The 108,847-nt window shown below is 67.3% G+C and carries 112 protein-coding genes, 1 tRNA gene and 2 pseudogenes (2 of these 115 cut by a window edge); 44 read left to right on the forward strand and 71 right to left on the reverse strand.

What is annotated here, in order from left to right; translation table 11 throughout:
• The 5 genes in view from ACSC1W_RS13045 to ACSC1W_RS13065 are tightly spaced (at most 21 nt apart) and all read left to right on the forward strand, a layout consistent with a single transcriptional unit that may run on beyond the window.
• A protein-coding gene (locus ACSC1W_RS13045) for an ABC transporter substrate-binding protein (protein ID WP_435347947.1) crosses the window boundary here: on the forward strand, positions 1-233 show its 3' end. Its footprint begins 1,099 nt before the window's first position; the window shows 233 of its 1,332 coding nt (coding positions 1,100-1,332); its start codon lies off the left edge, out of view; its stop codon occupies positions 231-233.
• Positions 234-254: 21 nt separating this feature from the next.
• Entirely contained in the window at positions 255-1,133 is an 879-nt protein-coding gene (locus ACSC1W_RS13050) for a branched-chain amino acid ABC transporter permease (RefSeq protein WP_435347949.1), read from the forward strand.
• On the forward strand, positions 1,133-2,176 hold the full coding sequence (locus ACSC1W_RS13055) for a branched-chain amino acid ABC transporter permease (protein ID WP_435347951.1): 1,044 nt from the start codon (positions 1,133-1,135) through the stop codon (positions 2,174-2,176). The genes ACSC1W_RS13050 and ACSC1W_RS13055 overlap by 1 nt, the downstream gene beginning before the upstream one ends.
• Before the next feature lie 3 nt (positions 2,177-2,179).
• Complete coding sequence (locus ACSC1W_RS13060; RefSeq protein ID WP_435347954.1) at positions 2,180-2,995, forward strand: ABC transporter ATP-binding protein; 816 nt, start codon at positions 2,180-2,182, stop codon at positions 2,993-2,995.
• Positions 2,992-3,726, forward strand: a complete 735-nt coding sequence (locus tag ACSC1W_RS13065; protein ID WP_435347956.1) for an ABC transporter ATP-binding protein — start codon at positions 2,992-2,994, stop codon at positions 3,724-3,726. The genes ACSC1W_RS13060 and ACSC1W_RS13065 overlap by 4 nt, the downstream gene beginning before the upstream one ends.
• A gap of 13 nt (positions 3,727-3,739) precedes the next feature.
• On the opposite strand, the gene ACSC1W_RS13070 is transcribed toward ACSC1W_RS13065, so the two are convergent.
• The 3 genes from ACSC1W_RS13070 to ACSC1W_RS13080 all read right to left on the reverse strand — a co-directional run bounded on the left by ACSC1W_RS13070 (position 3,740) and on the right by ACSC1W_RS13080 (position 6,185).
• Positions 3,740-4,675: a branched-chain amino acid transaminase gene (locus tag ACSC1W_RS13070; protein WP_435347957.1), complete on the reverse strand. Its 936-nt coding sequence runs from the start codon at positions 4,673-4,675 to the stop codon at positions 3,740-3,742.
• Between the two features lie 135 nt (positions 4,676-4,810).
• Positions 4,811-5,497 (reverse strand): 3,4-dihydroxy-2-butanone-4-phosphate synthase, encoded by a 687-nt coding sequence (gene ribB / locus ACSC1W_RS13075; RefSeq protein WP_435347959.1) that lies wholly within the window; start codon positions 5,495-5,497, stop codon positions 4,811-4,813.
• Positions 5,481-6,185 (reverse strand): DUF120 domain-containing protein, encoded by a 705-nt coding sequence (locus ACSC1W_RS13080; RefSeq protein WP_435347961.1) that lies wholly within the window; start codon positions 6,183-6,185, stop codon positions 5,481-5,483. The genes ribB and ACSC1W_RS13080 overlap by 17 nt, the downstream gene beginning before the upstream one ends.
• Positions 6,186-6,529: 344 nt before the next feature.
• On the opposite strand from ACSC1W_RS13080, the gene ACSC1W_RS13085 reads away from it, so the two are divergent.
• From ACSC1W_RS13085 to argS, 7 genes are all read left to right on the forward strand, one after another.
• Entirely contained in the window at positions 6,530-7,243 is a 714-nt protein-coding gene (locus ACSC1W_RS13085) for a hypothetical protein (RefSeq protein ID WP_435347963.1), read from the forward strand.
• Positions 7,244-7,275: 32 nt separating this feature from the next.
• Entirely contained in the window at positions 7,276-8,265 is a 990-nt protein-coding gene (locus ACSC1W_RS13090) for an outer membrane protein assembly factor BamB family protein (protein WP_435347965.1), read from the forward strand.
• A complete protein-coding gene (locus ACSC1W_RS13095; protein WP_435347967.1) occupies positions 8,252-8,440 on the forward strand; it encodes a hypothetical protein in 189 nt (62 codons plus the stop codon). The genes ACSC1W_RS13090 and ACSC1W_RS13095 overlap by 14 nt, the downstream gene beginning before the upstream one ends.
• Positions 8,441-8,676: 236 nt before the next feature.
• Positions 8,677-9,705 (forward strand): 4-demethylwyosine synthase TYW1, encoded by a 1,029-nt coding sequence (gene twy1 / locus ACSC1W_RS13100; protein ID WP_435347968.1) that lies wholly within the window; start codon positions 8,677-8,679, stop codon positions 9,703-9,705.
• A gap of 192 nt (positions 9,706-9,897) precedes the next feature.
• Positions 9,898-10,926: a DUF7544 domain-containing protein gene (locus tag ACSC1W_RS13105; RefSeq protein WP_435347970.1), complete on the forward strand. Its 1,029-nt coding sequence runs from the start codon at positions 9,898-9,900 to the stop codon at positions 10,924-10,926.
• A 51-nt stretch (positions 10,927-10,977) separates the two neighbouring features.
• Complete coding sequence (locus ACSC1W_RS13110) at positions 10,978-11,220, forward strand: hypothetical protein (RefSeq protein WP_435347972.1); 243 nt, start codon at positions 10,978-10,980, stop codon at positions 11,218-11,220.
• A 107-nt stretch (positions 11,221-11,327) separates the two neighbouring features.
• Positions 11,328-13,082, forward strand: a complete 1,755-nt coding sequence (gene argS, locus ACSC1W_RS13115; RefSeq protein WP_435347974.1) for an arginine--tRNA ligase — start codon at positions 11,328-11,330, stop codon at positions 13,080-13,082.
• A gap of 1 nt (position 13,083) precedes the next feature.
• Here the strand turns inward: argS and ACSC1W_RS13120 are convergent, their stop codons facing one another.
• Entirely contained in the window at positions 13,084-13,218 is a 135-nt protein-coding gene (locus ACSC1W_RS13120; protein ID WP_435347976.1) for a hypothetical protein, read from the reverse strand.
• 123 nt (positions 13,219-13,341) lie between these two features.
• Positions 13,342-14,169, reverse strand: a complete 828-nt coding sequence (gene minD, locus ACSC1W_RS13125; RefSeq protein ID WP_435347978.1) for a cell division ATPase MinD — start codon at positions 14,167-14,169, stop codon at positions 13,342-13,344.
• Between the two features lie 285 nt (positions 14,170-14,454).
• Here minD and prf1 point away from each other — a divergent pair, with 285 nt between their 5' ends.
• The 3 genes and pseudogenes from prf1 to ACSC1W_RS13140 all read left to right on the forward strand — a co-directional run.
• Positions 14,455-15,696 carry a peptide chain release factor aRF-1 gene (prf1, locus tag ACSC1W_RS13130; protein ID WP_435347980.1) on the forward strand — a complete coding sequence of 414 codons (1,242 nt, stop codon included), beginning with the start codon at positions 14,455-14,457 and terminating at the stop codon, positions 15,694-15,696.
• Between the two features lie 89 nt (positions 15,697-15,785).
• Positions 15,786-16,391: a hypothetical protein gene (locus ACSC1W_RS13135; RefSeq protein ID WP_435347982.1), complete on the forward strand. Its 606-nt coding sequence runs from the start codon at positions 15,786-15,788 to the stop codon at positions 16,389-16,391.
• Between the two features lie 151 nt (positions 16,392-16,542).
• Positions 16,543-16,626: pseudogene (locus ACSC1W_RS13140) on the forward strand (hypothetical protein); the annotation flags it as partial.
• 15 nt (positions 16,627-16,641) lie between these two features.
• On the opposite strand, the gene ACSC1W_RS13145 reads toward ACSC1W_RS13140, so the two are convergent.
• From ACSC1W_RS13145 to ahaH, 10 genes are all read right to left on the reverse strand, one after another.
• On the reverse strand, positions 16,642-17,034 hold the full coding sequence (locus ACSC1W_RS13145) for a DUF6276 family protein (protein ID WP_435347984.1): 393 nt from the start codon (positions 17,032-17,034) through the stop codon (positions 16,642-16,644).
• Positions 17,035-17,077: 43 nt separating this feature from the next.
• Positions 17,078-17,761 carry a V-type ATP synthase subunit D gene (locus ACSC1W_RS13150; protein WP_435347986.1) on the reverse strand — a complete coding sequence of 228 codons (684 nt, stop codon included), beginning with the start codon at positions 17,759-17,761 and terminating at the stop codon, positions 17,078-17,080.
• A 214-nt stretch (positions 17,762-17,975) separates the two neighbouring features.
• Entirely contained in the window at positions 17,976-19,382 is a 1,407-nt protein-coding gene (locus ACSC1W_RS13155; protein WP_435347988.1) for an ATP synthase subunit B, read from the reverse strand.
• 2 nt (positions 19,383-19,384) lie between these two features.
• Positions 19,385-21,154, reverse strand: a complete 1,770-nt coding sequence (locus ACSC1W_RS13160) for an ATP synthase subunit A (protein WP_435347990.1) — start codon at positions 21,152-21,154, stop codon at positions 19,385-19,387.
• Between the two features lie 3 nt (positions 21,155-21,157).
• Positions 21,158-21,481, reverse strand: a complete 324-nt coding sequence (locus ACSC1W_RS13165) for a V-type ATP synthase subunit F (RefSeq protein WP_435347991.1) — start codon at positions 21,479-21,481, stop codon at positions 21,158-21,160.
• Entirely contained in the window at positions 21,478-22,530 is a 1,053-nt protein-coding gene (locus tag ACSC1W_RS13170) for a V-type ATP synthase subunit C (RefSeq protein WP_435348347.1), read from the reverse strand. The genes ACSC1W_RS13165 and ACSC1W_RS13170 overlap by 4 nt, the downstream gene beginning before the upstream one ends.
• Positions 22,531-22,606: 76 nt before the next feature.
• Positions 22,607-23,191, reverse strand: a complete 585-nt coding sequence (locus ACSC1W_RS13175; protein ID WP_435347992.1) for a V-type ATP synthase subunit E — start codon at positions 23,189-23,191, stop codon at positions 22,607-22,609.
• A gap of 22 nt (positions 23,192-23,213) precedes the next feature.
• Positions 23,214-23,510, reverse strand: coding sequence for a hypothetical protein (locus ACSC1W_RS13180; RefSeq protein ID WP_435347993.1), 297 nt, complete (start codon positions 23,508-23,510; stop codon positions 23,214-23,216).
• A gap of 194 nt (positions 23,511-23,704) precedes the next feature.
• Positions 23,705-25,906, reverse strand: a complete 2,202-nt coding sequence (locus ACSC1W_RS13185) for a V-type ATP synthase subunit I (protein WP_435347994.1) — start codon at positions 25,904-25,906, stop codon at positions 23,705-23,707.
• Complete coding sequence (ahaH, locus tag ACSC1W_RS13190; RefSeq protein ID WP_435347995.1) at positions 25,893-26,225, reverse strand: ATP synthase archaeal subunit H; 333 nt, start codon at positions 26,223-26,225, stop codon at positions 25,893-25,895. The genes ACSC1W_RS13185 and ahaH overlap by 14 nt, the downstream gene beginning before the upstream one ends.
• Before the next feature lie 124 nt (positions 26,226-26,349).
• Here ahaH and ACSC1W_RS13195 point away from each other — a divergent pair.
• Positions 26,350-26,970, forward strand: a pseudogene (locus tag ACSC1W_RS13195) (methyltransferase domain-containing protein); the annotation flags it as partial.
• Positions 26,971-27,266: 296 nt separating this feature from the next.
• Here ACSC1W_RS13195 and ACSC1W_RS13200 read toward each other — a convergent pair.
• Positions 27,267-27,743 carry a type IV pilin domain-containing protein gene (locus ACSC1W_RS13200; RefSeq protein WP_435347996.1) on the reverse strand — a complete coding sequence of 159 codons (477 nt, stop codon included), beginning with the start codon at positions 27,741-27,743 and terminating at the stop codon, positions 27,267-27,269.
• 49 nt (positions 27,744-27,792) lie between these two features.
• Positions 27,793-28,989 carry a DUF7096 domain-containing protein gene (locus tag ACSC1W_RS13205; protein ID WP_435347997.1) on the reverse strand — a complete coding sequence of 399 codons (1,197 nt, stop codon included), beginning with the start codon at positions 28,987-28,989 and terminating at the stop codon, positions 27,793-27,795.
• A 156-nt stretch (positions 28,990-29,145) separates the two neighbouring features.
• Between ACSC1W_RS13205 and ACSC1W_RS13210 the strand changes: the two genes are divergently transcribed.
• From ACSC1W_RS13210 to ACSC1W_RS13230, 5 genes are all read left to right on the forward strand, one after another.
• Positions 29,146-30,402, forward strand: coding sequence for a helix-turn-helix transcriptional regulator (locus tag ACSC1W_RS13210; protein WP_435347998.1), 1,257 nt, complete (start codon positions 29,146-29,148; stop codon positions 30,400-30,402).
• Positions 30,403-30,492: 90 nt separating this feature from the next.
• Positions 30,493-31,290, forward strand: a complete 798-nt coding sequence (locus ACSC1W_RS13215; RefSeq protein ID WP_435347999.1) for an electron transfer flavoprotein subunit beta/FixA family protein — start codon at positions 30,493-30,495, stop codon at positions 31,288-31,290.
• Positions 31,287-32,243: an electron transfer flavoprotein subunit alpha/FixB family protein gene (locus tag ACSC1W_RS13220; RefSeq protein WP_435348000.1), complete on the forward strand. Its 957-nt coding sequence runs from the start codon at positions 31,287-31,289 to the stop codon at positions 32,241-32,243. Before ACSC1W_RS13215 ends, ACSC1W_RS13220 begins: the two co-directional genes overlap by 4 nt.
• Positions 32,244-32,496: 253 nt before the next feature.
• Entirely contained in the window at positions 32,497-34,878 is a 2,382-nt protein-coding gene (locus ACSC1W_RS13225; protein WP_435348001.1) for a methyl-accepting chemotaxis protein, read from the forward strand.
• 51 nt (positions 34,879-34,929) lie between these two features.
• Positions 34,930-35,772: a polyprenyl synthetase family protein gene (locus tag ACSC1W_RS13230; RefSeq protein ID WP_435348002.1), complete on the forward strand. Its 843-nt coding sequence runs from the start codon at positions 34,930-34,932 to the stop codon at positions 35,770-35,772.
• 5 nt (positions 35,773-35,777) lie between these two features.
• Here the strand turns inward: ACSC1W_RS13230 and ACSC1W_RS13235 are convergent, their stop codons facing one another.
• The 4 genes from ACSC1W_RS13235 to ACSC1W_RS13250 form a co-directional block, all read right to left on the reverse strand.
• Complete coding sequence (locus ACSC1W_RS13235; protein ID WP_435348003.1) at positions 35,778-36,866, reverse strand: DUF373 family protein; 1,089 nt, start codon at positions 36,864-36,866, stop codon at positions 35,778-35,780.
• 108 nt (positions 36,867-36,974) lie between these two features.
• Positions 36,975-39,029 carry a DEAD/DEAH box helicase gene (locus tag ACSC1W_RS13240; RefSeq protein WP_435348004.1) on the reverse strand — a complete coding sequence of 685 codons (2,055 nt, stop codon included), beginning with the start codon at positions 39,027-39,029 and terminating at the stop codon, positions 36,975-36,977.
• A 91-nt stretch (positions 39,030-39,120) separates the two neighbouring features.
• On the reverse strand, positions 39,121-39,249 hold the full coding sequence (locus tag ACSC1W_RS13245) for a hypothetical protein (RefSeq protein ID WP_435348005.1): 129 nt from the start codon (positions 39,247-39,249) through the stop codon (positions 39,121-39,123).
• Positions 39,250-39,451: 202 nt separating this feature from the next.
• Positions 39,452-39,823 (reverse strand): cupin domain-containing protein, encoded by a 372-nt coding sequence (locus ACSC1W_RS13250; RefSeq protein WP_435348006.1) that lies wholly within the window; start codon positions 39,821-39,823, stop codon positions 39,452-39,454.
• A gap of 70 nt (positions 39,824-39,893) precedes the next feature.
• Here ACSC1W_RS13250 and ACSC1W_RS13255 point away from each other — a divergent pair, with 70 nt between their 5' ends.
• The gene (locus ACSC1W_RS13255; protein ID WP_435348007.1) at positions 39,894-41,054 is read left to right on the forward strand and encodes a CBS domain-containing protein; all 1,161 of its coding nucleotides are present in this window, start codon (positions 39,894-39,896) and stop codon (positions 41,052-41,054) included.
• Between the two features lie 485 nt (positions 41,055-41,539).
• Here ACSC1W_RS13255 and ACSC1W_RS13260 read toward each other — a convergent pair.
• A tRNA-His gene (locus tag ACSC1W_RS13260) sits at positions 41,540-41,612 on the reverse strand.
• A 126-nt stretch (positions 41,613-41,738) separates the two neighbouring features.
• Between ACSC1W_RS13260 and ACSC1W_RS13265 the strand changes: the two genes are divergently transcribed.
• Positions 41,739-42,197, forward strand: coding sequence for a DUF5814 domain-containing protein (locus ACSC1W_RS13265; protein WP_435348008.1), 459 nt, complete (start codon positions 41,739-41,741; stop codon positions 42,195-42,197).
• On the opposite strand, the gene ACSC1W_RS13270 is transcribed toward ACSC1W_RS13265, so the two are convergent.
• From ACSC1W_RS13270 to ACSC1W_RS13285, 4 genes are all read right to left on the reverse strand, one after another.
• Positions 42,194-42,610, reverse strand: coding sequence for a DUF8146 domain-containing protein (locus ACSC1W_RS13270; RefSeq protein ID WP_435348348.1), 417 nt, complete (start codon positions 42,608-42,610; stop codon positions 42,194-42,196). The two genes, ACSC1W_RS13265 and ACSC1W_RS13270, sit on opposite strands and share 4 nt — an antisense overlap.
• An 85-nt stretch (positions 42,611-42,695) precedes the next feature.
• Positions 42,696-43,301, reverse strand: a complete 606-nt coding sequence (locus ACSC1W_RS13275; protein WP_435348009.1) for an RPA family protein — start codon at positions 43,299-43,301, stop codon at positions 42,696-42,698.
• 1 nt (position 43,302) lies between these two features.
• Complete coding sequence (locus tag ACSC1W_RS13280) at positions 43,303-44,232, reverse strand: replication factor A (protein ID WP_435348010.1); 930 nt, start codon at positions 44,230-44,232, stop codon at positions 43,303-43,305.
• A gap of 106 nt (positions 44,233-44,338) precedes the next feature.
• Complete coding sequence (locus tag ACSC1W_RS13285) at positions 44,339-44,701, reverse strand: hypothetical protein (RefSeq protein ID WP_435348011.1); 363 nt, start codon at positions 44,699-44,701, stop codon at positions 44,339-44,341.
• A gap of 234 nt (positions 44,702-44,935) precedes the next feature.
• Here ACSC1W_RS13285 and ACSC1W_RS13290 point away from each other — a divergent pair, with 234 nt between their 5' ends.
• Both ACSC1W_RS13290 and ACSC1W_RS13295 read left to right on the forward strand, forming a co-directional pair.
• On the forward strand, positions 44,936-45,220 hold the full coding sequence (locus ACSC1W_RS13290) for a DUF7091 family protein (RefSeq protein ID WP_435348012.1): 285 nt from the start codon (positions 44,936-44,938) through the stop codon (positions 45,218-45,220).
• Complete coding sequence (locus tag ACSC1W_RS13295; protein ID WP_435348013.1) at positions 45,214-46,203, forward strand: mannose-1-phosphate guanylyltransferase; 990 nt, start codon at positions 45,214-45,216, stop codon at positions 46,201-46,203. Before ACSC1W_RS13290 ends, ACSC1W_RS13295 begins: the two co-directional genes overlap by 7 nt.
• A gap of 22 nt (positions 46,204-46,225) precedes the next feature.
• Here ACSC1W_RS13295 and ACSC1W_RS13300 read toward each other — a convergent pair whose 3' ends face one another.
• Both ACSC1W_RS13300 and ACSC1W_RS13305 read right to left on the reverse strand, forming a co-directional pair.
• Complete coding sequence (locus ACSC1W_RS13300) at positions 46,226-47,011, reverse strand: SDR family oxidoreductase (protein WP_435348014.1); 786 nt, start codon at positions 47,009-47,011, stop codon at positions 46,226-46,228.
• Positions 47,012-47,586: 575 nt separating this feature from the next.
• The gene (locus tag ACSC1W_RS13305) at positions 47,587-48,045 is read right to left on the reverse strand and encodes a TRAM domain-containing protein (protein WP_435348015.1); all 459 of its coding nucleotides are present in this window, start codon (positions 48,043-48,045) and stop codon (positions 47,587-47,589) included.
• A gap of 212 nt (positions 48,046-48,257) precedes the next feature.
• Here ACSC1W_RS13305 and ACSC1W_RS13310 point away from each other — a divergent pair, with 212 nt between their 5' ends.
• Both ACSC1W_RS13310 and ACSC1W_RS13315 read left to right on the forward strand, forming a co-directional pair.
• On the forward strand, positions 48,258-49,760 hold the full coding sequence (locus ACSC1W_RS13310) for a M61 metallopeptidase family protein (RefSeq protein ID WP_435348016.1): 1,503 nt from the start codon (positions 48,258-48,260) through the stop codon (positions 49,758-49,760).
• Positions 49,761-49,836: 76 nt separating this feature from the next.
• On the forward strand, positions 49,837-50,517 hold the full coding sequence (locus tag ACSC1W_RS13315) for a hypothetical protein (protein ID WP_435348017.1): 681 nt from the start codon (positions 49,837-49,839) through the stop codon (positions 50,515-50,517).
• Positions 50,518-50,672: 155 nt separating this feature from the next.
• Here the strand turns inward: ACSC1W_RS13315 and ACSC1W_RS13320 are convergent, their stop codons facing one another.
• From ACSC1W_RS13320 to ACSC1W_RS13335, 4 genes are all read right to left on the reverse strand, one after another.
• Entirely contained in the window at positions 50,673-51,668 is a 996-nt protein-coding gene (locus tag ACSC1W_RS13320; RefSeq protein WP_435348018.1) for a radical SAM protein, read from the reverse strand.
• 190 nt (positions 51,669-51,858) lie between these two features.
• On the reverse strand, positions 51,859-52,404 hold the full coding sequence (locus ACSC1W_RS13325) for a cysteine hydrolase family protein (RefSeq protein ID WP_435348019.1): 546 nt from the start codon (positions 52,402-52,404) through the stop codon (positions 51,859-51,861).
• A 37-nt stretch (positions 52,405-52,441) separates the two neighbouring features.
• Positions 52,442-53,233 (reverse strand): YqcI/YcgG family protein, encoded by a 792-nt coding sequence (locus tag ACSC1W_RS13330; protein WP_435348020.1) that lies wholly within the window; start codon positions 53,231-53,233, stop codon positions 52,442-52,444.
• Between the two features lie 75 nt (positions 53,234-53,308).
• On the reverse strand, positions 53,309-54,379 hold the full coding sequence (locus ACSC1W_RS13335; protein WP_435348021.1) for a molybdopterin-dependent oxidoreductase: 1,071 nt from the start codon (positions 54,377-54,379) through the stop codon (positions 53,309-53,311).
• Between the two features lie 662 nt (positions 54,380-55,041).
• Between ACSC1W_RS13335 and serB the strand changes: the two genes are divergently transcribed.
• The gene (serB, locus tag ACSC1W_RS13340) at positions 55,042-55,677 is read left to right on the forward strand and encodes a phosphoserine phosphatase SerB (protein WP_435348022.1); all 636 of its coding nucleotides are present in this window, start codon (positions 55,042-55,044) and stop codon (positions 55,675-55,677) included.
• A 13-nt stretch (positions 55,678-55,690) separates the two neighbouring features.
• On the opposite strand, the gene ACSC1W_RS13345 is transcribed toward serB, so the two are convergent.
• From ACSC1W_RS13345 to ACSC1W_RS13365, 5 genes are all read right to left on the reverse strand, one after another.
• Entirely contained in the window at positions 55,691-56,989 is a 1,299-nt protein-coding gene (locus ACSC1W_RS13345; RefSeq protein WP_435348023.1) for an O-acetylhomoserine aminocarboxypropyltransferase/cysteine synthase family protein, read from the reverse strand.
• Between the two features lie 231 nt (positions 56,990-57,220).
• A complete protein-coding gene (gene metX / locus ACSC1W_RS13350; RefSeq protein ID WP_435348024.1) occupies positions 57,221-58,468 on the reverse strand; it encodes a homoserine O-acetyltransferase MetX in 1,248 nt (415 codons plus the stop codon).
• Complete coding sequence (locus ACSC1W_RS13355; RefSeq protein WP_435348025.1) at positions 58,468-59,778, reverse strand: O-acetylhomoserine aminocarboxypropyltransferase/cysteine synthase family protein; 1,311 nt, start codon at positions 59,776-59,778, stop codon at positions 58,468-58,470. The genes metX and ACSC1W_RS13355 overlap by 1 nt, the downstream gene beginning before the upstream one ends.
• A 410-nt stretch (positions 59,779-60,188) precedes the next feature.
• Positions 60,189-61,640 carry an aldehyde dehydrogenase family protein gene (locus ACSC1W_RS13360; protein WP_435348026.1) on the reverse strand — a complete coding sequence of 484 codons (1,452 nt, stop codon included), beginning with the start codon at positions 61,638-61,640 and terminating at the stop codon, positions 60,189-60,191.
• Positions 61,641-61,764: 124 nt separating this feature from the next.
• On the reverse strand, positions 61,765-62,940 hold the full coding sequence (locus ACSC1W_RS13365) for a pyridoxal-phosphate-dependent aminotransferase family protein (protein WP_435348027.1): 1,176 nt from the start codon (positions 62,938-62,940) through the stop codon (positions 61,765-61,767).
• A 263-nt stretch (positions 62,941-63,203) separates the two neighbouring features.
• Between ACSC1W_RS13365 and serA the strand changes: the two genes are divergently transcribed.
• A complete protein-coding gene (gene serA / locus ACSC1W_RS13370; protein WP_435348028.1) occupies positions 63,204-64,787 on the forward strand; it encodes a phosphoglycerate dehydrogenase in 1,584 nt (527 codons plus the stop codon).
• A gap of 149 nt (positions 64,788-64,936) precedes the next feature.
• On the opposite strand, the gene ACSC1W_RS13375 is transcribed toward serA, so the two are convergent.
• The 4 genes from ACSC1W_RS13375 to ACSC1W_RS13390 all read right to left on the reverse strand — a co-directional run bounded on the left by ACSC1W_RS13375 (position 64,937) and on the right by ACSC1W_RS13390 (position 67,317).
• Positions 64,937-65,221, reverse strand: coding sequence for a hypothetical protein (locus ACSC1W_RS13375; RefSeq protein WP_435348029.1), 285 nt, complete (start codon positions 65,219-65,221; stop codon positions 64,937-64,939).
• A 122-nt stretch (positions 65,222-65,343) separates the two neighbouring features.
• The gene (thrC, locus tag ACSC1W_RS13380; RefSeq protein ID WP_435348030.1) at positions 65,344-66,603 is read right to left on the reverse strand and encodes a threonine synthase; all 1,260 of its coding nucleotides are present in this window, start codon (positions 66,601-66,603) and stop codon (positions 65,344-65,346) included.
• A gap of 59 nt (positions 66,604-66,662) precedes the next feature.
• Complete coding sequence (gene sta1 / locus ACSC1W_RS13385; RefSeq protein ID WP_435348031.1) at positions 66,663-67,046, reverse strand: Sta1 family transcriptional regulator; 384 nt, start codon at positions 67,044-67,046, stop codon at positions 66,663-66,665.
• 31 nt (positions 67,047-67,077) lie between these two features.
• On the reverse strand, positions 67,078-67,317 hold the full coding sequence (locus ACSC1W_RS13390; RefSeq protein WP_435348032.1) for a DUF8001 family protein: 240 nt from the start codon (positions 67,315-67,317) through the stop codon (positions 67,078-67,080).
• A 119-nt stretch (positions 67,318-67,436) separates the two neighbouring features.
• Between ACSC1W_RS13390 and ACSC1W_RS13395 the strand changes: the two genes are divergently transcribed.
• Both ACSC1W_RS13395 and ACSC1W_RS13400 read left to right on the forward strand, forming a co-directional pair.
• Positions 67,437-67,907: a histidine kinase gene (locus ACSC1W_RS13395; protein WP_435348033.1), complete on the forward strand. Its 471-nt coding sequence runs from the start codon at positions 67,437-67,439 to the stop codon at positions 67,905-67,907.
• Positions 67,908-67,971: 64 nt separating this feature from the next.
• The gene (locus ACSC1W_RS13400; protein ID WP_435348034.1) at positions 67,972-68,457 is read left to right on the forward strand and encodes a hypothetical protein; all 486 of its coding nucleotides are present in this window, start codon (positions 67,972-67,974) and stop codon (positions 68,455-68,457) included.
• 33 nt (positions 68,458-68,490) lie between these two features.
• On the opposite strand, the gene argF is transcribed toward ACSC1W_RS13400, so the two are convergent.
• From argF to ACSC1W_RS13445, 9 genes are all read right to left on the reverse strand, one after another.
• Complete coding sequence (gene argF / locus ACSC1W_RS13405) at positions 68,491-69,435, reverse strand: ornithine carbamoyltransferase (protein WP_435348035.1); 945 nt, start codon at positions 69,433-69,435, stop codon at positions 68,491-68,493.
• Positions 69,432-70,478, reverse strand: coding sequence for a [LysW]-lysine hydrolase (locus ACSC1W_RS13410; RefSeq protein WP_435348036.1), 1,047 nt, complete (start codon positions 70,476-70,478; stop codon positions 69,432-69,434). Before ACSC1W_RS13410 ends, argF begins: the two co-directional genes overlap by 4 nt.
• A complete protein-coding gene (locus ACSC1W_RS13415; RefSeq protein WP_435348037.1) occupies positions 70,475-71,608 on the reverse strand; it encodes an aspartate aminotransferase family protein in 1,134 nt (377 codons plus the stop codon). The genes ACSC1W_RS13410 and ACSC1W_RS13415 overlap by 4 nt, the downstream gene beginning before the upstream one ends.
• Positions 71,608-72,456: an acetylglutamate/acetylaminoadipate kinase gene (locus ACSC1W_RS13420; protein ID WP_435348038.1), complete on the reverse strand. Its 849-nt coding sequence runs from the start codon at positions 72,454-72,456 to the stop codon at positions 71,608-71,610. Before ACSC1W_RS13420 ends, ACSC1W_RS13415 begins: the two co-directional genes overlap by 1 nt.
• Complete coding sequence (argC, locus tag ACSC1W_RS13425; protein ID WP_435348039.1) at positions 72,457-73,575, reverse strand: N-acetyl-gamma-glutamyl-phosphate reductase; 1,119 nt, start codon at positions 73,573-73,575, stop codon at positions 72,457-72,459.
• Entirely contained in the window at positions 73,575-74,459 is an 885-nt protein-coding gene (gene lysX, locus ACSC1W_RS13430) for a lysine biosynthesis protein LysX (protein WP_435348040.1), read from the reverse strand. Before lysX ends, argC begins: the two co-directional genes overlap by 1 nt.
• 59 nt (positions 74,460-74,518) lie before the next feature.
• The gene (lysW, locus tag ACSC1W_RS13435; RefSeq protein ID WP_435348041.1) at positions 74,519-74,683 is read right to left on the reverse strand and encodes a lysine biosynthesis protein LysW; all 165 of its coding nucleotides are present in this window, start codon (positions 74,681-74,683) and stop codon (positions 74,519-74,521) included.
• A gap of 176 nt (positions 74,684-74,859) precedes the next feature.
• On the reverse strand, positions 74,860-76,335 hold the full coding sequence (gene argH, locus ACSC1W_RS13440) for an argininosuccinate lyase (protein WP_435348042.1): 1,476 nt from the start codon (positions 76,333-76,335) through the stop codon (positions 74,860-74,862).
• A 1-nt stretch (position 76,336) separates the two neighbouring features.
• Positions 76,337-77,605 carry an argininosuccinate synthase gene (locus ACSC1W_RS13445; RefSeq protein ID WP_435348043.1) on the reverse strand — a complete coding sequence of 423 codons (1,269 nt, stop codon included), beginning with the start codon at positions 77,603-77,605 and terminating at the stop codon, positions 76,337-76,339.
• A 341-nt stretch (positions 77,606-77,946) separates the two neighbouring features.
• On the opposite strand from ACSC1W_RS13445, the gene ACSC1W_RS13450 reads away from it, so the two are divergent.
• Positions 77,947-78,141: a DUF7554 family protein gene (locus tag ACSC1W_RS13450; RefSeq protein ID WP_435348044.1), complete on the forward strand. Its 195-nt coding sequence runs from the start codon at positions 77,947-77,949 to the stop codon at positions 78,139-78,141.
• A gap of 1 nt (position 78,142) precedes the next feature.
• Here ACSC1W_RS13450 and ACSC1W_RS13455 read toward each other — a convergent pair whose 3' ends face one another.
• Positions 78,143-78,574 carry an Ig-like domain-containing protein gene (locus ACSC1W_RS13455; protein WP_435348045.1) on the reverse strand — a complete coding sequence of 144 codons (432 nt, stop codon included), beginning with the start codon at positions 78,572-78,574 and terminating at the stop codon, positions 78,143-78,145.
• A 99-nt stretch (positions 78,575-78,673) separates the two neighbouring features.
• Between ACSC1W_RS13455 and ACSC1W_RS13460 the strand changes: the two genes are divergently transcribed.
• The 3 genes from ACSC1W_RS13460 (at position 78,674) to ACSC1W_RS13470 (ending at position 81,263) form a co-directional block, all read left to right on the forward strand.
• A complete protein-coding gene (locus tag ACSC1W_RS13460) occupies positions 78,674-79,174 on the forward strand; it encodes a 2'-5' RNA ligase family protein (protein ID WP_435348046.1) in 501 nt (166 codons plus the stop codon).
• 92 nt (positions 79,175-79,266) lie between these two features.
• The gene (locus tag ACSC1W_RS13465) at positions 79,267-79,461 is read left to right on the forward strand and encodes a cold-shock protein (protein ID WP_435348047.1); all 195 of its coding nucleotides are present in this window, start codon (positions 79,267-79,269) and stop codon (positions 79,459-79,461) included.
• A 281-nt stretch (positions 79,462-79,742) separates the two neighbouring features.
• Positions 79,743-81,263 (forward strand): hypothetical protein, encoded by a 1,521-nt coding sequence (locus tag ACSC1W_RS13470; RefSeq protein WP_435348048.1) that lies wholly within the window; start codon positions 79,743-79,745, stop codon positions 81,261-81,263.
• Between the two features lie 6 nt (positions 81,264-81,269).
• On the opposite strand, the gene ACSC1W_RS13475 is transcribed toward ACSC1W_RS13470, so the two are convergent.
• Entirely contained in the window at positions 81,270-83,432 is a 2,163-nt protein-coding gene (locus ACSC1W_RS13475) for an ATP-dependent DNA helicase (RefSeq protein WP_435348350.1), read from the reverse strand.
• A 114-nt stretch (positions 83,433-83,546) separates the two neighbouring features.
• On the opposite strand from ACSC1W_RS13475, the gene ACSC1W_RS13480 reads away from it, so the two are divergent.
• Entirely contained in the window at positions 83,547-83,738 is a 192-nt protein-coding gene (locus ACSC1W_RS13480) for a DUF8027 family protein (RefSeq protein ID WP_435348049.1), read from the forward strand.
• On the opposite strand, the gene ACSC1W_RS13485 is transcribed toward ACSC1W_RS13480, so the two are convergent.
• Positions 83,735-84,694, reverse strand: a complete 960-nt coding sequence (locus ACSC1W_RS13485) for a cation diffusion facilitator family transporter (RefSeq protein ID WP_435348050.1) — start codon at positions 84,692-84,694, stop codon at positions 83,735-83,737. The genes ACSC1W_RS13480 and ACSC1W_RS13485 overlap by 4 nt on opposite strands.
• 60 nt (positions 84,695-84,754) lie before the next feature.
• Positions 84,755-85,306: a hypothetical protein gene (locus ACSC1W_RS13490; RefSeq protein WP_435348051.1), complete on the reverse strand. Its 552-nt coding sequence runs from the start codon at positions 85,304-85,306 to the stop codon at positions 84,755-84,757.
• An 80-nt stretch (positions 85,307-85,386) separates the two neighbouring features.
• On the opposite strand from ACSC1W_RS13490, the gene ACSC1W_RS13495 reads away from it, so the two are divergent.
• Positions 85,387-85,920 carry a metallophosphoesterase gene (locus ACSC1W_RS13495; protein WP_435348052.1) on the forward strand — a complete coding sequence of 178 codons (534 nt, stop codon included), beginning with the start codon at positions 85,387-85,389 and terminating at the stop codon, positions 85,918-85,920.
• A 176-nt stretch (positions 85,921-86,096) separates the two neighbouring features.
• Here ACSC1W_RS13495 and ACSC1W_RS13500 read toward each other — a convergent pair whose 3' ends face one another.
• Positions 86,097-86,798, reverse strand: a complete 702-nt coding sequence (locus tag ACSC1W_RS13500; protein WP_435348053.1) for an ArsR/SmtB family transcription factor — start codon at positions 86,796-86,798, stop codon at positions 86,097-86,099.
• A gap of 297 nt (positions 86,799-87,095) precedes the next feature.
• On the opposite strand from ACSC1W_RS13500, the gene ACSC1W_RS13505 reads away from it, so the two are divergent.
• Positions 87,096-87,263, forward strand: coding sequence for a DUF7859 family protein (locus ACSC1W_RS13505; RefSeq protein ID WP_435348054.1), 168 nt, complete (start codon positions 87,096-87,098; stop codon positions 87,261-87,263).
• A gap of 7 nt (positions 87,264-87,270) precedes the next feature.
• Here ACSC1W_RS13505 and ACSC1W_RS13510 read toward each other — a convergent pair whose 3' ends face one another.
• Complete coding sequence (locus ACSC1W_RS13510) at positions 87,271-88,284, reverse strand: threonine aldolase family protein (RefSeq protein WP_435348055.1); 1,014 nt, start codon at positions 88,282-88,284, stop codon at positions 87,271-87,273.
• Positions 88,285-88,450: 166 nt separating this feature from the next.
• Between ACSC1W_RS13510 and ACSC1W_RS13515 the strand changes: the two genes are divergently transcribed.
• Together ACSC1W_RS13515 and ACSC1W_RS13520 are read left to right on the forward strand one after the other, a co-directional pair.
• Positions 88,451-88,747: a DUF7130 family rubredoxin-like protein gene (locus ACSC1W_RS13515; protein ID WP_435348056.1), complete on the forward strand. Its 297-nt coding sequence runs from the start codon at positions 88,451-88,453 to the stop codon at positions 88,745-88,747.
• Between the two features lie 60 nt (positions 88,748-88,807).
• Entirely contained in the window at positions 88,808-89,728 is a 921-nt protein-coding gene (locus ACSC1W_RS13520) for a ketopantoate reductase family protein (RefSeq protein WP_435348057.1), read from the forward strand.
• 6 nt (positions 89,729-89,734) lie between these two features.
• On the opposite strand, the gene ACSC1W_RS13525 is transcribed toward ACSC1W_RS13520, so the two are convergent.
• From ACSC1W_RS13525 to ACSC1W_RS13535, 3 genes are all read right to left on the reverse strand, one after another.
• Positions 89,735-90,772: a lysylphosphatidylglycerol synthase transmembrane domain-containing protein gene (locus ACSC1W_RS13525; protein WP_435348058.1), complete on the reverse strand. Its 1,038-nt coding sequence runs from the start codon at positions 90,770-90,772 to the stop codon at positions 89,735-89,737.
• A gap of 1 nt (position 90,773) precedes the next feature.
• Entirely contained in the window at positions 90,774-92,282 is a 1,509-nt protein-coding gene (locus ACSC1W_RS13530; RefSeq protein ID WP_435348059.1) for a sulfatase, read from the reverse strand.
• Between the two features lie 83 nt (positions 92,283-92,365).
• Positions 92,366-92,731 (reverse strand): NifU family protein, encoded by a 366-nt coding sequence (locus ACSC1W_RS13535; protein ID WP_435348060.1) that lies wholly within the window; start codon positions 92,729-92,731, stop codon positions 92,366-92,368.
• A 366-nt stretch (positions 92,732-93,097) separates the two neighbouring features.
• On the opposite strand from ACSC1W_RS13535, the gene ACSC1W_RS13540 reads away from it, so the two are divergent.
• Positions 93,098-93,727 (forward strand): phosphoribosyltransferase, encoded by a 630-nt coding sequence (locus ACSC1W_RS13540; RefSeq protein WP_435348061.1) that lies wholly within the window; start codon positions 93,098-93,100, stop codon positions 93,725-93,727.
• A gap of 30 nt (positions 93,728-93,757) precedes the next feature.
• Here ACSC1W_RS13540 and ACSC1W_RS13545 read toward each other — a convergent pair whose 3' ends face one another.
• Entirely contained in the window at positions 93,758-94,075 is a 318-nt protein-coding gene (locus ACSC1W_RS13545; protein WP_435348062.1) for a DUF5783 family protein, read from the reverse strand.
• Positions 94,076-94,196: 121 nt separating this feature from the next.
• On the opposite strand from ACSC1W_RS13545, the gene ACSC1W_RS13550 reads away from it, so the two are divergent.
• Positions 94,197-95,933 (forward strand): vWA domain-containing protein, encoded by a 1,737-nt coding sequence (locus ACSC1W_RS13550; protein WP_435348063.1) that lies wholly within the window; start codon positions 94,197-94,199, stop codon positions 95,931-95,933.
• Between the two features lie 478 nt (positions 95,934-96,411).
• Here the strand turns inward: ACSC1W_RS13550 and ACSC1W_RS13555 are convergent, their stop codons facing one another.
• Together ACSC1W_RS13555 and ACSC1W_RS13560 are read right to left on the reverse strand one after the other, a co-directional pair.
• On the reverse strand, positions 96,412-97,140 hold the full coding sequence (locus tag ACSC1W_RS13555; protein WP_435348064.1) for a TVP38/TMEM64 family protein: 729 nt from the start codon (positions 97,138-97,140) through the stop codon (positions 96,412-96,414).
• A gap of 27 nt (positions 97,141-97,167) precedes the next feature.
• Positions 97,168-97,782, reverse strand: coding sequence for a DUF2238 domain-containing protein (locus ACSC1W_RS13560; protein WP_435348065.1), 615 nt, complete (start codon positions 97,780-97,782; stop codon positions 97,168-97,170).
• Positions 97,783-97,873: 91 nt separating this feature from the next.
• Here ACSC1W_RS13560 and ACSC1W_RS13565 point away from each other — a divergent pair, with 91 nt between their 5' ends.
• Positions 97,874-98,473, forward strand: coding sequence for a metal-dependent hydrolase (locus tag ACSC1W_RS13565; RefSeq protein ID WP_435348066.1), 600 nt, complete (start codon positions 97,874-97,876; stop codon positions 98,471-98,473).
• A gap of 8 nt (positions 98,474-98,481) precedes the next feature.
• On the opposite strand, the gene recJ is transcribed toward ACSC1W_RS13565, so the two are convergent.
• The 5 genes from recJ to hemL all read right to left on the reverse strand — a co-directional run bounded on the left by recJ (position 98,482) and on the right by hemL (position 104,602).
• A complete protein-coding gene (gene recJ / locus ACSC1W_RS13570) occupies positions 98,482-99,897 on the reverse strand; it encodes a RecJ family nuclease (protein ID WP_435348067.1) in 1,416 nt (471 codons plus the stop codon).
• Between the two features lie 317 nt (positions 99,898-100,214).
• The gene (locus ACSC1W_RS13575; protein WP_435348068.1) at positions 100,215-100,964 is read right to left on the reverse strand and encodes a uroporphyrinogen-III synthase; all 750 of its coding nucleotides are present in this window, start codon (positions 100,962-100,964) and stop codon (positions 100,215-100,217) included.
• A gap of 2 nt (positions 100,965-100,966) precedes the next feature.
• Entirely contained in the window at positions 100,967-101,719 is a 753-nt protein-coding gene (gene cobA, locus ACSC1W_RS13580) for a uroporphyrinogen-III C-methyltransferase (protein WP_435348069.1), read from the reverse strand.
• Positions 101,716-102,804 carry a hydroxymethylbilane synthase gene (gene hemC, locus ACSC1W_RS13585; RefSeq protein ID WP_435348070.1) on the reverse strand — a complete coding sequence of 363 codons (1,089 nt, stop codon included), beginning with the start codon at positions 102,802-102,804 and terminating at the stop codon, positions 101,716-101,718. The genes cobA and hemC overlap by 4 nt, the downstream gene beginning before the upstream one ends.
• Before the next feature lie 457 nt (positions 102,805-103,261).
• The gene (gene hemL / locus ACSC1W_RS13590) at positions 103,262-104,602 is read right to left on the reverse strand and encodes a glutamate-1-semialdehyde 2,1-aminomutase (RefSeq protein ID WP_435348071.1); all 1,341 of its coding nucleotides are present in this window, start codon (positions 104,600-104,602) and stop codon (positions 103,262-103,264) included.
• 119 nt (positions 104,603-104,721) lie between these two features.
• Between hemL and ACSC1W_RS13595 the strand changes: the two genes are divergently transcribed.
• Positions 104,722-105,636, forward strand: coding sequence for a DMT family transporter (locus ACSC1W_RS13595; protein ID WP_435348072.1), 915 nt, complete (start codon positions 104,722-104,724; stop codon positions 105,634-105,636).
• Here ACSC1W_RS13595 and ACSC1W_RS13600 read toward each other — a convergent pair.
• The 4 genes from ACSC1W_RS13600 to ACSC1W_RS13615 all read right to left on the reverse strand — a co-directional run.
• A complete protein-coding gene (locus ACSC1W_RS13600; RefSeq protein ID WP_435348073.1) occupies positions 105,596-106,195 on the reverse strand; it encodes a TetR/AcrR family transcriptional regulator in 600 nt (199 codons plus the stop codon). The two genes, ACSC1W_RS13595 and ACSC1W_RS13600, sit on opposite strands and share 41 nt — an antisense overlap.
• Before the next feature lie 153 nt (positions 106,196-106,348).
• On the reverse strand, positions 106,349-106,699 hold the full coding sequence (glnK1, locus tag ACSC1W_RS13605; protein WP_435348074.1) for a nitrogen regulatory protein GlnK1: 351 nt from the start codon (positions 106,697-106,699) through the stop codon (positions 106,349-106,351).
• The gene (locus ACSC1W_RS13610) at positions 106,692-108,155 is read right to left on the reverse strand and encodes an ammonium transporter (RefSeq protein WP_435348075.1); all 1,464 of its coding nucleotides are present in this window, start codon (positions 108,153-108,155) and stop codon (positions 106,692-106,694) included. The genes glnK1 and ACSC1W_RS13610 overlap by 8 nt, the downstream gene beginning before the upstream one ends.
• Before the next feature lie 374 nt (positions 108,156-108,529).
• Positions 108,530-108,847 carry the end of a plastocyanin/azurin family copper-binding protein gene (locus ACSC1W_RS13615; protein ID WP_435348076.1) on the reverse strand. 333 nt of this gene lie beyond the right edge of the window, so only the last 318 of its 651 coding nucleotides appear in the window; the start codon falls outside the window, past its right edge; it ends in the stop codon at positions 108,530-108,532.

Here is a 108,847-nt window from a genome sequence, read left to right on the forward strand (position 1 = left end):
GTTCGAGCATCGCGTCGGCCATCCCCACCGTCGCCCGTCCGCCGGACCAGACGGTCACCAGCTACACCGACGGTGCGGGGGCCATCGCCGACGGGACCGACGTGAACTACCAGGGACTGGTGGGGCCCATCGACTTCGACGACGACGGCGACATCGTCGCCCCCTTCTCTATCAAGCGGGCACAGGACGGCTCGTGGACGGAGGCGGGTCGGCTGCCGCCCGAGGCGCTCTGAGCCGTCTCCACCACCCCCAGCATGGTCTTCGACAATCTCATTCAGACGTTCGTATTCGGCCTCGTAGAGGGGAGCGTCATCGCCGTCGGCGCGGTCGGGCTGACGCTCTCGTACGGTGTCACGCGGTTCATCAACTTCGCGTACGGCGAGTTCCTCACCTACGGTGCGTACCTCACGGTGTTCGTCGCGGCCGGGCTGTTCGGGGCCTCGCTCCCGCTCCCGGTCGCCATCGTCGTCGCAGTCGTCCTCGTCGGGCTGCTCGGCGTGGCCGTCTCGAGGGTGTTCTTCGAGCCTATCTCCCATCGGGGGGCGCTCCCGCTGCTGATAACGTCCATCGGCGTCTCGTTCATCCTCCGGAACCTGCTGCAGGGGTGGGTGGGCGTCGACGCGCGCCAGCTCCCAATCCCCCTGCTGCGCAGGAAGGACTACTTCGGCGTCCAGCTGACCGACCTCGAGGTGGCCGTCCTCGTCGTCGGCGTGGTGACGATGCTGCTCGTCCACCTGCTGCTCCAGCGGACGATGCTGGGCAAGCGGATGCGCGCGACCAGCGGGAACCGGTCGCTGGCCGAGGTCGCCGGTATCGACACGCAGCGCGTCGTCCGGCAGACGTGGTTCATCTCGGCGGCGGCTGGCGCGCTCTCGGGCGTCCTCTACGCCGTCCTGTTCGCGCCGTTCCGCCCCGGCGTGGGCTTTGCGTATCTCATCGTCATCTTCGCGGCGACGCTGCTCGGTGGTATCGGCCGCCCCTACGGCGCGATGCTCGGGGCGTTCGTCATCGGCATCGCGATGAACTTCGGCTCGGCGTACCTCTCGGCGAACTACACCCGGGCGTACGCGTTCGTCATCCTGGTGGCCGTCCTCCTGCTCAGACCGGAGGGCATCAGGGGAGGTGAGTTCTGATGGCGCTACTGACCGGCTGGGCCGCGTTCCTCGTCACCGTGGCGACCATCGGCTGCATCTACGGCCTGTTGACGCTGGGGCTCAACGTCCACTACGGCTACACGGGCCTGTTGAACTTCGGCCACGTCGCCTTCTTCGCGGCGGGCGCGTACGCCTCGGCCATCGTGACGATGCCGCCGCCGTCGCAGGTGACGAACGCCAGCTACGAGATCTGGTTCAACCTCCCGATGCCGTACGCGTTCCCGGTGAGCCTCGCTGCCGCCGCCGTCGTCGGCGGGCTGCTCGCGTTCCTCATCGGACTGACGAGCGTCCGGCTCGGGACCCACTACCTCGCCATCGCGACGTTCGCCCTCGCGGGCGTGTTCAGTGACGTGCTCGTCAACGAGGCGTGGCTGACCAACGGCTCGTTCGGCATGAACGGGGTCCCGAAGCCGGGGCGGGCGGTGGTCTCGGCCGACGTCTGGCAACTGGCGTACCTCCTGTTCGCCGCCGGTAGCCTGGTCGTCGTCTACCTGCTCCTCGAACGCCTGATGGACGCGCCGTTCGGTCGGCTGCTGAAGGGCGTCCGCGAGAGCGAGGCCGCAGCGAAGACGCTCGGGAAGGACACGAACGTCGTCAAGCTGAAGTCGTTCGTCATCGGCGGCATGATCGCCGGCTTCGCCGGCGGCGTCTACGCCCACTATCTCGGGAGCGTCGTGACCGCGCAGTTCGTCCCGGCGGTGACGTTCACCGTCTACGCCGCGATGCTGCTCGGCGGGGCCGCCTCGAACACGGGGGCCGTCGTCGGCGCGTTCACCGTGGTCGCCTTCCAGGAGTCGACGCGTTTCATCACGACGGTGTACGACTGGGTCCAGTCGACGCTCCCGGATGCACTCAGCGGGGTGCTCCCCGCGCTGTTCGGGCCGCTCCCGAACAACCCGTCGTTCATCCCGAGCATGCGGTTCGTCTTCATCGGCGTCCTGTTCGTGCTCGTCATCAGGTACCAGCCCGAGGGGCTGTTCGGCGACCCCGCCGAGATACAGGCGCTGGGGGAGGAGGACTGAGCCATGAGCACGGACCAGCACTCGACGGCCGAGGACGTCCCGGCTGACGGCTCGACCGACCTCCTCGAGGTCGACGGCGTCGTGAAACGCTTCGGGGGCCTCGTCGCGAACGACGGCGTCTCGTTCGGCGTGGAGGAGGCCACCATCACCGGGCTCATCGGCCCGAACGGGGCCGGGAAGTCGACGCTGTTCGACTGCATCACCGGCGTCCACGCGCCCGACGAGGGGGCAGTCCGCCTCGACGGCAAGCCCATCCACGGGCGCTCCCCGACGGCGGTCGCGAAGCGGGGCGTCGGCCGGACGTTCCAGACCCCGAAGACGTTCCGCGGGATGACCGTCCGCGAGAACATGGCGTTCGCGGCCGCCGAGCAGACCGGCGAGCGCGCGCTCGACGCGCTGTTCAGACCCGAGACCATCCGCGAGGAGGAGGCCGACGTCCAGGCGACCGTCGACGAGACCCTCGAGTTCCTCGAACTCGACCACCTCGCCGACGAGTACGCTAGCAGCCTCTCCGGCGGCCAGCGCAAACTGCTCGAACTGGGACGGGTACTGATGATGGACCCGCGCATCATCCTGCTCGACGAACCGGTCGCCGGCGTCAACCCGTCGCTGACCGACGAGCTGCTCGCTCGGCTGGAGGAACTGAACGACCGTGGCCGGACCATCCTGTTCATCGAACACGACATGGACGTCGTGATGGAGCACTGCGACCGGGTCGTCGTGATGCACGACGGCCGGACGCTGGCGGTCGGGCCGCCCGCCATCGTCCAGGAGGACGAACGCGTCGTCGAGGCCTACCTCGGGGGGGTCGACAGATGAGCGACATCGAGGACGTCCGCCGGTTCGACGACGCGCTGTTCTCGGCACGCGGCATCGAGACCGGGTACGGCGACCTCCAGGTGCTCTACGGCGTCGACGTCGACGTGCGCGCCGACGAGGTCGTGTTGCTGTTCGGCCCCAACGGTGCCGGCAAGTCGACGCTGATGCGGGCGCTGTTCAAACAGCTCCCGCTCTGGGACGGCAGCATCGAGATGGACGGTCGGGACTTCTCGGGGCTCGACTCGAACGAGATGGTGCCCCAGGGCGTCGCCTACGTCCCACAGACGGCCAACGTGTTCCCGAACCTGACCGTCTCCGAGAACCTCGACATCGGGTCGATACACGCCGACGCTCCGGCCGAGCGCCGCGAGGCGATGTACGAACTCTTCCCGCGCCTGGAGGAGCGGCGAGACCAGGACGCGTCCACCCTCTCCGGTGGCGAACGCCAGATGCTCGCGATGGCCCGGGCGCTGGTCCCCGACCCGGACCTGCTGCTGGTCGACGAGCCCTCCGCAGGGCTCGCACCGAAGCTCATCAGCAGGGCGTTCGAACACGTCGACCGTATCCGCGAGGCCGGCACGGCCGTGCTGATGGTCGAGCAGAACGTGCTGGCCGCACTCGAAGTTGCCGACCGCGCGTACGCCCTCGACATGGGCGAGAACCGGTTCGAGGCGGACGCCGACACCATCAGGGACTCCGAACTCGTCCGCGAACTCTACCTCGGGAACTGAGCCGCCTGTCGGCTCAGACCTCGACGTACTCGAACCACTCGTCGTGGTCGTCGGTCCGCCGGTTGACCACGTCGAAGAAGCGCTGCTGTATCTCCTCGGTCACCGGACCGCGCGAGCCGTCACCGATCTCGACGTTGTCGACCTGCCGGATGGGCGTGACCTCGGCCGCAGAGCCGGTGAAGAACAGTTCGTCGGCGGTGTTGAGTTCGCCCCGCGAGATGGTCGCCTCGTCGTGGACGGTGTAGCCCATCTCCCGGGCGAGCGTGATGACGGTGTCGCGGGTGATGCCGTCGAGGATGCTCTCGGCCAGCCCGGGCGTGTATATCTCGTCGTCGCGGACGAGGAAGATGTTCTCGCCGGGGCCCTCGGCGACGTTGCCCTCCTTGTTGAGGACGATGGCCTCGCGGAAGCCGTTGCGGCGGGCCTCCTCGCCGGCGAGCAGGCTGTTGACGTACAGGCCCGTCGTCTTCGCGTTGGTCGGAATCTGGCTGGAGGCGTGCTTGCGCCACGAGGAAATCTTCACCTTGATGCCGTTCTCCAGGGCGTCCTCGCCGAGGTAGGTTCCCCACGGCCAGCAGGCGATGGTGGTCCGGGTCGGGCAGTCCCCCGGCGAGACGCCGAGGCTCTTGTAGCCGTAGTAGACCAGCGGCCGGATGTAACACGACGCGAGGTCCTGTTCGCGGATGAGCGTCTTGGTGGCCTCCGTGAGTTCCGCCGGTTCGTGGTCTATCTCCATCTCGTAGGGCTTGCAGGAGTCGTAGAGCCGTTCGAGGTGTTCTTCCCAGCGGAACATCGCCGGGCCCTGCTCGGTGTCGTAACATCGCGCGCCCTCGAAGACGCCCGTCCCGTAGTGGAGTCCGTGGGTGAGCACGTGGACCTGTGCGTCCTCCCAGTCGACGTATTCCCCGTCCATCCAGATCGTGTCGACGTCCATCTCGTCGAAGCTCATACCGGTGGCAATGCTTGCGACCCATTTAGATGTAGGCGGTTTGCGTCCGCGGTCCAGACCGCCGCACTGGCCGGGTCAAAACGGTGGAATCGTCGTGTCGATGCCGTCGCAGCGCGTTCGACGGCGACGGGAGACTCAGCCGAGACGCGCGACGAGGTCCGCCCCCTCGACGTACGGGATGTCCTCGCGGGCGGCGTAGGCGCGGGCGTCGGCGGGCGAGAGCGCGCCGGCGGTGTCGTCGTCGAGCATCTCGCAGACGACGACGGCCGGGGGAACCTCGGCCGCCTCGGCGAGGGCGATGCCGAGTTCGGTGTGGCCGAGTCGCTGGTCGAGCAGGCCCGGGGCGGCCCGGAGCAGGTGGACGTGGCCCGGCGCGCGGAACTCGTCGACGAACGGGAACGACTCGGGGTCGGCGGCGGCCTCGGCGAGTTTCGTGATGGTGAGCGCGCGGTCGTCGTCGGGGATGCCGGTGAACGTCTCCCGGTGGTTGACCGTCAGCGAGAACGACGACCGTTCGTCGTACGCCAGGTCGTGGTCGGACGCGAGCGGATGGTCGAGTGTCTCCTGCATGAACGGCAGGTCGAACGTGTCGGCGACGTCGTCGGGGAGGGCGACGCAGACCAGCCCACCGGCGTCGTTGCGCATCCGCGTCACGGCCGCTGGCGTGACGCCGTGGGCCGGGTAGACGAGGTCGGTCTCGCCCTCGCGGTCGGCGGCGTCGTGGATGCAGACGGGGTGGCCGGCCTCGAACGCGGCGATGGCGCGGTCGACCGCCGCGTCGGCGTGGTGCTGGTGTGCGGTCACGTCACTGCTCCCGGACACTGATGGTCACCTCGTCGCCGTCGGTCAGGTCGAGCGCGTCACGGAGCTTCTCCGGGGCGATGACCTCCAGCTGGTCCTCGTCGTGGTGGGTCCGCTCCGGTGCGATGGTGTGGGCGTCCTCGTAGGTCCTGCCGTCGGCCGTATCGACGGTCGCAGGGTAACAGACCGCCGGGCCGTAGGTCCGGTCCTCGTCCTCCCAGCCGTCGATGTGGACCGGTTCGATGGCGCTCATGGCGGTGCGTCGTCGGACGCTGTCGGCCGTCAGTTCGACGTTGAGCGTGCCGAGGAACGGCTCGTAGCCGAGTCTCTCCTCGAACTGCTCCATGTAGCCCGGCAGGGAGATGTAGTGTCGTCCCTCGCCCATCCCGCTGGTGACGGTGCCGGTGAGGTCGACGCTGGTCTCGCCCTCGAAGATTCGCCGGTAGTCCTCGTACTCGGCGCGGAGGGCGCGCTCGCCGGCTTCGGTGAGCGCCACCCACTGGCCGTCGCTGACGGTCTCCCGGGTGACGTAGCCGGCGTCTTCGAGTCGCTGGAGTCGCCGCGAGGCAGTCTGGTTGGAGGCGTCCAGGCGCGCCGCCAGCCCGGAACAGGACACCTTGACCTCGCCGTCGGTCGCACCGTCTAGCGCGAGCAACTTCGCGACGGCGAGTTCGTCGTGTCCGACCGCGTACGACGCTGTCTCTGACATACCAGAGACTTCGGACGCCCCCGGGATAAGCATACCGGATGAGGGATGCGTTCCAGAAATGAGATGGTTCGTCGGGAGTGTGCGACGAGGCGCGAAGCGCGGGAGTAGTTCGGACTTCGTCCGCGTCGACTAAAGCCCATCGCTTGGCGAACGGGTCCGGGGGCGAACACTCCCGCGACGTCGCCGTCAGTAGTCGACGAGGGGGTCGCGCTCCCAGAACTCGCTCTGCTTGTTCAACTCCGGGACCCACGTGTCGGCGTCGCGAGCGAGTTGGGGGCTTCGGACATTTAAAAAATATTGTGCATTCTGGTGTTTCCCCGGTTCAGGACCAGCGCGACAATAGAGTGACTGCCGCAGACTCCCTCCACAAATCAGCCGATTCAAATTTGAATCGATTGGAAGGATCTGTCTCTACTTCTGTACAAACATACTCGTCCGAATGGGAAGACTGGTTTGAGATTGGCGATTCGTATGGCATGGTGTTTCCTGACTCAGGAAATGGAAACGCACATGGATTCCATGTGGAATTTAGACAAAGCAATCAAGAACCGACCCATTACGCCACCCACTCCGAAAGCCGTATGGACCCGGGGTCGAACAGCCACGGTAATACCTGGCTGAGCGATAAAGTTGAACAGAAACACGAGTGGACAACTGATGATCCGGTCCACGCCGATATGAGAGATACTGAACCAATGAGCGATGTCGGAACTGGCACTACCTCTATGGGTCTCACACTCGGCGGGTCTGACATCGTTACGATTGGTCTATCCTCAGACGTCACTAATTCAAATCTAGAGGTGTCAAACAATAGCTCTCCGGATATATATGACTATCACAAGATTACTATGGATCATCAGAGTACAGATATCTCCACTGACTACACACAGCTAAACTCTTCAAGCTTAGCAATTTTGGACCACGACTTCGCCCAGCATCCTAAGGAGAGTGTTGACGTCACGCTTGATGGGTACTTCTTTGACCCCTACATCCCTTGGGACGTAAAGCACGAAGAACTCTCTGCTTCATTTAGATACAACATTTACGGGGAATTATAGCCACTACAATTGTCCTCACAAAATACTAAATAATGTCTATCGATAGGCGGGAAATAATTGCGACGATCGCTTCGGGAGCTCTAGCTGGATGTTCGGCACTTTCATCCCGCAACTCTTCGGGAAACACCCGTTCGTACCGTCCATGCAACCGGTCAGACGGATGGCGGAGCTTTCAGAACGGGTCTCGTAATTCGGGTCGTACCGAGAGGGCCCCCGCCTTTCGAGACGCACCCCAGACCGACGTGGTCCATTCGGGCATCGCTGAAAGGACATCTCCGGTACTCGATGGGGAGCTTTGCTACGTGAACGAAGGTGGTAGCGTTACCGCACTCGACCGCCAGACGAACGAGGTGGTCTGGAACGTATCGTACGAGGGACCGGGATCGACCTCACCAGTCGTTCACTGTAACCAACTGCTCGTGCAGACGGGCAACGAATTCATCGCGTACGATTCGCGGACCGGGGCTGAATCGTGGAGAACAGACCTCGGCCACGGGGCTGCGCTCGCCAACGTCACTACGTCGGGCGATACCATCTTCGTGTGTGGCTCCACCGAGGTGCAAGCACTTGCCCCCGACGGAACCGTCCACTGGACTAACGAGACGGAAACTCTTCTCAATGGGGTCGCCGTGCGTGACGAGACGGTCGTGGTCTGCGGATACGTGGAAGATGGCGACGGGTTGGTCCGAGCGCTAGATAGAACGACTGGGGACCAACTCTGGACGCGGAGTGGAATCCGGTCCTATGCACCTCCATCGGTCGGTGGCGGAACGGTGTACCTGACGGGTGCTGGAGGCGACGTGACGGCACTCGACCTCGACTCGGGCGAAACGACCTGGCGAACCCGAACGGGAGGGTCGAACATGTACGCGACACCTGCCTTCGAACCGAACGACGGCCGAGTCGTCGTTCCAACCGGTGCGACGGGACAGATCCTCGCGCTCGACGCTGCGGATGGGAGCGAAGTCTGGCGAACCGGCGTCTCACGACACGCCGGTGTCGACAGTGGTGTTGACGGATAGCGTCGTCTACGCCCTCGCGAACGGGTTGTACGGGCTCGCAACGAACGATGGCACGATCCACTGGGAACTACCGGAAATCGCACAGAACGGAGGTATGGCTCTCTCCGAAGACGCGCTCTGGATCAACTCTGCCGGGCATCTGGGCAAGGCAACCGCCAGCGACGACGCTGGCTGAACGACGGCGAGGTCGAACTCCGACTCGACCATCGACGAGAGGGAGATGGGGTGTCGCGTGTGACAGATCCCTGGCGTCGCACTGGACGTGCTGTCCCATCCGTGGAATCCGGTGCGCCCCACGGCGTCCTTCGGTGGCTGCAGTCGTCTCCAGTGTCGGCTGCATTCGAGACAGTCCGTGAGGGGCCAGGCGGAGAGAGGGAAGAACGTTTTATCCTCGCCGCCCATGTCTCGCCAATGAGCGAATCGGATTCCGTCGAGGAAACCCCGGCGAGCGATCGGAACAGGGAGAGTTCCGACGCTGGGCCGATGCAGGTAGACGACCCGAACTATCATAGCGTGAATCACACCGCAGCACAGACCTGCGGCTGGACGGCGAATGCTCTCACCGGAGACGGCCGCTGCTACAAGTACGCGTTCTATGGAATCGAGTCACATCGCTGTATGCAGATGACACCGGTCGTGAAGTGCAACGAGCGCTGCGTGTTCTGTTGGCGCGACCACGCGGGGCACGCGTACGAACTCGGGGACGTGGAGTGGGACGATCCGGCGGCGGTCGCGGACGCGAGCGTGGAACTCCAGCGGAAACTCCTCTCCGGATACGGGGGGAACGACGAGGTCCCACGTGAGGTGTTCGAGCAGGCGATGGAGCCGCGGCACGTCGCGATCAGTCTGGACGGTGAACCGACGCTGTACCCGTACTTGCCCGAGTTGATCGAGGAGTTCCACGAGCGCGACATCACGACGTTCCTCGTGAGCAACGGTACGAAACCGGAGGTTCTGGAGCGCTGTGAACCGACACAGCTCTACGTGAGCGTCGACGCACCCGAGCGCCACACGTTCGACTCGACGGTGAAGGCCGTGGACGACGACGCGTGGGAGCGCCTCGTCGACACGATGGACGTGCTCGCGGCGAAGGACGACACGCGGACGGTGCTGCGGACGACGCTCGTGAACGGCGAGAACATGCACAGCCCGGACTGGTACGCGGCGTTCTATCGGCGCGCGGACCCGGACTTCGTCGAACTGAAGGCGTACATGCACGTCGGGCACTCGCGCGGTCGTCTCGACCGGTCCGCGATGCCGGACCACGAGGACGTCGTCGCGTTCGCCGGGGACGTCATGGCGCACATGCCCGACCACGACCACCTCGCGGACGTCCCGCAGTCTCGCGTCGCGCTCATCGCGAGGGACGCGGACACGTGGGTCCCGAAGCTCCAGAAGGACAGCGAGTTCTGGACGAACGACCCGCTCGCCGACGTCTGACCGTTCCCATCGCGAGTCGTCCGCCTCGGAACGCGGTCAGCCCTCGTCGCGCTCGCCGTCGTCTACCTGTTTCGGGCCGTCGGACTCGCTCATTGGACGTACGAACAGGCCCCAGCCCTAAAGTATCCGTTCCTCCGGTCCGCGCACTCGTAACCACCACTTACCAATAGGCTGGAACTACGAACGTGACCCATGGCACTCCACGCACTGGAAGACATCGACGACGCCCTGGACGCGACGCGGAACCTCCTGACGCCGGTCGACCGGACGACCTGGGTCAAGCTCGCAGTCGTGGTGTTCTTCATCGGCCTCCCCGGCGTGAACGGTGGCTCGTCGGGGTACTCGTTCGGCGGCGGCGACGCGAACGGTGGCGCGCCACCGGGACAACCGCCCCTCGAACCGTCCGGGCAGACGTGGCTCGTCATCGGCGGCATCGTCCTCTTCCTGTTACTGCTCGCGCTCGCGTTCCTCCTCGTCGGCTCCATCATGGAGTTCGTCTTCGTCGAGTCGCTCAGGACCGAGGAGGTGTGGATCCGGAAGTACTGGAACTGGCACTGGCGACTCGGCGTCCGGCTCTTCGGATTCCGCCTCGTCCTCGGCGTCGTCACGTTCGGCAGCGCCCTGTTACTGGTCCTCCCGCTCCTGCTCGCCGGGTTCGGTGGCGGTCCGGTCGGCGGTGGACTGGCCGTCGGCGTCTTCGTCGTCCTCCTGCCGCTGTTCCTCGTCCTCACGCTCATCGTCGGCGTCGTCAGCGGCTTCACCACCGTCTTCGTCGTCCCGATAATGATACTCGAGGACGTGAACGTCCTCCCGGCGTGGCGGCAGCTCTGGGGCTCTATCAAGCGCGACTGGACCCAGTACCTCGCGTACGCCGTCGTCGGGTTCGTCCTCGCGCTCGTCGGGGGTATGCTCGTCGCACTCCTCACGGGCGTCGCCGCGCTCGTCCTGCTGATCCCGTTCGGCGTCCTCGCAGCCATCGGAGTCGGTCTCTTCCTCCTCTTCGAACCGCTCGGCGTCGCCGCCTTCGTCGTCCTCGCCATCCTCTTCGGACTGGCGGTCCTCGCCGTCGCCGCGCTGGTGCAGGTCCCGGTCCAGACGTACCTGCGCTACTACGCCCTGCTCGTCCTCGGCGACGTCGACTCCGAGTTCGACGTCATCCCACGACAGCGGGCGGCGATCCGGTCGGACGGCGACGACGAGAACGCCGACGCCGCCGTCTGACTTGGTCCGTCAAGCCCGTCCTTCTTGCATCTGCGGGCCCTAGCGACCAGTATGCTCCTCCGGACAGCCCTGGCCGTACTCGCGCTCGTCGAGGTCGTCGCCCCCCGTCGTCTGGTCGACTTCTGGATGCGCCTCGCGACGAAGAACGACGACGTCGAACTGCGCTCGTGGGTCTACACGGCCGCGCGCGCCGAAGGCGTCCTGATACTCCTGTGGCTGCTGACGCGCGGACGCGACGAGACCGGGGCCGAACCCGAGGCCGAGGCCGATATCCGCGTCGAGGCGGAGACCTGAGAACGCCCCTGGACGCCGGCGACCCCGATGCCGTCACGACGAGCGACGGCTGAACGGGGTGCCGGCATTCAGAAACCCATTTACAGTCCCCAGCGGTACGTGGGCGTATGTTCCTGCAGTTGCGGTCGGAGGTCGAGGACGCCCTCACCGGGGCGCTCTCGTCGCTCGACCTCCCCACCGACGACCTCGGCATCGAGGAGCCACCGGAAGACGTCACGGCCGTCCTGGCCTCCAGCGTCGCCTTCCGACTGGCCGGCGAGGTCGGCGCACCGCCGCCGAAGGTGGCCGCCGACGTCGCAGCAGAGATCGACCCCGACGACTACGAGTACGTCGGCGACGTGGTGACACAGGGCCCGTACATCAACGTCCTCCCCAGCGACGCCTACTTCGCCGGGACGCTCGACGCCGGCCAGGCATCGGACTACGGCCACCTCCCGCCGAAGGAGGAGTCCGTCGTCGTCGAACACACCTCCGCGAACCCGACCGGCCCCATCCACGTCGGGCGTGCACGCAACCCCATCGTCGGTGACGCCGTCGCCAACGCGCTCGACTACGCGGGCTACGACGTCCACCGGCACTACTACGTCAACGACGCCGGCCGGCAGATGGCCGTGTTCACGTGGGCCTACGAGACCTTCGACGAGTCGGACCTCGACGCGCCGCCCGAACGCGACCGCATCGAGTACGACCTCGTTCGCTACTACCGCAAGGGCAACGCGTTCCTCGAAGCGGCCGACCCCGTGGACGCCGAGGACGCCGAGACCGAGATACAGGCCATCATGCAGGGCCTCGAGGACGGCGACGAGGACACGTACGAACGCGTCTCGGCGGTCGTCGACCAGGTCCTCTCGGGGATGCAGGAGTGCCTCGCCCGCCTGCCCGCCGAGTTCGACGAGTTCGTCAAGGAGACGCGATTCATGCGCGACGGGTCGACGGACGAGGTCGTCGACCGCCTGAAAGCGTCCGAGTACGCCGTCTACGAGGACGACGCGTGGCAACTCGACCTCACCGACTGGGACATCGACAAGCAGTTCGTCTTCCTGCGCTCGGACGACACCACGCTCTACACGACGCGCGACCTCGCTCATCACGAGTGGAAGTTCGAGAACTACGACCGTGCCGTGACCGTCCTCGGCGAGGACCAGGGCCTCCACGCGGACCAGCTACGGGCCGCGCTCGAGATACTCGGTAACGACACCGACCAGCTCACGGAGGTGCTGTACGGCTGGGTGAACCTCCCGGGCGGGGAGTCGATGTCCACCCGGCAGGGCACCGGCGTCGACCTCGACGACCTGCTCGACGAGGCCATCGACCGCGCCCGGAACGAGGTCGAGACGCGCATGGAGGACCGCATCCGCGACGACGACCTCACCGACGAGGACGTCGAGCGCATCGCCCACCAGGTGGGCATCGGCGCGGTCCGATACGACATCGTCTCCAAACAGCCCACGAAGGCCATCACGTTCGAGTGGGACCGCGCGCTCGACTTCGAGGCCCAGTCCGCACCGTACGTCCAGTACGTCCACGCGCGCTGCTGTGGCATCCTCGACGACGCGGGCGAGGTTCCGGACGCGGTCGACGCGAGCGTGCTCCACCGGCAGGAGTCCGAGGACCTGCTCCGGGTCATCGCCCGGTTCCCGGCGGTCGTCGAGGAGGCCGCGGTCGACCTCGAACCCCACACGGTCGCCACGTACACGCGGAAGTTCGCGGAGACGTTCAACGCGTTCTACCGCGAGTGTCAGGTTCTCGGTGCCGAAGACGAGGAACTGCGCGCGGCCAGAATCGCGCTGGTCGCGGCCGCACGCCACACGATCGCCAACGCGCTGTCGATACTCGGCGTCGCCGCGCCACGGTCGATGTAGCTCAGACGAGCGGTAGCAGGACCTGCCCGAACAGACTTCCGCCAACGAGAAGAACGGCGGCGACGCCGGCGGCGAGCGTCAGCGAGATGAACAACAGGACCCACGAGAGTGGGATCGAATTGCTGTCGTCTGCCATACTCGAAACTATCGGCTCGGTTACCCATAATGGTTTCCTGTCGCGTCGTTCGGCCGGTTCCGGCAGCCTGTCGGTCACGGCCGGTCCGACCGTCGGGGACGTCGACCTCCGTGATGGCCGCCGTCAGTCCTGGTCGACCTCCGAGATGGCCGCCGAGACGTCGTCCTCGCTGGCCGCGTCCGAGCCGGACTTGCCGGCCGCCGCCGTCGTGCTGAACGTCGGCATGTCCTCCGGTCCCGCCTCGCCGAGCAGTCGCGCCGCGAGGTACCGGTAGGCGCGCGACGCCGGCGTCTTCGGGTCGTGGACGACCAGCGGCGTCCCGGCGTAGACGCTCTCCCGGACGGTCAGGTCCTCGGGGATGGTCACGAGCAGTGTGAGGTCGAGTTGCTCGGCGATTCCCTCGTGGTCGACGTCGCTCGACGGTCGCGTCCGGTTGAGGATGATGCCGGCGATGGTGCCACCGGCGCGTTCGGTCAGGTCGCAGGTCTTGCGGGCGTCCTGGACCGAGGCGGGTTCGGGCGTCGAGACGAGGAGGACGGCGTCGGCCAGACCGAGCGGGAGGACCGTCTCGTGGCTGACCCCGGCACCGACGTCGAGGAGGACGTAGTCGAAGCGGTTCCGCAGGTAGTCGACGACGTCCCGGAGGTTCTCGGTCTGTACCGACGCGTAACTGTCGAGTTCGATGCCGCTGGGGACCGCCCAGATCCCGTTGGCGAGTTCGTACGTCGCCTCGGACACGTCCGCGTCGTCGGCGAGGACCTGATGGAGCGTCGTGTCCCCGGGGGAGAGACTCACGAACCCGGCCAGGTTGGCCATCCCGAGGTCGACGTCGACGATGACGACGCGGTTTCCCGCCCCAGCGAGTGCGGTTCCGAGGTTCACTGTCGTCGTCGTCTTTCCGACGCCCCCCTTCCCACTTGCGATGGCGTACACCGTCTCCTGCGTGGTCATGTGTCTGGACAGAATCACGGCCGACTAATAAAACGTGATACCCTTCCATCGGTGGTCACCGGCGGCACCGGGCCCTCCGTTCGGGTACGTGGCGAACAGGTGGCACCGGGCTACGTCGACCCCCGGGGCGTGCCACGCACCCGCCTCGACCACCGGGGGACCCTCGTCAGGTCACGCCGTCTCTGGTCCCGTCACCACACTTGAACCCACGTCCGCCTAGACCCGTCGGGGGCGTGCGTTGGGCAAGGAACAGTTACTTACCGTGTGCAGGGCCTAGAGCCGACAATGAGTCAGCAGGAGGGCGAGGAGCAGTCCGACCGCCGAAAGTACGAGTTCCGGAAGGTCATCGAGGAACTCGACGAGTACGAGGGGTCGGGTACGCAACTCGTCAGCATCTACGTCCCCGAGGACAAGCAGATCAGCGACGTGGTCGCCCACGTCACACAGGAGCACAGCGAAGCCTCGAACATCAAGTCGAAGCAGACCCGAACGAACGTCCAGGACGCCCTCACGAGCATCAAGGACCGCCTCCGGTACTACAAGAACCCGCCCGAGAACGGGATGGTGCTGTTCTCCGGTGCCGTCGACTCCGGCGGCGGTCAGACCGAGATGGTGACGAAGGTGCTCGAATCGCCGCCCCAGCCCATCGAGTCGTTCCGGTACCACTGCGACTCTGCGTTCTTCACCGAGCCCCTGGAGCACATGCTCGCCGACCAGGGCCTGTACGGACTCGTCGTCCTCGACCGACGCGAGGCCAACGTCGGGTGGCTCAAGGGCAAGCGCGTCGTGCCCGTCAAGTCCGCCTCATCGCTGGTGCCCGGGAAACAGCGCAAGGGTGGCCAGTCAGCACAGCGGTTCGCCCGCCTTCGGCTCGAGGCCATCGACAACTTCTACCAGGAGGTCGCCGAGATGGCCAACGACCTGTTCGTCCCCGAGCGTCACGACATGCAGGGCGTGCTCGTCGGCGGTCCCTCGCCGACCAAGGACGAGTTCCTCGACGGCGACTACCTCCACCACGAGATTCAGGACAAGGTGCTCGGCAAGTTCGACGTGGCCTACACCGACGAGTCCGGTCTCTACGACCTCGTCGACGCCGCCGAGGACGTGCTGGCCGACGCCGAGATAATGGAGGACAAGGAGCTGATGGAGGACTTCTTCAAACAGCTCCACGACGGCAACAAGGCGACCTACGGGTTCGAGCCGACCCGCGAGAACCTCGTCATGGGCTCCGTCGAGACGCTGCTCATCTCCGAGGACCTCCGGAAGGACGTCGTCGTCTACGACTGCGACGGCGACGAGGAGTACGAACTCGTCGACGCCCGGAAGAACACGCCCACCCACACCTGCGAGGACGGCACCGAAGCCGAGGTCGATGAACGCGAGGACGCCATCGAGTTCCTCATGAACATCGCCGACCAGCGCGGCACCGAGACCAAGTTCATCTCCACCGACTTCGAGAAGGGCGACCAGCTCTACAACGCCTTCGGCGGCATCGCGGGCCTGTTGCGGTACTCTACTGGGGTCTAAGGTTACTCTTTAGTTTTAAATCAAACAATAAAAACACCATAGAACCATCTGACAGAAGATATTTATCGCCATGCTCATATTTGGCGGAAATGGATCGAAGAACGGTGATAGCCAACGGGTTATCCACTCTATCAATCCTTGCTTCGTCCGGTTGTCTGTTCGGTATCAACGGAAGCAGGGCTTCGGAACTACGAATTGAAACGGAACCAGTGACAATGACACAAATCTGTGAGCGCTCAATCCGAACGTTTGATAAGTTGGATCGACGAGATGAAAACCACGTCGAAGATGTAATAGAATCTAACAACTCATCAACCTCAACTGAATTCACCTTCGAAGAGGAGATCTACCTGCAGTTCCAGGATAAATATTACCATGTGAGTGTGAACGAGGAAGGGGAAAACTTCGTTTACTCTCTCGAACTGATTGCAGATTCAGTTGGTAAATTATGCGAGGTAATTATTAGACAACAAGTGATTCATATTACTCATGAAACTGTGAACGAGAACATATATGATACAATTCACCAAGCAGTGGATACGAGTCAGTTCAGGTCGTCTCCTCTAAACGATTCCGCAGTTGACACCTACGATTTTTTGACGGATAACAACTACGGTGGTCGGAACTATCCGTTCTATATACGATTTCGGGAAGGATATTACAAAGTAACTATGAGCTATGATTCTGGAGAATGAGAATTATTCGGTATTGTTGCTATCGAGATTCGTCAAGGTCGCCTGTGAGACAGGATAGGCCCAGCTATTCGTTCCCTCACCGGCAGTGTGGTCCAAGTCCGGATTTGGATTCTCTTTGCCACAGTACAGAAAGTACTAGCAAGAGGGACCCTCCACCGACTTCGAGAAGGGCGACCAGCTCTACAACGCCTTCGGCGGCATCGCCGGACTGCTGCGGTACTCGACCGGCGTCTAAACTCGTACTACCGTCTCACCCCATCAACTGCTCCAGCTGATTCCGTCGTCGTCCGATGGCGACCGAGGGCTTCAGGCCCCCGTCCCCCTCCAGTTCCTCGAGTACCAGCATCGGGTCCGTGCCGCGGTCCTCGATGCGTTCGAGCAACGTCTCTATCTTCGACCGGTTCAGTGCGAGCGAGGAGAGCAACCCGACAACGAGCGCCATCTCGACGGCCGACGCCTCGTCGACGGCGAACGCCTCGCTCACCCTCGTCAGGTCGCCGTCGCCCTCGACCGACTCTGCGGGCTGGACGTTCAGGCAGGACGTACAGATGGCCGCCGCCGACCCGCCGCCCGGCGCGTACTCGGAGAGTTCGGCCGGGACGGCGAACGAGACGGTGTCGGAACGACACTCTGAACACTGCATACGGCTCCAGACACAGGGAGCCCTCTAAAAACTAGGCGCGGGTTCAGTCGGCAGTGACCGCTTCTGCCGTCTCGGCGTCGGCCTCGGCCGCTTCCTTCTCGCTCTCCTCTTTCTTGTCCTTGATCTTCTTCATCCGGAAGATCTCCTCGCGCTCCTGTTCCTCGAGCTTCTGGTCGATGAAGTCCTTGTTCTCGTAGAGCTCCGGCAGGAGCTTGAACTCCAGCGCGTTGACGCGGCGCTTGGTCGTCTCGATCTCGGTCAGCATCTTCTTCATCGCGGTCTCGACCTCGGCCGCGAGGATGATGCTCTCGAGCAGTTCCTCGTACGCTTCCGCCGCCTCGTCGATGCGGGCGGAGGTGCCGAGGACGCCGTACCCGCGGTCGCCGAGGTCCTTCTGGACCTTCGAGGACTCTATCTGGGGCACGACGACGCCCATGATGTTCCGGGACTCCGTGGTTATCTCCGGGTGTTCCTTCAGCGCGGCTGCGGCACCGCGAACTGCGACGTCGCCCTCCATCGCCCGCGCCATGTTGATCTTCTTCTGGGCGTCCTCGTAGTTCGACTCCAGGTTCGACCGGACGTCCTGTGCCTGGTCGAGGATGTCCATGAACTCCATGATGAGGCCGTCCCGCTTCTTCTCCAGCGTGTCGTGGCCCCGCTCGGACAACTCGATGCGGTCCTCTATCGCCATCAAGTTCTTCCGGGTGGGCTTGACGTCCTTGGCCATTAGGTGGCCGTAGCGCGGCCAGCCTGTTAACCCTTTACGATTCCCTTTACTGATCGTCCCCGTGCGCGACGGACGTCGAACTGCCCGTGGCGGTCCGGTCGGGGCGTCACGGAGTGGCGAACCCGCCGCCGCGACGGGCCGGTCGGCTCACCCGAAGAAGCGGCGGACAGTCTGTCGACTGGTCGACGATGCGTCGCGAGAACGAGAGGGCGGTCTATGCCTCAACGGCCGCCGCGTCCTCCCGGTAGTACTCCTCGATGAGGTCCTCGTCGATGCGGTTGAGTTCCGTCTTCGGGAGCATCGACAGGAGGTCCCAGCCGATGTCGAGGGTCTCGTCGATGGAGCGGTCCGTGTCGAAGCCCTGGTCGACGAACTCGTCCTCGAAGCGCTCGGCGAAGTCGAGGTACTTGTTGTCACGCTCGGAGAGCGCCTCGCGGCCGACGATGTTCACGAGGTCGCGCAGGTCCTGCCCCTCCGCGTACGCGGCGTAGAGCTGGTCGGAGACGTCGGCGTGGTCCTCGCGGGTGAGGCCCTCGCCGATACCGTCGTCCATCAGGCGCGACAGGCTCGGCAGGACGTTGATCGGTGGCTTCAGCCCCTGGCTCTCCAGGTCGCGGTCCATCATTATCTGCCCTTCCGTGATGTACCCGGTCAGGTCCGGAATCGGGTGCGTGTCGTCGTCACCCGGCATCGTGAGGATGGGAATCTGCGTGATGGACCCCTCGACGCCCTTGAGACGGCCGGCGCGCTCGTACAGCTGGGCGAGGTCGGTGTACATGTACCCGGGGTAGCCACGACGGCCCGGGACCTCCTCGCGTGCGGCACCGATCTCGCGCAGCGCCTCACAGTAGTTGGTCATGTCCGTCAGGATGACCAGCACGTGATAGCCCTTGTCGAACGCGAGGTACTCGGCGGTGGTGAGCGCGAGTCGCGGCGTGACCGTCCGCTCGACCGCGGGGTCGTCCGCGAGGTTCATGAAGACGACCGACCGCTCCAGCGCACCGGTGCGCTCGAAGTCGGCCATGAACTCGTTCGCCTCCTCGGCGGTGATACCCATCGCGCCGAAGACGACCGCGAACTCCGAACCTTCGTCGTCCTCGCCGCCTTCCTCCTCCGGCACGGTCGCCTGACGGGCGATCTGGAGTGCGAGGTCGTTGTGCGGCAGGCCGGACGCCGAGAAGATCGGCAGCTTCTGGCCGCGGACGAGCGTGTTCATCCCGTCGATGCCCGAGACGCCCGTCTGGATGAACTCCTCGGGGTACTCGCGGGCGTAGGGGTTGATCGCCTCGCCGACGATGTCGCGTCGTTCGTCCGGGACGATGTCGGGACCGCCGTCGATGGGGTTCCCGGACCCGTCCAGCACCCGCCCGAGGAGGTCCTCGGTGACGGGCATCTTCATCGTCTCGCCCATGAACCGGACGGACGACTTGGTGTCGATACCTTCGGTGCCCTCGAAGACCTGGATCGCGACCAGGCCACTGCTGGATTCGAGCACCTGTCCGCGCTTGGTGTCGCCGCTCGGGGTCTCGATCTCGACGATCTCGTCGTAGCCGACCGGCTCGTCGACCTCGGCGAACACCAGCGGGCCGCTGATTTCTGTAATCGTCTGGTACTCCTTCATTGTTAGTACAGCTCCCGGAGCTGTTCCGTGATGTCTTCTTCGAGGTCCTCGATGAACGCCTCGGCCTCGTCGTCGGGCGTCGTCGCGATGCGGTTCAGTTGCGGCGCCGCGTCGATGGACTGTATCTCCTCGACGGGGACGCCCGCGTCGAGTGCCTCGAACGCTTCGTCGTTGAAGTGCTTGATCGCCGTGAGGATACCGTAGGTCTTCTCCGGCGGACAGTACTGGTCGACCTCGGTGAACGCGTTCTGCTGGAGCCACGCCTCGCGCAGGTAGCGCGCGATCTCGAGCGTGAGCTGCTGGTCCTCGGGAAGCGCGTCCTTACCGACCAGCTGCACGATCTCCTGCAGTTCGCCCTCCTCGTCGAGCACGTCGACCGCCCACTGGCGCACTTCCGGGTAGTCCTCCGCGACGTTCTCCCGGTACCAGGGGTCGAGCTGGTCCTGGTACAGCGAGTAGGACTCGTTCCAGTTGATCGCGGGGAAGTGCCGACGTTCCGCGAGGTCGGCGTCCAGCGCCCAGAACGTCTTCACGATACGGAGCGTGTTCTGGGTGACCGGCTCGGAGAAGTCCCCGCCCGGCGGGCTGACCGCACCGATGACCGAGATGGAGCCCTCGGTACCGTTGATGTTCTCGAAGTAGCCGGCGCGCTCGTAGAACTGCGAGAGGCGCGCGGCGAGGTAGGCGGGGTAGCCCTCCTCGCCGGGCATCTCCTCCAGCCGCGAGGATATCTCGCGCATCGCCTCGGCCCACCGCGAGGTGGAGTCGGCCATCAGCGCGACGTCGTAGCCCATGTCGCGGTAGAACTCCGCGATGGTGATGCCGGTGTAGACGCAGGATTCGCGCGCCGCCACGGGCATGTTCGACGTGTTCGCGATGAGGCACGTCCGGGCCATCAGCGGGTTGCCGGTCTGCGGGTCGGGCAGTTCCGGGAAGTCGTCGATGACCTCGGTCATCTCGTTGCCACGCTCGCCACAGCCGATGTAGACGACGATGTCCGCGTCGGCGAACTTCGCGAGCGACTGCTGGGTGACAGTCTTCCCGGACCCGAACGGGCCGGGAATCGCGGCCGTCCCACCCTTCGCGAGCGGGAACAGGCCGTCGAGGATTCGCTGGCCGGAGACCAGCGGCGTCGTCGGCGTCTGCTTGTCGACGGTCGGACGGGACTCACGGACCGGCCACTCCTGGAGCATCTGTATCTCCTCGCCGCTGTCGAGTTCGACGACCGTCTCCTCGACGGTGAACTCGCCAGAGTCGATGGACGTGACCTCGCCACCCTCGTAGTCGGGCGGCACCATGACCTTGTGCTCGATGGTTATCGTCTCGGGGACGAGACCGACGACGTCGCCGGGCTCGACGACGTCACCTTCCTCGACCTCCGGGTTGAACTCCCACGTCTTCTCCAGGTCGATACCCGGCGCGTCGACCCCGCGGTCGAGGAACGCCGAGTTCATCTTCTCCTGCAGGACGTCGAGCGGGCGCTGGACGCCGTCGTAGATGGTGTCCAGCATGCCCGGGCCGAGGTCCACGGACAGGGGTTCGCCGGTGTTCTCGACGGGTTCGCCGGGGGAGACGGCGGACGTCTCCTCGTACACCTGGATGGTGGACAGGTTTCCTTCTATCTCGATGACCTCGCCCATCAGCCCTTCGTCGCCGACGTAGACGACGTCGTTCATCTTTGCGCCGAGGTCCGTGGCGGTCACGACTGGACCACTCACGCTCTCGATGACGCCGTCCTCACGAACGGCGTCGGTGTCTGTTGCTTGACTCATGTGTTAGTCTTCCTCCATCAGGTCGATACCGATGGCTCGCTTGATCTGTTCGCGCAGCCCGCTGCTTCCGGCGTCGCCACCGAGGGTGACGAACGTCGGTTCGACGCTCGTCTCGACGACGCGCCGCGGGTCGCGGGAGAGGTGGTCGAGGTCGTCGGCGTGCATGACGACGATACCGACCCCCTCGTCCCGGGCGACCGTCTGGACGGCCTCGTCGAGGCGCTCGTCCTTCTCGTCGTCGGGAACGTTCTCGAACTTCCGGACGCCCGCCAGCCGGAACCCGGTGGTGAAGTCCGGACTGCCGATGACGGCTATCTCCTGGCTCATATGGTGACCAGCTCCGCTTCGATCTCGTCTTCGCTGAGTCCCGCCTCCTTCCCCCGCGCGATGGCACGGATGTTGTCTATCTCCCGCTCCTTCGCGATGATGTACGCGAGAATCGGCGTGATAGAGATGGGGAAGGAGTTCGAGAAGTGGTCGGCGTACTCCTGTAGCGCCGCGTCGAGTGCGTTCTCGAAGCCGATGAGGCTCTCCGCCTCCTCGAGTTCGTTCAGCGCGGTCGATAGCTCGTCGCCGTACGTGCTGTCTCTGATGCGTGCGACGAGTTCGTCCGTGTTCGTCACGAGGGCACTCAGTTCGGTCTCGTCGAACAGGCGACCGCCCTCGATGAAGTACTCGGCCGGGTCCATGTCCGCCCCACTCCGGGAGAGTCGGAGCGCGTTCCGGACGTTACGGAAGTCGATCTCGGCCTGGAGGAACTCCAGATACATCGCCGTCGGACTCGTCGGTTCCTCGACCGTCCCGACGTCGTCGAGCAGGTGCTCGTAGAAGGCCCGGTCGACGGCGTTCTCCAGCGGAACGAGGACGTTCGACTCCTGGTACTGGCCGAACGCGTCCTCCAGTCCTTGACCGAAGATAGTCCCTTCGGAGAGCTCGACGACGTTCTCGATGTCCTGGGCGTCGAGTAACTGCGACAGGAACTCGTCGTCGAACTCACCGGCGCGGATGAGGTCCGCTTCGATCTCGTCGCGTGGCGATTCGGCGTACAGGCCGCGGAGAACCGTCTTGAGGTTCCACGCGTCGAATTTGCGCAGGTACGCGGCGAGCTGGTCGTAGATTCGACCGCCCGACCAGCCGAGGATGTCTTCGAAGTGCTTCGCGAGGTTGCGGTTCAGCGCGTACTCGATGAGGTCGACGCCGCTGTACCGGGACCCGAGCGCGTTCATCTCTGCCTCGTACTCGGTCTCCTCCATGTAGCGGGCGATCTCACCCGTCCCCATGCGTACGAGTTTGCGGTAGTCCTCGTCGTCGTACAGCTTGGCACGACGAGCCCTGACGCGGGCGTTGACGTACTCCGGGTTCGAACCGCCGTCCATCGTGTTCACGCCGAATCACCGCCGGTCGCGGCGCGTGCGGACACCGTCAGAGCCGTCCGAGCGGTACCGAGCGTGCTCATTGCTCTTCGAACAGTTGGGAGCTTATCTCTCGGAGTTCGTCCTCCCAGACGTTTTCGAGCACCGAGTCGAACGTGTTGTTGACCCGGAGGCGACTCTCCTCGCTCTCGACGACGACGCCGCCGAGACAGTCGTACTCGCCGGCGTACTCGTAGCCGTCGTAGTCGGCGAGTATCGATTCGAGCAGGTCCTGGTCGTCGGCCCGACCGTGGACGCGAACCGTGTCGGCGTCTTCGAACTCGGTCGACGCGGCGTCGAGCAGTTCCCGGGTGAGCTCCTCGCGGTCGTCCCCGTCCAGCTCGACGATGGCGGTCTCGACCTGTTCGCGGACCGACTCCAGCACGTCTCGGCGAGCTTCGAGGCGCATCTGCTTGGCCTCGAGCTTCGCACTCGACAGTTCTTGCTCTCGTTTCTGTGCGACTTGTCGGTCCGCCCGGCGCTCTGCTGCTTCGAGCGTCTCTTCGGCGTCGGCCTCGGCCGCTTCGATCAGCGATTCAGCCTCTGCCTCGGCCTCGGCGCGTATCTCTTCCGCACGCGCGCGGGCTTCTTCTCGTATGTCCTCCGTTACTGTGTCTAAACTCATGGTGGAGAAAGCCGGGGGGTGCTCAGACGAAGAGCGCGACCAGTGCGAAGATTACCAGCGTTTCGGGAAGGACCGTCAGGAAGACTGCGATACCGATGCTGAGTGAATCTTCCGCCAGTGCGCCGATGGCGGACGAACCGATGCCACGCTCCGCGTAGCCCGCGCCGATGGCCGCCAGACCGATTCCGATCGCGGCCGCACCCTTCTGGGTGATCGCAGGACCGCTCACCTGTGGCTGTGTCTCCTGGAGGAGGAGCGATCCGAGGTCAGTTGCGCTGCTCAGTGCTGCCGAACCGATGGTGGAAAGAGCTTCGAACATAGTGTGTACGTATTCCTCTTGGTCTGTAACCGGACAGTCGGTAGTTGACGCCAGAGGCTTCTTAAAACTTCCCAAAAGAATCGGCCGATGTAGGCCTCCAACTGTACGTATTCCCGGCCGAGGCGGATTATACTTTCGATACCGACGAACCACTTCCGGCGGGCTCGAGTCGGACGACAGAAACGATGGCGCGGTCAGTCTTCGGCGGTGAACTCGCGTTCGTAGCCGAAGGGCGTGAACTCGCGGCCGTCTCCCTCGTAGAACTTGTCGAAGAACTCGACGTACTCGAGACGGATACCCTGCAGGCCGGCACTCGTGATGCCGAGCAGGAGCACGGCGATGTGGCCGACCACCAGCAGGAGGACGCCGACGACGATCGTCCCGACGCTCCCGTGGAGCAGGCCGCCGAACATTATCTCGGTGACCTCGTGACCGTGGACCGTATCGCCCACGTGAGGCATGTGGCCCGTACCGAAGTGCCAGACCTCGTCACCCGGTTCGCCCGTGACGTACACGCCGAAGAAGAGGAGGTTGACGACGAACGCCATCCCCGCCTTCGCCAGCAGCACGGCCGCGAGCCGAAGGTACGAGAGCACGTTGACGAGCACGTTGACGCTCTCCAGCGGACCGACCATGATTCCCGGTGCGCCCATGTGCTTGTACTCGCCGAACGTCATCACGACGAGTCCGACGGCGAACATCCCGAGGCCGACGACCGCCGCCGCCTCAGGCAGACCCGTGTAGCCGAGGTCGAACGCCGCGTTCTCCCCGCCGAGCGTCGTGAACAGGAAGCTGGGCTTCATGCCCTGGCCGGCCTTGCTGAGGATGGCCACCCACAGGCCCAGCATCATCACGAGCCACGAGAGGTCGTGGTACAGTACGTCCCTGAGTCCGTGGTCGAGGTTGTTGACGACGCCGAAGAAGTACCCCACCGTCATGTGTGCGAGCCCAGCGAGCAGGCTGAGGAACAGCCAGGTCTGGCCGTACTGCGAGTAGTGGGGCTGGAGGCCCTTGTGCATCGGCGGGCCGCCTTCGCCGAACAGCACCTCACCAAGGACGTGCAAGCCGAATATCTCGCCGTAGAGGATGCCGAACAGCATCGTGAACCCACCGGCCCACATCGCGATGCCACCGAGACTCCTGATGGCGTCGTTGTCGAACCGCGTGTACAGGAGGAAGCCGGCGGCCGTGTAGAGGATACCGTACCCGAGGTCGCCGATCATGAACCCGAAGAACGCCGGGAACGTCAGCATGAGGACGAACGTCGGGTCGAGTTCGTCGTAACTCGGCAGGCCGACCATCCTGGTCAGCAGTTCGAACGGCTCGGCCGGTTCCGAATTCTCCTGCATCGTCGGCGGCGCGTCGTTCATCGTGACGATGCCACCGTCGGCCGCTGCTTCCGGCTTGCCGCTGGCGGTTCCGTCCTCGGTGACGTGTTCGGTATCGGTCGCGTGACCGTCGGTGTACTCGGCGCGCTCTATCTCGTCCACGTCGACGCGGTTCCCGACGGCGTCAGCGAGCCTGCTCTTCAGGCGGTCGACCATGTCGGTCGGAATCCAGCCCTCGGCGATGAACGCGCTCTCGGTGGTCGCGAACTGGAGCGGTGCCTCGGACTTCTGGACGTCGATCGTCAGGCGTTCCTCGGCCGCGAGCAGGAAGCCAGCGGCGTCGAGGCGAAGTTCTTCCATCTCGTCCTCGGTCGTCGCGAGCTTCGACTCGAGTTGCTGTTTGCGGTGCTGAAGTTCCTCGATGTACTCGCTCGCCTCGCCCTCCGCGTCCGGGACCTCCGTTCGCGTGAAGTTCGCCTGGACGAGCAGGTCGTCGAGGACGCTCTCGCGTGCGTTGGACTCGGGGTACGCGAAGACCGCGACGAGGTCGTCGCCGACCTCGACGTCGAACGCACGGATCGCCGCCGCGTCGTCGAGTTCGGCGCGGACTGCGTCCGGGTCGCCCTGACCGACGGCGACCTCGAGCGAGTCGTAGCCAGAGAGGAGGTGCAGCGGGATACCGAGCGAGATGAACGGTTCGATCGCTTCGATCTCCTCTTCGGTCTCCCGGAGTTCGGACTCGATGTCGTTCCGGCGGTCGTCGAGCTGGTTCGCCTCCGTGCGAATCTCCTCGAGTTCCTCGTCGAGAGCCTCGTCGGTCACGATGCGACTCGGACCGGCGTGTTCCTCGTCGACGTCGAGGATAGTCTCGATGGAACGGACCGTGACGAGCTTCTCGGACGCGTCGTCGGCGCCCTCGATGGGAGTCCCGTTGTCGAAGCCCTCCCAGGAGCCGTCGTAGTCGCTCAGGTGAAGCAGGTTCAGGTCGTGTGCCGTTTCGATGACGTCGTCCATGACCGCCTTGGACCCCGTCACCGAGACCTTGCTCATCTTCTCAGGTCTGAGCATGTACCTCCTCCTGGAACACGTCGAGGACGTACGCGACGACGTCGTCGATACGACCGTCGGCCTGCTCGCGGAGTGCTTCGCGTTCGGCCTCACCCTCGGAGAGGATGCGGTCGCGTTCCTCGGCGATCTCTTCGCTGGCCGTCTCGAGGCGCTGTGTCTCCAGTTCGCGTGCTTCCTCCTCCGCCTCGCGGCGAATCTCGTCGGCACGCGCCCGGGCCTCGGCGATTCTGTCGTCGCGGTCGGATTCAGCCTCGGCGACGATCTGGTCGGCCTCTGTCTCGGCCTCCTGTATCTGTTCGAGAACCTGTGGCCTCGGCATGGATTGAACGGTCGAAAGTTTACACAGCGCGTATAAGGTAGTTGCGAAAGGCGTTCGCCCTTCCACGGCCCTCGTTCGTCTCGTCGCGATAGAACTATGGGCCGAGGTTCCCAAAGGCCGGGCAATGGGAATCCTCGAAAACAAGGCGCGCGCACGCCTGTTCTACAAGTATCTCTCGAAGGTGTACGACACCATCAACCCGTTCATCTGGAACGAGGAGATGCGAACCGAGGCCATCGGGATGCTCGACATCGAGCCGGACGACCGCATCCTCGACGTCGGGTGTGGGACAGGCTTCGCCACGGAGGGGCTCCTCGCCCACGAGAACGTCGACGAACTCTGGGCGCTCGACCAGTCGCCCCACCAGCTGGAGAAGGCCTACGCCAAGTTCGGCCGGCGAGGGCAGGTACACTTCCACCTCGGCGACGCCGAGCGACTCCCCTTCGCGACCGATAGCTTCGACGTCGTCTGGTCCTCGGGGTCCATCGAGTACTGGCCGAACCCGGTCATGACGCTCCGCGAGTTCCGCCGCGTCGTCAAGCCCGGCGGGCAGGTACTCGTCGTCGGGCCGAACTACCCGAACACCACCATCATGCAGAAGATCGCCGACGCCATCATGCTCTTCTACGACGAGGCCGAGGCCGACCGGATGTTCGACGAGGCCGGCTTCGAGGACGTCCAGCACCGGCTGATGGGCCCGGAGTACGACCCGGACATCGCCATCACCACGCTCGCGCGTGCACCCGTGGACGACAGCGACGGACCCGACACCAAAGACATCAAAGCCAGCGACGGACCCGGCACCAAAGACATCAAAGCCAGCGACGGACCCGGCACCAAAGACATCAAAGCCAGCGACGGACCCGACACCAAAGACATCAAAGCCAGCGACGGTTCAGGCAGCGGTGAATAGCTGGCGGGCCCGTGGCCGTCGGTGTCCCGACGCTCGGTTCCGAACAGACCGGCCTCTCCGAGTTCTGTCTACCCCTCTCCTCGGTCTGAGTCGTGACATCGAAACCAGCCCGATGTCGAGACGAATCGCTAACCGGCGAGCACCCGAATCTCCCCCGCGACTCCACCGTCCACGACGAGCGTGACGACCACGACCGACCCCCGGTCGACGGTCGGCGCGTTCGTCCCCGCGACGACGAAACTCGCCGTCTCGCCCGCCGTCCAGCGCTGGTCGGCCGCCGGGTTGAACGGTCCCGTCGTCCCGGAGACGAACCCACGCGCCGAGAAGAAGGGTACCGGGGGCTGGTGTGCGAGTTCCTCGCCGTCGACGGTGACGACGACTCGCAGGTCGTCCACGTCGACTGCACGGCCACCCCGGTGCGTGAGCGTGATGCGACCCGTCGAGGCGTCGGCCGTCGCCGCGAAACTGGCGCGGGTCGGTTCGGCCGGTTCGGTCGCAGTGGCGAGGTCGAACGCGCCGACGGCGACGACGCTCGAGACGGTCAGCGTGAGCGCGACCAGGAGGACGATGCCGACGACCGGACTGACTGCGCGAGCGGCGAGCACGCCACGTCTGGCCCCGGCTTCTGATAAAAACGGTGGCCCGACCGTGCGGTCAGGGCGACACCGAGACGTTGACGGGGCCGTCCTGGGTCCGGACAGAGACCTCGTACTCGCCCGCCGGCTGGAGTATCCAGAGTGAACCGGCGCCGTCGGTCCGGCCGACGAGTTCGCCGTCGACGTACACCGACGCGGTGACGGGGTCGCCGGTCAGCGCGTCCGTGACCACGAGTTGCGCAGGCCCGTCGTTGGCCGTCTCGCTGAGGGAGACAGTGGTGGCGTTGCCCGTCTCGTTGTGGACGGTGCTGGTCGGGAGGTCGCTCATCCTGAGCGTCTGGTATTCGCGGTAGACGGACTGGGTCGACCCGTCGGCGTACACCCGGATCGAGCCCCAGTCGCTGGTCTTGTCGTAGAACCAGTTGCCGGTCCCCGTCGGCCGCAGGGTGCCGCCGTTCTCCGTCTCGATGAACGGGTACTGCTCGCTGACGAAGGCGAGGAACGAACTCGAGTTGAACCCGTCCGAGGGGTCGGTGTCGAAGTTGTCGATTCGGACCGCCTCCCGGTAGTACTGGCTGTCGAACTGGGACTCGGATATCGACTGCAGGACGACCCCCTGGCCCGAACCAGCGACGTGGACCATGACGGGGTCCTCCCGGTCACCTTCGATGGCGTCGAGGACCTGGCTCCGGATGGGCGTTCGATACTCGTTCGTCCGCCGGTGAAGCGTCCCGAGTTCGACCCCGTACCCGTTCTCGATTCTGGAGATGGCCTCGTCAAGGTGGACCGCCCGGGCGTGGACCATCGCGAGGCGACGGGCGAGTTGTTCGTCGGTTATCTCGCCGTTCCCGTACGCGAGGATGGCATCGCGTTCCCGGGAGCGCATGTCGTCGATGCCGCGGCGTATCTGGTCGACCTCGCTATCGACGAGCGCCTGCTGTGCTTGCGGGGAGGCGGCCTGCTGGACCTGTACCGAGAGGTGTTCGAAGTTGAAGCCGTGCTCCAGTCGCTGCCCGGTCATGGCGACGGTGCTCCCGAAGTCCATGCCCGGTTGCGAGTAGTTCTGCCGCCCCACGGAGTCCAGTCGAAGCCGGCGGGTCGTGTTGTTCGCGACCGCTGCGTCGACGGCCTGCGTCGACGCCGCCTCGACGGTCGATGGGTCAGAAGGGGGCGCGTCCACGCCGGTCCCGGCTACCGACGCCGCGGGGGACGCGGTGAGAAGGGCCATCAGGACGAGTAACGTGAGACGACTCATTCACCTACCCCGTACAGGTCACTGATACAAAAAGCGGTCGACGTTCCGTTACGGGCCCTGCGGAGCGGGGAGAATCGCCGAAACCTTTCATAACGCCCGCTGACGTTTTATCGGGATGGAAAGCGTTTTTTCATATGAGCAACCACGTGGGTTCGTATGCGGTCACTCCCCGTACTCGTGGTTGCCCTCTTTGCCCTGACACTAGTCGTCGTCCCGGCAGTCGGCGCGCCCGGTGAAACAGGGAGTACCCCGACCGCACTCGACGGCGAACGGACGGCCACCGAGTTCGAACCTGCGGCCCCGCACACCGTCATCGAGGTGAACGTGACGGACAATGGCGACGCGCGGTGGTCGATAACCTATCGTTACGTCGTCACGGGCGACAACGAGACGACGGCGTTCCGGCAGTTCGGAGAGAACGTCGCGAACGGGGACGAAGCCGTGGGCTTCTCGCCACGGACGTTCCAGCAGTTCGCCACGCAGGCCGAAGCGTGGACCGGGCGCGACATGCGGGTCGTGAACGCTGGCTGGGAGGAGGTTCGACTCGCGGAACGCCAGCCAGAGAACGGGACGACGACGACACGGGCGACGACGACGGGCACCGGGGCAGGTCAGACCACCGCGTACGTCGGCGAACTCACCTACTCCTTCACCTGGACGAACTTCGCCGAGGTGCGCCAGGACACCATCGTCGTCGGCGACGCCTTCGGGACCGAGGACCAGACGTGGTTCAACAGGCTGTACGAGGGGCAGCGACTGATAATCGACGGACCGGCCAACTACGGCATCCGCGACTCCCCCGACGACAAGGGGCCGAACAACGGGACGCTCCGGTGGGACGGCCCCGTCGACTTCGAACCGGGATACATCGACGTGACGTACTTCGACCCCGGGACGGAACCCATCGAGGGCATCTCGCCGATACTCGTCGGCGCCGGGGTCGGCCTGCTCGTCGTCGTCGTCGCCGCCGGGGCGTACCTGTTCGCCAGCCGCCGGACGGACCGCGAACCCGGACAGCCCACCACGACGCCGAACGGCGGCAAGGCGGCCGCCAGCGGAACGACCGACGGCGGGTCGTCGAGTGGCGGCCCGGTCGTCGAGCGTTCGAGGAGTGGGACGGGCCCGGCCGAGCCCTCGGCAGACGTCGACGGGGACGACTCCGACGAGGAAGCCGAATCCATCGACTCCGAACTGCTCTCGGACGAGGAACGGGTCCTTCGACTCCTCGACGAGAACGGCGGACGGATGAAGCAGGCGAACATCGTCAAAGAGACCGGCTGGTCGAACGCGAAGGTGTCGCAGTTGCTCTCCGGCATGGACGAGGACGACGAGATACAGAAGCTACGCATCGGACGTGAGAATCTCATCACGCTGCCGGACGAGAACGTCGGCGACTTCGACGACGACCGCTGACGAACGTCGCCGAGAGGCCTGCACAAACAGTTTTTGGCGGACGCGGTGTTTCGTAACCATTTACGTAGGGGCCAGCGTTAGACCCGGACGATGAAAGTTCTCGTGACCGTCAAGGAGGTGGCCGCCGTCGAGGACGAGTTCGTCATCGACGGAACGTCCATCGACGAGACGTACCTCGAATACGACCTCAACGAATGGGACGACTACGCGGTCGAGGAGGCCGTCCAGTTGCAAGAGGCGGGCATCGCAGACGAGGTGGTGACCGTCACCATCGGTCCGGAGCGCGCCGAAGAGACGATTCGGATGGCGCTCGCGAAGGGTGCCGACCGTGCGGTCCGCGTCTGGGACGACGACATCGCCGCCACCGACCTGCTCGACGTCGGGTCCAAGACCCGCATCCTCGAACGCGTCGTCGAGGAGGAGGACCCGGACCTCGTCCTCTCCGGCGTCCAGGCCGACGACGACGGGTTCGGGGCGACCGGCGTCTCTCTGGCCGACGCACTCGGCTTCGAGTGGGCCGCCGTCGTCAACGCCCTCGACCACGACTCCGTCGCCGAGGGGACCGCCTCCGTCCACCGCGAACTGGAAGGCGGCGTCGACGAGTTGACCGACGTCGAACTCCCCGCTGTCCTCACCATCCAGACTGGTATCAACGAGCCACGGTACGCCAGCCTCCGTGGCATCCGCCAGGCCCAGCGTAAGGAGATCGCACCGCAGACCCTCGGCGACCTCGGTCTCGACGCCGAGTCCGTCGAGAACGACCTCAGACTCACAGACATGTACGAACCCGAGAGCGAGAGCGACACCACCTACTTCGAAGGTGGTGCTGCCGACGAGGCCGAACAGCTCGCTGACCTGCTCCGCGAGAAGGGGGTGGGTGCCCAATGACGGACGTCCTGGCCATCGCCGACCACCGTCGTGGCGAACTGCGCGACGTCTCGTTCGAACTCGTCACCGCCGGCCGCGAACTCGCCGACGAGACGGAGGGCGACCTGCACGTCGCCGTCATCTCCGGCGAGGTCGACGAGTTCGCCGAACAGCTCGCACTCGACGGCGTCGACACCGTGCACAAGGTCTCGAACGGCGAGGAGTTCAACCACGACGTGTACGTCCAGGTCGTCGAACAGCTCTTCGACGCGGTCGACCCGCAGTTCCTGCTCGCCCCCAACTCGGTCAACGGACTGGACTACGCGCCGGCGGTCGCCAACCGGCTTGGCCTGCCCTACGTCAGCGACGTCGTCGGCCTCGCGACCAACGGAGCCGCGCTGACGGCGACCCGGGAGATGTACGGTGGCAAGGTCGAGACGACGACCGAGGTCGAGGCGGACCAGGTCGCCATCTCCATCCGGGGTGCCGAGTGGCCCGTGGCCGAGTCGGCCGGTGAGCCGGCCATCGAGTCGTTCGAGGCCGAGATAGACGAGAGCGCGGTCCGGTCGACCGTCACCGGGTTCGACGAGGTAGCGGGTGGCGACGTCGACATCAGCGAGGCGGACATCCTCGTCAGCGTCGGGCGTGGCATCGAGGAGGAGGAGAACATCGAACTCGTCGAGGAACTCGCGGACGCGCTGGGTGCGACGCTGTCGTCGTCGCGACCCATCGTCGACGCCGGCTGGCTCCCGAAGAACCGGCAGGTCGGCCAGTCGGGCAAGGTCGTGACGCCGGACGTGTACATCGCCATCGGCATCTCCGGGGCGGTCCAGCACGTCGCCGGCATGAAGGGTAGCGACACCATCGTCGCCATCAACACCGACCCGAACGCGCCCATCTTCGACATCGCAGACTACGGCATCGTCGACGACCTGTTCGACGTCGTTCCCGAACTCATCGAACAGTTCGAGTGAGCGACCCGGGCGACCGGTCGCCCGACGCCACCAGTTCTCGGCACGATTCCACAGACGTACCAGCGTACGTATATTACCTGCCGTCGGTGAGCCAGACTGGCGAACCCGACAACGGTGCGCATTCTGCACCAGTAAGAGGCCATTATCGGGTGGCAGGAACCCCAGAACCATCGAATCACGGAAGTATATACCTGTGTGAATAGTCAGATAATCCGAGATAAGGTACATAGGCCTCCACGCGGGTACTGGTTGTATGTCAGATGCGTTGGGGCGACTCGTCCCCGAGCCGATACGGCGGAACTACGCAGTGAAGTTCTCGCTGGCACTGCTCATCGTGATAGCCGTCATCGGCGGGGTCGGGGCGTTCATCTACCTCGAAACGGGGTCGCAACTCGCGGAGGACACGAGTCGTGACCTCCAGACGAGCGTCGCCATACAGCAACAGTTCATCGACCAGACGCTACAGCAGACCCAGGCCGAGGTCGCCGGGCTCAGCACCTCCAGTTCGGCCCAGAACACGGAGACACTGTCCGAGACGCAGGCACTGATGCAGAACGCTGCGTCGCCGGCCTACGTCGACTCCATGTACTACGTCAACACGGAGACGGGAGAGGTGTTCGCCCAGACGGGGTCCGGGACCGGAATCGCCGACGGGTCGCTGACGGACGCCTTCCAGCAGAGACTCTCTACGATGGAGTCGGTGCCGCCCGGACAGACGGCGACCAGCGCGCCCTTCGAGACGACCAGTACCAACGCCGGCGACGAGATGCGCGACCGACAGGACAAGGACGTGATGCTCGTCCGGAGCCGGGTGCCCAACGAGGAACAGCGCTCGTTCGTCGCGGTCCTCGACATGCAGCGCCTGTCCGTGACCGCGCTCCCGCAGGTGTCCTACGGCGAGGTCGTCGTCCTGGACCAGGACGGGAAGGTGATGCTGTCGGGTAACCGGAGCAAGTTGCTGACCCAGGACGTCGTCGACCCGAGTCGACTCTCAGACGACGAACTCGACACGGTCGCGACCGACGATGGAACCGTCGTCGTGGGTTCGCAGTCGTTGACCTCGGAAGACTGGGTCGTGACGCGACGCGTCCCCGAGTCCGAGGCGTTCGCCATCCAGAACTCCATCAGGACGCAACTGCTCCTGATGGTCGGTCTGGCCCTCGGGAGCATCGCAGTCATCGGGTTGACCATCGGCCGGAACACGGCGACCTCGGTGTCTCGGCTCTCCGAGCGTGCGAAGGCCATCGAGGACGGGAACCTCGAGACCGAGATACAGTCGGAGCGCGCGGACGAGATCGGTGCCCTCTACGGCACCATCGACAGCATGCGACGGTCGCTCAAGGAGCAACTCGACGCCGTCCAGACCGCCAGAGACGACGCCGAGGACGCACGCGCCGAGGCGGAACGGCTCAACAGCCACCTCGAACAGAAGGCCGACCAGTACCGCGACGTGATGCAGGCCGCGGGTGCGGGCGACCTCACCGTCCGGATGGACGCCGACTCCGAGTCCGAGGCGATGACGGCCATCGCGGAGGAGTTCAACAGCATGATCACGGAACTGGAGACCACGACCGACCGCGTCAAGGCGTTCGCGGGCGACGTCGCGACGGCGTCCGAGCAGGTCACGGCCTCCAGCGAGGAGGTCCGGTCCGCCTCCGAGCAGGTCACCGAGTCCATCCAGGAGATCTCGGACGGCGCGGAACGACAGAACCGGTCGCTCCAGTCCGCCAACTCCGAGATGGACCAGCTCTCGACCACCACCGAGGAGATCGCCGCCTCGTCCAACGAGGTCGCAGACCTCGCCGAACGAACGGCCGAGACCGGTCGAGAGGGACGCGATGCCGCACAGGAGGCCATCGAGGGCATGGCCGCCATCGAGGACGAGTCCGAGGAAGCGGTCGACGCGATCCAGAGCCTCGAGGACGAGGTCGCACAGATCGACGAACTCATCGACTTCATCACCGAGGTCGCAAAGGAGACGAACATGCTGGCGCTCAACGCCAACATCGAGGCGTCGCGCGGCGGTGACGGTGGCGAGGGCGACGGCTTCGCGGTCGTCGCACAGCAGGTCAAGGAACTCGCACAGGACACCAAGGAGACCGCCGAAAACATCGAGCAGCGACTCGAACGCATCAAGGAACGGACCGACGCAACCTCCGAGGAGGTCCAGCGCACGTCCGACCGCATTGCCGAGCAGGCCGGGTCGGTGAAGGCCGCCGCGGCCGCGCTCGACGACGTCGCCGAGTACGCGACGGAGACGAACGAGGGCGTCCAGGAGATATCGGCGGCGACCGAGCAACAGGCGGCCTCCACCGAGGAGGTCGTCGCCATGGTCGACGACGCGGCGACCATCTCGGAGGAGACCACCACCGAGGCCGAGAACGTCGCCGCGGCAGCCGAGGAACAGACCACGTCGCTAACCGAGGTCTCGAACAGCGCGAGCGAACTCGCGGACCAGGCCGGTCACCTCAGCGAGGCGCTCGACCGGTTCGACACCGACGTCGAGCGCGACGACGGCTGGGAGGTCGCGCCCAACGTGCTGGAAGACAGCGACGCCGACTACGTCGCCTCACCCGACCCCGCGCCCGGCGGTGAGAACGACGAGGACGACAACCCGTTCGAGTTCCAGGGGTGAGCCCGGGGCGTTCCGTCACCTACTTTTCCCGGCGTTCCTAACGGACGCGCGATGGAGTTCCTGGAGCGCCGGCGCGAACTCGTCGACGACCGGCTAGTCGAGGTGCTGGACGCGGTCGAGCCGTCGGAGCTCGCCGACGAGTTGCGACACGTGTCACTGTCCGGCGGGAAGCGCGTGCGCCCGACCGTGACCGTTCTCGCCTGCGAGACGGCCGGCGGCGAGGCAGAGGCGGCCGTCGACTTCGGCGTCGGCATCGAACTCGTCCACAACGCGTCGCTCGTCGTCGACGACATCATCGACAGGTCCGAGGTGCGACGCGGTACGACCGCCGCGTGGGCCGAGTACGGCTACGGTCCCGCCATCGTCGCCTCCGACGGCCTGCTCGGCGAGGCCTTCGCGCTGTTCTCGTCGGACCCCCAGGCGATGCAGATCGTCTCCGAGGCGATGGTCGAACTCAGCGAGGGCGAGGCGACGGAACTCGCCGCCCGGCCGACCGACGAGCGCGAGTACATGGAACTCGCTCGTCGCAAGACCGGCGCGCTGTTCCGGGCCGCCGCCGAACTCGGTGCCGTCGCCGCCGACGCCGACGCCTACACCGTCGAAGCCCTCGGCGAGTACGCCGAGCGCGTCGGGGTCGCCTTCCAGATTCGCGACGACGTCCTCGACGCGACGGCAGACGCCGACGAACTCGGGAAGCCGACCGGACAGGACGTCGAGATGGACCGCCCCTCCGTCGTCCAGGTGACCGAACTCAGTCCCGAGGAGGCCAACGAGCGCGCCAAGTCCGAGGCCAACGCCGCACTCGACGCGCTCTCGAAGGTCGACTCGGGCAACACCGACGCTCGCGAGTACCTCGAAGACCTCGCGCGCTTCGTCGTCGTCCGCGAGCGCTGACCGCGCTAGCTCGTCTCTACTCGTTCCGAGAAGTGCGTCTCCGCGATGGCGAACGCGAGCGTGCTCACCAGTCCGAGCAGCGTCCCGGCCGTCAGCACCGCCGCCATGTTCGAGAGCGAAATCGTCCCGAGGAAGTACGCCGAGACGGCGTGCAGCACCGACCCCATCGCGACCACGTAGAACGGCGCGTTCAGGTAGCGCCACTCCAGCGTCCCCTCGATGTACTCGTCGGTTATCTGGCCGAGGCTGGTCGTGATGCCCGCCGCCGCGAACCAGCGGACCGCACCGTACGTCAGCGCCGCGAGCACCTCCGCCGCGCTCAGGGTCTGGAGACTCGCCTCCTCCGCCGCCGCCAGTTGTTCGACGCCCGAGACGCCACCGACGACGAGCAGGGCCGCCGCGACGACGTAGGAGATGAGCGTCATCCGACCGGCGTACAGGCCGCTCCGTGCCCGTTCGACGGCCGTGTCGAGTCGCTCGCTGACGCCCAGGCCGCGAGAGATGAGATACAGTCCCAGCAGCGCAGAGGAGAGTCCCAGTACCGACCCCGCCGGCAGTCGCAGCAGGTCCCCGAGCAGGGCCAGCGGGTAGATGAGTACGAGGATGCCCAGTGGCACCAGTATCGTCCCGCGCGTCTCCGGGTCGTTCAGCACCTGCTTGATGGTGTAGTACATCGACTCGAGGTCCTGTGCCTGCCGGACGACGACACGGCGGACCCCGTCGACCTTGACGCGCGACCGGATGACCGGGATGACCGACTCGTCCTGTGCCCCGTCGGTGACGATGAGCGCCGTCACCTCCTCGCTCGTCGACAGGCCGGCGAGCACCTCGTCGACCTCCTCGCCGACCGTCCGGTTGGCGCTGACGTCGCCGCGCTCGTTCCCGGCCACCGCGGCCACCTCGACCGTCGCGTCGCTGATTGTGTCCGCCAGGTGTACCCCCTGGAAGAGGACGTTCACGTCCGAGTCCTCGGGGTCGACGGTCGCGAGCTCCACGGCGGCTTCCTCGACGGCGTCCCGACCGACGACGGGCGTGCGGACGCCGGTCTTCCGGCCGATGTCGTCGTCGAGGTCCACGCACAGCACCAGCAGCATCACCTTCCCGTTCGCCGTTGCCGGTCAAGTGTTTTTGGTTCGGCGTGAGTAGGACACGGCCGAAGGGGAAGACGAACTGACACGTCCCGAACGCGCCGTCCGACGCGACTACAGTTCGGTCTCGCGCAACTCCAGGTCGGCGACCACGTCGTACGGGTGCTTCTCCTTGCGGATGCCGTCGAGGATGGCGAAGGCGTCGCCGGGCGTCAGGAAGTGCTCGCACACCACTTGCCCCAGGGGCGTCGGCCGGAAGCCGTCGATGAAGTCGTACTCCAGCAGTTTCCCGAGGGCGTGCTTCGTGGGGACGTCGCCGAGCATGCGGTCGTTGAGCGCCTTCGCCCCCTTGCCCGCGACGGCGATGTTCGCCAGCGTCTCCTCGACGGCGGCGTCCTCGTCGTACCGGGTGACGACGGGTTCCATCTCGCCCTTGAGTAGTTTGAACGCGACCTCGTCCTCGGACATGTCCATCGAGTTGTGGTAGGTACACTCGGGTTCGACGAGCATGTACACCTTCCCGCGGTCGTGGTAGTCGGGGCGACCGGCGCGGCCCAGCATCTGGCTGAACTCCTGGACGGAGAGCCACTCGATGCCCATGGCCAGCGAGTCGAAGACGACCTGCGAGGCTGGGAAGTCGACCCCGGCCGCGAGGGCGGCAGTTGTGACGACTGCGGCGAGTTCCTGGTCCCCGAACATGCGTTCGACCTTCTTCCGGCGGCCGTAGTCGAGGCCGGCGTGGTAGGGCGCGGAACTGTACTCCAGTTTGCGCGATATCTCGTGACAGCGCCGGCGCGAGTTGGTGAAGACGATGGTCTGGCCGCGGTAGCCCTTCGAGGACTCGCGGTCGAACTCGCGGCGGACGAGGCGGTCGATGATGCGCGGTTTCTCCCGCCCGTCGGCGAAGGTGACGTGGCGTTCGATGGGGACTGGACGCTCCTCGAACTCGATGAGTTTCGCCCAGAGCGCCTGGGCGAGTTCCGAGGGATTGCCGACCGTCGCCGAGAGGTAGACCCACTGCGCGCCGTCGTAGCCGGCGCGTTCCTTCCTGCGCTGGGTGCTGTAGTGTTTCAACCGGGAGATGAGGCCGTCGAGGCGGTGGCCCCGTCCCTCCTCCTTCAGCGTGTGGACCTCGTCGATGACGACGGTGCCGACGTCGCCGAGGTCCTTCCCGGTCCTGAGGGCGTGGTCGATGCCCTCGTAGGTGCCGACGATGACGTCGGCCGACGGGTCGAACCGCGACCCGGAGTCGGAGACGCGACTCGCGCCGACCCGGATGGTAACGTCGACGAGGTGGCCGTACTCGTCCTCGAAGTCCTCGTGCTTCTGGTTGGCGAGCGCGACGAGGGGGACGAGAAAGAGCATCTTGCCCTTCCCCTCGAGGACGCGCTGGAGGCCGGCGAGTTCGCCGACGAGGGTCTTCCCGGTCGCCGTCGCGCTCACGACGAGCTGGTCGTCGCCGTCGAACAGGCCGTTCTCGACGGCGAGGCTCTGGACTGGGAGCAGGGTCTCGAAGCGGTCGTCGAGCAGGCCCTGCAGGTCCGGGTGTAGCCCGAGCGACGAGACGGGGACGGGGTCGACCTCGTCGGTCGTCGCCGATATCTCGTCGAACTTGGTCAGGTCGGGGTCGAGTTCGCCCTTGAGCAGGTTCGTGATGCGTTCGAGGTCCTGGACGTCGAGCAGGAGCGTTTCGAGCCTGTCCCGCGCCGCGCTGGTGAACTCGCCGTGGTAGGCGAGTTCCGTCTCCAGTTCGCGGCGCGCACAGTCGGTGCAGATCCAGTCGTCGCCGGACTTGACGGCCGTGTCGGTGGTGATGGGCGAGTAGCGCCCGGCGGAGGCACAGTAGCGACAGGTCCGGACGACCTTCGCGTCGAGCTGGTAGCCGTCGAGCATCGCCTGCAGTTCCTCCCGGGCGGCCCGCGACGTCTGCTCGGAGATGCGGATACGCGACGCTCTGCGGGCTATCTCGACGAACTCGTCGGGGCTGCGTGGCTCCTCGCTGGACCCGCGGACGACCCGGAACTTGCCCGGGCGTGGCCCCGCGTTCGTCTCCTTCAGTTCGAGTTTCGCCCGAAAGACGCGGTCGCCGTCGCGCTGGACGACGGCGAGGTAGGTCCCGCCTGCTTCGTGCAGGAACAACGTGTCGACGCGCTGGACCTGTTCAGACACGCTCCTCGCTACGAGCGGGAGGTATTTCAGGCGTTCGGAACCGTCCGGCCACCGTCGCCGCCCTGTCCGTCGATTGGCGGTCGGCGCCCGGTCACTCCTCCACCGGTCGGTGGGGGAGCACCCGGGGACCCGTCGGCGTCGACTCGACGGTCGCGACCACGTCGGACCACCCCAGTCCGGTCGGTTTCGGTGCCGGCGTGTCCGCGGTCTCTCTCGCCACAGGTCACACCACCCCGGTACGCCTGCACCGACGTCCGATGTCACCGGCGGGTCGCCAGCGTCGTTCGTTCAGGGTGTCGAGGCCAACCTGATAATTCAAAATCCCATCTGTTTCTTGGCTGTCCTAAAGTCAGTGGCTGGTGAGGGGACCGCGCACCGGGGGCTACCGCGACAGCGACAGGGGAGAGATCGTCACGAACGGCTCACTCGACCAGTTCTATCTCGTCGTCGCCGTTCGGGACGGCACAGAGGAACGCACCGTCGGCATCGCCCTCGTTGCGGTACCAGTGGACCGTCCCCGCCGGGATGAGCAGGCTGTCGCCGGGGGCGACCTCGTACTCCTCCTCGCCGATGCCGACGACGTACTCGCCCTCGAGGACGTACTGCTCGTGTTCGACCTCGTTCGTGTGTTTCGGCACCGCCGCGCCGGCCGCCAGCGTGAACCGCCGGATGGCGAAGTTCGGGGCCCCGTGCTCGGCCGAGAGCAGGACGCCCTTCCGGAGGCCGTCGGCGGCGTCGACGACTTCGTACTCGATGTCTCCTGCGCGGCGCACGACCGGATTCGTGTCGTCCATACACGGCGGTACGACGACGGCCCACTTAATCGGCCACCCATTTAAGCCCGGTCGGCCGATAGGGTCTATCATGCGAAGCTTCAGGATCGGGTCGCTGTTCGGCATTCCAATCAAACTGGACCTGACGTTCCTGCTCGTGCTCCCCCTGTTCGCCTATCTCATCGGCAGCCAGGTCGGCGTCGTCGTCGAGCTGTTGAACGGCATGTGGGACGCCCAGCTCCCGGTCGACCCACTGCTGGCCGGGCCGACACCGTGGGTCATCGGGACTGCCGCCGCGGTCGGCCTGTTCGCCGGCGTCGTCCTGCACGAACTCGGTCACTCGCTGGTCGCGATGCGGTACGGCTACCCCATCGACTCCATCACGCTGTGGATATTCGGCGGCATCGCTTCGCTCTCGGAGATGCCCGAGGACTGGAAACAGGAGTTCCAGATAGCCATCGCCGGCCCCATCGTCTCCATCGTCCTCGGCGTGGTCTCCTACGTGGCGTTCGCCGTCACCCCGGCGGCCCTCCCGGCCGCCCGCTTCGTGCTCGGGTACCTCGCGCTGATGAACGTCGCGCTGGCGGCGTTCAACCTCCTGCCGGGGTTCCCGATGGACGGCGGCCGCGTCCTGCGTGCCCTCCTCGCCCGGACCCGCACCTACGCGAGAGCGACCCAGATAGCCGCCGAAGTCGGGAAACTGTTCGCACTGTTGCTCGGCCTGTTCGGTCTGCTCAACTTCCAGTGGCTCCTCATCGGTATCGCCTTCTTCATCTACATCGGCGCGTCGACCGAGGCCCAGCAGGTCGTGATGAAGGCCGCCTTCGAGGACGTCACCGTCCGCGACATCATGACGCCGGAACCGAACCTGCACACCGTCACGCCGTCGACCACCGTCGCCGAGTTGATGCAGCGCATGTTCACGGAGCGCCACACCGGCTACCCCGTCGTCGAGGGCGCCGACCTCGTCGGCCTGGTCACGCTGGAGGACGCCCGCGACGTCAACGCCGTCGAGCGCGACGCCTACACCGTCCAGGACATAATGACAACCGAACTCTACACCATCGAACCCGACGCCGACGCCATGGAGGCTCTCCAGACCATGCAACAGGAGGGCGTCGGCCGACTGCTCGTCGTCGACGGCGGTGACCTCGTCGGCCTCATCTCGCGGACCGACCTCATGACGGCGTTCGACGTCATCCAGAAGACCGGTTCCACCACGTCGTCCCAGCGCGTCGACGCCGCCGACTGACGCGGGACACGGACCCCGACCGGCGCACCCCTCCCGACGGCATCGACCCCCGGTAGCGACGCCATCGGCCGTCTCTTTCGCCTATCACCGAACGACGACGGTGACGCTGACATAGCAACGTGTAGAACTATCATCACTCCAGCGAACGTCGATACGCGGGGTCGAACCGGGGTGATGGGGGAGACGGGAGCAGCGAACGCGACCGTCCACTCGCGAGTCCGCTCCCTGGTGCCGTCGCATCCGACGTGGCCGGCACTGCACCCGTTCCGGGGACGACCGGTGTCGACTGGGAACGTCACGCGGGTCGTCACCCGGACGCCGTGTTCCAACCAGAGACGCACGACTCGGGGGAGTCGAGACGTGTAGAAGGTCCGGGTGCGAGAATCGAACCCCGGTCGGACATGCTCGCTGCGCTGCGCGTGCCCTCCCTGATTCGATTCTCTTCGACGGACCTTCGTCTGCTCACGTTCGTTCGCAGACAGAAGGTCCGGGTGCGAGAATCGAACCCGCGTCTCAGCCTCCACAAGGCTGAAGGATAGTCCACTACCCTAACCCGGACACTGCGCACCAGAACGTATCCGTGTCGAACTCAAATACGTTACGACTCGTACAGGGACACGCTAGAGGGTGTCACACTTCGAACCGCGACGTTTTTGGCCGTCACCGCGCTACTGGAGTCCAATCGTGGCCATCACGGACAAGATATACGTCAAGAACCACCGGCAGTTGCGCTCCCAGCTCGACACGAACATACCGAAGGGTGCGTTCAAGGGCGCGACGCTCGACGTCCTGTTCAACGGCGGCGAGGAACTCGACAAACTCGACGAGACGACGCGAGAGCGGGTGCTCGACTTCTCGAAGGACTTCCTCGACTGTGGCTGCGACAACAGTCCGTACTGCGGCCACCCGGAGGAGAAGTTCGTCCGGTACCTGCTGGAACTCAGGGCACAGGGGCTTCGACCGTCGGCCATCGTCGACGTGATGACGGACGACTACATGGTGTACGCCTACGAGGGCGACGTGCTCTCGTTCCTCGACGACTCGATCCGCACGCTGGAGGCGATGGAAGAACTGGCTCGCGTCGACGGAAACGACGAGGCACGCCAGCAGGCCAGAGCCGCGAAAGAGGAGCTGTCCGGTTAACCCAGTCGGTAGGCGTCTTCTGCCTCCTCGTCCTCGTCGCCGTCGAGTTCGTCGAGGTGGATGACCTCCTCCTCGCCCTGGTCGTCGAGGAGTTCGCGGAGGTGCGTGACGTACTGTTTGTACTCGTCGAGCTGTTCGCGGAGATGCTCGGTCTCGAGTTCGAGGCGCTCGTGTTCGCGAAGGAAGCTCTTCTGGACCTGGACCGTCGGCGGCCACGACTCGTCGTCGGTCGGTTCCTCGGGAGCCTCGTGCTCCGGCACCACCGCCACCTGCCCGTCGTGTGCGACCAGCATGTCCACGTAGTCACGGAACACCGCCGAGAGCGAGATGTCTCGCTCCTCGGCGATCTCCTGGAGCGTCTCGAAGGCGTCCTCGTTGACACGGAACGAGACGGTCTTGTTCTTGTTGCCCATGATGTCGTGCAATACTGTCACACAGCTACTTGAACGTTCGTCAGACGCTCTGCAGTCGCCGTCTCGCCGAAAGAACCCGGGCGAATCAGGCGGAGGCTTCGGCTTCCTCGTCCTCGGCCGGTTCCCCGTCCAGGCTCTCCAGCGCCGTCACGACCTCGTCCCGGTAGCCGTCGAGGGTGCTCTCGCCGTAGTGGTCGCGGGCCATCGCGGCGTACTCGTTGGTCTCGTCGTCGAACGCCTCGATGCGGTCGAGCGTGCGCTCGGCCGTCTCGACGACCCAGCGGTCGCGGGTCGCCTCGTCGACCAGCGCGATGGACTCCGGCCGAAGCGAGACGTTGACGGAGCCGTCGTCGGTCTCGAAGGTGCGGGGCTTGCCCACGACGGAGACGTACGCCGGCGGTTCGGTGTCCCGGAGGAACGTCGCCGCGTCGGGCTGGTACTGCCCGGCGTAGACGAAGAACGTCCCCGTCGGGTCGACGACGCGGCCGCGCCAGTACTCCGAGTCCTCGCCGATGTCCTCGGTCTCGGTGAGCGTCCCGACGACGAACACGCGGTTCGCCCGGTCGCCCGTCGGCAGGAGCGCGAAGTTGGGTGCGCGCTCGTCGTCCGACTCCTTGAAGGTGTACGTCGCGTCGTTGAACTCTCGGGCGAAGACGCGCTTTGCGACTTCGCGGGTGGGTGCCTGGCTCATGTCACATCGACCTCGCTCGGATGAGCGTCGATTCGACGTCGACGCTGTCGGTCAGTTCCTCGACGTCGTCGGCCAGCACGTACCGGCCGAACGTCGGGCCCTCCACGCGGTAGTAGACTCCCATGACCTCGTCGGCGATCTCGTCGGCGACGACGGTCGTGTCCAGTGCGTCCATGGCCATCTGCTTCGCCTCCTCGAGGGAGATGCCCGCGACGGCCTCCGTCGCGGCCTTGTCGAAGATGACCTCGTGGGCGTCGACGCCGTCGTCGACGACGGCCTTGATGCGCAGGTCGAAGGTGCCCTCGACCTCGCCGTGCTCTGCACAGCGACCGTTCTGGAGGACGCGCGTGCAGTCCTCCTCCGGACAGCGCTTGATGAGGCCCGACCCGGACTGGATGTCGACGAGTGCACCCTCGACGGTCGTGCTGTCGTCGCCGACCTCGATGTCCTCGTCGAGCTCCTCGATGGTGGTCGTCCGGTTGAGCTTCACCGAGTAGCGACCCTCGTACTCGTCGGTGACGACGTTCGAGAGGTGGTAGACCGACCCCTCCTCCAGTTCGGGGAGTTCGGAGGTGGTGAAGGAGACGAACTTCAGGGTGCCGGACTCGTCGCCGAGCAGGCCGACCTGCGCGATGGCGTCCGAGCGCGGTTCCCACAGCTGGGTCACCTTGGCGGTCAGGTCGACCCACTGCTCGTCCTGGTCGATGTCGGCGAGTTCGACCGACTCGCTCGACCCACCCGCGAGTTCGTCGCGGTCGATGCCGGCCTCGTCGACGTAGTGACTGCGGACGCTGCGCTTTGCCTCGTCCATCGGCACCTTGAACTCGCCGACGAGTCGTTCGAGTCGCTCCTCGATCTCGTCGACGGTCACGTCCACGTGTCCGGAGAACTGTTCGTGTAAGTCTTCGGCGTGCTGTCGCACATCGGTCATGGTTTGCTCTGTCTCCGCGTGTGTTCAGTGGGAGACGTACCGACGTTGGTGCCCGATAATATTTAAACTGTCCCTAGCGGAGTGAAAGTGAAGTCGGGGGACGAGCCTACGTCCACCCGAGAAGCAGGAAGCCAGCGAGTGCGTAGAGACCGGTTCCGAGGGGGACGAACGTCACCTTCAGCCGAAGCGAGCCCGCGGCAGCAGAACCACCCCGGGCCGCACTCGGGTTCGTGACGTCGAACCCGCCAGAGACGCTCGTACTTGCGGACTCCAGGCCGGCGTTGCTAGCCGCCAGCGGGAGTGGCGCGAGGAACAGGCTTCCGAGAGCGACGAAGAAGGACGTGCCGCGAAGCGTGAGCGGGAGGTACTGCGAACCGGCGAACAGCAACGTCGTGGAGAGCGCACCGCCAGCTACGACGCTGTATCTCTTCGCGTAGTCGACCAGCAGTGCTCTCGTAGCCTGTTTCATACGCACAATTTCATATTAGAATATATAAATTTTGTGTGTTTTCTGCCGGGGTCGCCGTCCCTCCCGGCGAGATAGAGGTCGTCAGTCTCCCCGATCGCTCGTCGAGACCGCCGGCCCCGTTACGAGTGCCGGTTGACCGATACGGGACCGGACGGAGTGCCGACCGACGCGACTTTGTGCCACGGACCCGTTACGACCGCCAATGCGAACGACCGCGTCCGGACGGTGGTCCAGGTGAGCGACGGACCCGCCGACCGCATCGAGGGGTTCATCCGGTCGACGCTCCGGAAGGCCGGTCGTCAGTACGCCGAGTCCCGTACCGAGTTCACCACCGGCCAGACGGTGAGCAAACTGCCGACCGACGAGCACGGACGTGCGAAGATCGTCTGCCGTCGCCACGCCGACAGGCGCGCCGTGATGCTCTCCGAGGACGGCGTCCCGCCCTGCTTCGACGCCGACAACGTCGACTGCCAGGGCTGTCTGGAGGACGTACGCGAGGGGTGCGTCGAGACGTGGTGACCACGGTCGCACTGGTCCTCGCCGGCGGCACCGGGACGCGCCTGTACCCCGCCAGTCGCTCCGACCGCCCCAAGCAGTTCCTCTCCTTCGGCGACGACGCCTCCCTGCTCGCCCGGACCGTCGCGCGCGTGGGTTTCGCCGACGAGACGTACGTCCTCACGGGCGACCGGTACGCCGACGCCGTCCGGGAGCACGCGCCCTCGGCGGGCGTCCTGGTCGAACCGGACGCGAAGGACACCGGGCCGGCGCTGGCCTACGCCGCCCGGCGAATCCGCGAGCAGGTCGACGACGCCGTCCTCGTCTGCGTCCCGAGCGACCACCACGTCTCCGGCGACTTCGCCTCGGTCGCCCGCCGGGCCTGCGAGGTCGCCGTCGAGACGGACGGACTGGTCACGATGGGCGTCGAACCGACGCGCCCGGCGACCGGGTACGGCTACATCGAACCCGGCGAGGGCACGGCCGACGGCTACTCGCCGGTCGCCAGTTTCCGCGAGAAACCGGACGCCTCGACCGCCCGCGACCTCGTCGACCGGGGGTGTCTGTGGAACGCCGGCATCTTCGCGTGGACCCCCGACGCCTTCCTCCGGAAGTGCGTCGGCACGCCCCTCGAACCCGTCGCCACGGCCGACGACCCGGGCGAGGGATTCGCCCGCGCCGAGGCCGTCAGCGTCGACTACGCCGTCCTCGAACGCACCGACGCGGCCCACGTCGTCCCCGCCACGTTCGAGTGGGACGACCTGGGCGCGTGGGACGCCGTCGAGCGACTGACCGACGGGGACGACGACGGGAACGCGGTCCTCGGCGACGCCGTGACCGTCGACGCGAGCGGGAACGTCGTCGCCGGCGACAAACTCGTCTCGCTCGTCGGCGTCGACGACCTCGTCGTCGCGGCCTACGACGACCGCGTGCTGGTCGCGCCGAAAGCGGAGGCCCAGCGCGTGCGAGAGGTCGTCGACGAGTTACGGGCGCGAGACGCCTTCTGACGGGACTACCTTCGCGCCGACCTCAGCTCCGCATCTTGCCGCCGTCGACCGGTACGGACGCCCCGTTGACGTAGCTGGACCGGTTCGACGAGAGGAACGCGACCACGTCGCCGAGTTCCTGCGGGTCGCCGACCCGGCCCATCGGGACGTCGGTGGCCCAGTCCTCGAGGCCCTGCTCGTAGCTGCTGTACTCGCCGCGTTCGAGGGACTGCTCGACGAGTTCCTCGATGCGACTCGTCTCGTGTGCGCCGGGCAGGACGACGTTCGCGCGCACGTCCGGTGCCCACTCGCGAGAGACCGTCTTGGCGAGGCCGACGACCGCACGCCGCACCGCGTTCGACAGCACGAGGCCGTCGATGGCCTCCTCGACGCTGGTCGACGTGATGGCGACCCAGCTACCGGCGTCGCTCGCCGCGAGGTGCGGGTACGCCTCCTTGAGCGTCCAGACGGCGCTCATCACGAGCAGGTCGTACGCCTCGTAGAAGTCCTTCTCCGTCATGTCGAGGAACGGGCCCGAGCGTGGCCCGCCCGCCGAGGTGACGACGTGGTCGAGTCCGCCGAACGCCTCGACCGTCGTCTCGACGAGGTCGGTCACGTCGTCCGGGTCGGTGATGTCGCCCCGTCGGGAGAGCACGTCCCCGGTGCCGAACTCCTCGACCTCGGCCTCGGCGGCCGCCAGTCGGTCCTCGTCGCGGCCACAGATGGTGACGTTCGCGCCTTCGGCGGCCAGTGCCTTCGCGCTCGCGAGTCCGAGTCCCGAGGAACTCGCCGTCACGAGCGCCGTGTTGTCCTCCATGTTCAGGTCCATAGACGGGTTGACGCGGGCCGGGAACTAAGCGTTAGGGACTGCAGAAATCCTGACTCTCGACGCGCAGCATGCGGTTTCCACACAGCGTTCTCGGCCACCGGTTGGACGCCCTACACCGGCGTTACATCACTGGCGCGCGCTGGCGAGCGTGCCGGAGGCCGCGAGCCAGCACCGTGCGAGGGACGAGCATCGCAGGCGAACGCAGTGAGCCGAGACGCGCAGTCGGTTGGGGAGGGCGTGGTGCGGTGTTGTCGGGCAGCCCGGGCTCGTCGGACCGGCGGTCCGACGACGGGACTGAAAGGGGCTGCTCGCTCGACGAACCCGGACGACGCAAGCACCGCAGCGAAGCGAGGAGCGCAGCGAGTCCCGGGAGTCGAGCGAGCAGGGGCTTTCTGGGTGGGTGTAGTCTCGATAACCTCGTCTCCAAACGACCGAGCCAGAGCTTTCGAGGTCGTTACAGAGGCGCTACGCTACGTTCGAACGGAAGTACATCCCCCAATGACGAAGAAATCGACAGCAAACGGTCGCCCGGTCGGTGGACTGTCCAGGTACCACGACGTGGGCTCGGGGGCCGGTCACTTGCCCCAGAAGTTCTCGCGACTGCCGAGGCGTTCGCGCTTGGTCGGACGGTCGCGCTCGTCCGCCTCGTCCGTCGCCGCCGCATCTTCGCTCTCCTCCTCGTCCTCGTCCTCGTCGGGGTCCATCGGGAGGCGTTCGACCTCGTCGGCCCGGGCGTGGTTGTTGTGGACCTTCGTTATCTCGACTTTCGCGCGAGCGTCCGGCAGGACGCCGTCGACCATGACGATGAAGCCGTCCTCGGTGCGACCGACGCCCGCACCGGACTCGTGGATGTCGGTCACGTCGACGACGATCTCCTCGCCACGCTTGACCGGCTGGGTCTTCAGGTCGGAGATCGGCTGGTCGTAGTGCTGGCACCACTCCATGCCGCCACGGTCGCCGTAGTGCGTACATCCCATCCCTGAGATTCGTTCCTGAAAACTGGGGCAATCGTCGGCGAGTGGACAGTCCGGCATAGAATCGTGTAGCGAGGCAGGCGTCTAAACGCTTGCGCCTCGGCAGAACGGCCGCGTCACCGATTCCCACGGCGTCCTCGCCGACGGTTCCCACGGTCCGACGAACTGTCGTTCCACTATCTATCCCCAGCTGGTAGGTAGGCGGCGGCGACCCGAACGATTAAGCAGGTAACTGTCCACCATCTCGTAACCAACGGATGGGGACGACCTGAATGACAGGCAGCCGACCGTCTCAGACGGGGGCGGCGGTGCTCGTCCTGCTGCTCGTCGCGTCGTCGCTGCTGGGGGCCTCGGTCGCTGCGACCGACGCGGGCGCGACGACGCCACGCCAGGACGCCGCATCGCCCGGACAGCAACGGCCGGGGTTCGTGGGCACCGCGTTCGCCGACGGGATGCACGTCCGGTACGTGCTCTCGCCGGCCGACCCGGACGAGGGCCGCGTACGGGTCCGTGCGGAGTTCCGACTCTCCGCGGCCGTCTCGCGGGTCGCGATCCGCGTCCCGGAGTCGGCGACGGTCGTCGACGTCGACGGCTTCGTGCCCGACGAGGACGGCGAGTACGACTACGAGTGGGACGGGTCCGTCCGCACGTCCGTCACCTACGAGACGAGCGCCACACGGTTCGCCAACGGCGGCGTCGAATCCATCGCCACCGACGAGTGGTCGTTCCTCTACGAACCGGCGGTCGGTCTGGCGAGCGTCGACTGGTGGTACTATCCGCCGAGACCGCCGAGTTCGCGGACGCTCGCGCTCGGCGACGGCGTCGAGGGCTACGCCGGCGACGAGGTGGCCGTCTTCGGCGACGTCGACGTGACCGAGTCGACCCACGACGGCCACACCTACCGGGTCGTCCGGTCGGCCGCGGCCGGGGACGGGCGCTCGGCCGAGACGGTCATGGCGCTCCTGACCGCGGCCGACGAGTCCTTCCCCGTCGGCGACCGTGGTGCCTCGACCACCGTCGTCGTCCCGCCGGACGAGGTACGGACCGGCGGACTCGCGACGGTCCGGCGGGGGTCCGACCGAGAGTTCTGGGCGCACGGGTCGACCGCGGTGTTCGCCCACGAGGTCGTCCACGTCAGGCAGTCGTTCCGCCTCGCGACCGACGACGAGGGTCGGTCGATGCGCTGGTTGCTCGAAGGGATGGCCGAGTATCACGCCGCAGTCGTCGAGGTACGCGCCGGGCGCATCACCCGCGACGAGTTCCGCGACCACGTCACGACCGACCGGCACGCGGACGCGGTACTCACCGACCGGTCGACGTGGCAGTCGCCCGGCGCGCAGTACGAGAAGGGGCGTCGCGTCGTCGCCGCGCTCGACGCCGAGATACGAGCGGCGACCGACGGCGAGCGCAGTTTCGTCGACGTGTGGCGTCGCCTGAACGAGCACGAGGGGCCGGTCGACTACGACGACTTCGCCCACATCGTCGGGACCGTCGCCGAACGGGACATGACCGACTGGCTGGACCGGTACGTCGACGGCGACGAGGCACCGGCCGTCGGCGAGCGACCAGCGGGGCTGTTCTCGGCACCGGACGCGGCGGCCCTGGCCGTCGACGCAGCCGGACCGACGGTCGAGGGAGAGACGTCCCCGGCCCCCGCGGCTTCGCCCAGCCGACTCGACGCGGGCGGGGCGTGGCAGGCACGGCCGTACGCTCCCCACGCCGTCGTCGTCGTACTGTCGGTCGCCGGACTCGGGGTACTCCTCGTCGTCGACTGACGGCTGGTGGTCGTCGACCGTCGAGTGCGACGTCGGGAACGCAACCGTTTCCCGCCTCCCCTCCCGAGTGTGCCCCATGGCACGGCGGGTCCCCGAAGCAGGCATCGTCGTCGGCGTGCTGTTCGCGTCGTCGTGGCTCGCGTTCGTCCTCCTCGTCGAGTTCGACCGCATCCTGACCGACCCGTCGCGACTCCTGCCCGTCGTCGCCGTCGCGGCGGCGCTCTGCTACCCGTTCGCCGCGTGGGGCGTCCACTTCGACGACGACCCCGCCGGGACGTTCCCACCCGGACCGGTGGCCGCGACGGGAGCCATCGCCGCGACCGTCCCCGTCGTCGCCGGATTCCTCGGCGGCGCACCCCTGTTCGGACTGGTCGTCGCACTCGTCGTCGCCCTCCCGCCCGCCGCGTACGCCGTGGTCTACGGCGACCTGCTCCCGCCGGCCAGGGCGACGCTCGCCGTCGGGAGCGTCCTCAGCGTCGGGAGCGTCGTCGCCGGGGTCTGGGTCGCACAGCCGTACCTCGCCGGCGTGGTCGCCCTGCTCACGTTCTTCGCGAGCGTCGCCGTCCACGACCGGGCCGACGCACCGCACCTGCCCGCGTGGCTGGTCTTCGGCGGGACGGCCACCGTCGCCGCACTCGTCGGCGGGGGGAGCGTCGCGCTCGGTCGTCCGGTCACGGTGACGCTGGCGTCGATGCTCGTCGTCGGCTTCGGCGGCGCCGTCGGCGTGCGGTTCCTGTCGGTACCGTCCGGGCGGTGAGTCGGCACCGACGCCGTCGGAGAAGCGAACCCGGCGAGTCGAACCTCACGCCAGCGGCGTCCGTTCCACCACCTGTCACGACCACCTTTTTCTCCTCGGGTTCGCCACGCGAACCACTCGAACCGAAAAAGCTGGACCAAAAACGTTCGCTTCGCTCACGCCAGCGGCGTCCGTTCCACCACCTGTCCGTCGTACGTCGGGTACTGCTCGACGATCTCGCCGTCCTCCACGTCGCCCTCGGCTATCATCTCCTCGAGCAGCCACCACGCCACCTCGACGTGGTTGGTCTTGACCGTGTAGAACTCCCCGGGGACGCCCAGTTCCTCGAACACGGCGGGGTCGGTGTAGGTCTTGCCGTAGACCAGCGTCCCGTCGTCGCTCACGTCGTCGAACTCCCGGCGGACGTTCCGGGCCATGCGCTTCAGGCGGCGACGGTGCTGGGCGGCGTCCTTGAAGACGCTCGTACAGAAGTAGACGCGGTCGTGGTCGCCCATCACGTCGAGGATGGCCTCGCGAGAGCCGTCGACGGCGCTCATGTGGCCGTCCTTGAGTTCGAAGCCCTCCTCCTGCATCCGGCGGTAGTTCCCGTCGGACATCTCGAACTCGTTGACGTTGCAGAACTCGGCGGCCCCCTCGTCGAGGAACTCGAGGAACTCGGGTTCGGGCCGGATGCCCGGAATCTCGAACGCCGGGGTCAGGCCCTCCTCGCGGGCGATGTAGAGTATCTCCTCCCACTCCGTGCCGTGCAGGTCGCCCCAGAGTTCCAGCGGCGGGTGGAAGCGAATCTCGTCGAGGCCGGCCTCAGAGAGACGGCGCATGTTCTCGCGACCGCCCGTGATACCGGTGTAGAGGTGCGTGTGGTGGTCCTCGCCGAACTCGTCCTTCAGGAGCGAGAGGTAGTGACAGGTCCGGTCGAGGGCCTCCTGCGGTTCGCCGCCGGTGATGGACGTGCCGAGGGCGTCCATCCGCTTCGCCTCGACGATGACGTCCTCGTCGGACTCGACGAGGCGCTCGTTGGCGTAGACGTCGGTGACGTTCTTCCGGTTCTCGCCGAGCGGGCAGTAGAAGCAGTCGCGCTGGTCGCAGTAGCCGTAGACGAACATGACCATCTTGCCACCCTCGGCGCACTGTTCACAGCCCTTCGAGATCATTCGTTGTACTGGATACCCCGCCGAGGGGGAAAAAGCGTGCGAAACGCGACGGGTACCGTGTGACGGGCGACGCTCGATTCCGCCGTCGGCGACCAGGGGGTCCACGCGTCGTGGTCGACGAGTCGTCCATCGACGGGTCAGTCGTCGACTCGGTGGGTGGTCTCACCGCGGTCGTCGGTCCGCCGAACGCTCAACCGAGCAGCGTCTCCGTCTCGACCACGTCCGCGAACTCGCCGGACAGGTGGGCCAGCGCCGCCCGGTGGTTCTCCTCGGCCGGGATGGTCCCGCCACCGGGGACGTCCCGGGCGTAGGTCGCCGTCGCGTCCGAGACGACGACCGGGTCGAAGCCGCGGTTCTCGGCCATGCGCGTCGTCGTCGAGACGCAGTGGTCGGTCGTGAACCCGCAGACGACGAACCGGTCGTGGGGCGTCTCCCCGAGCCACGGTTCGAGGTCGGTGCCGACGAACGCCCCGTTGACCGTCTTGGCGAACACCGGTTCGCCCTCGGCCGGTTCCAGCCCCTCGATGAAGGCGTTCCCCGGCGCGTCCGGTCGGAGGGTCGAGTCCGGTTCCGTCGAGTCGTGTCTCGCGTGAGCGACGGGCCGGTCCCGCTCGCGCCACGCCGCCAGCAGGTCGGCGATGCGGGTCTCAGCCGCCGGGTTGTTCCGGTCGCCGCGCCCGGGGTCCTCGAACGCTCGCTGGGCGTCGACGACGAACAGCACGTCGGGGTCGGTCATCGGTCGCCCTCCCCGCCACCGGCGGCCCCGGTCGGCCTCACGCGTCAACCTCCAGCGGGCACTCCGCCAGGTGGCGCTCGTCGTTCGGGAGGACGTACTGCTTCCACTCGTGGCTCTCGTCGTCCTCCCAGTCGCCGAGGTGGGCGTGCGGGCAGACCTCGTCGTAGTCCTCCAGTCGGTCGTGGATAACCTCGCGGGCGCGCTGACCGGCCTCGGTGTCGCCGGCGACGCCGTCGAAGACGCTCCGTGGCTGGACCGTTATCTCCAGTCCGTACGGGTTGTGCCGACTGCGTCGCCGGTCCATGCCCGGAATCCGTGCCGTCGGGAACAGGGGTTCGCCGGCGAAGCAGAACTCGAACTGGTGGTGGTCCGGGTCCGACGGGAACTCGTCGGGCCACGGTTCGGGGTCGTGGTCGTGCATGAACTGCAACACCTGCCAGTACCGGTCGTGCCAGGCCACCTCGGACTGCTCCCCGTCGACGTTCCGGAAGAACGACACCAGCGAGGTCCGCGGGGCGTGGTGCTCCTGCGTCGCGAGGTAGGCCTGTACGACCTCTGCGTACCGGGCCAGCGACTCGTCGTCGAAGCGGGGGACGAACGTGTACAACGCCCAGCCCTTCTTCTCGGAGTCGACGCCGAAGTAACACGGGAACGGCGCCCCGTCGCGGTCGCCCAGCATCGCCTCGCGGAACTCCTCGTAGTGTTCGACCGCCCAGTCGGGGAGTGCCTCCGCCTCGAGTCTGTCGTGGAGACGCTCCTGGTCGAACAACCGGACGACGTCGTGGCCGTCCAGCGCGGTCCCGGCGTTCGCGGCGGCCGTCTCTGCCATACAGGCACCTACGGTCGGGTCGGCTTGTACCTGTCGCGATTTCCCAGCAGGCGGGACCGACCGACCGACCGCCGGTCAGTCGAACCCCGACACCAGAGTCGCCACCCACTGCGCCGGGTCGGCCCGGTACCGCACCTCGACCGCCTCGACCCACTTCACCCACTGGAACCCACGGCGTCCGGGCGCGACCAGGCGCATCGGGAAGCCGTGGCCGTGACGCAGGCGCTCGCCGTCGACGTGGGTCGCCAGTAGCGCGTCCCGTGCCTCGGCCATCGGCAGACTCCACCGGTAGCCCGTGACCGACCGGAACCTGACGTAGCGCGCCGCCGGGTCGGCCCTCGCCGCGTCGAGCAGGTCACCGACGCGCACGCCGCGCCAGTCGTGCTCGGAGTACCAGCCACTCGTGCAGTCGAGCACCGCGCGCCGGTCGGCGTCGGCCGTCGGTGCGTCCATCCCGTCCCCGGCCAGCAGGTCGGACTCGACGAGCGACAGCGACTCCTCGACCGCCCCGTCGACGCGCAGTCGCCACGTCTCGACGTCGACCGGGTCGGGGTCGTCGGCGACCCACGAGGTGACCGGGAACGCGTTCCCCTCGTCGCTGCCCTCCTCGCGCGACCCCGTGAATCGACGGGTCGGCACCACCCGTGCGGCGACGGACTGGTTGACCCGCCAGACCGCCGCACCGCCGACGAGCACCCCGGCGACCCGGAGCGCCTGCCGTCGCTCCGTCACCGTCTCGCGGTCGGGCAGTCGGAACCGGGCGAGCAGGTGGACCAGCAACACCGGCAGGACCAGCGCACCGACGTAGCCGTGCAAGACGAGCAGCGTGACCCCGGACACCGGCGAGGTCGTCCCCAGCGTCCAGGCGACGCCGGTCACCAGCGCCGCCACCGCCAGGGCGGCGAGCAGGACGCTGACCGCCACCGTCCCCGACGGCCGGCCGGCGACCCGCCGCCACACACGGCGGAACTTGAACCCGAGGAGGACCACCAGCGCGATGCCGACCACGCCGTGGAGGACGAACACCCAGCCGTCGTCGAGTCGGGCGGTCAGGCTCAGTAACCCCGTGGCTCCCTCCAGGAGGACCGCGACGAGGATGGCGGCGTCGACGACGCTCGGGTCGGGTTCGATGCGCGGGCGGTTCATCGGCTCTCGATAGCCGAAGGTAGGGACCGGAGGCGTATCAGTTCTCGTCCGGTCCCTCGCCCGGTCACTCCTCGTCCGAACACTCCCCGCCCGGCCAATCCTTGTCCGGTCTCTCATCACCCGGACCCTCGTTCGACCCGTGTGGTCACGTGGGCGGCCGTCCGCAGGAGGCCGTCCACCGTGGCGCGCGCTGGCGAGCGTGCCGAAGGCCGCGAGCCAGCACCGTGCGAGGGACGAGCATCGCAGGCGAACGCAGTGAGCCGAGACGCGCAGCCGGTTGGGGAGGGCGTGGTGTGGTCGTGGTGGGAGTGAACGGGGCCGGCCGGTCGACCCTGCCCGGACCCCGCAAGCACCGCAGACGAGTGAACGACGTGAACGAGTCGAGGAGCGCAGCGGCGGTCCCGGCAGGTCGACCGGCCGGGGGCGTTCTTGTTGCTCCTGTCCAGCGCGTGCCCAACACGGAGCGGTCTGGGAGCGGTCTGGGAGCGGTCTGGGAGCGGTCTGGTTGCCCCCGTCCAGCGCCTGTCCAGATGAGAACCGGCAGGACCACTCTACCTGCCCCACCGACGACCTCGACCGTCCTCCCGGACCCCGGCTGGCACCGACCATCGATTTCGCACGAACCTGAACTGGTTTAGTTCCCGGGAGTCTACGCCGAGGCGATGACACTCGTCGCGTTCGACTTCGACGGTACGCTCTCCGACTCGGAGATGACGGTGTTGCTCGGCCGGCGCTCCGGCGTCGCCGACCAGATGGAATCGATAACCCAGCGGGCGATGAACGACGAGATCGGCTACGCCGAGAGCCTGCGCCAGCGCGCGGCGCTGCTGGAGGGACTGGCCAACGAGGAGGCGCTGGCGGCGTTCGACGAGGTGCGCCTGCGACCGGGGGCGGCCGACCTCATCCACGCGCTAAACGACGCGGGCGTCACGACGGCCATCTTCACCGGCGGGTTCCAGCGCGGCGTCGAGGCGGCGCTGGAGCGCGAGGGCGTCACGGTCGACGCCATCGTCTCGAACCGCCTCCCGGTCGTGGACGGCAAGCTCACCGGCGAGGTCGAGGGGCCGCTCGTCGAGGGGACGAAGGACGAGGCGCTCAGGGCACACGCGGCAGAGCTCGACGTCGACATGGCCGACACGGTCGCGGTCGGGGACGGCGCGAACGACCTGCCGATGCTCGAAGTCGCCGGGCTGGCGGTCGGTTTCGAGCCGAAACCGGCCGTCGAGCCGTCCTGCGACGTGACGGTCTCGACGATGCACGAGCTCCGCGACCTGTTCGCCGAGCGCGGGCTACTCTGACTCCGGCGGCGACTCAGTTCGTCGCCGCGTCGATGGCCTGGTCGAGGTCGGCGACGATGTCCCCGGGAGCCTCGGTCCCGACGGACAGTCGGACCATGTCGGGCGTGACGCCCGCCGCGAGCTGTTCTTCCTCGGTGAGTTGCTGGTGAGTCGTACTGGCCGGGTGGATGACGAGCGTCTTCGCGTCGCCGACGTTCGCGAGCAGGCTCGCCAGTTCCGTCGACTCGACGGTGCCCCGGGCGGCCTCGTAACCCTGTGCGAGTCCGAACGTTATCATCCCGCCGTAGCCGCCGTCGAGGAACCGCGATGCGTTCTCGTGGGTCTCGTGGTCGTCCAGGCCGGGGTAGGTGACCCAGGACACCTCGGGGTGGTCGGCGAGGTGTTCGGCGACGACCTGTGCGTTCTCACAGTGGCGCTCCATCCGCATCGGCAGCGACTCGATGCCCTGGAGGGTCTGCCAGGCGTCGAACGGCGACTGCTGGTTGCCGAGGTCGCGCAGCCCGCGGGCGATGGCGGCGTAGGTGAACGCCGCCTCGCCGAACCGCTCGGCGAAGTTGACGCCGTGGTACGCCGGGTTGTCCTCGGCGATCTCCGGGTAGTCGTCGGCGTACTCGTCCCACGGGAACGAACCACCGTCGACGAGGACCCCGCCGACGGTCGTGCCCGACCCGTGGAGCCACTTGGTCGTCGACTCCCAGACGAGGTCCGCCCCGTGCTCCAGCGGGCGGCAGAGGTACGGCGTCGCGAACGTGTTGTCCACGAACAGCGGGACGCCGTGGTCGTGCGCGATATCGGCAAGGCGCTCGATGTCCGGCGTCACGAGCGCCGGGTTCCCGATGGTCTCGAAGTGGACGTAGGCGGTGTCGTCGTCGATGGCATCGGCGTAGGCGTCGTAGTCCAGCGTGTCGACGAAGCGTGCCTCGACGCCGTTTCTCGGCGCGGTGTGGGTGAAGTAGGTGTACGTCCCGCCGTACAGCGACGAGGCCGTGACGACGTTGTCGCCGGCGTCGGCGAGCAGGAAGGTGGCGAGGTTGAGCGCACCCATCCCGGAGGCGGTGGCCACCGCGCCGACCCCGCCTTCGAGCGCGGCGATGCGCTCCTGCAGGCTGGAGACGGTCGGGTTCATCAGCCGCGAGTAGATGTGGCCCGGTTTCTCCAGGGCGAACTGCGCAGCCGCGTCGTCGGCGTCCTCGAACACGTAGGAGGTCGTCTGGTACAGCGGCGGTGCGCGTGCGCCCGTCGCCGGGTCCGGTTCCTGTCCCGCGTGCAGCGAGTGCGTCGCGAACTGTCTCTCGTCTTCGTCGTCGGTCATGGGTCTGCGTATGGCCGGTGGGGGTAGTAACGCGGTGGAAGCGGCCGGATTTGACGCTATGCGTGACGGCGCCTCGCGTCGTCCGTCGTCGACGGGTTCGGTGTCGTGGCCGCGTACGCCGCGGTCGGTCTCGCGCTCTACGTACTCGGACGGGTTCAGCGGACCCCGGGCACGACCCCGGCCGGAGGCGGGCCGGTAGCCCGCTGGCTCCGGCCGTCGAACGACGTTCGCTCAGTCCCCGAACAGGCTGGTGTGGACCGGCGCGAACTCGTCGACCGACTCGTCGACGGTGTCGGTGACCGCCTTGCCGGCCACGCCGACGTCGAGGAAGTCAGAGAGCGGCGGCCCCACGCGTTCGGGTTCGACGAGGAAGGCGTCGTGACCGTGGTCCGATTCGACGACGTGGTGGGCGACCTCCACGTCGGCGTCGCGGGCGGCCCCGGCGAGTGCCTCCGACTGTTCCGTCGTGAAGTGCCAGTCGCCGGTGAACGAGAGACAGAGCAACTCGCCGTCGAACGCGCCGAGTGCGTCCACGTCGGATTCGTAGCCGGCGGCGGCGTCGTAGTCGTCCATCGCACGGACGAGGTAGAGGTAAGCGTTGGCGTCGAAGCGCTCGACGAACCGCTCGGCGTTGTAGTCGAGGTAGGACTCCACGTCGCGGTACGGGAAGAACGCGGCCGCCGGGTCCGGCGACTCGCGGCCGTGGCCCCGGCCGGCGGCGCGCCGGCCGAACTGTCCGCCCATGGACGCCTTCGAGAGGTACATCACGTGGCCGATGCGGCGGGCCTGTGCGAGGCCGTCGTCGGGGTCCGGGCGGTCGTCGCCGTAGTAGTCACCGCCGTTCCAGTGCGGGTCGGTCGTGATTGCCCGCCGGGCGACGGTGTCGAGCGCGAGGCACTGCGCGTCGAGGCGCGGTGCTGCGGCGACTACGCCGACGCGTTCGACGTCGTCCGGGTACCGGACCGCCCAGTCGAGGGCGTTCATCCCGCCGACGCTCCCGCCGACGACGGCGTGCAGTCGGCCGACGCCGAGGTGGTCGAGCAGGCGGCGCTGGGCGCGCGTCCAGTCGCCGACCGTGACGGGCGGGAAGTCGGTGCCCCACGGTTCGCCGTCGGGCCCCTCGCTGGCCGGTCCCGACGACCCGTAGCACGACCCGGGGACGTTCGCACAGACGACGTAGTACTCGGTCGTGTCGATGGCCTTGCCGGGGCCGACCACGTCGCCCCACCAGGCGCGGGCCTGACCGGCGGTGTCGTCGGACCCGTCGCCACCGTCCGCGGTGGCCCGTCGGCGGCCGACGTGCTGGCTGCCTGTGAGCGCGTGACAGACCAGCACCGCGTTCCCGGCGGTCCGGTCGGTCGCCGAGTCGCCGCCGGGTTCGAACTCGCCGTAGGTCTCGTAGGCGATTTCGAGGTCCGGTATCGACTCGCCGCAATCGAAGGTGAACTCGCCGAGACTGGCGACGTCCTGCGTCGCCATCACGCCACCTCCGACCCGGCGGCGGCGTCCCCCGTCGCCGTCTCGATGGCGGCGTCGACGTCCGCGAGCAGGTCGGTCGGGTCCTCGATGCCGACGGAGAACCGGAGCAGGTCCGGGGTGACGCCGGCGGCGCGCTGTTCCGCCGCCGAGAGCTGGGCGTGTGTCGTACTCGCCGGGTGGATGACCAGCGACTTCGCGTCGCCGACGTTCGCCAGGAACGAGGTGACCTCGACCGCCTCGCAGAACCGCTTGCCGGCCTCGAACCCGTCTTTCAGCCCGAACGCGACCATACCGCCGTAGTCGGAGAGGTATCGGCTGGCGTTCTCGTGGGTCGGGTGGGAGTCGAGTCCGGGGTAGGTGACCCAGGCCACGTCCTCGTGGTCGGCGAGGAAGTCGGCCACGACGGCGGCGTTCTCGCAGTGGCGCTCCATCCGGAGGCCGAGCGTCTCCAGGCCCTGCAGGGTCTGCCAGGCGTCGAACGGCGACTGCTGGTGACCGAGCGTACGTAGCGACCGGTACTGCACCGCCTTCGCCAGCGGTGCGTCGAAGTCGCGCGAGAAGTCGACGTCGCGGTAGGCGGGGTTCTCACCGGCGAGTTCCGGGTAGTCGTTGGCCGCCCAGTCGAAGGTACCGCCGTCGATCACGACGCCGCCGACGGTCGTGCCCGACCCGTGGAGCCACTTCGTCGTCGACTCCCAGACCACGTCGGCGCCGTGTGTCGTGGGACTGCACAGCGCGGGCGTCGCGAACGTGTTGTCCACCACGAGGGGTACGCCGGAGTCGTGGGCGATATCGGCGACGCGTTCGAAGTCGGGCGTCACCAGCGACGGGTTGCCGACCGTCTCGACGTGGACGAACGCGGTGTCCTCGTCGACGGCCTCCTCGTAGGCCTCGTAGTCGAGCGTCTCGACGAACGTCACGTCGATGCCACGGCGCGAGGTGGCCTTCGAGAAGTACGAGGTCGTCCCCCCGTAGGTGTCCGTCGAGCAGACGACGGTGTCGCCGGCCTCCGCGAGGACGAACGTCAGCGCGTCGAGTGCAGCCATCCCGCTGGCGGTGGCGGTCGCACCGGCCGCGTCGTGCAACGCGGCGAGGCGGCGTTCGAGCGTCTCGACCGTCGGGTTCGAGATGCGAGAGTAGACGTGGTCGTCGCGGTCGAGGGCGTAGCGTGCGGCGGCGTCGTCCGCGTCCGGGAACACGTACGACGTGGTCTGGTAGAGAGGGGGCGCTCTGGCCCCTGTCGCCGGGTCTGGCTCCTGTCCCGCGTGGACGGCACGGGTGTCGAAGCGGGCGTCCTCGTCCTCGTTCATGTACGAGAAGCATATCTCCGCGTGCAAGTATAACCGTCAGTTACGGCAAATATCGCGGGGGGTCGAGCGACGCGCTGGCCGGGCCCGGGACTCCGTCACTGCGATGGCTCACTCGGTACGGGACGCCCTCGACCAGTATCGAGCGTCGAGAAAGTGGAGGGGTAAACAGGTGGGATGGATGGTGGGCGCGGACCGGTGTGACCCGGTCCCCGGGAGCGTGGGGCACGACGGATCGGACACGGTAGACGAAGATAGACACGTGACGCCGCGTCCCACGGCCGACCTGAGGGATGGCAGGTGAAAAGAGGTCTACCCCGATTCCCAGCGACTCGGAATCGGCGATAGGAAGGTGGTGGGTGTCGTGGTAGCACCACGGTTGGACGGCGCGAAAGACGGGTTCGACCGGGCGGTCAGTACAGGTTGACGTTGACGTTCTTGACCTGCGTGTACTCGTCGATGGCCTCGGCGCCCTGCTCGCGGCCGTAGCCGGACTCCTTGTAGCCGCCGAACGGCGTCTGCGGGAACGTCACGGGGTACTCGTTGATGGAGACCATGCCGTACTCGAGACGTTCGGCAAGCCGGTGGCCACGCTTGATGTCGTTCGTCCAGACACCAGCCATCAGGCCGTAGGGCGAGTCGTTGGCGACGTCGAGCGCCTCCTCCTCGTCGCTCACCTCGATGACCGACAGGACCGGCCCGAATATCTCCTCCCGGGCGACGGTCATGTCGTTCGTGACGTCCGTCAGGACCGTCGGTTCGACGAAGTGACCCGTCTCCCTGTCGTCGGGGACGCCACCGCCGGTGGCGACGGTCGCACCCTCGTTCTGGGCCTGCTCGATGTACGACAGCACCTCGTCCTGCTGGCTGGCGGACACCTGCGGGCCCATCTGCCCGTCGTCGTCGATGCCGGAGCCGAGTGGCATGGACTCGGCGATGTCACAGACCCTCTCGACCAGGTCGTCGTGGACGTCCTCGTGGACGACCAGGCGGGACCCGGCCCAGCACATCTGCCCGCAGTTCATGAAGATGCCGTTCCGGACGCCCTTCGCCGCGGGGTCGAGGTCGGCGTCGGGGAAGACGAGTTGCGGACCCTTCCCGCCGAGTTCGAGCGTGACGCCGGTGACGTGTTCGGCCGCGGTCTCCATGACGTGCTTGCCGATGGCGGTCGACCCGGTGAAGGCGACGTGTTCGACGCCCTCGTGTCCGGCGAGCGCGTCCCCCGCGGTGCTCCCGCGGCCGGGGAGGACGTTGAAGACGCCGTCGGGCAGGCCCGCCTTCTCGGCCGCCTTCGCGTAGTACAGCGCCGAAAGCGGCGTCTGGCTCGACGGCTTCAGGATGGCCGTGTTCCCGGCGGCCAGCGCGGGCGCGAGCGAGCGCCCGGCGAGCTGGAACGGGTAGTTCCACGGGCTGATGTGTGCGGTGACGCCCAGCGGTTCCCGGCGGGTGTAGTTCAGGCGCGGACCGTCGACGGGCACCGTCTCGCCCAGTATCTTGTCGGTCCAGCCGGCGTAGTACCGGAACGTGTCGACGACCATGCCGACGTCGATGGACGCCTCGAACGGCGTCTTGCCGTTGTCGTGGGACTCCACGAGGACTATCTCGTCCTCCATCTCTTCGATAGCGTCGGCCATCGCGTGGAGGTGCTGGCCGCGCTCGCCCGGCCCCATGCGCCGCCAGTCGCTGTCGTGGGCTGTGGCCGCGTCGGCCGCCTCGACCGCGCGGTCGACGTCTTCGGGGCCGGCGGCGGCGACTTCGGCGTACAGTTCCTCGGTAGCCGGGTCGTACGTCTCGAGCGTCTCGCCCGAGACGGCGTCTGTCCACTCGCCATCGATGTACAGCTGTGTCGGACCGTCGTAGGACATGGTCGGGGCTTCGGCGTCGGACGGATTAGTAGTATCGGACCGAACCGGCAAACGGAACCGGGATTCCCGTCGGTACGGCGACGAGTTCGACTCGGCTCACGAGAGAAGGGTCGTCCGCGACCGCTCAGTTCTGCAGTTCCGCCTTCGCCGCGCCGACGCCGTCCTCGATTGCCACGTCGACGCCAACCTCCGCCATGGCTTCGCCGACTGTCCGGACGCCCCGGAGAACCTGCTCGTCGGACAGGTTGCCCATGTTCGAGACGCGGAAGATGCGGCCGCCGAGGTGGGCCTGCCCGCCCGAGATGGAGACGTTCCGGTCCGCGACGGCGTCGAAGAAGGCGTCGGGGTCCGCCGTGACCGACTCCGGCAGTTCGATGGCCGTCAGGGTGTTCGAGTACGACGTCCCCTCCGCGTCGACGTCCGGGAACGGCGACAGGCCCATCTCGACGAAACCGCGACGGAACGCCGCCGACTGCGCCCGGTGCCGGGCGATGCGGTCGGGCATCCCCTCCTCCCGAATCTGCTCGACGGCGACCGCGAGCGCCCGGAACAGCGGCACCGCACTGGTGAAGGGCGTCTGGTGGCTCTCGGCCTTGCGCAGGTGCCACTCCAGGTCCTCGTAGAACGGTGCCGACTCGCCGTCGAGGTCGTCCTCGACGGCCTCGGTGATGTACATCGCCGAGACGCCCGGTGGGGCGGCCAGCGCCTTCTGGGAGTCGGTGATGGCCACGTCGACGTTCCAGTCGTCGACGCGGAACTCGTCACCGCCGATGCTGGTGACGCCGTCGACGACGAAGCGTGCGTCGTGGGCAGCCGCCAGTTCGCCGACCTGCTCGACCGGGTTCAACAGCCCCGTCGACGTCTCGTTGTGGACCATCGTCACGAGGTCGGTCTCGTCGGTGATGGCCGCCTCGACGGCCGCCAGGTCGAACGGGTCGCCCCAGTCGACCGACACGCGGGTCGCGTCGCAGTACCGGTCCGCGATGCGGGCGAACCGCCGGCCGAACTTCCCGTTGACCAGCGAGACGACCTCGCTGTCCTCGTCCACGAGGTTGGCGACCGCCGCCTCCATCCCCATCGTCGCCGTGCCGTTGAGGACGATGGACGTTCCTCCGGACGACGTGGACGACTCGGATGGCGTCGACTGCGTGAAGACGTAGTCGACGCCGTCCTGGGCGCGCTCGTAGACGGCCTCGAACTCCGCACTGCGGTGTGAGACCATCGGTTCGTCCATCGCCTGCCTGACCTGCTCCGTCACCGGAACCGGGCCAGGGTTCAACAGGAGGAACTCCTCCGTCATGGACGGACCTTCAGTGGGCGACGGTATAAGGTTCGCGGGATACGCGAAGGTTGCCACCAGTGGGTCCGTCCAGTTTCGGTCGGACGACCACCCGACCGGACGTCGACGCCGCCAGCCCTCACGCCGACGCCGCCAGCCTGGACCCCCGGGGTGTTCGGCGACGACGGGACGTGCCGAGAACCGTGCTACGGAATCACGACCCACGGATAGCAACGCAGGCCGCTAGAGGAAACGTTAACCGCTCTCAGATGATTTCGTTCGGCATGAAGGTACTCGTTACGGACCCTATCGCGGACGCGGGCCTCGACGTGCTCCGTGATGCGGGCCACGAGGTAGTGACGGCGTACGACGTGGAGGGCGACGCGCTGCTCGACGCAGTCAGCGACGCGAACGCACTCGTCGTACGGTCGGGGACCGAGGTCACCGGGGAGGTACTCGACGCGGCACCCGACCTCGTCATCGTCGGGCGGGCAGGCATCGGCGTCGACAACATCGACATCGACGCGGCGACCGACCACGGGGTCATCGTCGCCAACGCGCCGGAGGGGAACGTCCGTGCGGCGGCCGAGCACACCGTCGCGATGGCGTTCGCCACGGCGCGGTCCATCCCGCAGGCCCACATCCGCCTGAAGGCCGGCGAGTGGGCGAAGGGCGACTACCTCGGCACCGAGGTCAACGGGAAGACCCTGGGCGTCGTCGGCCTCGGTCGCGTCGGCCAGGAGGTGGCGAAGAAGTGCAACTCGCTCGGCATGGACGTCGTCGCGTTCGACCCCTACATCTCCGAGGAGCGCGCCGACCAGCTCGGTGCGGAACTCGTCGACCTCGGCGGCTGTCTCGACCGTGCAGACTTCCTCACGGTCCACGTCCCGCTGACCGACGAGACCGAGGGCATGATCGGGGAGGCCGAACTCGCCCAGCTGGAGGGCGGGTACGTCGTCAACTGCGCCCGCGGCGGCGTCGTCGACGAACCGGCACTCGCCGAGGCCGTCGAGGACGGCGTCCTCGCCGGGGCGGCCATCGACGTGTTCGCCGAGGAACCGGTGTCCGAGGACAACCCGCTGCTCGACGTCGACGACATCGTCGTGACGCCGCACCTCGGCGCGAGCACGGCGGCGGCACAGGAGAACGTCGCCACCTCGACGGCCGAGCAGGTCGTCGCCGCGTTCGCGGGCGAACCGGTCATGAACGCGCTGAACGCGCCCTCTATCGACGAGACGGCGTTCCCCCGCGTCGAACCGTACATCGGGCTGGCAGAGACCGCCGGGAAGGTCGCCGCCCAGTTGCTCGACGACCGCATCGCCAGCGTCGAGGTGGTCTACCAGGGCGACATCGCAGAGGAGGACATCGACTTCGTCACCGCCAGTGCGCTCAAGGGGGTCTTCGAACCGCTGGAGTGGCAGGTCAACGCGGTCAACGCGCCCCGCATCGCCGAGGAACGCGGCGTCGATGTCACCGAGTCCAAGACCCGGTCTGCCGAGGACTTCCAGAGCCTCATCACGGTCAACGTCTCCGACGGCGACACGGAGGTGTCCGTCTGCGGGACCCTCTTCGCCGGCGACGACCCTCGCATCGTCCGCGTCGACGGCTACCGCGTCGACGCCATCCCCCACGGCCGGATGGTCGTCGCGCGCAACGCCGACGAACCGGGCGTCATCGGCCTCATCGGGAGCGTCATGGGCGACTACGGCGTCAACATCGCGGGGATGTTCAACGCCCGCGAGACCATCGGTGGCGAGGCGCTCACCGTCTACAACGTCGACGGCGAGGTACCCGAGGCAGCCATCGAGGAACTGCTGGCGGACGGGCGCATCATCGAGGTCAGCCAGATAGTGCTGAACGGCGAGTAGGACTGCGCACGCGGCTGGTGCGACGGGAACGACGATGGCGGCAGGAACGACGATAGCGATACGGTGATGGAGGACCGAGGCGGGAGGGCGGCGACGGGGCGTCCCCGTCGATCGGACCGCGGAATCCGATTTCTCGACTGTCTGTGGCGTTACTTTTCGAGTGCCCGTCTGACCCGTCCGACGACTCCCCCGTCGGTCCGGGCCTCGCGGACCCGCTGGCGGTCGGCGGCCAGTTCGCGTTCGGCGAGGACCGTCTCGTACTGTTCGTGGAGGGCGCTGACCTGTGCCTCCCGAGCCGCGAGGTCACGTTCGAGCACCGCGACCGTGGCACGCAGTGCCGCCGGGTCGACCTGAACGGACTCTGGAGCGACCGGCTCGTCCGGGTCCTCGGCCGTCGGGGCGGTCGTTGAGTGGGGCTGAGCGTTTCGGGACACGACCGAGAACTACGGCTGCGTCGTACAAAAATCGGCGGCAGACCCGCGAACGACGGCCGTCGGACGGGTGCGTGGAAGTGGTCGACCGACCGGGAGCTGGCTGTGGGTTCCCGCCCGTCGCGTCAGTCCTGCAGGTGCGCCAGTACGCCGTCCGTGTCGCCCGGGACGGGTTGCGGTTTCGCCCCGGCCGCGGCGGCGGCGTCGGGGTCCTTCAGCAGGTGCCCCGTCGTCAGACAGACGACGCGCTCGTCGGCGGCGACGTCGCCTCGCTCGCGGAGCTTTCGCAGGCCGGCGACGCTGGCCGCCGAGGCGGGTTCGACGCCGACGCCCTCGCCGGCGAGGGCGCGCTGGGCGTCGGTTATCTCCTCGTCGCTGACGGCGACGGCGGTACCGCCGGTCTCGCGGATGCCCGGCAGGGCCTTGGGCGCGTTCACCGGGTTCCCGATGCGGATGGCGGTCGCGATGGTCTCGACGTGGTCCCATCGACGCGTCTCGTCGTTGCCCTCCTCGATGGCCTCGACCATCGGGGCCGCGCCCTCGGCCTGCACGCCGGTCAGCTTCGGCACGTCGTCGACGTCGAGCGCGCCCGCCGCGACGAGTTCGCGGAAGCACTTGTACAGCGCCGCGGTGTTCCCGGCGTTGCCGACCGGCAGGACGATACGGTCGGGGTACTCGCCGTAGTCCTCCCGGTGGGCCTCGAGGATCTCGAGCCCGATGGTCTTCTGTCCCTCGAGTCGGAAGGGGTTCAGCGAGTTGAGCAGGTACGCCTCGCCGCGGTCGGCGAGGTCCTGGACGATGTCGAGGCAGGTGTCGAAGTTGCCGTCGACCTCCAGGATGCGAGCGCCGTGGAGGCTGGCCTGTGCGACCTTGCCGGCGGCGACCTTGCCGGCGGGGAGGAGGACGAGCGTCTCGACGCCCGCCCGGGCCCCGTAGGCCGCGAGCGCGGCGGAGGTGTTCCCGGTCGACGCGCAGGCGAGTCGGTCGACGCCGAGTTCGCCCGCGACGCGGACGCCGACGGTCATGCCGCGGTCCTTGAACGACCCGGTCGGGTTCATCCCCTCGTGCTTGACGCGGAGGCTCTCGACGCCGACCGCCGATTCGAGTCGGGGGACGCGGTGGAGTGGCGTATCGCCCTCCGGCAGCGACACGCCCTCGTCGAAGGGCAGGGCGGCGCTGTAGCGCCAGACGCCACGGCCCTCGAAGTCGTCCCAGTCGGGCAGGTCGTCGTACCGCACCTCGAGCAGGGAACCGCAGTCGCACGTGTAGCGGATCTCGTCGAACGGCGCGTACGTCTCGTCGCAATCGATGCACTGGAGCCAGACCCCGTCCTCGGCGGCGTCCGGTGGCGGGAGTTCCCGCCCGGTCGTCAGCGTGAGTTCCATCGACGGACCGAACGGGGAGGACGGTGAAAAGCGGGCTGGTTCGTGCGGGATTTTGCTGGTCAGTCGGTCGACTCGTCGAAGTCGTCGATGACCCCGTGGACGTGGTCGGTCCACTGCTCCAGGGCGCCGTGGAGCAGCTCCTTCGCCTCGGGGAGGTCGATAGCGGTGTACTGGTAGACGTAGCCGCCGGAGTCGAGGAGGCGGCGCTCGCGCTCGACCAGGCCGCGTTCGAGCAGCGTCGACAGCGAGCGGTTCACGTTGCTCCGGTCGCGTTCGAGCTGGTTCGCCAGTTCCTCGACGGTGCTCCCCGGCTGTTCCAGTAGCGTGAGATACGTCCGCGTCTCGTGTTCGTGGATACCGAAGACGCAGCTCATCACCTGACGGAAGCCCGGCTCCGGCTGGTCGAGCAGGTCACCGAGGTCCTCCGGCGTCGCGTCTGCCATGTCCGAACGAAGGGAGGCAGCGACCTAAATACTACTCCTGTGGGACGTACCCCTGGTTCTCGATGCACGTTCGCATCTCGGCCTCCGTCTCGTGCTTGTGCAGGGTCGTCGGCGTGTCGCAGTAGAATATCTCGCCGTCGTGGCGGAGCGTCACCTCGTGTTCGGAACCGAGGAGTTCGGTGGTGATGTGCACGCGCCGACCGTCCCGAAGCGCGGCGAGTATCTCGTCGGCGCCGAGTTCGCCGGCGCGGACGCGTATCGGGTCTTGCATCGTCTTCATCTGTTGTCGTCAGTCTCTTCGCTCTTTCCCCGGCATAAAGGTAGGTCGGCAGTGTGTCCGCCGAACCCGACCGGGATACGGCTATTCCCACCGGCGATGTATGGTACCATATGGCATCCGAAACCGCCACTGGCGCACAGGTAGGCACAGACACTCGAATCGAACCGTGGCAGGGTGGCGTCGTCGCCGGACTCGCCGGCGGCGCCGTGATGGGCGTCATGCTCACGATGCAGATGCCGGGGGTCATCGAGGGCGCCATCCCGGCCATGTACGGGCTCTCCGGCGGCGCGGCCGGGTGGGTGATGCACATGGTTCACTCGGCCATCCTCGGCGTCGGCTTCGCAGCCGTCGCCGAGCAGTTCGAACTGACCTCGCTCGTCCGGAGCACCGGCGCGGGCCTGGCCTACGGCGTCGTCCTCTGGGCGATACTGGCGGTCCTCGTCATGCCGGTGTGGCTCGGCGCGGTCGGCTTCCCGAACGCACCGGCACTCCCGAACGTGAACGGCACGAGCCTCGTCGGCCACCTCGCCTACGGGTTCGTCCTGGGTGCTCTGTACCCGTTCGTCACGTTCGAACGCTGACCGGTTTGCAGTCACCGCGCACGACAGGGGATACTCTTTTTCGGGTGGCACTCGACCGACCGGTATGGTAACCACCGATGGCGTCGTCGACGACGGCAGGCACAGGACCGATCTCGTATTCTGGAGCGCTCTCGCCGGCCTCCTGGCGGGGGCCGCGTTCGGCATCCTCGTCCAGTTCAGCCTCCAGCGCATGACCGCCATCGGCGCGATGTACACCCTCGGCGACCCGAGCCTCGGCGTCGGCTGGGTCGGCCACCTCGTCCACAGCGTCGTCTTCGGCACCCTGTTCGGCGTCGTCGTCGACCGGCCGCCGTTCCGCGACCGCGTCTCGACGTACCACGGCAGCCTCGGACTCGCCGTCCTCTACAGCGTCCTGCTCTGGTCCGTCAACGTCGTCTTCCTCTGGCCCCTGTGGCTCAACCAGCTCGGGGTCGGGACCGAACTCCCGCTCCCGAATCTCGCCGTGGTACCTCTCGTTGGCCACGTCGTCTACGGCACACTCCTCGGACTCGGAATCGCGGTGATGGTGAGAATCAGCGACGGCAGATAGCGGTCGACGCGTCCGCGACGGCGGGGCCGTCCGTCACTCGACCAGTTCAGACAGCAGCGCCTTCTGGACGTGCATCCGGTTCTCGGCCTGCTGCCACACCGCCGAGCGCTCGCCCTCGAGGGTCTCGTCGTCGACCTCCTCGCCGCGGTTGGCGGGCAGGCAGTGCAACACCTTCGCGTCGGTGTCGCCGAGCAGGTCCTCGTCCACGGTGAACCCGTCGAAGGCCGCGACCTTCTCGGCACGTTCGTCCTCCTCGCCCATGCTCACCCACACGTCGGTAGCCACGACGTCCGCGTCCGCGACGGCGGCGGCCGGGTCGGTGGTCGTCGTCGGTGCGGTGCCGACCTCCGCGGCCGTCGCGAGCACGTCGTCGTCGACGCCGTAGCTCTCGGGGGTGGCGACCGTCAGGTCGACGCCCACCATCGCACAGCCGACGGCGAACGAGCTGGCGACGTTGTTGCCGTCGCCGACCCAGGCCGCCGAGACGCCGTCGAACCCGCCGAACAGCTCCTCGATGGTGAGCAGGTCGGCGAGCGTCTGGCAGGGGTGGGCCGCGTCGGTCAGCCCGTTGACCACCGGTACCTCGGCGTACGTCGCGAGTTCGACGAGGTCCTCGTGGTCGAAGACGCGCGCCATGATGGCGTCGACGTAGCCCGAGAGCGCCCGGGCCGTGTCCTTCAGGGGTTCGCCCCTGCCGAGTTGCGTGTCGTCGGGGCCGAGGAACACGGCGTGGCCGCCGAGCTGGGTCATCCCCGTCTCGAAGGAGACGCGGGTGCGCGTCGACGGCTTCTCGAACAGCATCGCGAGCGTCTTGCCCTCGAGGTCGCCGTGCGGTTCGCCGGCCTCGACGGCGGCCTTGTACTCGCCCGCCCGGTCGAGGACGGAGCGAAGTTGGTCCGGGGTGAGGTCGTCGACGGTCAGGAAGTGGTCGGGCGTCTGTGCTGGCATCGATGTGTGTGCGTCGGTGTGAGTGCTCATTGCAGTTCGTCGGAGACGATTTCGAGGACCGCGACGGCGCGGTCGAACTCGGACAGTGCGAGGCGTTCGTCCGGGGCGTGGTCCAGCGCGGAGTCGCCCGGGCCGTAGGTGGCCATCGGGCAGTCCCACGCCGCGGCGAACAGGTTCATGTCGGAGGTTCCGGTCTTGCGAAGGAGGCGAGGGTCGCCCCCTCGTCGTCGTATCGCGACGCGGAACGCTCGGCCGACCTCGCTCCGGGGACTGACCGTCACCGGGGGAATCGGGTCCCGCCAGTCGACGGTGCCGCCGTCGAGTTCGCCCTCGACCGTCTCGCGGACCTCCGCAGCGTCCGTGCCGGGCGGAATCCGGAACTGCGCGTCTATCGTCGCCTCGACCGAGAGACCGTCGGTAGCGGTGCCGCCCTCGACGTCGACGGGTTTGGCCGTGACCGACTCGAACGTGGCGTCGGCGTCGAACGCGGATTCGACGCGGTGCCACCACGCCATCGCCTGCTGGATGGCGTTCGGTTCCGGCCGCGAGGTGTGCGCCGAGTCCGTCTCGACGCGGTACGTGCCCGCGAGGAAACCCCGGTAGCCGAGCGTGACGGCGTCCCAGCCGGACGGTTCCCCGTTGACGACGGCGTCGGGTGCCTCGCGGTCGTCCACGAGGTGGCGTGCGCCACGGGAGTCCGTCTCCTCGCCGACGACGCCGACGAACGAGACGCCCGCGTTCACTGCGGCGACGGCCATCGCACACAGCGGGCCGGTCGCGTCGACGCTGCCCCGGCCCCAGAGGACGTCCTCGTCGCCCTCCGTCTCGACGCGAACCGGGATGTCGCCCGGGACGGTGTCGACGTGCGAGGTCAGGAGGACCGAGTCGTCCGCCGGCGCGCGCACGTTGCCGACGTCGTCCAGCCACGCCTCGCGGCCGTGGTCCCGGAAGAAGTCGCGCAGGTACTCGGCGGCCGCACGCTCCTCGCCGGTCGGCGACGGGATGGCGACCATCGATTCGAGCAGGTCGCGTGCGTCGGCGTCGGAGACGGTGGCCGAGGCGTAGTCGTTCATGCTTCGCTCACCTGTAGCGTGGCCTCGATGGCGTCGGCGACCGCGTCGGCGTGCTCGCGCCGCATCGTCAGCGGTGGGAGCAGGCGCACGACGGTCCGACCCGCCGGGAGCGCGAGTATCTGGTGCTCCAGCGCCAGGTCGCGCAGCACGCGGTTGGCCTGCCGACCGACCTCGACGCCGACGAGCAGTCCCTCCCCGCGCACGTCGCGGACGGGCAGGTCCGAGAGGCGGTCGACGAGGTAGTCGCCGACGTCGGCGGCGTTGCCGGGCAGGTCGGCGGTCACGAGCACGTCGAGCGTCGTGGCGGCCGCCGCCGAGACGGCGGGCCCGCCGGAGAACGTCGACCCGTGTGGGCCTGCGTCCTCGGCGACCCAGTCGGCACAGAGCGTCGCGCCCATCGGGAGGCCGTTGGCCAGTCCCTTCGCGGTGGTCACCACGTCGGGGACGACGCCGGCGGCCTCGCACGCCCAGAACGTGCCGGTGCGGCCGAGGCCGGTCTGCACCTCGTCGAAGACGAGGGCGGCGTCGTGGTCGCCGGTCGCCTCGCGGGCGGCCGAGAGGAACTCGACCGTCCCGGGATTGACGCCGCCCTCACCCTGGACGGGTTCGAGGATGACCGCCGCCGTGTCGTCGTCGACGGCCTCGCGCATCGCCTCGCCGTCGCCGTAGTCGACGAACTCCACGTCGGCGAGCAACGGTTCGAACGGCTGCCGGTACTTCGGTTTCCACGTCGCCGACAGCGCCCCCATCGTGCGACCGTGGAAGCCGCGCTTCGTGGCGACGATCTTCTCTCCGCCGGTCGCGCTCCGGGCGAACTTGAGGGCGGCCTCGTTGGCCTCGGTGCCGGAGTTGCAGAGCCAGACGTTGTCGAGTCCGGGCGGCGCGACCGCCGCCAGCGACTCGTAGAGGTCGTCCCGGGCCGTCGTCGGGTACGACCCCTGGACGAACGTCAGGTCCGCGACCTGGGACTGGACCGCCTCGACGACGTCCGGGTGACCGTGACCGACCGGCACGCAGGCGTAACTCGCGCCGACGTCGAGGTACTGGGTGCCGTCCTCGGCGTAGAGGTAGACGTCGTCGCCGCGCTCGATGCGGATCGGCTTGCGCGAGAAGACGAAGTCGGTCGGCATCAGGCGCTCACCTCCGGTTCGAGTGCGGTCGGCAGGACGGTCGTGCCGTCGCCGGCCAGCGCCGACCGGATGGGGTCGTCGGCGTTTGCGCTTGCGACGACGACGGAGGACGCACCGCCGTCGAGGGCCTCCCTCGTCGCCATCACCTTCTTCGTCATGAACCCCTCGGCGGCGCGTTCGAGGTCGTCCCAGTCGGCCGCCGTCTCGACGACGTCGATGCGGGTCGACTCGTCCTCGGGGTCGGCGTACACGCCCGAGACGTCGGTGAGGACGACCAGGTCCGCACCGAGCGCGCCCGCCACGGCGGCGGCCGCCCGGTCCGCGTCCGCGTTGACGGCGGTGTAGCCGCCGTCGGCCTCCGCGCCCAGCATCGGGACGGTCACGACGGGCGTGTAGCCGCCGGACAGCAGGGTCTCGAGGAGGTCGGCGTTCACGGACGATATCGTGCCGGAGTGGTCGCCCCGGCGAATCTTCTTCTTCCCGTCTTCGAGGACGCGAACCGCCGACTTGCGCTTCCCCTCGAGCAGACCGCCGTCGACCCCCGAGAGGCCGACTGCGTCTACGCCACGGTCCTGGAGTAACTCGACCAGTCGCGTGTTCAGTTTGCCGGGCATGACCATCTGGAACACCTCCATGGTCTCCTCGTCGGTGAACCGCCCGACGACGCCCGAGGGGGTCTCGACGTACTCGGGGTCCTTCCCGAGTGCTTCGAGGGTCTCGTCGACGGCGGTCGACCCGCCGTGGACGACGACGACGTCCTCGCCGTCGTCGGTCAGGTCCGTCACGTCGGCCAGTGCGCCCGCCGGGTCGACGGCGCGTGCGCCGCCGATCTTGACCACCGTCGTCATCTACGGACTCCCCACGGGATGCAGTCCCGCGAACGCCAGTCCGGCCGTCTCCTCCAGGCCGAGCGCGACGTTGGCGGCGTGGACCGCCTGCCCGGCCGAGCCCTTCATCATGTTGTCGATGGCCGAGAAGACGACGATGCGCTCGTTCCCGGGGTCGAGTTCGAAGCCGACGTCGGCGTAGTTCGTCCCCGCGACCGCCTTCGGTTCGGGGTAGCGGTACGACCCGGAGCCGCCGGCGACGAGGCGGACGAACGGTTCGTCCTCGTACGCGCCACGGTAGGCGGTCCAGAGGTCCTTCTTCGAGACGGGACCGTCGGGGAAGACGTGGCAGGTCGCGCTCGCGCCGCGGACCATGTCCACGGCGTGGCAGGTGAACGAGACCGAGAGGCCGAGCCACTGCTCTATCTCGGCCTCGTGGCGGTGGCCGGTCGGGGCGTAGGGACGGACGACGCCCGAGCGTTCGGCGTGGCTGGACGCCTCGCCGCCGCCCGCGCCGCCCTCCGAGGAGCCGACCTTCACGTCGACGACGGCGTGTGCGCCGTCTCGCGGTTCGTCACCGCTCGACCTGTCCGAGGCACCACGCACCTCGCCGCCGAGTACGCCGGCGTCGGCCAGCGGCTTCAGCCCGAGGATGGTCGCCGTCGCGTTGCAGCCACCGGAGGCGACGATGTCCGCGTCCTGCAGGTTCTCCCGGTTGACCTCGGGGAGCGCGTACTCCGCGACGTCGAGTTTCTCGGGGCACTCGTGCCCGTCGTACCACTCGTCGTACTGTGCCTCGGTGGCGAGGCGGAAGTCGGCCGAGAGGTCGACCACGAGGTCGGCCGCGTCCTGGAACGCGTCGACGTGCTGCATCGTGACGCCGTGAGGCGTCGCGGCGAACAGCACGTCGACGGCCGCGAGGTCGTCCGGTTCGGTGAACCGGAGTTCCGACCCCCGGAGGTTCGGGTGGACGCTCCCGATGGACTTGCCGGCGTACTGCCGACTGGTCGCCTGTGCCACCTCGAAGTTCGGGTGGCCGTAGAGCAGGCGGAGCAGTTCCCCGCCGGTGAAGCCGGACCCGCCGACGACGCTCGCCGTCTTGGTCTCGGCCTCCTCGTCCGTCGCCGTCGTGACGGCCATCAGACCGTCACCTCGGCGTTCGCCTCGGAGTCGAGGCCGGGTTCGACGGCCGACTCCAGCCAGTCGACGACCTTCGCGGGCACGTCGACGGCAGCCGCGTCGTTCAGCGACTTGAACTCGACCGTGTGGTTGACCTCGTGGACGGTGTAGCCGTCCTCGGTCTCCATCAGGTCGACGCCGAGGAGGCCGCCACCGACCGCCTCGCTGGCGCGTGCGACGAGTTCGCGGGCCTCGTCGTCGAGTTCGAACTCGCTCGTCTCCGCTCCCTTCGCGGCGTTGGTCAGCCAGTGGTCCGAGGACCGTGCCATCGCCGCGACGGGGTCGCCGTCGGTGGCGAGCACGCGCAGGTCGCGGTCCGGTTTACCGACGAACTCCTGGACGTAGAAGACCTTGTGCTCGTAGTGGCCGAGCGTCGCCTTGTGTTCGAGGATGGCCTCGGCGGCGCTCTCGGACTCTAGCTTCGCCATCAGGCGACCCCAGGAGCCGACGACGGGCTTGAGGACGCAGGGGTAGCCGAACTCCTCGATGGCCGCCATCGCGGCGTCGGTGGTGAACGCCACCTTCGTCTCCGGCGTGGGGACGCCGGCGCCCGCGAGCGCGAGACTCGTCTTCGCCTTGTCCGCACAGACTTCGGCGGTCTCGGCGGCGTTCACGACGGGGATGCCGTAGGCCTCACAGAACTTCGTCACGTAGAGGCTGCGAGAGGTGGCCATACAGCGGTCGAGCGCCACGTCGATGCCGTCGAACGCCTCGGGCGCCCCGTGGAGTCCGAACTGCTGGTTGCGCACGTCTATCTTGACGACGTCGTGCCCCCGTTCGCGAAGTTCCGCGAGCAGGAGCTTCTCGTCGCGACGGATGCGCGAGTAGAGCAGTCCGACCTTCACGCGAGCCACCCCCACTGGCGGCCGTGTGCAGGGAGCTGTGCTGTACCGGTGGACATCGCTTACTCCCCCCAGTCCTCTTCGAGTTCGGGTGCCACGTCGAGAACCACCGGGGAAGTGTCGATCACTTCGAGCTCCGCACCGCAGGTCGTACAGTCGACTATCTCTCCAGCTTCGAGGTCCTCGTGCAGGGTCACGTCCGCCCCGCACTCGACGCATTCTGTCATCGGTAGTGTCTCGACGCCACACACACTTAAAGATTGCGAACTTACCAATAAAATTATGTTTCCTCTGGTGGCTCTAACAGGGTTGAAAACGGACAACAGCACGTAATCCGAACTTCGGTGTCGGATTCTATATGTTTCGTCCCCGTCGGGGGACTGGTGGCAGTGGGCGTGGTCGCTCAGACATAGTCGGTCACCGTCGTCGTGAGCCGTTCGTGGGACTCGTCGATGCTCTCGCGGAGGCCGTCGACGACCGATTCGTCCGTCGAGAGGCGAGCGTCCGCCTCGGTCACCTGGTCGGTGACCGCGTCGGGGGCGGGGCCGCCCGCCGAGTCGCGCATCGCCACGCTCTCGGCGGGGTCGAGCGCCGCCTCGACCGCGTCCCGGTCGACGTAGGCCGAGAGCGACCCGTCGAGAACCGTCGACGCCGCCTCGTCGACGGCCTCGTAGTCGGGGTCGCGCCCGTCCGCCGCCGCGAGTTCGGCCGCGGTCGCGAGTATCTCGTGGGCGGTCCGGAACGGGACGCCCGCCATCGCGAGCAGGTCCGCCACGCCGGTCGCGGTCGAGAAGTTAGACCCGGCCGCCTCGGCCAGCGTCCCGACCTGCCACTCCGCCGTGGCGACGCCACCGGCGGCGACGACGGCCGCCTCGGTGACGGCGTCGACGCTCGCCCAGACGTGCGGGGTCGCGTTCTGCAGGTCGCGGTTGTACGCGCGGGGCAGGCCCTTCAGCGTCGTCAGCAGTCCCGTCAGGCTCCCGGAGGCGTCGCCCGCGACCGAACGGACGAGTTCGAACGTGTCCGGGTTCTTCTTCTGGGGCATGATCGAGGACGTAGAGGAGTAGTCGTCCGAGAGGGCCAGGTAGCCCTGGTTCGCGAACAGGACGACGTCCTCGGCGAGGCCGGAGAGCGTCGTCGCCAGCGTCGCCAGTGCGCTCGCCGACTCGACCAGGAAGTCACGCGCCGCGGCCGCGTCCATGGAGTTCGTCACGACGCCGTCGAACCCGAGCAGGTCGGCCGTGCGCTCGCGGTCCACGTCGAACGGCGTGCCCGCGAACGCGGCCGCACCGAGGGGGCTGCGGTTGACGCGCTGGAAGGCGTCGACGAGGCGCTCGAAGTCGCGCGCCAGCGCCTGCTCGTACGAGAGCAGGTAGTGCCCCACCGTCGTCGGCTGGGCGTGCTGGAGGTGCGTGAAGCCGGGCATCACCGTGTCGGCGTGCTCGGTCGCACCCGCGAGCAGTGCGGCGCGCAGGTCACAGACCGCCTCGGCCGCGTCGAGCAGGTCGTCGCGTAGCCGGTGGCGGATACAGGTCGCGACCTCGTCGTTGCGAGAGCGCGCGGTGTGCATCTTCCCGCCCTCGGGACCGACCTGCTCGATGACCGCCGTCTCGATGGCTTCGTGGACGTCCTCGCCCTCGGGCAGGGCCCCGTGGCCCTCCACCTCGACGACGTTCAGCGCCGTCAGTATCTTCCCGGCAGTCGCGTCGTCGAGGATGTCCTGCTCGGCGAGCATGACGACGTGGGCGCGGTCGACGGCGACGTCGGCGGCGAAGATGCGCTCGTCGGCCGAGAGCGACGACACGAACCCGCGGGCGGGGCCGCCGCTGAAGCGGTCGCGCCTGACTGCGGTTCCGTCGTCGCTGCCGAATTCGGCCATCTCAGTCGTCCGCTGTGAGTTCGACATCTGTCTCCTCCTCGTCGGTACCCGCGTTGGCGAGGCGCGCCTGGAACCCGTGGTACTTCGCCACGCCGGTCGCGTCGGCCTGCTCGATGCCGTCGACGGTCTCGGTGTCGAACGAGGCCGCCGACTCGGAGTAGACCGCGTGCTCGCTCTCGCGGGCGACCGGGCGGACCGTCCCGCCCTGGAGCTTGACCGTCACGGACCCGGTGACCGTCTGCTGGCTCGCCTCGATGTACGCGTTCAGCGAGTCCATCAACGGCGCGTCGACGAGGCCCTCGTAGGCCTTCTGTGCCCACTGGGTCTCGACCTGGGGCTTGAAGTCGCGCTCGTCCTTCGTGAAGACGAGTTGCTCCAGCGCCTCGTGGGCCGTGAGCAGCACCGTCGCGGCCGGGTGCTCGTAGTTCTCGCGCACCTTCAGCCCGAGCATGCGGTCCTCCATCATGTCCGTTCGCCCGACGCCGTAGCTTCCGGCGAACTCGTTGAGGAACTCGACGAGTTCGACCGGGTCCATCGCACCGCCCGCACCGTCGGCGGTCGTCGCCGAGAAGGGGTAGCCCTGCTCGAACTCGATCGTCACGGTCGTCGTCTCGCCGGTCGGTGCCGTGGTCCACTCGTAGATGTCCTCCGGGGGCTCGTAGCTCGGGTCCTCGAGGTCCTTGCCCTCGACCGAGCGACTCCAGAGGTTCGTGTCGATGGACCAGTCGCCCTCGTTCCCGCCCTCGACGGGCAGGTCCTTCTCGGCGGCGTACTCCTGCTCCCACTCGCGGGTCAGTCCGAGTTCGCGCACCGGCGCGATGACCTCCAGGTCGGAGTCGCGCCAGACCGCCTCGAAGCGCAACTGGTCGTTGCCCTTGCCGGTACAGCCGTGGGCGATGCCGGTACAGCCCTGTTTCTCGGCGACGTCGAGGATGGCCTTCGCGATGACCGGCCGGGCCATCGCGGTCCCGAGGGGGTAGCCCTGGTAGGTCGCGTTCGCCGTCACCGAGGTCAGACAGAGGTCCGCGAACTCGGCTTTCGCGTCGACGACGTAGTGTTCGAGTCCGAGCGCGTCGGCCGTCTCCTCGGCCTCGTCGAACTCGGCCTCGGGTTGCCCGACGTCGACCGTGACGCCGATGACCTCGTCGTACCCGTACTCCTCCTCGAGCAGTGGGACACAGACCGTCGTGTCCAGTCCGCCCGAGAACGCGAGTGCTACTGTGCCGCCCGTCGTGCCGTCCGTGCTGCCGTCCGATGTCGTGTGTGTCATTGGTTGTCGTGGAAACTGACGGACTGCCGTCCGTCGAATTGAGTTGTAAACTGTGCCCAGCGCTGGGTGTGAGTAAGTGTGGCCCTAACGGGCCGGTCGTGGTCGCGGTCGTCGGACGGCAACACCGCTCGCCGAGAAGGTGCGAGCGTGGAAGTCGCGGTGTTGCCTCATCGTACTCTCACCTACCGCGAGAAGCCTATTAAAGCCTTGTGGGGAGGCAACTCTTACACGTCACTGGGTAGCACGAACCAGGGCCACGTGGCACACAATGGACGTTCGTCCACCTCGACCGGGCGGAGTTTGGGGCGGGTTTTTTATCAACACCGGGAGAACCGCGGCGTATGTTCGACGACAGAGCCTCCCTCGGAACCGAGTCGCTCTTCAGACTGGCACTGCTGCTCGTGGTCGCCCTGATCGCGCTGGAGGTGGTCGAGGAACTCCTCGGCGTCCTCGGCTGGCTCCTCGGCCCGTTCAAACCGCTGCTCGGACTCGCCATCGTAGTTCTCGCCCTGCTGTGGCTGGTCGACCGACTCTGAGTCAATCGGCACACCCGTCTGCGTGGGAATCGACGGGGAAGTCGAGGCCGCCGCCTGCCCCGACCCTGACGATGACGCCGTAGCAGTCCCCGTCCGAGTGGCTGTTCGGGAACGCTCGCTCGCGCCACTCGCCACCGTCGAGGCTGGCGCTCACGACGAACCGTCCCGGTTCGCGCATCCACGGTTCGTCGAAGACGGGTTCCGGGTTCTCCCCGGTCCCGTGTTCCGACGCTGGTGGGAGGTCGAACCGCCTGTCGAATCGCACCTCGCCGTCGCGTGCGACCCGGACGACGAGGTCGTGCGGTTCGTCGTGGTCCGTCAGGATGCTGAGGTCGGCAAGTCTGGTCGTCGAGTCCCCGAACTGGTCGAGACAGCCGGCGGTCGCGGCCAGCGCTCCGAGTCCGACGCGTCCGAGGAGGGCACGTCGTTCCACGTCCATCGCTCGGCAGTCGCGTGTCAAAAGCGCACCGCATCCTCGAGGCCCGTCGCCGTCGACCGCCACCCTCTTTTCCCTCGACCGCCGAGTTCGACCGTGTACAGCCTGAACGTCCCCGTCCCCGGGTCCGTCTCCCGGCTCGCAGGCGAGCTACGGCCGGCGCTGTTCGGCTTCGAGCGCGTGCGCGAGGACCACACCCTCCTCGCCAAGCGCATCGGGGACCCCGACCACTTCGACGCGCACACCCACGAGGTCCGGCGCGCCCTCCGGGGGCAACCGGCCTTCGAGGTGCAGGTGACCGGCGTCGACTACTTCACGGAACCGACGGTCGGCACCGCCCCCGTCGTCTACCTCGCCGTCGAGAGCCCCGGCCTCGACCAGCTCCACGACCGCCTCGTCGAGGAGTTCGGGGCCATCGACGGCCTGGAGGGCGAGGACTACACGCCCCACGTCACGCTGGCGCGCGACGGCGACGTCGAGACGGCGCGACGCCTCGCCGAGCGCGAGATAGACCCTGTCACGTGGACGGTGACCGAACTGGAGTTCTTCGACGCGACGTACCGGGAGGTCGCGGGGCGGGTTTCGTTGCCGGCGTGAGACGTGCGCGGCCCGTGTGGACGTGCACGCCCCGTCGTGGTACCACGACCCTCGGAAGTCTTATCCCTCAGCCGAGTGAATACTTTTTCGTAATGGCAAACGGTAACGTTGACTTCTTCAACGACACTGGCGGCTACGGTTTCATTTCGACAGAGGACGCGGACGAGGACGTTTTCTTCCACATGGAGGACGTCGGCGGTCCGGACCTCGAAGAGGGACAGGAGATCGAGTTCGACATCGAGGACGCCCCGAAGGGCCCCCGCGCGACGAACGTCGTCCGTAACTGAGTACGAGATTCGTCGGTCGCATCCCGCGACCGGTCGATGATTTCGTTCTTTCACTCTCACACTCCCGAGCGGTCGCTCTCCACATCGCCGAATATCGACTCTGGCTCGTCCGTGGACGGTCGACGAGCCGGCGTTCTTCGACGCGCCGTACCGGGAGGTCGCGGGGAGGGTTTCGTCGCCAGCGTGACTGGTGCCGGGTACAATATCTCTACCTGCCAAAATTAGTAAATTGAAAACTGGCCAATATTTATACGGGAGAATCGCTGTTGTTGCAGTTAGAAATGACGAGGCAAGGGATAGAGAACCTCGGTGTCCTCGCGGCCGCTGCTCGATATAACACTGAAAGAAGACCGATTCTTCGGGGGTACTTCGATACTGCTCTTCAGTCTGGACAGATATTTAGTACTGAAATTGTAGATGAAGCGGTTAGCGATTATTCGAAAGACCAGGATATCGACCCACGGAACCCAGAAGACGCGTTTCGCCAGTTGCTACTGATGTACCCTGACGATGCGGAGCCACAGCATTATCAAATTTACTTGAGTGTTAGATTCGGAGACATGAGCGAGCAGATTCGTAGCAATCAAGCGTACTCCGCAGTCGATTTAATTTCGTTTGAGGCATTCATACGCAATTTGGTCTCGGATAGAGCAGAACAGCTTGGCATATCTTCGAAGTACTATACCTATAGCGATAAAGAAGAGTTGGTCCAGGTAGACGAATTCGAACGACCAAGCGTGATATTCCAAAATAAGTGGATTTCTTGTATCGAATTTTCACGCAGTACTCTAATTGATTCTTTTTTAGCTGAGACAGAAGACCAACAACTTGCCCAGGAACAATCTGTTGCTAACCGAATTGATGCAGTTAACTCAATGATCAACTTCCTATCCAAATCTTATGACGAGAATGAACAATATTCTTCGTATCAATTCTTAGACACGCCCCTCTTTGAGGTGCCAGGAAAGGAAAACCGGATTCTAGTTCCGTTCCCATCACTACTGGTAAATACAGCCCATATTAGAATCGAGAATATATTCCAGAATGATGAAGGACTCAGAAAAACCGAAGACAGTGAGAAGGGAGAATTAGTCGAAGAATTGACCATGGATGCGCTTTCCGAGTTTGAAAGCCGGAATTTGATTCGGTCGTTTAAATATACGGACCCCCACCCGCGCGAAACAGACGGATTACTACTATTTGAGGACTCATTCTGGACCGTGGAGGTCAAATCGCATCCGATCTTCCGAAAGGTTCCAAACGACCTCTCGATAGCAATAGACAGATTCGAAAGCAAGGCCAAGAGTGCCATTGAACAAGGGCAGAACACAATCGAGTTCTTGAGAGAACAGGGGTCCGACATTTTATACAACCTCACTGGTGAGAAATCTACAGAGAATAAAGAGTACGGGACAATAGTCGTCCTCGACGGGTTACTACCTACTTTATTTTCTCAAAACCGACGTGTAGATCAGCTATTTGGTACCAGCAGTATCTATGATAGTGTTGAAGAGCATGACCGAGTTTATCTTATCACCCTCTTCGACCTGTTCGAACTGACGAATCAGGTTGACGAGTTAGACCGACTTGAAGACTTCCTCCTTTGGCGAACCGACTTCGGATTCAATATGCCAGTATTCTCATTCAATGAACGAGAATACTGGGCAATGTACTTCGATAATTACGAACCCGACAAAGAGTTTCAAGAGACAATCGACGATGCTGCAGAGAGAGATATACTCGTTACGTATATCAGCGAGCGTTTCAACGACAAGCCGTATTTGCCCAAGGATAGATTCTGAACCGTCTCACGGCTGCGGCGGCTCCCCGTCGTACCCGTCCACGTCCCGGTAGAAGTTCAGCATGGCGAACTTCAGCTTCTCGGGCCGCAGGTCTATCATCTCGTCGCGTTCCTCCTTCGGGAACGTGTCCCGGACGCTGTACTTGCCCATCTCGCCCTTGCTCCGGGCGGTGTAGCGCTCGTCGAGGAGGACGCGCACCCCGAAGTCCTCCGGTGACCGGATGACCCGCCCGATGGCCTGTCGCGTCTTCCTGACGGTCGGAATCTCGACGGCGTAGCGCCACCCGGGGTCGTCGTCGCCCGGCCGGCCGAACGCCTCGCCGTAGGCCTGCTGGACCGCCTCGGCCCTGTCGTCGAGGTGCGGGTACGGGACGCCGAGGACGACGACGGTGTGGGCGTCGTCGCCGTCGAAGCTCACGCCCTCCGCGAGCGTCCCCCACAGCGACGTGAGGAGGACGCCGTTCTCGTCCGCCGTGAACCGCTCTCGCAGGTCCTCGGCGCGGACGCCCGCCTCGTCGAGGTACACCGTCGCGTCCACCACGTCACGGAGTCGCGTCGCGTAGCGCTCCGCCTCGGCGTAGTTCGGCGTGAACACCAGCGTGTTCCCCGGCGTGAACCGGACCGTGTCCGCGAGCGTCGAACCGACGGTCTCCTGGACGGTCGCGTCGTCGCGGGCGCTGGCGAACAGCGCCGGCGTCGCCACGGCGTAGGTGCGACGGCGCTCCGGCGGGAACTGGAGGCCGAAGGCCATCGTGACGGGGTCGGTCAACCCGAGCACGTCCGCGGTGACCGAGAACGGTCGGAGCGTCGCGCTCATCAGCACCGTCGCGTGGACCTCCTCGAAGAGGTCGCGGGTGACCTCCTGGGGAATGCAGGTGTACAGTTCGGCCCGCCCGTACACCTCGTCGGTTCCCTGGTCGCGACGCACCGATGCGACCGGGTACAGGCCCTCGTCGGTCCCCTCGCGCATCCACGCGCCGACGAACCCGGCGGCCTGGAGGGTCTGGCACTCCTGTCTGGTCGTCGACTCGCCGTTCTTGTACGCCTCCTCGTAGGCGTCGTCGAGTTCGGACCCGAGCGTGAGGCCCGCCTCTAGGTCCGCCTTGTACCCCTGGCCCTCGTACAACTGGAGGAACCGCAGGGTCAGGTCGTCGCGCCTGTCCTCGTTGGCGACGGGCACGTCGACCCAGTCCTCGCCGACGCGTTCGCGCTCGCCGAACCCGAACGACCCCTCGTACGTCTCGACGAGGGCGTTCCGGAACGCCCGGAGGACGTTCTCCGCCCGGTCGGCGCGAGCGTCGTCGCTGTCGGCCAGTTCCTCCAGCGCCGCGTCCAGCGTCTGCTCGGTCAGCGTCCGCGTCGCGTGGTCCCGGGCCGCGCCCTCGACGTTGTGTGCCTCGTCGAACACCGTGATGACGTCGCCCGGGTCGCGTCCAAGCCACCGGAAGAACTGCTCGCGGATGGTCGGGTCGAGCAGGTGGTGGTAGTTACAGACGACGAGGTCGACGCCGTCCATGCCCTCCTTCAGGAGTTCGTACCCGCACAGCGTGCGCTGGTCGGCGAACTCGTAGACGTCGTCGGGCGTACGAACGTCGTCGAACAGCCACTGGTAGAACTCGTCGACGTTCCCGGTGAGGTTGTTCCGGTAGTAGTCACAGACGTTCTGCTCCTCGCTGATGCTGGCGACGCGCTCTTCGACCGAGTCGAGTTCATCGACGACGGCCTGGCGCGCCTCGGCGGCGTCGTCCTCGCCAGCCTGTGCCCGTGCGAGCAGTTCGCGCTCGCGTTCGCGCAGTTCCGCCTCCTCGCGGCGTGCGTCCACGAGGTCGCGGGTGTTGTCCCGGAGTACCTGACACTCCTCGTAACCGACGTCGATGTGGCACATCGACGCCTTGCCCCGGAAGACGACCGACCGGATGGGCTCCTGCCTGGTGATGGCGCGGGCCTCCTCGACGAACTGGCGCATCTGCTGGTGGACGTCCGTCGTGATGACGACCGTCTTGCCGGCGTCCCGGGCGTACTCCAGCGCCGGGACGAGCGCCGAGAGGGTCTTGCCAGTCCCGCAGGCCCCCTCGAACAGCACGTCCTGTCCCCGCACGAGCGACGTGTGTATCCGCTCCATCGCCTCGGCCTGGTTGCCGTAGGGCGAGTCGTACGGGAAGAACCGCATGTACTCGTCGGTGTCGGCCACACCGGCCATTGACCGGCTTCTGATAAAATGGTTCGTACCGCGAGAACGACCGGGTCCCACACGCCTAAGGTCGCTCGTGCCCTCTGGTAGCACATGCCAATACCCGGGTACGATATCGACGACCTGGACGAGAACCTGCGCGAGCGCCTCGCCCAGAAGGCGCTCGAGGACATGCTCGACGACGAGGAACTCGCACGGCTGGAGGCTGGCGAGAGCCTCACGGAGGTCCTCGACAGCGACGAGATAGAACAGTTGCTGGAGGAAGATACCGCCAGCGCCGACTAGGCTGACGACGCCGCTCGCGCTTCCGGTTCGATGTAGACCGTCTTGACGGCCGGGTCCGCCTCCTTCAGGTCGGCCTCGATCGCCGAGATGGCCTCGTCGATGTCGCTCGTCTCGAGACCCTCCTCGAACACCACGTCTGCGGTCACCACGAGTCGACCGGGACCGAAGTAGACCGTCCGGAAGTCCGAGATGGAGAGGACGTCGTCCCGGTCACGGATCACCTTCCGGAGCGGGCTCTCGGCATCCTCGGGCATGGACTCGCCGAGGAGCAGGCGCTTGTTCTCCCACGCGAGCGCGACCGCAAAGCCCATCAGCATGATGCCGATGAGCAGCGCGGAGACGGCGTCGTAGATGTGGTTGCCGGTCACGTTGGTGAGGTAGACGCCGAACAGCGCCAGGCCAGCACCGGCCAGGGCGATGGTGTCCTCGGTCAGGGCGGTCAGCGTCGTCACGTCGCTGGTCTTTCGGAACGCCTCGCGATAGCCGGACCAGTCGTTCCGTTCTATCTGGAGCTTCATCGCCTTGTTCGCCTTCGCGAGGGCGTAGGACTCGAAGACGATGGCGCCGATGAGGACGCCGTAGTTCACCCAGACGGCCTGTATCGCGAAGCCGAGTATCTCCGGGTTCCTCACCTCGGGCGTGTGCGGGTGCACGATGGCGTCGTACCCGTGTCTCGCCGACTCCCAGCCCGCGATGCCGAACAGCAGGACGCTGACGAGGAAGGCGTAGAAGAACTGTGCCTTCCCGTAGCCGAAGGGGTGACTCCGCGTCGCCTCCTTGCCGGAGTACCGGATGCCGATGAGGAGGAACACCTGGTTGCCCGTGTCGGAGATGGAGTGGTACGTCTCCGACAACATCGCCGGACTCTGCGTGAGGAGGAACCCGATAAACTTCAACACGGCTATCGCCCCGTTCGCGACGAGCGCGGCGATGACGACTGACTTGCTAGAGGCCATTGGCTAGCCGAGCGACCGCGAGCAAAAAAACGGTTCCGAAGCTGTCGGACCGGCGACGGCTCAGGGTGCGACGTACTCCCAGGTAGTCCCGGCCTCGCCCGGTCCGGCGACGCCCGGGAGCTGGGCCAGGCGAGGCTCGACGAACGACCACCAGCCCTCGACCGTATCGTAGCCCGCCTTGTGCGGGGGGAACACCTCCCGCTTGAACTCCCGGTCGCTGACGGTGCCGTTCTCGGCGAGGTACTCCCACGCGCGTTCGAGCGCGTCGCGGCGCCAGTCCTGCATCATCTCGCTCACGCCGGGCACGTCCATCTCCGCGATCGCCTCCTGGACGGCGGCCTCGCGCGCCGCCTCCGGGCCGTGACCGTCACCGGCGTGGGCCGCCGGCAGGTAGTACGCCCTGAGGGCGTCCGATTCGTCGACGAGGTCCTTCGAGTCTAGCTCGCCCGCGTCGACGAGGTCGTCGAGGACGGTCGCAGCCACCTCCCGGCCGACGTCCGTCTGCTCGGCGACCTCGGTCGCGGTCCGCGGCGCGAGCGAGTCGAACGTCGCGAGGACCACGGCGTCCGCGACAACTCGTTCGTCCCCCTGACGCTCGCGCTCCTGTGACATACACCCCCATTGTCGCGGCTGAACCAAAGGGGTTTTTGTCGAACGAAAATCACGTCTCCCCCCGGACCCTACCGGGCGCCATGCTCGTCGTCTGTTCAGATACGCACGCACGCGCCGGCCACTCGCTCTCCGGCCGGACCCTCGAAGCGGTGCAGGAGGCCGACATCGTGATTCACGCCGGGGACTTCACCACGACGGCGGTGCTGGACGCGTTCTACGAGACGGCCGGGCGACTGCGGGCGGTCCACGGCAACGCCGACGACCCGGCCGTCGCCGACCGACTGCCGACGACCCGGACCGTCGAGTACGAGGGCGTCCGTATCGCGGTGACACACCGGCGCGACGGCGGTCAGACCGGCCTGCGCATGTTCGGCCGACAGCAGGGGGCGGACCTCGTCGTCTCGGGTCACACCCACCGACCGGTCGCCGTGGAGACGCCGGACGTCGTGCTGTTGAACCCGGGGAGCCACGCACAGCCGCGTGGGAACCGTCCGGCACACGCCGAACTCGAACCGACGGCGACGGGACTCGAGGGTCGGCTGGTAGAACCCGACGGGACGGTGTTCGACCGCTTCACCGTTCCCGCCGGCGGCGCGCGTGGGGGGAAATCGTAACAGACGGGGGACGGTCGGGATGTCGGTCTGGAAGCCGACGCACGGTCCCGGGGGAGCGTGCCAGCTGCGTGGAGGGCCGAAGCCCCGGGACGCACCTGTACGTTCAGAATACGTATCAAAAGAGTTACCGTAGGCACAAAGGGGCGTTTGAGCCTCGGAATCGAGTCGGGAGACGGTCAGCGATTGGCCGTGTACCAGTAGGCGAAACCGGCGAGCAGGACGACCGTCCCGCCCAGCAGGAACGCGAGTCCGGGCGACACGGACGCCGACGCGGTGTCGGTGGCGAGCCGTGTCGCCTCCGTCGTCGTCTCGACGGCAGTCGTCGTCGCCGTCGTCGTCGTCTCGTTCGGATTACCCGCCACGGTCTCCGTCGTGGGTGGCGGAAGCGGCTGGCCGTCGTAGGGGCCACCCCCACCGAACGTGAAGAAGTCTCCGATACCACCACCGAACAACTGCTGGACGAACAACGACCCCACCGCGAGCAGGGCGAACGCACCGAGGAGCCGCGAGATAGCGGCCTTCAGGCCACTCGACTGCTCCGAACCACCTGCGAAGACGACGAGCGGCTGGTCTGCCGGTGCGTACACCTTCATCTCGCGACCTTTCGCCGAGTACGCGGTGTCCACCACCTCGATGATGTCGGCGTCCTCCAGCTTCTCCAGGTGATACTGGGTGTTCTGGAGCGAGGTATCGACCGTCTCCGCGAGCTGCGACGGCGTCGCAGGCTCGTCGTGGAGTGCGGTCAGTACCTCTCGCGCAGTTGCCGAAGAGAGTGCCCCGATGAGTTCGTCGGCGTCCTCGCTGTCCAGTCCGATGACGCGAGGTTCCGCGTCGTCGGCCGCCGACGTATCTGGAGCGGAGGGCAACAGGTCGGCCATGTCGTACGACTAGTCATCGTATGCCATGAAGGTTTGTATATCTTAGACGGCTGTTTGTGTCTCTACCGACAGTCAGCGCGGCCGTTCCTGCTCGTGGTTAAGGGCGCGTTACCGTTCGGTGGATGGCGCCGGAATCGAGGACGATTTCGTCTTAAACCGTCCGGTCCGACACCCCGGGCGGTCCGATAGGTAGAGGGATATGGCACGACCCGTCGAGAACTCACCATCCGGCGTCCGCCGAATCGGCCGGCGGCACGCGTCGAAACGCCTTTACGCCGAGATGCGGAACGTCAGACCATGCAGATACCCGTTCCCGCACAGTTCGGCGGCTTCACCGACGACCCGTTCACGCTGTTCGTCGTCGTTCTCCTGCTGGTACTCATCTTCTTCTTCTACCTGCTGTTCCGGCGTACCGTCCTCGGCTTCCGCGAGGGCCTGGAGAAGGGTTCCGGCAGGAACCGCTGACGACCGCCTAGACGACCGACGAGACGCGCTCGACGACCGCATCGACGTCGTCCTCGTCGACGTCCCAGTGCGTACAGAACCGAACGGTCGACTCCCCGAAGGCCGACCCAATGACGTCCTCGTCGGCACAGCGGTCGAGGAACTCCTCGGCGGTGCCGAACTCGCTGGTGTCGACCAGCACGATGTTCGTCTCGGGGGCGGCGGCCGACAGCCCCGGGAGGGCGTCGAGACCGTCGGCTAGCCTCTGGGCGTTCTCGTGGTCGTCCGCGAGTCGTTCGACGTTCGAGAGCGCCTGCAGCCCCGGCCCCGCGATCATCCCCGCCTGGCGCATCCCGCCGCCGAACAGTTTCCGGGTCCGGCGTGCCCGCGCGACGAACGCCTCCGGCCCGGCGAGTATCGACCCGACGGGAGCGCCGAGCCCCTTCGAGAGACAGAACATCACCGAGTCGACCGGGTCGGTCAGCTCCGTCGCCGGGACGCCCAGCGCGACGGCGGCGTTGAACACGCGGGCACCGTCGAGGTGGACCGGCACGTCGAGGTCGTGGGCGGCGTCCGCCGCCGCCGCGATGGCGTCGGGTTCGATGGCGACGCCACCCTTCGAGTTGTGGGTGTTCTCCAGACAGAGCAGCCCCGTCCCCGGCCGGTGGAGGTCCTCGGCGACGTGGCCCTCGCGGACCTGGTCGGCCGTCGGGACGCCGCGAGGGCCACCGTCGAGCGTACGCACCTGGAGCGACGAGAGCTGTGCCATCCCGCCCAGTTCCCACTTGACGACGTGGCTCTCGCGCTCGGCGAGCACCTCCTGTCCGCGGTCGGTGTGGGTGCGGACGGCCACCTGGTTGCCCATCGTCCCGGAGGGGACGAACAGCGCGTCCTCCATCCCCACGAGTCCCGCCGCCTCCGCCTCGAGTTCGTTCACCGTCGGGTCCTCCTCGTAGACGTCGTCGCCGACGGGCGCCGTCCGCGCCGCCTCCCGCATCGCTTCGTCCGGTTTCGTGACTGTGTCGCTGCGCAGGTCGAGCATCGTGCCGTGGATTGTCCCGGCGGCACAAAGTACCTCGCGGTACCGGTCGGACCGCCGTCCCGGGTGGTGGCCGCGTCGTCGGAATCGGGGGCGGAGGAGCACCCGACGACGGAGGTGAACGAGGGACGACACATCGTTTAAGATTCCACGCGCCGTTTCCGTAGGTATGGGTCAGAAAGAAGAGGCCGAGATACGGTTCGGTACCACCCTCTACGACGAGGACGGGACGAAGGTCGGCCACGTCCGCGGGTTCGACGAGCACGGCTTCTACGTGACGGCCATGGACGGCATCCGGGGGATGAGCGTCGAACACCTCCGCGCCGGCCACGATCTCGGCGAGGCCGAACTGATGTGGCGCTGCTGGGAGTGCGGCGAGATGGACCACATCGAGGAGGACATCCCCGACGAGTGCCCGAACTGTGGCGCTCCCCGGGAGGACATCTACTACTGGACCGAGGACTGACTCGACCCCGTCGACCGCCCGGGAGCCATCCTTTTCTCGTTCCCGCGCGCAAGCACGTGTATGCGAATCGTCGTCTACGGCGCCGGCAGCCTCGGCAGTCTCGTCGGCGGTATCTGCCAGGCCGACGGCCACGAGGTGACGCTGGTCGGCCGCGACCCCCACGTCTCGGCGGTCCAGTCGGACGGCCTCCGGGTCGAGTTCCCCGACCGGACCGAGACGGTGCACCCCCGTGCGACGACCGACGGGACCGGCCTCGACGCCGACCTCGCGCTCGTGACCGTCAAGGCGTTCGACACCGGGACGGCGGCGCGTGACCTCGCAACCGGGACGTTCGACGCGGTCTGTTCGCTCCAGAACGGGATGGGTAACGAGGAGACGCTCGCTGCCCACCTCGACTGCCCCGTGTACGCCGGCACGGTCACCTACGGTGCGATGCTCCGGGAACCGGGCGTCGTCGCGTGTACCGGCCTCGGCGACGTCGTCTTCGGGCCGGCCGAGGGCGGGACCGGCCCGGCAGACGACCTGCTGACCGCGACCTTCGGCGGCGGTGGGTTCGTCGCCGAACTCGCCGACGACATGCCCCGGCGACTCTGGGAGAAACTCGCGGTGAACGCCGGCATCAACGCCGTCACGGCGCTGGTACGCGTCGAGAACGGGGCGCTGCTCGACGGCACGGCGAACGGCCTCGCGTGCGACGCCGCACGTGAGACGGCCCGTGTCGCCCGGGGCCACGACGTGTGGCTCCCGAACCGCGTCGCCGTCGGGGCCGTCGAGGCGGTCGCCGACGCCACCGCCGCGAACACCTCCTCGATGCTGCGGGACGTCGAACGGGAGCGTCGCACCGAGGTCGACGCCATCACCGGCTTCGTCGTCGACCGGGCCCGGACGGTCCGGGACGCCGACGTCTCCGTCCCGGTCTGTGAGACGACGACCCGACTCCTGCGGGCGTGGGAGGAGGCGCGTGGACTCGGCAGCGAGTAGGACGGCTCAGACCCGTGCCGTCACCCACAGCGCCGCGATGCCCCCGACGCCCAGGGCGAACACGAAGCTCTCGACGCGGTAGAGCGACGCCACGGCGAAGGCGGTGTCTGCCGGCAACTGTCCCACCCTGACGAGCAGGACGGTGAGCGCGCCCTCGACGGCACCGAGGCCGCCGGGCGTGGGGACCATGCCGGCGATGGTGCTCGCCGGCACGATGAAGAAGATGAGGAGCGTCCGCATCTCCGCACCGGTCGCCCGGATGGCGGCGTACATCGGTAGCGTGAAGAAGAGCCACCCGACGTAGGAGTACCCCAGCGCCCGGGCGAGCGCCCACGGGTCGCCGGCGATGCGCTCGATGGACGCGTAGAAGCGCTCGATACGGTGTCTCGTCCCCGCGACGGTCACCCAGTCGGTCACCCTCGCGACGGGGCGGACGAACCAGACGACCAGTTCCTCGACGGCCTGCCGACGCCGCCAGGCGACCCAGACGACTATGGGGATGCTCACGGCGAGCGCCCCGAGTGCGACGACGAGGTTCCCCACGGTCTCGGTGTCGCCGAGCGACGTCTGGAGCACCAGGTAGGCGGTGCCGACGGCCGCGAAGTTGAAGAACGGGAGCAGGTTGAGCAGGTCGGCCGTGACGACGCTGGCGAGGCTCTGTTCGTAGTCGGCCTCGGTGTCCCGCGAGAGGACGTACGCGATGAACGGTTCGCCGCCGGCCTGCCCGAGCGGGGTCACGTAGTTGGCGAACGTCGCCGCGAAGTACGTCACCACCAGTCTCCGGTACGGCACCTCGATGCCGCCGACGCCGAGGACGATCTGCCACGCCCGCCCCCACGCCATCAGGCAGAGGAGCGTCGACACACACCCGGCGGCGACCCACCACGGGTTCGCCCGCGCGAGGCGGTCGAGCGTCCCCTCCCAGCCGACGACGGTCCCGAGCAGGTAGACGAGCACCAGCGCGATGGCGAACCCGAGCGCCATCTTCACGAGCGTCTCGCGGCCGAACAGCTCCGCGAACGACCCCCCTGACTGTCGGGTCACGTTACTCGATGTACCCGAGGTCCTGTAACCGTTCCTTCGCGTCGTCGCTCATGTCGTCGAGTTCGTCGCCGTCGTCGCCGCCCGACCCGTCCCAGCCGTCCCCCCAGTCGGCTGCGACGCGCTCCTCGAACGATTCGAGGGCCGCCACGACCTCCTCGACGACCGGGTCGGCGGCGTCGATGCGGTCGTCGCGCTCGCCTGGGTCCTCGTCGAGGCGGTAGAACTCGTCGGGGATACGTTCGTTCCGGATGTACTTGCCGTCGGCACGGCGCGCGGCCCGCATCCGCGAGTAGAACCGGGAGTCCTCGTCGAGGCTCACGCCGGCGGCCGAGGCCTTCTGTTCGAGTTGCTTGAGTTCGACGATTGGCCGGGCGTACTCGACGAAGGCGTACTCGCCGTCGTCGCGGTCGCCGTGGTCGTCACGCAGCAACGACCGGGCCGGGTCTAGCCGGACCCCGTCGGTCGCGTCGGCGCCCGCGTGGTCGAGGACGGTGTGGTAGAGGTCGAGCAGTTCGAACTGCTCGTCGTACCGACCCGGGTCGACCGCCGGGTGCTTGACCATGCACGGGACGTTCACGAGCGGGTCGTAGACGCAGAACTCGTGACCGTACAGGTCGTGTTCGCCGAACAGTTCGCCGTGGTCGGCACAGACGACGACCAGCGTGTCCTCCCAGTGGCCCTCGGCCTTCATCCAGTCGAACAGGCGCGCGAGTTCGGCGTCGATGTGGCGTATCTCGGCGTCGTACAGGCCCTGGATGTCCGACCACTCGTCGTCGTCGATGTCCCGGGCACCGCTGTTGTACTCCTTCGAGTTCTGGCACACGGCCGTCGAGTCGACGCCGGGCGCGAACTCCTCGCGGTACTCCGCCGGCGGGTGGTACGGCAGGTGTGCGTCCATCAGGTTGACGAACTGGAACCAGTCCTCGCCGTCGGCGGCCGCCTCGTCGATGAACGCCTTCGTCTGGTCGATAACCTGTGGCGTCTTCGAGTCGGCGCCCTCGCCGCTGGCGAGGCGCTCGTGGAACAGGTTGCCGACGCTCACCAGCCAGTCGGCGAGGCGACGGAGCGTCGGGTTGTCGTTCATCGTCTTCCACGCCCGGGCGATGGGGCCGGAGAGGAAGTCCCCGGGCATCACCTCGAAGAAGTTGTCCTGACGGTCGAACCCGTCGGTCAGGTGGGTGTACGGCGTGATCCACGCGTTCGAGGAGTAACACGCCGTCTCGTGCGTGTCCGAGAGCGTCTCTGCCAGCGTCGTCGCGCCCTCGAGGTAGGGGTTCTCCTGACTGGCCCCGTGTTCGCTCGGGTAGAGACCGGTGAACAGCGACGCGTGCACCGGGAGCGTCCAGGGCGCCTGCGAGACGGCTTGCTCGTAGACGGCCGCCTCCTCGGCGAAATCCTCCAGTCCGGGTGTCGTCGGGCGGTCGTACCCGTAGACGGACAGGTGGTCCTTGCGCACCGTGTCCATCACGACGAAGAGGACGTTCCGCCCGGACGTGTCGGTGCGGTCCATACTCGCCAAGGCGTGGACGACGGACTAAGACCTGTTGTTTTCGACGGGCCGGGAGACAGCGAAGGATCGAACGGGTCGGGTGTTCAGAACGGGGCCTGCGGGCCTTCGTCGCTCTCACCGTCATCGTCGTCGACGGTCTCACCGGGGAACGACGGCGACATACCGCCCCCACCGCCGTGGCCGCCGCCGTCCATCCCGGTGTCGGCGTGGACCTGCTCTATCTCGGGAATCTCCTTGACCATGCGGCTCTTGATGGCCTGGATGGTCATCGGAGAGATGCCACACCCCGAACACGCACCGCCGAGCAGGATGGTGACCTCGCCGGTCTCGCGGTCGAGGTCGCGGATGGCCGCGCTACCGCCGTGCATCTGAATCTGTGGGAAGTTGCGACGGAGGAAGTTGGTGACGCGCTCTTCCAGGTCGTCGCCGTCCTGTGTCTCGGTACTCATACGGCGAGGTTGGTGGCGCTCGTCCCTAAACCTTGCGCACCAGGGTCTGCCGCCGGAGACGACGGCGTCGTCCGCGGCGGACCGACGGCCCGAATCGCGTCGTCATCCCGTCCCAACGTTTATACTATCTGGTATCGAGTGACAGACGAACATGAACGTGCTCAAGGTGATACTGGAAGCGATCGAAGGGTTCCGGGAGGGCGGCGCGAAGGAGGCGATTTCGGAGGGCGTCGAGGAGGTCGCGGAGCAGGAGACCGGCCGGGACCTCTGACCCGGGTGACGTGGGCGACGGACAGCGATAGCCGAGTTCTAGCCGGGGTGACACCTCGGCGAACACAGAAAGGAGAGCGTCGCGTATCGTGTCCCATGTTCGCAAATCGAACCGACGCCGGTCGACGACTCGCGGACATGGTACGAGAGCGCGGCGTGGAGGCGGACGTCGTGCTCGCTGTCCCCCGGGGTGGTCTCCCGGTCGGACGCGCCGTCGCCGACGAACTCGGGATTCCGCTGGACATCGTCGCCGCCAGGAAACTCGGTGCGCCAGGCAACCCGGAACTCGCCATCGGCGCCGTGTCCAGCGACGGGACGGTGTGGGTGAACGACGCCCTCGTCGAGGACCTCGGCGTCAGCCAGGGGTACATCGAGGACGAGACGGTCACGGAGCGCACGGCCGCCGCCGAGAAGGTCGAGACGTACCGGACCGGGCGGGAACCGCTCGACCTGCACGGGAAGACGGCCCTCGTCGTCGACGACGGCGTGGCGACGGGCGCGACGACCATCGCCTGTCTCAGGCAGGCGTACGCCGCCGGTGCGGACCGGGTCGTCCTCGCGGTCCCCGTGGGGCCGCCCGACACTATCGAGCGACTCCGGGCGGAGGCGGACGAGGTCATCTGCGTCGAGACGCCCTCCCAGTTCCGTGCCGTCGGTCAGTTCTACGACTCCTTCACGCAGGTGACGGACGAGGAGGCGCGGTCCTACCTCGAATCCGCCGAGTGAGGCCGACAGTACCCGGCGGGAACCGCGGCGTCACAGGCTGAACACGCGGCGAAGTTCGGACCGAATCTCCTCGCGGTAGCGTTCCAGCACCGCCTCGAACTTCTCCTCGTCGACGACGACGGCCGTCAACCGGTCGTACGGGTCCGGCGGGAGTTCGATGCGGAACCCGTCGGTCTCGTCGTAGAACGGTTCGGACTCGTTGAGCACCTGCTGGTCGATGGCGTGGACCAGGTTGGAGTCGAACTCGTCGTTCATCGCCTCGAACGCGTTCTTGTACGCCTGCTGGAGTTGCGGGAAGTAGTCGACGTACTTCTCCTCCTCGAACCGGTCGGCGTCGAACTCGGTCATGTCCGAACGAAGGGCCAGTCTCGACAAAAGTGGGCCGCTTCCGGTCTCGGGGCGCGACCACGCTGAAACCGACGTTTCAGCTTGGAGTCACGTTATGGTCGGGTACGGGAAAGGAGTGCGTATGTCCCCGCGACACCGCCGCTCGTTCCTCGCGCTGGCGACGGCCACCGTGGCCTCGCTGGCCGGTTGTAGCACCGACTCGCCGACGGACGGAAGCCTCCCGACGACCGCCCCGCCGGGTGAACTCGTCGACGACTGGCAGTACGACCCCGCCGACATCGGGCAGGGCGGCACCAGCCCGAACGGTGGGAGCAGCGGTGGCTCGCCGACCGCACAGACGTCTGCCGGTTCCACCGTCGGCCTCGCGGCCGGCGGCGCGAAGGACGTCAACAACTTCCGGCGGAACGTCGAGGAGGGCTTCCTCCCACTCCCGACCGACATGCCGTACGAGGGACTGTTCTACGACTACTACTTCGACACGGGCGCGTCGGGCGACTGTTCGTCGCTGTTCTGTCCCAGCTACGCCCCCGCCGTCTCGGCCGACCCCATCTCCGGCGAGACCGAGCGCTACCTCTCGGTCGGGTTGAACTCGGGCCTCGACGCCGACGACTTCGACCGGAAGCGCCTGAACTTCGTCGTCGTCCTCGACGTCTCCGGGTCGATGGGGTCGCCGTTCGACGAGTATCACTACGACGGCGCAGACGACGAGGAGCGCGACGACAGGAAGAAGATAGCGGTCGCCCGCGACGCCCTCGCGTCGATGACCGAGCGACTCCGCCCCGGCGACCGCTTCGGCGTCGTCCTCTACAACGACCAGGCGACCGTCGCCAAGCCCCTTAACCCGGTCGAGACGACCGACATGGAGGCCATCCGTAGCCACATCGAGGCGGACGTCGAGGCCGGCGGGGGGACGAACCTCTCGGCCGGCATGGACGTCGCCAGCGACCTGTTCGACGAGGTTTCTGACGCCGACCCGACAGTCTACGAGAACCGCGTCGCGGTCGTCACCGACGCGATGCCGAACCTCGGCGACACCAGCGAGGGCGGCCTCCGCGGCCGCCTCGAAACCGAGGCCGACCGTGGCGTCCACGCGACGTTCGTCGGCGTCGGCGTCGACTTCAACACCGAGATAATCGACGCCATCACGAGCGTTCGGGGGGCGAACCACTACTCGGTCCACTCCGCCGACGAGTTCGAGGAGCGACTCACCGACGGCTTCGAGTACATGGTGACCCCGCTGGTGTTCGACCTCTCGCTGGAACTCGAGGCCGAGGGCTACGAGATAGAGACGGTGTACGGCTCCTCGGCCGCCGAGGAGTCGACCGGCGAACTCGTGCGGGTCAACACGCTGTTCGCCTCGAACCGGGAGGCCGGCGAAACGAAGGGCGGCGTCGTCCTGGCGAAGGTCCGTCGGACCGACGGGGGCGACGGGTCGCTCCAGTTGCGCGCGAGCTGGGCGGACCGGACCGGCGCCGAGAGCGAGACGACCGCTACCGTCCGCTTCCCCGACGGTGGGCCCGAGCGGTTCGCCGACAGCGGCGTCCGCAAGGCCGTGCTGCTGACCAGGTACGCCGACCTCTGTCGGAACTGGACCGTGGCGATGCGCGATGACGACGGCGATCCGCCGGGTGACGGTATCGAGGTCGCCGAGTACGACGACCTCGGCCGCTGGGAGCGCCGGTCGACCGACCTCCGGGTATCGCCCGCGTACGCCGACCGGTTCGCGTCGTTCGCTGACTACTTCGAGAGCGAGATGGCAGCCATCGGGGACGGGACCCTGGCCCGGGAACTGGAGGTACTGGAGTTGCTGGCCGACGCGGACGTCACGACCGGGCGGGCGGTTCCGCGCTCGGACTGACGGCCCCGGTTTCGTATCGTGAGATGTGGTTTGTTACGTGGACCAGACCGACGAGCAGGAGGCTCCGGAACCCCGGGCGAGAGGCCCGGGAGCGTCGGGACCGACGCCACCCCGGAGACACGGTGCCGACCTACGCCCCCGAACGCCAGGGGTTTGCGGGTCCAGCCGTGGTCGCGTGTGCGATAGAGTTCCTCTTCGGCCTGTCCTTCCGTGAGTACGACGACCTCGAGTACGCGACGTCCGGAATCGACGACGCCGGGGAGGGACCGTACCGTTCGACCCCTCGTATCGGACGTTCCGGGCCATCTCGCAACCGTACGGGGAGGGTGCCGGGCCTGCAGCCGTAAATCCCATACGACGATATAGAATCGATGGGCGGCGGGAACCCGCCCACCGAGTCACGAGGTGATTTCGTGCCGCGTTCGTCCGTCTCGGCCGCCGAGGGCCGGAATCGCGGGTCGGCGGCCACGGAGTGCGGTCAGAGTTCGGACTGGCGGGGAACGGCGTCGTCACGCAACCGTCCGTGGACCCAGGCGAGCAGTCGGCGGCGTCGCCAGAACAGCAGCGCACCGACGACGGCCGCCGCGGCCAGCAGGGACGCCGCTTCGTAGAGCCGACCCTGGGCCACGCCAGCGCCCGAGAACACGAGGACGAGGTACCCGGGAGTACGCCCGATGGCGGCGACGACAACGAGTTTCCGGACGTCGAGGTCCGAAAGTCCCGCGACGAGACAGACCACGTCGTCGGGGAAGCCCGGCAGGAGGAAGACGACGAACACGCCCGCGAGACCGTACTCGCCGAGGAAGCGGTCGAAGCGGGCGACGGCCTCGGGCGTGAGGAACCGTTCGACTGCCGGCCGGCCGTACCAGCGGGCGAGCAGGAGGCCGACGTACGTGCCGGCGGTCGCACCGAGCATGCTGTATACGAACCCCAGCGTGGGTCCGAACAGGTAGCCCGCCGCGAACGAGAGGACGTGACTCGGAATCGGTGCGACGACGACCTGTGCGGCCTGCAGGAGGACGAACGCGACCGGGGCGAAGACGCCGAATCCGGCCACCGCCTCGCGGACCACCTCCGGGTTCTCGAAGAACCAGAAGAGGCGGCTGGTGAGGAGACTGCCAGCGACCAGGAGTGCGACGAGGATGGCGACTGCGGCGGCTAGCTGCCGTCGGTCGGCGTCGGCCGCCAGGAATCTGTCCGGGTTCACGAGGGGTAGGTCACGCCGGAGGGCTTTCTAGCTTGCCTCCAGTCGTCGGTCGAGCCAGTCGGCGAGTTCCTCGCCCCAGCGACGGAGTCGCGTCGTCGCGAGGACCGTGACCGCGATGGCCCCGACCATGTCGAACACCAGGTCGAGCATGCTGTCTTCGAGGCCGTACAGGACGAGTACCGGTTCCTGCCCCAGCATGATGGCCACCTCACGTGCCACGAACTCCGAGACCTCCCAGAGGACGCCCACGGCGAGGACGAACGTGAGCACGAACACGGTCGTCACCGGCGGCGGCAGGTAGAGGTCGTCGTCGTACACGTCGACGGCCCAGACGACCGTGTACGCGATGATCGAGACGACCGTCGCCGAGAGCGTGTGCGTCAGGTGGTCCCACCACCACACCCGGTCGTACAGGCCGACCATCCCGACCGAGTGGAGGAAGACGGCGACGGTGACGACGAGGGTGAACCGCGGGTCGAGCAGGAGTTGCCTGTCTCGTGCCAGCACCGCTGGTAACAGGGTCACGCCGAACCCGGCCGTCGCGTTGACGACGACGCTGACGTTCCTGGTGAGGACACCGAGCGCGAGGATGCCGAGCAGGCCGACCTGGAGGGCCCGATTCAGCGACCGCAGTCGGTCCATGTCGATGCGTAGCCGGCGCCCGGTGAAAAAGACACGCACTGACCTTCAGCAGGGGACACATTAGTAAGGCCAGAGCCCATACGCTGGTGTGATGATGGCCATGACCCACGCCCTCGCCGGACTCGTGCTCGCGACGCTCGTGGTACGGTTCGGCGGTGGCGACCCGACTGTCGTGGTGGCGGCAGCGGTCGCCGGGAGCCTGTTCCCCGACCTCGACATCTACGCGGGGCACCGGAAGACGCTTCACTACCCCGTGTTCGGGTGGGTTCCCGCGGGACTGGCGGTCGCACTCGCCATCGCCGCCCCGGCGACCGGCACCCTCGCCCTCGCGGCGTTCCTGCTCGCGGCGGCCCTCCACCCGGTGATGGACCTCTACGGGGGCGGTCTCGAACTGCGACCGTGGGAGGGCGAGTCCGAGCAGGCGGTCTACAGCCACTTCCACGACCGCTGGCTCTCTCCCCGGCGACTCGTGCCGTACGACGGGTCGCCCCGCGACCTCGCGACGGCGGTCGTCCTCGCGGTCCCCGCGGTCACGCTGCCGGACCCCGTCCCGGCCGTCGTGGTCGCGATACTGGCCGTCGCCACGACCTACGTGGCTCTCCGGAAGCGGCTCGCGTCGCTTTGGGCGACCCTCGCCCGGGCGCTGCCGGCGCCCCTCGCACGCCACGTCCCGGCGCGCTTCTTCGAGTGAGGCCCGGCTCAGCCGAGCTGGTCGCCGACGATACGGTCTGCCGCTGCGACGAACGCGTCTTCCTCGCCGCGCGGGATGGTCGCACCTGCGGCGACGACGTGGCCACCGCCGTCGCCGCCGACGGCGCGTGACGCGTCCCGCATCACGACAGAGAGGTCGAGTCCCTCCCTGACGAGCGCGCCGCTCCCGCGCGCGGAGACCTTGACCTCGGTGTCGCTCTCGGTGGCGAACGCGAGTATCGGTCGGTTCCGGTCGATGCCGCCCGCACCGAGTGCCATCCCGGCGACGATGCCGACGATGGTCTCTCTGATCCGGTCGTCGGCGTGGAACCACTGGACGTGCTCCTCGACCGTCGTGCCCTCGTTCTTCACGAACTGGAGGCCCTCCGAGAGGTTCCGCCGGTGGTTGCGAAGCAGGGTCCGCGCCCGGTCGAGCGCCCCGTCGCGGTTCCCCAGGCAGACCGCGAGACCGACGTCGGCCCGTTCGTAGCGGGCAGTCGCGTTCAACAGCGTGGAGAACTCGCTTGCGTCGCGGAGTTCGGTCCCCTCGGGTTCGGCGGTGAGCGTGTACGTCGTCCCGACGAGGTCGTCGATTCGGTGGGCTGGGACGCCCGACCTGACCGCACGCTGGACCAGCGCGCTGGCGATCGCCTGTCGCTCGTCGGTCGTGAGGTCGACCCACCGACGCCACTCGCCGTCCTCGCGGCACTCGACGTCGAGGTCGGCGAGGAACGACACCGTCCCGTTGTGGTCGCTGGTGATGCCGGGGATGCGGACGTCGCTCGCGTACTCCAGCAGTTTCGGGAGCGGTCGGGTCTGCTTCCCGTAGACCGCGAGGTCGGTCCCGCTCTCGACGACGCCGGCAGCGACGCCGTCGTCGACGATGGCCGCGTTCGCCCCGTGGAGTTCGCCGTCCTGGTCCTGCATGTCCCCGACGGCGCCGACGATGGCCAGTCGGGCGAGGTCGCGGTTGTCGCCGTCCCCCTCCAGCGCCCGTGCCAGCACGTACGCCGCGCCCGCGCCCGAGAGTTCGGACCCGCCGTCGATGCCGAAGAGGAGGGGATTCAGGTGGAACTCGGTGTCGGCGTCGCCCGGCTGGTGGTGGTCGGCGATGACCGGCGTGAACGCCCCGCGCTCCTCGTGGGGTGCGATGTCGTCGACCTGACCGCTCCCGAAGTCGGTGAACAGCACGGTGTCGTACCCTGTCTCCGCGATGGCGGCTATGCGGTCGGCGTCGAGTTGCTTCTCGAAGACGACCTCGTGTGAGATGCCGGCCCGTTCGAGCGCCGACGACGCCACGGCGGCGCTGGTCAGGCCGTCGGCGTCGATGTGCGAGGCGAGCAGCACCTCCTCGGCCGCGCGCAGGCGGTCGGCGCAGGCGGCGGCGCGGTCTGCGAGTTCCGGAACGGGGGCGCTGGCAGGCATTCGTCGGGTACTGACGCGGCGTCGGATTTAAACGGTGGGGTCCGGCCGGGCGGGACCGACGCCGTCGGGTCGTCCGCCTCGCCGGACCGGCGCTGAACCGCCAGCAGGGAGTCTGCCGATGCCCTCCCGAGTCTGCCGGCGCTCTCCCGGGGGAACCGTCCTCGCCGAGTCACCCGGTCTGGCGACGACCGTTCCTGGCCACCTGCACCCCATTTCGTATCGTGGTATGGAGTTTACACCGACAGACGTGGCCATCACGTCGAGACGGCGGAACAGCTCAGGGACGGCTCGAACGCGCCGAAATCCGCAGGAACAGCTCAGTCGTGGTGCGTCGGTGCGCTCTCCTCAACGACGGCACACGCCAGTTCGTCGAAGTCGGCGTTCTCGGGCACCACGTCGACCGCGATGCCGAGCGACTCGGCGGTCTCGCGGGTCGGCACGCCGATGACGCCGACGACGGCGTCGTTCAGGCCCTCCACGGCGGCCTCGCGCACGCCACGTTCGTCGGCCGTGGCGAGGAAGTTACCGACGGTCAGCGACGAGGTGAAACAGGCCGCGTCCAGGTCACCGGCGGCGGCCAGGTCGACCGACTCGCCTGCGCCGTCGGGGCAGACCAGTTCGTAGAGGACGGTCTCGTGGACGTACGCCCCGGCGTCCTCGAGCCCGTCGATGAGTACCTGACTGCCGTGGTCGCTCCGTGCGACCTCGACGCGTGCGCCGTCGACCGCGTCGGCGAGCGCCTCGACCAGACCGGTCGAGGAGTAGGCGTCCGGCACGACGTCGACCTCGTACCCCTGTTCCTCCAGGGCGTCTGCCGTCGCCTGCCCGATGGCACAGACGGTCGTCTCGTTGGGGTCCCACCCCGCAGACCGGGCGAGTTCGGCCCCCGTCTTGCTCGTCAGGACCGTGTAGTCGGCGTCCGCACGGGGCGACGCACCCGTCTCTCTCACTTCGAGCATCGGGTCGGCGACGGGCGTCGCACCGAGGGATTCTATCAGTTCGACGGCGTCTCGCAGGCGCTCGTCGTCCGGGCGGAACACGGCGACTGTGGTGTCTCTCGTGGTCATGGTCAGGGTCGAGTCCGCAGAAAGTCGACGACGCGCGCCCGGGTGGCGGCGACCTCGCCGACGACGGTTATCGCGGGCGGTTCGATGCCCTCGCTGTCGCGTACGTCGACGATGGTATCGAGCGTCCCCGTGGCCACGCGCATGTCGGGCCAGGTGGCCCGTTCGACCAGCGCGACGGGCGTCCCGTGGTCCATCCCCGCCTCCCGCAGCGCCCTCGTGTACTCGGGGAGTTTGCCGACGCCCATCAGGACGACGAGGGTACCGCCGGTGGCCGCGAGCGCGTCCCAGTCGACGGCCGACTCCTCCTTCGTGGGGTCCTCGTGGCCCGTGACGAACGACACCGACGAGGCGTGGTCGCGGTGCGTAACGGGGATACCGGCGACGCCGGGGCCGGCGATGGCCGACGTGACGCCGGGGACGTACTCGAACGGGATGCCGTGCTCGGCGAGGTGTTCGGCCTCCTCGCCGCCGCGCCCGAAGACGAACGGGTCGCCGCCCTTGAGTCGGACGACGGTCTCGCCCGCCTCGGCGAGTTCGACCAGCCGTCTGTTGGTGTACTCCTGGGGCGTCCACTCCCCGCCGGCGCGCTTGCCGACGTCCTCGCGCCGGTCCTCGGGGATGGTCTCCAGTATCTCCGGGCCAGGCAGTTTGTCGTGGAGGACCACGTCTGCCTCGTCGAGCAGTCTGCGGGCCTTGACCGTCAACAGGTCCGGGTCGCCGGGACCGCTCCCGACGAGGTAGACGAACCCGGTCATCGCTCCCGGGCGGCCGCGACGTGGTCCGCCGCGCCCGCGTCCTGCAGGTCCGCCGCGAACTCGCGTGCGGCGTCTGCGTGGGTCTCGGCGGGGATGTCCCGTCGTTGCTGGACGACGTCGTGGCCGTCCGGGTGGAGCACCTGCGCCGTCGTTCGGACGAACTCGCCCTGCAACACGGCGTGGACGCCGATCGGGGCGATGCACCCCCCGTTCAGGCCGGCGAGGACGGTCCGTTCGACGGTCGTCTCGACGCGCGTGCGCGGATGGTCGAGGACGGCGTGGAGGGTCTCGGCCGTCTCCCCGTCGCGGGCGGTCACCGCCAGCGCGCCCTGTCCCGCCGCAGGGACGAAGTCACCGATGGGGAGGCGCTGGTAGTTCACGTGGTGGACGAGACCCGAGCGCCGGAGTCCGGCCTCGGCGAGGACGATGGCGTCGTACTCCGTCTCGACCTCGCGTCCGAGCGCACGGCGCTCTATCTCCCGCAACCCGTCGAACCACTCGTCGACCGTCTCGTCGTACTCCGGTTCGAACGAATCGTCGCCGGCGTTGCCCTTCCGTTCTCTGTCGGCCTCGGTCCGGCGTTCGTGTTCGCGCTGGAGGGCGGGCGCGAGGACCTTCTCGATGCGCGTGTCGACGTTGCCCCGGAGCGGTTCGACAGTCAGGTCGTCGCGCTGGTTCCTGACCTGTGCGCCCCGGCGCATGGACGACGTGCCGACGGTCGCCCCGGGTTCGAGGTCCGAGAGGCCGGCCCCGTCGGGCGTCACGAGGACGTCGCCCGCCGGTGCCCGTTCGGGGACGCCCGCGACGACGAGTTCGTCGGGCATCTCTGTCGGCATGTCCTTCATCGAGTGGACGGCCGCGTCCACGTCGCCGTCGAGGACTTTCTCGTCCAGCGACCGGACGAACGCACCGGTCTTCCCGAGGTTCGCGATGAGTTCGTCCGTCAGACGGTCGCCCTCCGTCTCGACCTCGACGAGTTCGACCTCGAAGTGGCGCTCCGCCAGCGCCTCACGGACCGTCGACGCCTGGCGGATGGCGAGGTCGGAGCCTCGCGTCGCCAGCCGGATCGTCCCACGAGAGTTCATGCTCGACAGTCGGCGGTGGAGGGTGAAAAGCCCACCAGTTTGGCCTCGTCGGTCGGTCGGCGCGTCCAGTTCCGGTTCTCGGCCCCGAAATCGCCGAAATCGACCGTCTCGGGACGGGGCGTGCTTCGTTCGCGCCGTCGACTCGGTCCGGGGGAGCGCACGGCATAAACCGGATGCCGCGATACGAAATCAGGTGGGTCGAGCGAGCGGAGAACGCATCGCCTCCTCGTAGAACGGCCTGCTGGAGCACGAGACCGCGGAGACGATGTCGGTGAGACGGCACCGGTACGTTCGGTGAGTCCGCCTCGAACGCCCCCGTCGAGGTACCAGAGTCGGTCGTATGAGTCGTCGTACGGGCCGGCGCCGAACGTCTCGCGGTCGGCGTCAGTGTGGGCCGGGCCGTCGGTCATCGACGGCGCAGAAACGCGAGGAAGAAAGAGGACGGTCGCGGGGACGCCTACAGCGCCTCCTTGTACGCCTCCAGCGTCTCCTCGACGTCGGCCTCGGTGTGGGCGTGGGAGACGAACTGGGACTCGAACTGGTTCTGGCTGAGGAAGACGCCCTGCTCTCGCATCTTCGGCCAGAAGATGCGCCGCCAGCGGTCGGTCTCGGCGTCGGAGACGTCGCCGCCGTCCTTCGGGCAGTAGTCGTAGCGCGGACAGTCCGGGCGCTGTTTGCACCCGGCCTTGCACTGGCCGGAGCGGTCCTCCGGGCCCTCGCGGGTGAAGATGACCTTGAACATCGAGTCGGTACCGGTGACGGTGTACTCGGGGGCGTAGTCGGCACAGAGTTCGGTCAGGCCGCGCCTGAGCTGGTCGCCGAGGTCGTCGACGTGGTCGTACACGTCGTTCTCGGCGGCGAACTTCAGGGTCTCCAGTCCGGCGGCCATCGTCACCGGGTGGCCGGAGAAGGTGCCGGCCTGGAACACGTCGCCCGAGGGCGTGAAGTGACGCAGTATCTCGGCCTTGCCGCCGATGGCACCGACGGGGAAGCCTCCGCCGATTATCTTCCCGAACGTGGTGAGGTCGGGGTCGATGCCGAACTTGCCCTGCGCACACTGGAGGCCGCCGACCCGGAAGCCGGTGATGACCTCGTCGAAGACGAGCAGGGAGCCGTGGTCGTCGCAGAGGTCGGCGAGGGTCTCGTGGTACTCGTCGGTCGGGGTGACGATGCCGTAGTTGGCGAGGATGGGTTCGACGAGGACGCCCGCGATGTCGTCGCCGTGCTCCTCGAAGACGTGGTGGGCGGCCTCGTGGTCGTTGAACGGGACGGCGATGGTGTGCTCGGCGAAGTCGTCGGGGATGCCGGGGCTGGACGGGTGGAGGTGGTTGCCCTCGCCCTCGACGAGCGTGGAGTCGTTCGCACCGTGGTAGCTCCCCTGCATGACGACGATCTTGTCCCGGCCGGTGTACGCCCGGGCGAGGCGGACGGCGGAGACGGTCGCCTCGGTGCCGGAGTTGACGAACCGGAGCATCTCGACGCCGGGGACGTGGCGGGTGACGAACTCGGCGTGCTCGACCTCTATCTCGGTCGGTGCGCCGAACATGGGACCGTTGCTGGCGTGGGTCTGGACCGCCGACTGCACCGGTTGCGGGAGGTCGTGACCCAGCAGGAGGGGGCCGAGTCCCATCACCCAGTCGATGTACCGGTTGCCGTCGACGTCGACGACGTGGCCGCCGTCGCCGCGCTGGACGAAGAAGGGGTACGGCTCGATGGCCGCACGGACCGCCGAGTTGACCCCGCCGGGCATCACGGAGAGCGCCCGGTCGTACAGGTTCCGCGAGTTCTCCTCGTGCATGGCCGGGGGTTCGGACCCGCCAGTAAAAACCCTTGATACCTCGCCACACCGCTCGAATCGTGGTGAGACGTGTCGACACGATGGATGCTTTATTGACGGGCCGTCGCCTGTCGAACGGTATGCAACGCCGTGACGTCCTCGGGTTCGTGGCCATCGCCGCCATCTGGGGGACGTCGTTCCCCGCGACGCGGGCCGGCGTCGAGGTGGTGCCACCGGTGCTATTCGCCGCGTTGCGGTTCGACGGGACCGCACTGCTCGTCCTCGGCTACGCCGTGGTCGTCGCCGGGCGGTGGCGACCCCGCGGCGACGACTGGCACGCCGTCGTCGCCGGCGGCGTCGGCATCGTCGCCGCCCATCACGCACTGCTGTTCGCCGGACAGTCGTACGTCACGAGCGCCGTCGCCGCCGTCGTCGTCGCCACCGTTCCGGTGTTCACGACGGTCCTCGCCCGGACGGTCCTGCCCGAGGAAGGTCTCGACGCGACGGGCGTCCTCGGCCTGCTGCTCGGTCTGTTCGGGGTCGTCCTCGTCGCTGTCCCGGCGGACGACCTGGCGGGCGGCGCGATGGCCCTGTGGGGCGACGCGTCGCTCGTCGGCGTCGCACTGGTCTTCGCCTCGGCGCTGGCCTGGGCCGTCGGAACCGTCGCCGTGCGCCGGGTCCGGACGGACCTCCCGGTGGCGGCGATGCAGGGCTGGGCGATGGTCGTCGGCGCGCCGGTGCTCCACCTCACCAGCCTCGCCGTCGGCGAACCGCAGGCCGTCGACCCGACCCGGACCGCCGTCGTCGCCTACCTCTACCTGGTCCCGGTCGCGGGCGGCCTCGGCTACCTCCTGTACTTCCAGTTGCTCGACAGCCTGGGTGCCATCGAGATAACGCTCGTCAGTTACGCGATACCGGTGTTCGCGGCGCTCGTCGGCTGGTACTGGCTGGGAGAGTCGGTCACCGTCGAGACCGTCACCGGGTTCCTCGTCATCTGTGCCGGCTTCGCGCTGGTCAAGCGTCGGGCTCTGCGCGACGCTGTGACCCGGTCCTGAGTCGGTCGAGGACGAAGGTGTCCAGCGCGTCGTGGAGCACCGTCGGGTCGGCACCCCGGGCCGCCCGTCGCAGGGCGGCGTCGCGGACAGACAGCACGACGGCCGCCGTCGACGCCGGGTCGACGGGTTCGAACGACCCCTCGGCGACGCCGTCCTCGACCGTCTCTACGACGGCGTCGAACATCTCCTGCTCCAGCGCGTCGAGCGCGTCGCTGATGCGCTCGTCGGTGAGCGCCGCCGCCTGGAAGGCGACGTACGGTGCCAGCACCTCGTCGTCGTGGTCGAGTCCGACGAGCGCGTCGAGCAGCGTCCGCAGGCGAAGCGCCGGGTCCGTCGGCGCGACCAGGACGCTCTCGACGAACCGGTCGCGCTCGTAGGCGAGGAACGACGCGACGACGTCGCCGACGTCGGCGTAGTGGCGTTCGACGAGGGTGCGGTCGAACTCGCTTTCGGCCGCGACGGCACCGAGCGTGAGTCCCTGGTAACCGCGCTCGACGATGACGGCCCTGACCGCCTCCATGAGGGCCGACTCGACGACCGGTGTGGGACCCTGGCTCATGTCTGGTTACACACAGGGACGGACACCGTCAAAAACGCAATGGCCGGGTTTCGTCGTCCCTAAAGTGTCTATCGGCCGTTCGACCGGGTCGACGGACGTCGCCGACGCTGGTCGATGCGTCGACAGGTACGCGAGAAGGGAGCCACGCCGTGGTCAGACCGCGTCGGGGCCGCGCTTGCCGGTCCGGACCTGATAGGCGTCCTCGACCGGCAGGACGAATATCTTGCCGTCGCCCTTCTCGCCGGTCCCGGCCGCCTCGGCGATGGCCGAGACGACGTCGTCGGACGGGACGTCGGCGACGACGCACTCGACCTTGACCTTCTGGTGCAGGTCGACGACGTACTCCTCGCCGCGCCACTGGCTCTTCTTCGCGGGCTGTGAGCCACGACCGGAGACGTCGGTCACCGTCAGCGACGGCGCACCGACCTCCGCCAGCGCGCGCTTGACGTCGGTCAGGCGGTCGGGTCTGATGATGGCGACGACCATCTTTATCTCGTCACCCATCGGTCTCACCCCCGTCGGTCGGGGCTGCGCCACCGTCGGTGCGGACGCCACCCCCGGTTCCGCCGTCCGCACTCACGGTCGGACGGGTCGACTCGGGGCTGCTATCGCCGACGAACTCGGGGTACGTCGAGATGCCGTGTTCGCCCGCGTCCAGGCCGGCTTCCTCCTCCTCGGCGGAGACGCGCAGGCCGACGGCAGCGTCGAGGACCGCGAACGTCGCACCGGTCGCGACGACGGTCCACAGCGCGATGACCCCCACGCCGACGACCTGCATCGCGAGCTGGTCGACGCCGAGGAACGCCCAGCCGTCGCCGAGGATGGCGGTCCCGGAACTCGACGCGCCGAACACCGGGATGAGTACGGTGCCGACGGCACCGGCGGCGCCGTGGACCGCGAAGACGCCACAGACGTCGTCTATCTTCAGGAAGTCGACCGTCCAGCGGTAGGCTGGCAGGACGAGCGCGCCGCCGACCGCGCCGATGACGAGGCCGCCCCACCAGGTGACGTGGGGGACCGCACCGGTGACGGCGACCAGACCGGCCAGCAGCCCGTTCGCCATCCAGAGCGGGTCGGGCTTGCCCTGCCAGGTCGTCGAGACCACCATCGCGGCGACGGCGCCGGCACCCATTCCGAGGGTCGTCACGAGCGCGACGCGACCGAGCGCAGCGCCCATGAAGGCGACGGAGCCGTCCTCGGCGACCGAGAGGACCGTCGCCTGCGTCCCGACGTTGAAGCCGTACCAGCCGAACGCGAGGACGAGCGTGCCCAGGACCGCGAGCAGCATCGAGTGTCCCGGGATGGGCTGGCTCTCGCCGTTCTCGTCGAAGCGACCGGCGCGCGGGCCGACCATCTTCGCCGCGACCAGGCCGGCGAGACCGCCGACCATGTGGACGACGGTCGCACCGGCGAAGTCGAGGTAGCCGACGCCGAGGGCCTCGCCGACGAGACCGCCGGTGCCCTCGGGCGTCGGGCCGGCGAGCAGGCCCCCGGACCAGGTGAGACCCTGGACGACCGGGTAGATGAGGGCCGTGATGACCGCAACGAAGAGGACGTACGCCCCGAAGTCCATGCGTTCTGCGACCGCGCCGGAGACGATGGTCGCCGCCGTCATCGCGAAGACGGCGCCGAACAACCACTCGATCCAGCCGGTCGACCCCGGGTCGCCGACGTAGGAGAACGCCGCCATCACGTCGAGCGACGCCCCCGAGGTGAGCATCCCGACCACGCCGGCCAGGCCGGCGCCGACGAGGAAGTACACCAGCACCCCGAGCGCCCAGTCGGTCATGTTCTTCATCAGGACGTTCCCGACATTCTTCGCCCGGACCTGCCCGGCCTCGAGCAGGGCGAAGCCCGGCTGCATGAAGAAGATGAGGAACGACACGACCAGCACCCAGACGTAGTTGATGCTGTCCGCGACGGCCTGTGCCTCCGCCTGCAACGGGAGGGCCTCTAGCATCCCCCCACCTCGGCGAACGCGCAAGTGCTGCCTCTTTCTGTACATTCGGCCGCTTTTTCTACCGATTCCGCCAGGTTCGCACTCATATGCTACGGTCAAGAGCCACGGTGGGCAATGGTATAAGGTTAAGCGTTGACAAACGTCTATATTAACTCGTCCTAATGGGCGGTCGTCCAACTTAATAGCGAATATAATCCATACAAGGTTGTTTATCGCGCAGTTCTGTGGACGTCTGTCGGTCCGTTTCTGGACGAACGTCACGTCCGTCTACGAGGGTCGCGTGGCGGTCCGGACCCGCGCGCCGAATCGGTCCGGGCGGCGGTCGACTTCCGGTCCTGCGTCGATGGACCTGTCCCCGTCGACGGTCGGTCACCTCACTCCGACCGTCCTGCCCACTCGTCGTACGAGACCGCTCCCTGCTCGACGATCAGGTCCGACGGCGGGAGGTCGTAGTCGGGGTTGGGACTCTCCTCTGCCGGGCCACCCGGTCGGTCGACGACGATTCGACCGACCATCCCGACCGCCTTGTGCGGGATGCAGTAGTAGTCGTGCGTGCCCGGCGTCTCGAACGTGACGTTCCGGAACGTCCCGACGTCGCTCCAGACTCCGGTGTCCCACGGTGGCGCACCGTCCGGGATGCGCCGGCGGAGGGCGGCCGTGTTGTCCGGGTGGTACGCCGTCGCCGAGTGCGC

It is taken from the genome of Haloarchaeobius marinus, assembly GCF_051207415.1.
GTDB lineage: Archaea > Halobacteriota > Halobacteria > Halobacteriales > Natrialbaceae > Haloarchaeobius.

Excerpts from the sequence above, each read along its gene's own strand:
- ACSC1W_RS13050 (WP_435347949.1), top strand. The coding sequence starts at position 255 with ATGGTCTTCGACAATCTCATTCAGACGTTCGTATTCGGCCTCGTAGAG.
- ACSC1W_RS13055 (WP_435347951.1), top strand. The coding sequence starts at position 1,133 with ATGGCGCTACTGACCGGCTGGGCCGCGTTCCTCGTCACCGTGGCGACC.
- ACSC1W_RS13060 (WP_435347954.1), top strand. The coding sequence starts at position 2,180 with ATGAGCACGGACCAGCACTCGACGGCCGAGGACGTCCCGGCTGACGGC.
- ACSC1W_RS13065 (WP_435347956.1), top strand. The coding sequence starts at position 2,992 with ATGAGCGACATCGAGGACGTCCGCCGGTTCGACGACGCGCTGTTCTCG.
- ACSC1W_RS13070 (WP_435347957.1), bottom strand. The coding sequence starts at position 4,675 with ATGAGCTTCGACGAGATGGACGTCGACACGATCTGGATGGACGGGGAA.
- ACSC1W_RS13080 (WP_435347961.1), bottom strand. The coding sequence starts at position 6,185 with ATGTCAGAGACAGCGTCGTACGCGGTCGGACACGACGAACTCGCCGTC.
- ACSC1W_RS13090 (WP_435347965.1), top strand. The coding sequence starts at position 7,276 with ATGTCTATCGATAGGCGGGAAATAATTGCGACGATCGCTTCGGGAGCT.
- twy1 (WP_435347968.1), top strand. The coding sequence starts at position 8,677 with ATGAGCGAATCGGATTCCGTCGAGGAAACCCCGGCGAGCGATCGGAAC.
- ACSC1W_RS13105 (WP_435347970.1), top strand. The coding sequence starts at position 9,898 with ATGGCACTCCACGCACTGGAAGACATCGACGACGCCCTGGACGCGACG.
- ACSC1W_RS13110 (WP_435347972.1), top strand. The coding sequence starts at position 10,978 with ATGCTCCTCCGGACAGCCCTGGCCGTACTCGCGCTCGTCGAGGTCGTC.
- argS (WP_435347974.1), top strand. The coding sequence starts at position 11,328 with ATGTTCCTGCAGTTGCGGTCGGAGGTCGAGGACGCCCTCACCGGGGCG.
- ACSC1W_RS13120 (WP_435347976.1), bottom strand. The coding sequence starts at position 13,218 with ATGGCAGACGACAGCAATTCGATCCCACTCTCGTGGGTCCTGTTGTTC.
- minD (WP_435347978.1), bottom strand. The coding sequence starts at position 14,169 with ATGACCACGCAGGAGACGGTGTACGCCATCGCAAGTGGGAAGGGGGGC.
- prf1 (WP_435347980.1), top strand. The coding sequence starts at position 14,455 with ATGAGTCAGCAGGAGGGCGAGGAGCAGTCCGACCGCCGAAAGTACGAG.
- ACSC1W_RS13135 (WP_435347982.1), top strand. The coding sequence starts at position 15,786 with ATGGATCGAAGAACGGTGATAGCCAACGGGTTATCCACTCTATCAATC.
- ACSC1W_RS13145 (WP_435347984.1), bottom strand. The coding sequence starts at position 17,034 with ATGCAGTGTTCAGAGTGTCGTTCCGACACCGTCTCGTTCGCCGTCCCG.
- ACSC1W_RS13150 (WP_435347986.1), bottom strand. The coding sequence starts at position 17,761 with ATGGCCAAGGACGTCAAGCCCACCCGGAAGAACTTGATGGCGATAGAG.
- ACSC1W_RS13155 (WP_435347988.1), bottom strand. The coding sequence starts at position 19,382 with ATGAAGGAGTACCAGACGATTACAGAAATCAGCGGCCCGCTGGTGTTC.
- ACSC1W_RS13160 (WP_435347990.1), bottom strand. The coding sequence starts at position 21,154 with ATGAGTCAAGCAACAGACACCGACGCCGTTCGTGAGGACGGCGTCATC.
- ACSC1W_RS13165 (WP_435347991.1), bottom strand. The coding sequence starts at position 21,481 with ATGAGCCAGGAGATAGCCGTCATCGGCAGTCCGGACTTCACCACCGGG.
- ACSC1W_RS13170 (WP_435348347.1), bottom strand. The coding sequence starts at position 22,530 with ATGGACGGCGGTTCGAACCCGGAGTACGTCAACGCCCGCGTCAGGGCT.
- ACSC1W_RS13175 (WP_435347992.1), bottom strand. The coding sequence starts at position 23,191 with ATGAGTTTAGACACAGTAACGGAGGACATACGAGAAGAAGCCCGCGCG.
- ACSC1W_RS13180 (WP_435347993.1), bottom strand. The coding sequence starts at position 23,510 with ATGTTCGAAGCTCTTTCCACCATCGGTTCGGCAGCACTGAGCAGCGCA.
- ACSC1W_RS13185 (WP_435347994.1), bottom strand. The coding sequence starts at position 25,906 with ATGCTCAGACCTGAGAAGATGAGCAAGGTCTCGGTGACGGGGTCCAAG.
- ahaH (WP_435347995.1), bottom strand. The coding sequence starts at position 26,225 with ATGCCGAGGCCACAGGTTCTCGAACAGATACAGGAGGCCGAGACAGAG.
- ACSC1W_RS13205 (WP_435347997.1), bottom strand. The coding sequence starts at position 28,989 with ATGAGTCGTCTCACGTTACTCGTCCTGATGGCCCTTCTCACCGCGTCC.
- ACSC1W_RS13210 (WP_435347998.1), top strand. The coding sequence starts at position 29,146 with ATGCGGTCACTCCCCGTACTCGTGGTTGCCCTCTTTGCCCTGACACTA.
- ACSC1W_RS13215 (WP_435347999.1), top strand. The coding sequence starts at position 30,493 with ATGAAAGTTCTCGTGACCGTCAAGGAGGTGGCCGCCGTCGAGGACGAG.
- ACSC1W_RS13220 (WP_435348000.1), top strand. The coding sequence starts at position 31,287 with ATGACGGACGTCCTGGCCATCGCCGACCACCGTCGTGGCGAACTGCGC.
- ACSC1W_RS13225 (WP_435348001.1), top strand. The coding sequence starts at position 32,497 with ATGTCAGATGCGTTGGGGCGACTCGTCCCCGAGCCGATACGGCGGAAC.
- ACSC1W_RS13230 (WP_435348002.1), top strand. The coding sequence starts at position 34,930 with ATGGAGTTCCTGGAGCGCCGGCGCGAACTCGTCGACGACCGGCTAGTC.
- ACSC1W_RS13235 (WP_435348003.1), bottom strand. The coding sequence starts at position 36,866 with ATGCTGCTGGTGCTGTGCGTGGACCTCGACGACGACATCGGCCGGAAG.
- ACSC1W_RS13250 (WP_435348006.1), bottom strand. The coding sequence starts at position 39,823 with ATGGACGACACGAATCCGGTCGTGCGCCGCGCAGGAGACATCGAGTAC.
- ACSC1W_RS13255 (WP_435348007.1), top strand. The coding sequence starts at position 39,894 with ATGCGAAGCTTCAGGATCGGGTCGCTGTTCGGCATTCCAATCAAACTG.
- ACSC1W_RS13270 (WP_435348348.1), bottom strand. The coding sequence starts at position 42,610 with ATGGGCAACAAGAACAAGACCGTCTCGTTCCGTGTCAACGAGGACGCC.
- ACSC1W_RS13275 (WP_435348009.1), bottom strand. The coding sequence starts at position 43,301 with ATGAGCCAGGCACCCACCCGCGAAGTCGCAAAGCGCGTCTTCGCCCGA.
- ACSC1W_RS13280 (WP_435348010.1), bottom strand. The coding sequence starts at position 44,232 with ATGACCGATGTGCGACAGCACGCCGAAGACTTACACGAACAGTTCTCC.
- ACSC1W_RS13285 (WP_435348011.1), bottom strand. The coding sequence starts at position 44,701 with ATGAAACAGGCTACGAGAGCACTGCTGGTCGACTACGCGAAGAGATAC.
- ACSC1W_RS13300 (WP_435348014.1), bottom strand. The coding sequence starts at position 47,011 with ATGGACCTGAACATGGAGGACAACACGGCGCTCGTGACGGCGAGTTCC.
- ACSC1W_RS13305 (WP_435348015.1), bottom strand. The coding sequence starts at position 48,045 with ATGCCGGACTGTCCACTCGCCGACGATTGCCCCAGTTTTCAGGAACGA.
- ACSC1W_RS13310 (WP_435348016.1), top strand. The coding sequence starts at position 48,258 with ATGACAGGCAGCCGACCGTCTCAGACGGGGGCGGCGGTGCTCGTCCTG.
- ACSC1W_RS13315 (WP_435348017.1), top strand. The coding sequence starts at position 49,837 with ATGGCACGGCGGGTCCCCGAAGCAGGCATCGTCGTCGGCGTGCTGTTC.
- ACSC1W_RS13320 (WP_435348018.1), bottom strand. The coding sequence starts at position 51,668 with ATGATCTCGAAGGGCTGTGAACAGTGCGCCGAGGGTGGCAAGATGGTC.
- ACSC1W_RS13325 (WP_435348019.1), bottom strand. The coding sequence starts at position 52,404 with ATGACCGACCCCGACGTGCTGTTCGTCGTCGACGCCCAGCGAGCGTTC.
- ACSC1W_RS13330 (WP_435348020.1), bottom strand. The coding sequence starts at position 53,233 with ATGGCAGAGACGGCCGCCGCGAACGCCGGGACCGCGCTGGACGGCCAC.
- ACSC1W_RS13335 (WP_435348021.1), bottom strand. The coding sequence starts at position 54,379 with ATGAACCGCCCGCGCATCGAACCCGACCCGAGCGTCGTCGACGCCGCC.
- serB (WP_435348022.1), top strand. The coding sequence starts at position 55,042 with ATGACACTCGTCGCGTTCGACTTCGACGGTACGCTCTCCGACTCGGAG.
- ACSC1W_RS13345 (WP_435348023.1), bottom strand. The coding sequence starts at position 56,989 with ATGACCGACGACGAAGACGAGAGACAGTTCGCGACGCACTCGCTGCAC.
- metX (WP_435348024.1), bottom strand. The coding sequence starts at position 58,468 with ATGGCGACGCAGGACGTCGCCAGTCTCGGCGAGTTCACCTTCGATTGC.
- ACSC1W_RS13355 (WP_435348025.1), bottom strand. The coding sequence starts at position 59,778 with ATGAACGAGGACGAGGACGCCCGCTTCGACACCCGTGCCGTCCACGCG.
- ACSC1W_RS13360 (WP_435348026.1), bottom strand. The coding sequence starts at position 61,640 with ATGTCCTACGACGGTCCGACACAGCTGTACATCGATGGCGAGTGGACA.
- ACSC1W_RS13365 (WP_435348027.1), bottom strand. The coding sequence starts at position 62,940 with ATGACGGAGGAGTTCCTCCTGTTGAACCCTGGCCCGGTTCCGGTGACG.
- serA (WP_435348028.1), top strand. The coding sequence starts at position 63,204 with ATGAAGGTACTCGTTACGGACCCTATCGCGGACGCGGGCCTCGACGTG.
- thrC (WP_435348030.1), bottom strand. The coding sequence starts at position 66,603 with ATGGAACTCACGCTGACGACCGGGCGGGAACTCCCGCCACCGGACGCC.
- sta1 (WP_435348031.1), bottom strand. The coding sequence starts at position 67,046 with ATGGCAGACGCGACGCCGGAGGACCTCGGTGACCTGCTCGACCAGCCG.
- ACSC1W_RS13390 (WP_435348032.1), bottom strand. The coding sequence starts at position 67,317 with ATGCAAGACCCGATACGCGTCCGCGCCGGCGAACTCGGCGCCGACGAG.
- ACSC1W_RS13395 (WP_435348033.1), top strand. The coding sequence starts at position 67,437 with ATGGCATCCGAAACCGCCACTGGCGCACAGGTAGGCACAGACACTCGA.
- ACSC1W_RS13400 (WP_435348034.1), top strand. The coding sequence starts at position 67,972 with ATGGTAACCACCGATGGCGTCGTCGACGACGGCAGGCACAGGACCGAT.
- argF (WP_435348035.1), bottom strand. The coding sequence starts at position 69,435 with ATGAGCACTCACACCGACGCACACACATCGATGCCAGCACAGACGCCC.
- ACSC1W_RS13410 (WP_435348036.1), bottom strand. The coding sequence starts at position 70,478 with ATGAACGACTACGCCTCGGCCACCGTCTCCGACGCCGACGCACGCGAC.
- ACSC1W_RS13415 (WP_435348037.1), bottom strand. The coding sequence starts at position 71,608 with ATGCCGACCGACTTCGTCTTCTCGCGCAAGCCGATCCGCATCGAGCGC.
- ACSC1W_RS13420 (WP_435348038.1), bottom strand. The coding sequence starts at position 72,456 with ATGACGACGGTGGTCAAGATCGGCGGCGCACGCGCCGTCGACCCGGCG.
- argC (WP_435348039.1), bottom strand. The coding sequence starts at position 73,575 with ATGGCCGTCACGACGGCGACGGACGAGGAGGCCGAGACCAAGACGGCG.
- lysW (WP_435348041.1), bottom strand. The coding sequence starts at position 74,683 with ATGACAGAATGCGTCGAGTGCGGGGCGGACGTGACCCTGCACGAGGAC.
- argH (WP_435348042.1), bottom strand. The coding sequence starts at position 76,335 with ATGGCCGAATTCGGCAGCGACGACGGAACCGCAGTCAGGCGCGACCGC.
- ACSC1W_RS13445 (WP_435348043.1), bottom strand. The coding sequence starts at position 77,605 with ATGACACACACGACATCGGACGGCAGCACGGACGGCACGACGGGCGGC.
- ACSC1W_RS13450 (WP_435348044.1), top strand. The coding sequence starts at position 77,947 with ATGTTCGACGACAGAGCCTCCCTCGGAACCGAGTCGCTCTTCAGACTG.
- ACSC1W_RS13465 (WP_435348047.1), top strand. The coding sequence starts at position 79,267 with ATGGCAAACGGTAACGTTGACTTCTTCAACGACACTGGCGGCTACGGT.
- ACSC1W_RS13470 (WP_435348048.1), top strand. The coding sequence starts at position 79,743 with ATGACGAGGCAAGGGATAGAGAACCTCGGTGTCCTCGCGGCCGCTGCT.
- ACSC1W_RS13475 (WP_435348350.1), bottom strand. The coding sequence starts at position 83,432 with ATGCGGTTCTTCCCGTACGACTCGCCCTACGGCAACCAGGCCGAGGCG.
- ACSC1W_RS13480 (WP_435348049.1), top strand. The coding sequence starts at position 83,547 with ATGCCAATACCCGGGTACGATATCGACGACCTGGACGAGAACCTGCGC.
- ACSC1W_RS13485 (WP_435348050.1), bottom strand. The coding sequence starts at position 84,694 with ATGGCCTCTAGCAAGTCAGTCGTCATCGCCGCGCTCGTCGCGAACGGG.
- ACSC1W_RS13490 (WP_435348051.1), bottom strand. The coding sequence starts at position 85,306 with ATGTCACAGGAGCGCGAGCGTCAGGGGGACGAACGAGTTGTCGCGGAC.
- ACSC1W_RS13495 (WP_435348052.1), top strand. The coding sequence starts at position 85,387 with ATGCTCGTCGTCTGTTCAGATACGCACGCACGCGCCGGCCACTCGCTC.
- ACSC1W_RS13500 (WP_435348053.1), bottom strand. The coding sequence starts at position 86,798 with ATGGCCGACCTGTTGCCCTCCGCTCCAGATACGTCGGCGGCCGACGAC.
- ACSC1W_RS13505 (WP_435348054.1), top strand. The coding sequence starts at position 87,096 with ATGCAGATACCCGTTCCCGCACAGTTCGGCGGCTTCACCGACGACCCG.
- ACSC1W_RS13510 (WP_435348055.1), bottom strand. The coding sequence starts at position 88,284 with ATGCTCGACCTGCGCAGCGACACAGTCACGAAACCGGACGAAGCGATG.
- ACSC1W_RS13515 (WP_435348056.1), top strand. The coding sequence starts at position 88,451 with ATGGGTCAGAAAGAAGAGGCCGAGATACGGTTCGGTACCACCCTCTAC.
- ACSC1W_RS13520 (WP_435348057.1), top strand. The coding sequence starts at position 88,808 with ATGCGAATCGTCGTCTACGGCGCCGGCAGCCTCGGCAGTCTCGTCGGC.
- ACSC1W_RS13530 (WP_435348059.1), bottom strand. The coding sequence starts at position 92,282 with ATGGACCGCACCGACACGTCCGGGCGGAACGTCCTCTTCGTCGTGATG.
- ACSC1W_RS13535 (WP_435348060.1), bottom strand. The coding sequence starts at position 92,731 with ATGAGTACCGAGACACAGGACGGCGACGACCTGGAAGAGCGCGTCACC.
- ACSC1W_RS13540 (WP_435348061.1), top strand. The coding sequence starts at position 93,098 with ATGTTCGCAAATCGAACCGACGCCGGTCGACGACTCGCGGACATGGTA.
- ACSC1W_RS13545 (WP_435348062.1), bottom strand. The coding sequence starts at position 94,075 with ATGACCGAGTTCGACGCCGACCGGTTCGAGGAGGAGAAGTACGTCGAC.
- ACSC1W_RS13550 (WP_435348063.1), top strand. The coding sequence starts at position 94,197 with ATGTCCCCGCGACACCGCCGCTCGTTCCTCGCGCTGGCGACGGCCACC.
- ACSC1W_RS13560 (WP_435348065.1), bottom strand. The coding sequence starts at position 97,782 with ATGGACCGACTGCGGTCGCTGAATCGGGCCCTCCAGGTCGGCCTGCTC.
- ACSC1W_RS13565 (WP_435348066.1), top strand. The coding sequence starts at position 97,874 with ATGATGGCCATGACCCACGCCCTCGCCGGACTCGTGCTCGCGACGCTC.
- recJ (WP_435348067.1), bottom strand. The coding sequence starts at position 99,897 with ATGCCTGCCAGCGCCCCCGTTCCGGAACTCGCAGACCGCGCCGCCGCC.
- ACSC1W_RS13575 (WP_435348068.1), bottom strand. The coding sequence starts at position 100,964 with ATGACCACGAGAGACACCACAGTCGCCGTGTTCCGCCCGGACGACGAG.
- cobA (WP_435348069.1), bottom strand. The coding sequence starts at position 101,719 with ATGACCGGGTTCGTCTACCTCGTCGGGAGCGGTCCCGGCGACCCGGAC.
- hemC (WP_435348070.1), bottom strand. The coding sequence starts at position 102,804 with ATGAACTCTCGTGGGACGATCCGGCTGGCGACGCGAGGCTCCGACCTC.
- hemL (WP_435348071.1), bottom strand. The coding sequence starts at position 104,602 with ATGCACGAGGAGAACTCGCGGAACCTGTACGACCGGGCGCTCTCCGTG.
- ACSC1W_RS13595 (WP_435348072.1), top strand. The coding sequence starts at position 104,722 with ATGCAACGCCGTGACGTCCTCGGGTTCGTGGCCATCGCCGCCATCTGG.
- ACSC1W_RS13600 (WP_435348073.1), bottom strand. The coding sequence starts at position 106,195 with ATGAGCCAGGGTCCCACACCGGTCGTCGAGTCGGCCCTCATGGAGGCG.
- glnK1 (WP_435348074.1), bottom strand. The coding sequence starts at position 106,699 with ATGGGTGACGAGATAAAGATGGTCGTCGCCATCATCAGACCCGACCGC.
- ACSC1W_RS13610 (WP_435348075.1), bottom strand. The coding sequence starts at position 108,155 with ATGCTAGAGGCCCTCCCGTTGCAGGCGGAGGCACAGGCCGTCGCGGAC.